Raw genomic sequence first — 113,501 nt, forward strand, 5'->3', positions numbered from 1 at the left:
GTCGATCGCGGCGAGCACGTCGTCGCCGGTGGCGGGCCAACCGCCGCCCCCGGTTACCCGCCGGTACTCCACGTTGTACGCGGCCGCGCCGTGAATGACCAGGTCAGCGGCCAGAGGTCGGCCGAGTTCCAATCCGTAGCGCTGATGCCAGAAACCACCATGGATTACCACGATGACCGGAAAAGATTCACCGGACGGCGCGGAAAACTCGCCGAACTGGCTCGGGTGCGGCCCGTAGACGATGCGCAATCGAAACCCCTTGGACGCAAAAAAGAGGCCGCGTCGCGGTGGGACCTGGGGGTCGTCCCACCGCGACGCGGCGGCGCCGGACCGAGGGGGGAGGTGTCCGGCGAGTCTGGTCGAGGGGTGACCCTGGTTAGCCCAATGGAACCCCTCTGCCATGAGCGTAACCCCTATGTCAGGCGTTCGCCAGGAGAGGGCAACACCAATTACCGCCAGCGATCGGTCAGCATACCCAGCGCACCCAAAGCGACCGCCGCCGCCGTCGACGCTCGCAGAACGGTAGGTCCCAGTCGCACTACGTGCGCGCCCGCACCGGTCAACGTGGACAATTCCTCGTCGGTGATGCCACCTTCCGGTCCGACGACGAGCAGCACATCACCCGACGCGGGCAGCTGAACCGATCCGATGCCGACCGAAGCGGATTCGTGCAAAACCAAAGTGACCGCCGACACCGACGCCAACCGCGCCAGCCCGGCGGTGGAAACGGGTTCCGCGACCGACGGCACGCGCGCCCGGCGTGCCTGCTTGGCCGCCTCACGCGCGGTGCTGCGCCAGCGTTCGAGGGCCTTCGCGCCGCGCGGGCCGTCCTCCCACTTCGTCACGCAGCGCGAGGCACGCCACGGCACGACGCCGTCCACCCCGGCCTCGGTGGCCAGCTCGACGGCCAGCTCGCCCCGGTCGCCCTTCACCAGCGCCTGCGCCACCACGACCCGCACGGACGGCTCCGGCACGGTCCACCGTTCGACGACGCGCAGCCGCAGGGAGTCCTTGAACGCCTCCGACACCACGCACCGCACCTGGTCGCCCGTGCCGTCGGAGAGCACCAGCTCCTCCCCCGCGCGCAACCGGCGCACGGTGGCCGCGTGCCGCCCCTCGGGGCCGTCCAGGACGGCCTCGTCACCGGGCGGCAGCGCGGCGACCAGGAAGACCGGCAGCGTCACCGGTGGTTGCGGCCGGACCGCAGCCGCGAGAAGAGCCCGCCACCGCCCTTGCCGTTGTGCGCGAGCGTCGGCTCGTCCTCACCGCGCGACACGGCGAGCTCGCGCAGCAGTTCGGCCTGCCGGGCGTCCAGCTTCGTCGGCGTGACGACTTCGAGGTGCACGTGCAGGTCGCCGCGGCCGTCGATGCGGCCGCTGGACCGCAGCCGGGGCATGCCGCGCCCGGTGAGCACCAGCTCGGTGTTCGGCTGGGTGCCGGGCTCGATCTCCAGCTCCTCCTCGCCGTCCAGCGTCTGCAACGGCAGCACCGCGCCGAGGGCCGCGGTCGTCATCGGGATGCGCACGGAGCAGTGCAGGTTGGCGCCGTCGCGCTCGAAGACCTCGTGCGGCACCTCCTCGACCTCGACGTACAGGTCGCCGGCCGGTCCGCCGCCGGGGCCGACCTCGCCCTGGCCCGCGAGCCGCACCCGCATGCCCTCGGCCACGCCGGCCGGGATCTGCACCGAGATGGTGCGCCGCGAGCGCACCCGGCCCTCGCCCGCGCACTGCTGGCACGGGTCGGGGATGACCTCGCCGAGGCCGCGGCACACCGGGCACGGCCGCGCCGTGACGACCTGGCCGAGGAACGAGCGCTGCACCGACTGCACCTCGCCCCGCCCGCCGCACGTGTCGCAGCGCACCGGGGACGAGCCGTCCGCGCAGCCGCTGCCGACGCACCGGTCGCACAGGATCGCCGTGTCGACGGTCAGCTCGCGCGAAGCCCCCGCCGCGCACTCCTCCAGCGTCATCGACAGCCGGATCAGCGCGTCCGAGCCGGGCTGCACCCGGCTGCGCGGACCACGTCCGCCACCGCCACCCGCGCCGAAGAACGCGTCCATGATGTCGCCGAGACCGAACCCCGCGAACGGGTCGCGCATGCCGCCACCGCCGCCCGACTCCAACGGGTCGCCGCCGAGGTCGACGACCTGCCGCTTCTTCGGGTCCGAGAGGACCTCGTAGGCGGCGGTCACCTCCTTGAAGCGCGCTTCCTCGTTGGGGTTGACGTCGGGGTGCAGCTGCCGCGCGAGCTTGCGGTAGGCGCGCTTGATCTCGTCGGGAGTCGCGTTCTTGGAGACCCCGAGCGTGCCGTAGTAGTCCCTCGCCACCGTGTTTCCTCCTGCGAACGCGCTGCGACACGCGTCCGCTCGCTTGCGAAACGTCCTTCGGGACCGCGGTGTTCCCCGCCGTCACCGTCCGGTCAAGATCTCCCCCACGTAGTTGGCGACCGCTCGCACCGCCGCCATCGTGCCGGGGTAGTCCATGCGGGTGGGCCCCACCACTCCCATGCCGCCGAGCAGGTTGTCCCGGCTGCCGTAGCCGATGGACACGACCGAGGTGCTGCGCATCTCGGCCGCTTCGTTCTCCTCGCCGATGTGCACCAGGATGCGGCCCGGGTCGCGGGCCGCGGCGAGCAGCTTGAGCACCACGACCTGCTCCTCCAGCGCCTCGAGCACCTGGCGCAGCGAACCGGGGAAGTCTGCCACGTTGCGGGTGAGGTTCGCCGTGCCACCCAGGACCAGGCGTTCCTCGGGGTGCTCCACCAGCGACTCGATGAGCACCGTGCTCACCCGCAGCACGATGTCGCGCAGGTCGCCGGGCACCTCGTCGGGCAGCTTCGCGACCTCGGCGGAGGCGTCGGACAGGCGCTTGCCGACCATGGCGCCGTTGAGCATGGACCGGATGCGGGCGACGTTGTCCTCGGTGACCACGTCGCCGAGGTCGACCGAGCGCTGGTCGACGCGGCCGGTGTCGGTGATCAGCACCAGCATCAGGCGCGCCGGTGTGATGGCGAGCACCTCGATGTGCCGGACGGTGGAGCGGCTCAGCGTCGGGTACTGGATGACGGCGACCTGGCGGGTCAGCTGGGCCAGCAGCCGGACGCTGCGGCGCAGCACGTCGTCCAGGTCGTAGGCGCCTTCGAGGAAGTTCTGGATGGCCCGGCGCTCGGGCGTGGACAGCGGCTTGACCTCGCTGAGCCGGTCCACGAACAGGCGGTAGCCCTTGTCGGTCGGCACGCGGCCGGCGCTGGTGTGCGGCTGGGTGATGTAGCCGTCCTCTTCCAGCGTCGCCATGTCGTTGCGCACGGTCGCGCTCGACACACCCAGGTTGTGCCGTTCGACCAGGGCTTTCGAGCCGACCGGCTCCTGGTTGGACACGTAGTCGGCGACGATCGCGCGCAAGACTTCGAACCGGCGCTCATCGGCGTTCACGCGCGTCACCTCCAGGGACGGACAAGGTCCTTCACCTTGAGTTTACGGAGGTTCGCGCCCGGATCGGAAAACCCGCTCGCCGGGCTTCGGCGCGGTCGGTAGCTTCGGGTGTGCTCACCCGCATCCAGGCCGCCCTGCGCGACGCGATCAGGGCCGACGCCGAGCGCGTCGGGCCGTTCCTCGTCCGGTTCGACGCGCACAGCGACAACCTGTTCATGAACTACGCCGTGCCCGACGAGGGCGCGGCGCCGACGCGGGGTGACGTGGACGCGCTGGTGGCGGCGTTCCGGTCGCGGTCGCGCACGCCGAGGCTGGAGTACCTGCGGCCGTCGCCGGTGGTGGACGCGGCGCTGGAGGCGGCCGGGTTCACCGTCGACCAGCTGTTGCCGGTGATGGCGGTCGACGAGCTGGTCGCGCCGCCGTTGCCCGCCGGGCTGACGGTCGAGGCGGTGACCTCGGACGACGACCTGTTCGCGGTGTCGGTGGTGCAGAACACGGCGTTCGGCGTCGGTGGGGTGGTCGGCGCGGAGGACGTGGCGCGGCAGCGGTCGCTGCTGCGCGACGACGGGGTGATCGTGCTGGCCCGGCTGGACGGCGAACCGGTGGGCGCGGGCGCGTGCACGGCGCCGCGGCACGGGCTGTCGCAGGTGGCCGGGATCGCGGTGCCGGCGGCGTTCCGGGGTCGTGGGATCGCGTCCGCGGTCTGCGCCGACCTCACCGCGCGGGTGTTCGACTCGGGCTGCACGCCGTTCCTGGAGACCGAGCCGGACGCGAAGGTGGACCGCCTCTACGGACCGCTGGGCTACCGCACGATCGGCCACTCGGCGTCGGTCACCTTGGGTCGGTCGTCGCTTCCCCGATCCGCCGCGAGCAAGGACGGGTGACCGGTCGTTCGCCCACCGGGTCGGTGAAGCGTCCGTCACACCGGATGGCGCCAGGCACGACCGGCCACCTCGACGCTGCGTACTCGAGTGCCGCTGTGAGTTCCTCGGTCCGCGTTGTCGTGGTCGACACGGGAGTGGCCCTCCCGGATGCCGTTGCGGGACCGACCGGGCACCGGGAGTCGGACGCAGTCACCGCCCAGGAAGTGGGGGCACACCCTGGCCGGCGATCCGCCCCTTTGATCTCCGGCGCCGGCGCCTGGGCCAAGGGTCGGTGTCGGACCGTTCGGGGGCCGGGTCTGCGCGACGAAGCATGGTGTCGGCTGATCAGCCCGCACTTCACCCTTGCGGGCGAGTCCATTGCGGCGGCCAGCCGGGCAGGTTCCATCCCGAACCGCGTAACCAATCCACCAGGCAGGCCGCCGGCGCGACAGGTCTCTTTGCACATTGCGCAACCGTCGATGATCCGAGAATGTCCGGAATATAGCCGGTCGATGAAACCCCTTCGGTCGCCCGTAACGGCGGAACGGATTCCGTCCCGCGCGGAAATGGGGGATTTTCCGTGTCCCTGTCGTTGGGTGACGCGTACGCTCGAGGGGTGACCGGCCCGATCGTCAAGCCCACGAGTACCGATAAGCGCGTCTGGCCACCGAACCCGTGGCGGGCGGTGTTCGTGGTCGGCGGGTTCACCGCACTGCTGTATCTGGTCGAAGCCATCGACGCGGTCCTCCCGGCCGATCTCGACCGGATGTTCGGCATCGTGCCGAGGTCCGTGTCCGGGCTGGACGGCATCCTGCTGGCGCCGCTCCTGCACCTCGGCTGGTGGCACCTGCACGCGGACGCGCCGTTCGTTCTGGTCCTGGGCTTCCTGGCGATGGCCGGCGGTCTGCGCCAGTGGATCGCGGTCACCGCGACCATCTGGCTGATCAGCGGCGTCGGTGTCTGGCTCATCAGTCCAGACGGGGTGCACACCGCCGGGGTGTCCGGCGTGACGATGGGCTGGTTCGTCTTCCTGCTGGCCCGTGGGACCTTCACCCGCGGGGTCCTGCACCTCGGTGTCGCCGTGGCGCTGCTCCTCTACTGGGGCAGCACCCTCTGGCTGATCTTCCCGAGCGACCCGATCATCGCCGGACAGGCACGTTGGTCCGTCTCCTGGCAGGCCCATTTGTTCGGTGCCGCCGCAGGTTTGCTTGCCATGTGGCTGGTAGCCAAGGCCAATTGGCTTGACCGCGCCAAGAAGTGGCGTCACCTCACCTCATGACCGGATGAGGTGCCAGAATGGCGATGTCGCCGGTCCGACACCTGTGCGCCGGCCGCCAGGCGTGCGGAGAGGGCGGAACGAGCGGGACGTGCTGCCACCTCGCGGCCGGCGGCGGCCGCGGTGACTCGAAGAAATCGGCCATGGCCGACATGCCACTTCTGACTTCTACCCCAAATCTTTTTCTGCACTCCCTCGCCCTTCGTTCGAGAGCGCGGTAATGCGCAATCGCGGACGCTGCGCGGTTCCGCGCGTGACGACAAGCCCGACCCTCGATGAGGTGATCACGTGAGTCGGCGCACGACGGCGTCGGCGAGCAGCCGGCCCCGGTCGGTGAGCACGCAGCGGCCCCGGTCGAGGGCGGTGGGGTCCAGCAGGCCGTCGGCGGCGGCGGTCTTGGCTTCGGCTTGGCCCGAGGCGTCGAGGACGTCCAGCGGGAGGCCGGTGGCCAGGCGCAGCTCCAGCAGCACGCGTTCCACCCGGCGGTCGTCGTCGGCGAGGACCTCGCGCCCCGCGGCGGGTGAGGTGCCGGCGGCCAGCAGTTCGGCGTACTTCGCCGGGTGCTTGACGTTCCACCAGCGCACGCCGCCGACGTGGCTGTGCGCGCCGGGGCCCGCGCCCCACCAGTCGGCGCCCTGCCAGTAGAGCAGGTTGTGCCGGCACGCGGCGTCCGCCGACGCGGCCCAGTTCGACACCTCGTACCAGTTCAGGCCCTGCTCGGTCATGGCAGCGTCGATCAGCTCGTACTTGTCCGCGAGCACGTCGTCGTCGGGCATCGGCACCTCGCCGCGACGCACCCGGCGGGCCAGCGCGGTGCCCTCCTCGACGATCAGCGCGTAGGCCGACACGTGGTCCACGCCCGCGCTCCGGACGGCGTCGAGCGACGACCGGAGGTCGTCGACGGTCTCGCCCGGCGTGCCGTAGATGAGGTCGAGGTTCACGTGCTCGAACCCCGCCGCGCGGGCCTCCCGGGCGGCGGCCACCGGGCGGCCCGGCGTGTGCACGCGGTCGAGCACGGCCAGCACGTGCCGGGCGGCCGACTGCATCCCGAGCGAGACGCGGGTGTAACCAGCATCACGGATGGCGGAAAAGAACTCGGGCGACGTGGACTCCGGGTTGGACTCCGTGGTGACCTCCGCGCCGGGCGCGAGGCCGAACGACGACCGCACCGCGTCGAGCACCTGGCCCAGCCCTTCGGCGCCGAGCAGCGACGGTGTGCCACCGCCGACGAACACCGTGTCCACCCCCGGCGGGACACCCAACACGGTCGCCGCGAGGTCCAGCTCGCGGCGCAGCCCTTCCAGCCAGGATGCCGGTGACGCGGAAGTGCCCAGCTCACCGGCGGTGTAGGTGTTGAAGTCGCAGTAGCCGCACCGGGTCGCGCAGAACGGGACGTGGACGTAGACCCCGAACGGGCGGTCACCCAGACCGGTGAGCGCGGAGGTGGGCAGTGAGCCGTCGGGTGGTGCGGGATCACCGATCGGCAGGGCGGAGGGCATGGACCCCATTGTCCCATTTACCAGCACCGCGACCGTCGTCCCACGATGCGGATGGCGGTGGACCACGAGGTGGACGCGTGGCACGCTGAGGCACATGACATCGACCGGAGTCCGCCTGGTGGTCCGCCGCCACGTCGACTTCCGTCGTGTCTCCAGCGCGATGTGCCGTCGTTCGGCATAACCCGCGCCTGCCTTTTTGTTCCCGTCGGCGCCGGGTGCGCTGACGAGACCCCCACCACGGCTGTCCTGGGACTCGCACGCGCACCAGCGCCCCGAATCCCCGGAGGACGAGGATGGTCCCCCCGACGACGACGCCTCAGCGCACCAAGCAGCGCCGAGGTGAGGGGCAGTGGGCGCTGGGCTACCGCGAGCCGCTGAACCCGAACGAGCGGAGCAAGAAGGACGACAACCCGCTCAACGTCCGGTCGCGGATCGAGAACATCTACGCCCACGGTGGCTTCGACTCGATCGACCCGGCCGACCTGCGCGGACGTTTCCGCTGGTACGGGCTCTACACCCAGCGCAAGCCCGGCATCGACGGCGGTCGCACCGCGACGCTGGAGCCGGAGGAGCTGGACGACGAGTACTTCATGCTGCGCGTCCGCATCGACGGCGGCCGGCTCACCACGCAGCAGCTGGCGCTGATCGGCGAGCTGTCCCAGACCTACGCGCGGGACACGGCCGACATCACCGACCGGCAGAACGTGCAGTACCACTGGATCCGCATCGAGGACGTCCCGACGATCTGGCGGAAGCTGGAGGACGCGGGCCTGACCACGATGGAGGCCTGCGGCGACAGCCCGCGCGTGGTGCTCGGCTCGCCGGTGGCGGGCATCGCCGCGGACGAGGTGGTCGACGGCACGCCCGCGATCGACGAGATCCTGCGCCGCTACATCGGCGACCCGCGCTTCTCGAACCTGCCGCGCAAGTTCAAGACGGCGATCTCGGGCCTGCCGGACGTGGCGCACGAGATCCACGACGTGGCGTTCGTCGGCGTGGACCACCCCGAGCACGGCCCCGGCTTCGACCTGTGGGTCGGCGGCGGCCTGTCGACCAACCCCATGATCGGCAAGCGGCTGGGCGCGTGGGTGCCGGTCGACGAGGTGCCGGACGTGTGGGAGGGCGTGATCAGCGTCTTCCGCGACTACGGCTACCGCAGGCTGCGGCACCGCGCGCGGATCAAGTTCCTGGTCGCCGACTGGGGCGTGGACAAGTTCCGCGAGGTCCTCGAGAACGAGTACCTCAAGCGCAAGCTGATCGACGGCCCCGCGCCGCAGAACCCGGCCAACCCGCGCGACCACATCGGCGTGCACCGGCAGAAGGACGGCCTGTTCTACGTCGGCGCGGCCCCGATCGCGGGCCGGGTGTCCGGTTCCACGCTGGTCGAGGTGGCCAAGGTGGTGGAGCGGGCGGGTTCGGGCCGGGTCCGGCTGACGCCGCAGCAGAAGCTCGTGGTGCTGGACGTCCCCGAGGCCGAGGTCAAGAACCTCCAGGCGGACCTCGCGAAGCTGGGCCTGCAGACGGAGCCGTCGCCGTGGCGGCGGGGCGTGATGGCCTGCACCGGCATCGAGTTCTGCAAGCTCGCGATCGTCGAGACCAAGGCGCGCGCGGTGGAGCTGGTGTCCGCGCTGGAGTCCCGGCTGGCCGACGTCGTCGCGGGCGTCACCGAGCCGATCTCCGTGCACATCAACGGCTGCCCGAACTCGTGCGCCCGGATCCAGACCGCGGACATCGGGCTCAAGGGCCAGATCGTCACCGACGCCGACGGCAACCAGGTCGAGGGCTTCCAGGTGCACCTGGGCGGCGGGCTCGGCCTGGACGCCGGGTTCGGCCGCAAGCTGCGCGGCCACAAGGTCACCGCCGCCGAGCTGTCGGACTACGTCGAGCGCGTGGTTCGCAACTTCGTGGCCAAGCGCGAGCCGGACGAGCGGTTCCCGCAGTGGGTCGCCCGCGCCGACGAGGGTGATCTCAAGTGAGCGCGGTCGAGCCGCCGTCCCCGGAGGAGCGGCCATGAGCGAGCGAGCCACCCCCTTCTACTGCCCGTACTGCGGCGACGAGGACCTCCGTCCGCAGGAGGAGCCGAGCTACTCGTGGCTGTGCGCCTCCTGTCGCCGCGTGTTCACCGTCAAGTTCGTTGGTCTCAACCTTCCTCAGGAGGTGCAGCGATGACCGCCCCCACCAGGGTCGAGGAACTGAAGGTGATCGCGGAGGCCGCTTCGGCAGAGCTGGCGGATGCCAGTGCCGAAGAGGCGCTCGCGTGGACCGCCCGCACGTTCGGCGAGAGCTGGATCGTCGCGTCGAACATGCAGGACGCCGTCCTGATCGACCTGGCGACCAAGGTCAAGCCGGACGTGGACGTGCTGTTCCTGGAGACCGGCTACCACTTCGCCGAGACCATCGGCACGCGGGACGCCGTCGACCTCGTCTACCCCGACGTGCACATCGTCAACGCCGCGGCCGAGCAGTCGGTGGCCGAGCAGGAGGCGCAGTTCGGCCTGCTGAACAAGACCGACCCGAACCGGTGCTGCGAGCTGCGCAAGGTCATCCCGTTGCGGCGCACGCTGAAGGACTACGACGCGTGGGTCACCGGGGTGCGCCGCGTCGACGCGCCGACCCGGGCGAACACGCCGATCGTGACGTGGGACGAGCGCAACGGCCTGGTGAAGGTCAACCCGATCGCGCCGTGGACCGACGAGCAGTTCAACGCCTACATCGCCGAGCACGGGATCCTCGAGAACCCGCTGGTGCAGGCGGGTTACCCCTCCATCGGCTGCGCGCCGTGCACCGCGAAGCCGCTGCCGGGCGCCGACGCCCGCAGCGGTCGCTGGGCGGGCCAGTCCAAGACCGAATGCGGGTTGCACGGATGACCACCGCGACAGCTCTCGACACGTTGGGCCGCCTGGAGTCCGAGGCGATCCACATCTTCCGCGAGGTGGCGGGCGAGTTCGACCGGCCGGTGATCCTGTTCTCCGGCGGCAAGGACTCCACCCTGCTGCTGCACCTCGCGGTCAAGGCGTTCTGGCCCGCGCCGGTGCCGTTCCCGCTGCTGCACGTGGACACCGGGCACAACTTCGACGAGGTCATCGAGTTCCGCGACCAGGTCGTGGCTCAGCACGGGCTGCGGCTGGAAGTCGCCAAGGTGCAGGACTACATCGACGACGGCAGGCTGGCCGAGCGCCCCGACGGCACGCGCAACCCGTTGCAGACCGTGCCGCTGCTGGACGCGATCACCGGCCACAAGTTCGACGCGGTGTTCGGCGGCGGTCGTCGCGACGAGGAGCGGGCCCGCGCCAAGGAGCGGATCTTCAGCCTGCGCAACTCCTTCGGCCAGTGGGAGCCGCGCCGGCAGCGCCCGGAGCTGTGGAACCTCTACAACGGCCGCCACCGCCCCGGCGAGCACGTCCGGGTGTTCCCGCTGTCCAACTGGACCGAGCTGGACGTGTGGCACTACATCGCCCGCGAGGGCATCGAGCTGCCGTCGATCTACTACGCGCACCGGCGCGAGGTGTACCTGCGCGACGGGATGTGGCTGGCGGAAGGCCCTTGGGGCGGTCCGCGCGAGGGCGAGCAGAAGATCGAGAAGACCGTCCGCTACCGGACCGTCGGCGACGGGTCGTGCACCGGCGCGGTCGAGTCCGACGCCGCCGACATCGAAGCCGTCATCGCCGAGGTGGCGGCCAGCAGGCTCACCGAGCGCGGCGCGACCCGCGCGGACGACCGGCTGTCCGAGGCCGCCATGGAAGACCGCAAGCGGGAGGGCTACTTCTAGATGAGCGACCTGTTGAGGTTGGCGACGGCGGGCAGCGTGGACGACGGCAAGTCCACGCTGGTCGGCAGGTTGCTGTACGACACCAAGTCGGTGCTGGCCGACACGCTCGACGCGGTGCACCGCGCCAGCGCCGACCGCGGCCTGACCACGCCGGACCTGTCGCTGCTGGTGGACGGCCTGCGCTCGGAGCGCGAGCAGGGCATCACCATCGACGTGGCCTACCGCTACTTCGCCACGCCGAAGCGCTCGTTCGTGCTGGCCGACACCCCCGGCCACGTGCAGTACACCCGCAACACCGTGACCGGCGCGTCCACCGCGCAGCTGGGCGTGCTGCTGGTCGACGCGCGCAAGGGCGTCATCGAGCAGACCCGGCGGCACGCGGCCGTGCTGGCGCTGCTGGGCGTGCCGCGGCTGGTGCTGGCGGTGAACAAGATCGACCTGGTGGACTTCGACGAGGTCACGTTCTCCCGCATCGCCAAGGAGTTCACCGCGCACGCCACCGCCCTCGGGTACGCCGAGGACGCCGTGGTGGAGATCCCGGTGTCGGCGCTGGCGGGCGACAACGTGGTGGAGCGCTCGACGCGGACGCCCTGGTACGACGGCCCGACGCTGCTGGAGCACCTGGAGTCGGTGCCGGTCGACGCGGACGCGCACGACGCGCCGTTCCGCTTCCCGGTGCAGTACGTGATCCGCCCGCGCACCGCCGAGCACCCGGACTACCGCGGTTACGCGGGCCAGGTCGCGGCGGGCACGGTGCGGGTCGGCGACGAGATCGCCGTGCTGCCCGCCGGGCTGCGTTCGACGGTGACCGGCATCGACACCGCCGACGGCCCGTTGCAGGAGGCCGCCGCGGGCCACTCGGTGACCCTGCTGCTGGCGCACGACCTGGACATCTCGCGCGGCGACCTGATCGCCGCCGCGGGCGACCAGCCGACGGTGACCGACGAGTTCGACGCCACGGTGTGCTGGCTGTCGGAGAAGGCGTTGACGCCGGGCGCGCGCGTGCTGGTCAAGCACGGCACGCGGACCGTGCAGGCGATCGTCACGGAGCTGCGCACCCGGTTCGACGAGCAGAAGCTCGCCAGCACCGACGCGCCGGACTCCCTGACCCTCAACGAGATCGGCCAGGTCGCGGTGCGCACCGCCGAGCCGATCCCGGTGGACGACTACACGAAGGACCGCCGCACGGGGGCGTTCCTGGTCATCGACGCGGCCGACGGCAGCACGCTGGCGGCGGGTCTCGTGGGTGCGCCGCTGCCGGAGGTGGACGGCGTGGACAGCTGTACCGAGGGCGGCGACGCCGCCCAGCCCGACAGCCACGCCCTCGTGTCCCCCGGCCCCTGAAAGGTCCCGCGATCGTGAGCGCCCAACGCCGCTTCCTGACCACCTCGCTCGCAGTGCTGACCGCGCTGACGGCACTCGCCGGCTGCTCCCGGATCGACCGCGGCGAGTCCGCCCCCGCCCAGAACCAGGGCGCGGCGGCGGAGGTCCGCCTCGGCTACTTCCCCAACGTCACCCACGCCGCCGCGCTGATCGGCGTGGACAAGGGCTTCTTCGCCAAGGAGCTCGGCTCCACCAAGCTCACCACCCAGACGTTCAACGCGGGCCCCGACGCGGTGAACGCGCTGCTGGGCAGCTCGCTCGACGTGTCGTTCATCGGCTCCGGCCCGGCCATCAACGCCTACGCCAAGTCGGGCGGCGAGGCGGTCCGGCTGGTCGCCGGCGCCACGTCCGGCGGCGCGCAGCTCGTGGTCAAGCCCGAGATCACCTCGCCCGCCGACCTGAACGGCAAGGTCCTCACCACCCCGCAGCTGGGCAACACGCAGGACGTCGCGCTGAAGAAGTGGCTGGCCGACGAGAAGCTCGACGTGCAGGTGACCAACGTCGAGAACTCGCAGTCGCTCGACCTGTTCAAGCGCGGCGACGTCCAGGGCGCGTGGGCGCCGGAGCCGTGGTCGTCGCGGCTGGTGCTGGACGCGGGCGCGAAGGTGCTGCTCGACGAGAAGGACCTGTGGGAGGACGGCAAGTTCCCGACCACGGTGGTCCTCGTGCGGGCGAAGTTCCTTCAGGAGCACCCGCAGACCGTCGAGGCGCTGCTGCGCGGCCACCTCGCGGCCACCGACTTCGCGCTCGACCACGAGGTCGAGGCCAAGCAGGTCGTCAACAACGCGTTGAAGCAGCTCACCGGCAAGGCGCTGGGCGAACCGGTGCTGGACCGGGCGTTCGACAACATCGAGCTGACGCTGGACCCGCAGGCCAAGAGCTTCCCGCGGTTGGCGCAGGACGCGGTGACCGCGGGCGTGGCCAAGGAGGCCGCGAACGTGGCCGGGCTCGCCGATCTCACGCTGCTGAACAAGGTGCTCTCGGCGGCGGGCAAGCCGACCGTGGACACCGCCGGGCTGGACGAGAAGTAACTCGAGGAAGGCAGGCACACCATGACCGCCACGCTTGAGACCCCAGCGGCCGTGTCCGACGTGGACGCCGCGGTGACCTTGTCCGGGGTGCGGAAGGTCTTCGGCCACGGCCCGGCCGGCGTCGTCGCGCTCGACGGCGTCGACCTCTCGGTCGCCCCGGGCGAGTTCGTGTGCCTGCTCGGCGCGTCCGGCTGCGGCAAGTCGACCTTGCTGAACCTGGTCGCCGGGCTGGACGCGCCCACCTCGGGCCGCATCGAGCTGACCACGTCGCGGCCCGCCGTGATGTTCCAGGAGGCCGCGCTCATGCCGTGGCTGACCGCGGCGCGCAACGTCGAGCTGCCGTTGCGGCTGGCGGGCGTCAAGCGGGGCGCGCGCCGGGAGAAGGCCAGCGAGTTGCTGTCGCTGGTGCGGCTGGTCGGCGCGGGCCACAAGCGCCCGCACGAGCTGTCCGGCGGCATGCGGCAGCGCGTGGCGCTGGCGCGCGCCCTGGCGTCCACGCTGGGCAGCGCCGAGGACGGCACGCCCGGCCTGCTGCTCATGGACGAGCCGTTCGCCGCGCTGGACGCCATCACCCGCGACGTGCTCCAGGCGGAGCTGGTGCGGGTGTGGCGGGAGACGTCGACGGCGATCCTGTTCGTCACGCACGACGTGCGCGAGGCCGTGCGGCTGGGTCAGCGGGTCGTGCTGCTGTCCTCCCGTCCCGGCCGCGTGGTGCGCGAGTGGTCCACGGTGGACTGCGACGAGCCCGCCGTCATCGAGGACATCACGGCCCACCTGCGAGAGGTGATCAGCGGTCATGCCGCAGCTTGACACTGACCTCTCGGCGGTCGGCGCCGGGCTGGACGCGCTCGACGCGCCGTCGCAGGAGCGGCGGCCGTCGTGGCGCAAGCGGTTCGTCCGCACCGCCGTGCCGCCGCTGATCGCGTTCGCCCTGCTGCTCGGCGTGTGGCAGGCGTTGTGGGCGCTGGCGTTCTGGCCGGAGTACCAGCTGCCGGCGCCCCGCACGGTGTGGGCGGCGGTGGTCGAGGCGGTCGAGACCGGCCGGGCGTTCGAGGTGCTGTGGACGTCGGTGAGCCGCGCCGTGCTCGGCTTCCTCACCGCCGTGGTGATCGCCACGCCGCTGGGGCTGCTGATCGCCAAGGTGCGCGTGGTGCGGGCGGCCATCGGGTCGTTGCTGACCGGCCTGCAGTCGCTGCCGTCGGTGGCGTGGGTGCCGGCGGGCATCCTGTGGTTCGGCGCGACGCCCGCGACCATCTACTTCGTCGTGCTGATGGGCTCGGTGCCGTCGATCGCCAACGGCCTGGTGTCGGGCGTCGACCAGATCCCGCCGCTGCTGCCGCGCGTCGGCCAGGCGTTGGGCGCGAGCCGGTTCGCGGCGGCGCGGCACATCCTGCTGCCCGCCGCCCTGCCGGGTTACCTGGCGGGGTTGAAGCAGGGGTGGGCGTTCTCGTGGCGGTCGCTGATGGCGGCGGAGATCATCGCCACGTCGCCGCAGCTGGGTGAGGGGCTGGGGCAGTACCTGCACAACGGGTCGGCGTTGAACGACATCTCGATGGTGATCGCGGCGATCTTCCTGATCCTGCTGGTCGGCGTGGGGATCGAGCTGCTGGTGTTCCGGCCGTTGGAGCGGGCGGTGCTGCGGGCGCGCGGATTGACGGGCGCGCTGTGACCGCGCTGGTGGCCGTGGCGCACGGCAGCCGTGATCCGCGCTCGGCGGCCGTGGTGCACGAGTTGTTGGACGTGGTGCGGGCGTTGGCGCCGTCGCTGGACGTGCGCGGGTCCTTCCTGGACCTCTCCGTGCCGCTGCTGGGCGACGTGCTGCGCGGGGCGTACGCGGACGGCCACCGCTCGGCCGTGGTGGTGCCGTTGTTGCTGGGCAAGGCTTTCCACGCGCGCGTCGACGTGCCGAGCGCGGTGGCGGACGCCCGGCTGCCCGGCCTGGACGTGACGATCTCCGACGTGCTCGGTCCCGACCCGCGCCTGGAGTCCGCGGCCCTGCGCCGCCTGGCCTCGGTCGGCGTCCGCTCCCGCGACCGCACGCTCGGCGTGGTCCTGGCGGGCGCGGGCTCGTCCCACGCGCCCGCGAACGCCCTGGTGTCCTCCATCGCCGCCCGCTGGGCCGCCGGCTCCGGCTGGGCGGGCGTGGAAGCCGCCTTCGCCTCCGCCGCGCAGCCCGACGTGCCCACCGCCGTCGCCCGCCTGCGGGCCCGCGGCGCCCGGCGCATCGCCGTCGCGTCGTGGTTCCTGGCGCCGGGCTTCCTCCCGGACCGCGTCACCCGCCTCGCCGGCGACGGCGCGGTCATCGCCCCACCCCTGGGCCCGGACCCGGAAGTGGCCGAACTGGTCCTCCACCGCTACCACTCGGCCCTGACCACCCACCTGGCCGCCTCCGCCTGACCCGCGCGTCCTACTTCCGGTCAGGCGTGTCCTGTTTTCGGAACCCCCGAGTCGATCGCGCGGAACGCCCTGGCCAGAGCTGTGAACTGTTAACCGTTGACGTGAAACCTACTCACAAGTAGTCAGAGGGTACCGCTCCGCCGCTTCTGGAAGCCCTCCACCTCAACGGGGAGAGGACCAATGAAACCTGTCCGAATCGCGGCACTCGCCTTGCTGCCCGTGCTGGTGTTCGCCTCCACGGCCCAGGCCGCGACCCACCCCATCACCTACAAGATGCGCGCGAGCGCGGTGGGCCAGACGTCCGAGTTCACCCTGGACCAGACGATCGACGCCACCGCTCCCGCCACGGCCGCGCCGAACAGCGCCGTCGCCGTGGTCATCGACCCGGCGCCCAACCGCGTGCCGTCGGAAGCCTCCGGCTACCGGGTGCGGGAGATCAAGAATTTGGTGCTCAGGATCCCGGTGCCCGCCAACTCCACCTACCGGTCCGTCACCCTGCAAGGCGGTTCGGGGCTCAACAGCACGCCCACCGCCGCGCTCGAAGGCGGCAACGTGGTGCTGAAGCTCGCCGGCCCGCTCGCCGGCGGCGCCGCCTTCGAGCTGCCCACGCTGACGCTCAACCTCACCGCCGGCGCGTCCGGCGCCATCACCACCAAGCTCGGCGGCACCAGCTACTCCGACGCCGGGCTGACGTTCACCGCCGTGGTGATCGCCGGGATCTTCCCGGTCAACGCCCCGGCGACCGGGTACCCGGACCCGAGCCCGGCGCTGACCACCACGACGATCGGCTGACCGCCGCACGGCCGTGGTCGGCACCCGCCGACCACGGCTCCGATCGGGTGACGGCGCCGAGTGCCGGCGGCCGAGGGGTTCACCGTCCGTCCGACGTCAACGGATCACCCTCCAGGGCCTCGACCAGGCGTTCCATCACCTTGAGCGTGGTGCGCAGGTCGTCCAGGTCCACCTGGGCCGAGACGCGGTTGGTGAACGCGTGCTGCGCCCGCGCGAGGCCGGAGACGGCTTCGTAGCCCGCCGCCGTGGGGCGGAACAGCTTGGCGCGCTTGTGAGCCGGGTTGGGCAGGTACTCCGCCAGACCCCTCGCCACCAGCACGTCGGCGATGCGCTGCACGCTCTGCCTGGTCAGGCTCATCTCCCGGGCGATGCCCGACACCGGCAGCGGCTCGCGCAGGACGGCGCCGAGGACCTGCCACCACGCGGCGGTCAGGCCGACCGGCTTGGTCATCACCTCCGCCGCCTCCAGGAAACCGCCGTAGAGGCGGAACGTGCGCATGATGACCTCGGTCAGCACGTCCCCCGCCTCCGTGCGGGGCTCGACGTCGCTCACGACACCGCGGCGACGAGCTTGCCGAACCACGCCGGGTCGCCCGTCCGGTACAGGCCGTACCACGCCTCCAGCACGGCGGGCTCGTACAGGTCCAGCTCCACGAAGATCTCCCGCGCGAACTCCAACGCCGACGCCGCGCCGGCCGTGATCAGGCCGTCCGCCCGCACCGCGCGTTCCGACCTGAACAACGACGCGCCCGCGTACCCCGGCACGGCCGCCAGCTGCTCGACCGCGTTGCCGCCGTGCGCACGGGAGTTCAGCAGGCCCTCGGCGGCCAGGCCGATCGTCGCGCCGCAGATCGCCGCCACCGGCACGCCCGCGTCCAGCCACCGCCGCGCCGCCGCCCCGAACACCGCGTTGTCGCCGCTCTCCCAGGTGTCCGCGCCGGGCAGGATCAGCATCGCGCTGTCCGCCGGGTCGACGTCCGCCAGCGCCAGGTCCGGCGTGATCCGCAGGCCGCCGATGGACGTCACGGGGTCGAGCGTCGCGCCGACGGTCCGCACCCGGTATCGACCGGGCACCTTCTGGAACTGCGGCGTGTTGATCTGCGCCGTCGCGTACCCGAACTCCCAGTCGGCCAGCGTGTCGTAGAGGGCGAGGTGAACCGTCTTCGTCATCATGACAGCATCCTGTCATTTTGACAGCACACTGTCAACAAACCCGGATCGTAGAGTGCCACCCATGGCAGACGAGCTGGTCCACTACGAGGTGCGGCGTGGCATCGCGACGATCACGCTGGACTCACCCCACAACCGCAACGCCTTGTCCGCGCAGCTGCGCGCCGAGCTGACCGGGCACCTCGAAGCCGCCACGGCCGACGACGCCGTGCGCGTGGTCGTGCTGAGCCACACCGGACCGGTGTTCTGCTCCGGCATGGACCTGAAGGAAGCGGGCGGCGCGAGCGCCGACGAGCAAGGGGTCAACGAGTTCCCGGCGATCCTCGAACAGCTCTGGACCAGCCCCAAGCCCGTGGTCGCACGGCTCGCGGGCCCGGCGCGCGCGGGCGGCGTCGGCCTGGTCGCGGCGTGCGACATCGCGGTCGCGGTGGACACGGCCACGTTCGCGTTCAGCGAGGTCCGCATCGGCGTGGTGCCCGCCGTCATCTCGGTGACCGTGCTGCCCCGCCTGCTGCCGCGCGCCGCGCACGAGCTGTTCCTGACCGGCGAGACGTTCGCCGCGCCGAGGGCCGTCGCCATCGGCCTGATCAACTCGGCCGTGCCCGCCGACGGCCTCGACGCCGAGGTCACCCGCTACACCGACATGCTCGCGCTGGGCGCGCCGAACGCCCTCGCCGCCACCAAGCGGATGCTCCGGGAACCGCGGTCCACCGACCTGGGCGAGGTGTTCGCCGACATGCTGGCCCTGTCCGCACGGCACTTCGGCGGTCCCGAGGGCCAGGAGGGGATCGCCGCGTTCGTCGGCAAGCGCAAGCCGTCGTGGGTCCCCGCGGCGGACTAGTCCGGGTAGACGACGGTCAGGACGCGGTCGCCCAGTTCGGCGGTTCGGGCGACCGCGTCGGCCAGGACGGCCTCCACGTCGGCGTTGCCGCCCTCCCACTCCAGCACGTGCTCGCCCTCCGGCAGCCACGACAGGTCGGTCAGGCAGTCGTACAGCGCGTCCAGGTTGTGCCCGAACCAGTCGGGGAAGCTCAAGGCGTCCGCGATGGCCCCGATGGCGTCCTTCTTCGAGCGCGCGCCCCGGCGCACCACGTGCCGGTAGGTCATTTGCTCACGTCCACGACGACGAACGACTCGTAGTGGTCGGCGGTGTAGTAGACCTCGTCGGACGACCCGGTCACGAGCCGCCGCGCGCCGCGGTCGTCACTGCCCGGCGTGGGCACGGTGTACTCCCGGTAGTAGTCGGAGGGTTTGGCGGGCAACAGCTTCTCGCGGTTCTGGAACGTCACGCCGTCGTTGCGCGGGTACGGGAACGGCCCGCCCCTCCCGATCAGCTCCCACGTGGCCTTCACCTGCGCGGGCAGGCCCGACAGCGGCTCGACCGGCAGCCCCGAGCCCGCGCCCGGCACCGAAGCGGAGGCCGGAGGCGGCGCGGGGTCCGACGACGTGCCGGTGAGGTCCTTGGCGAAGTAGCCGACCACGACCAGCGCGATCAGGCCGAGCAGTGCGACGGAGAGCCGCCGGGCGGGAGTCACGGTCGCAGAGCCTACGAAGGCCCGCCCGCGTCCACCTCCCGGGGCCGGTCCGCGTCACCTGCCCGGTCGACCTTCGGCACCGGGTTGAACCTGGTCGAGGCGTTGTCCACGACCCGGTCGATGAACCTGGCCACCCCCAGGGACAACGGCAGCAGCACGCACATGAGCAGCGCGAACTGGAACGGGAACGCCAGCTGCGCCAACCACAGCTCGACCCCGTCCCACCACTGCTCGAACGCGTCAACCACACCGGCGAGCGTAGTCCCGTGACGCGCTTCACCGCACACGGATCACTACCACTCGGTAAGTTGCCCGCATGTTCGCCGTCTACGCAGCCGAGCCGAGCCCCCAAGACCCGATCGCCGCCGTGCGCGTGGGCGAACGACCGGAACCCGAGGTCCCGGAGGGTTGGGTGAAGGTGGCCGTGAAAGCGGCGAGCCTCAACATGCACGACCTCTGGACGCTGCGCGGCGTCGGCATCAAGCCCGAGCAGTTCCCGATGACCCTGGGCTGCGACGGCGCGGGCGTGCTGGAGGACGGCACGGAGGTCGTGCTGCACTCCGTGATCGGCGACCCGGACTGGTCCGGCGACGAGACCCTCGACCCGCGCCGCACCCTGCTCACCGAGAAGCACCAGGGCACGTTCGCGGAGTACGTCGTCGTCCCCAAGCGCAACGCGCTGCCGAAGCCCGCGGGGCTGAGCTTCGCCGAGGCGGCGTGCATGGGCACGGCGTGGCTGACCGCGTACCGGATGCTGTTCGTGAACTCGGGGCTGCGCCCGGGGCAGACGATGCTCGTGCAGGGCGCGTCCGGCGGCGTCTCGACGGCGCTGGTGCAGCTGGGCCGTGCGGCGGGGTTCCGGGTGTGGGTGACCGGCCGCAGCGAGGAGAAGCGCGCGTTGGCCGAGAGCCTGGGCGCGCACCAGGCGTTCGAGTCCGGCGCCCGGCTCCCCGAACGGGTGGACGCGGTGTTCGAGACCGTCGGCAAGGCCACCTGGTCGCACTCCATGAAGGCGCTCAAGCCGGGCGGCACGCTGGTCATCTCCGGCGCGACGAGCGGTGACGCGGCGGCGGCCGAGCTGCCGAGGCTGTTCTTCCTGCAGTTGCGGGTGGTCGGCTCGACCATGGGCACGCGCGAGGAGCTGGGCGACCTGCTGTCGTTCTGCGACCTGACGGGGCTGCGCCCCCAGATCGGCGCCGAGCTGCCGTTCGAGCGCGTCGAGGAGGGCTTGCGCGCGATGCTCGACGGCGAGACCGCGGGCAAGATCGTCTTCACGCGCGGCTGAGCTTCGTCAACCCGTACGCACGCACAAAATCCACTCCCTCGAATGGTGCAATCGGACAAACCCGGTGACAGTTGACCGGCGTACGGTTCGCCGCACACCGATCCACCGAGGGAGTTGGACGATGACGGTCCAGGACGGATTCGGCCGTGGCAGCGGGGTGTTCCGCCGCAAGCCGATCGAGCAGATCAGTGACGAGAAGACGGCGCTGACCCGGACGTTGGGGTTGTGGCAGCTCACCGCGATCGGCATCGGCGGCATCATCGGCGCGGGCATCTTCTCGCTGGCCGGCGCCGTGGCCAACAAGACCGCCGGCCCCGCCGTGCTGATCTCGTTCCTCGTCGCGGGCATCGCCAGCGCCGCGGCGGCGTTCTCCTACGCCGAGTTCGCGGGCCTGATCCCCAGGGCGGGCTCGGCCTACACCTACGGCTACGCGGTGCTCGGCGAGATCGTCGGCTGGTTCATCGGCTGGGACCTGCTGCTGGAGTACACCGCGATCGTGGCCGTGGTGGCGATCGGGATCAGCGGCTACTTCAACGAGCTGCTGAACCTGCTCGGCCTCGACCTGCCGGTGTGGATGCTCGGCGCGCCCGGCACCGAGACCGGTGACGTCGCGGCGGGCAGCTACAAGGTGAACCTGTTCGCGGTGCTGCTGTGCCTGCTGATCGCGTTCGTGCTCAACATGGGCATGAGGAACGCGGCGCGCTTCGAGACGACCCTGGTGTACCTGAAGGTCGCCGTGGTGCTGCTCGTGATCGTGGTCGGCGCGTTCCACATCAACACCGACAACTACGACCCGTTCTTCCCGTTCGGCATCTCCGGCGCGCTCACCGGCGCGGCCACGGTGTTCTTCGCGGTGTTCGGCTACGACGCGATGAGCACGGCCGCCGAGGAGTCCAAGGACTCCCAGAAGCACATGCCGAAGGCGATCATCTACTCGCTGGCCATCTCGATGGTCCTGTACGTGCTCGCCTGCCTGGTGCTCACCGGCATGGTCAACTACCAGGACGTGGACGCGGAGAGCGCGTTCGCCTCGGCGTTCGCCGACGTCGGCCTGCCGGCGCTGGGCATCATCATCTCCGTCGGCGCGGTGCTGGGCATCACGACGGTGCTCTTCACGTTCCTGATGGGCGCGGCGCGGGTCGGCTACTCGATGTCGCGCGACGGCCTGCTGCCGAAGTGGTTCGCCAAGACCCACCCGGTCAAGCACGTGCCCACGCGCACCACGTGGGTGCTCGGCATCGCGTCCGCCGTCATCGCGGGCTTCCTGCCCATCGCCGAGGCGGCCGAGCTGACCAACATCGGCATCCTGCTGGCGTTCGTGGTGGTCTGCGTCGCGGTGATCGTGCTGCGGTACAAGCAGCCGGACCTGCCGCGCACGTTCAAGACGCCGGGCATGCCGGTCGTGCCGATCATCGGCGTGGTGTTCTCGCTGTGGCTGATCACGTTCCTGGCGCCGGAGACCTGGCTGCGCTTCGGCGTCTGGTTCCTCATCGGGCTGGTCGTGTACTTCGCCTACAGCAGGCGCAGGTCAGTGCTCAACGACCCCTCGAACGCCGACCGCGAGGACTGAGTCGCACCAGTCGTCGACCACGTCGGCGAGCACGGCCATCGGCAGCGGTCCGCCGCCGAGCACCAGGTCGTGGAAGGCCTTGATGTCGAAGCGGTCGCCCAGCCTCCGCTCCGCCTCACCGCGCAGGCGCTGGATCTCCAGCCGCCCCACCATGTAGGACAGCGCCTGCGCGGGGTTCTCGATGTACCGGTCGACCTCGGAGAAGATGTCCACGTCGGGCATGACGGCGTTGGCGCGCAGGTAGTCCACGGCCTGCTGCCTGCTCCAGCGCAACGCGTGCAGACCGGTGTCCACCACCAGGCGCGCGGCGCGCAGCGAGTCGCCCGACAGCATCCCCAGCCGCGCCACGTCGTCGCTGTAGAGGCCCATCTCGTCGGCCAGCCGCTCGGCGTAGAGCGCCCAGCCCTCCAGGTAGGCCTCGATGGACGCGAACCGGCGCAGCAGCGGCAGGTCGTCGACCTGCTGGGCCAGCGCGATCTGGAAGTGGTGGCCCGGTACGCCCTCGTGGAACGCGGTCGACTCGGCGCTGAACCGCTCGCGCAACCGTGACTGGTGGGTGTTGACGAAGTAGGTGCCCGGTCGGGAGCCGTCCATCGCCGGGTCCACGTAGTAGGCCAGCGGCGCGTTCGGCGCTTCCGCCTCCGGCACCGCCTCCACCGCGCAGCGGGCTCGCGGCACCGTGCCGAACCACGCCGCCGCGGCCTCCTCGGCGCGGGCGATGGTCCGCGCCGCCAACGTCACCATGTCCTCGGCGCTGCGCCAGCGCAGCTCCGGGTCGGCCAGCAGCCGGGCGCGCACGCCGGCGGCCGTGGTCGGGCCGAACACGCGGCCGCCGACCTCCTCGTACTCCCGGTCCAGTTCCTCGACGAGGTTCAGGCCGATCCGGTGCAGTTCCTCCGGTGTGTGGCCGGTCGTGGTGTACATGCGGACCAGGTCGGTGTAGATCAGGTCGCCGTCGGGCAGCCAGCACAGGCCGGGCCGGTCCTCGCCGCGACCGCGGTCGACCACTTCGGCGCGCAGGAAGTCGCGGTAGCGGGCGATGGCGGGGCGCACGGTCTCGTGCAGCAGTCTCGCGCACACGGCGGCGTGCGGGGTGTCGTGCAACGGCGTGCCGAGCGGGTCCTGCTCGTCGGCCAGGTAGCGGTCGATGCGGTGGACGGCGGCTTCCACCAGGTGTCTGAGCGGGCGGCGGGTCGACTCGCGCTGTCTTCGGGTGAGCGCGTCGAGGTAGCCGGGCAGCGACGACAGCCGGGTCAGGTACGCCTGCCGAGCCTCGTCGTCGGTCGGGCGGATCAGCGGCAACGCGCCGAGCAGGACGGCGAGCGGCGCGGTGAGGCCTTCGGCGTGGGTGTGCTCGACCAGGTTCGCGTCGAGGCGGTGCACCAGGCCCCACGCCTGCTGCACGACCACCGCACGCGTCACCGGGTCGTCGTCCTCGGCACGCGCCCGCCGCGCGATGTCCTCGGCCCGGGCACGGCGCACGCGCCCGCCCTCGGCGCTCGGGTCCGGCAGGCGGTCGTCCCAGCCCGGGATGCCGAGCAGCGTCGCCATGACGGGATCGTCGTCCAGGACCAGGGTCAGCATCTCGTCGGCGAGTTCGCGCGCGGTCGTCACGTCGCCATTCTGTGGTGCTACGCCGGTGAAATGCGCGTGATCGCGACGGAAAGGGCTTGGCGCGCCTCGGCGACCAGCCTCGCCACCACCTCGGCCGCCGGGGCCGCTCGGACCAGCGCGTAGGTCTGCCCGGCCCACAACGACATCAGCTCCGGGTCGCCGGTCGCGCGCACCGGCCGGGTCAAGTGGTGCACCTCCGGGTACGCGGCGGGCGCCTGCTCCTGGTTCGCCACCAGGAACCGGTTCACCAGGCCGCGCGCCGGGCGTCCGCTGAACGCCCTGGTCAACGCGGTGCGGCGGGTGCCCTCGGCGAGGGCCTGGCGGTGTGCGGCGGACGTGCCCGCTTCGGGGGTCGGCAGGAACGCGGTGCCCAGCTGCGCCGCGACCGCGCCCGCGGTGATCACGGCCGCCACGTCCGCGCCGTGCACCAGGCCGCCGGCCGCGATCAGCGGCAGGTCCACCTTGGCGCGGACCAGCCGCAACGCGGCCAGCACGCCGAACAGCTCGCCGCCACCGGGCGAGACGCCGTCGTCGGCGAACGTGCCGCGGTGCCCGCCCGCTTCACTGCCCTGCACGCACAGCACGTCGGCGCCGATCTGCGCCGCCTGGGCGGCTTCCTGCGGTGTGGTGACCGTGACGACGACCGTGGAGCCCGCGGCGTGCAGCCGGTGCACGTCCTCGGGGTTCGGCAAGCCGAACGTGAACGAGACCACCGGAACGCGCAACGCCATCACGAGTTCGAGCTTGGCGGCGTAGGCGTCGTCGTCCCACCGCGGCTCGCCCGGCTCGGTCGGCGACTGGGCCTTGACGCGGTCGCGGTAGCCGGACAGGTCGGTGGTGGACCGGGGGCCGGGCACGAACAGGTTCACCCCGTACGGCCGGTCGGTCAGCGCGGTGGTCGCGGTGATCTGCTCGGCGAGCGCCTCGACGGAGAGGTAGCCGGCGGCCAGGAACCCGAGGCCGCCCGCCCGGCCGACCTCGGCCACGAGCGCCGGTGTGGACGCCCCACCGGCCATCGGCGCGGCGATGACGGGCACTTCGAGTCGGTCCAACATGGAACCGACCCTAACCCGCGCCACCGCTGTGGTCACGTATTGCCAGGTCTACGGCGTTCGGCCGCAAAACGCCGCGTTCCGCGCGTTCGACTCGGGGGTCCTGAACGCAGGACACGCGCGGCGTGGACGCAGGGCTCTCGCGAGAGTCCTGCGTCCACGCGCGGTGAGGTCAGGGCAGCGTGTCCAGGTGCGGCGCGACCGTGTTGGCGAACTGCCAGTTGTTGGAGGCGTCCCAGTTGATCGACCACGTCATCGCGCCGCGGATGCCGGGCCAGGTCTGCGAAGGCTTGAACGAACCGCAGTTCGTGCCCTTGGCCAGGCAGTCGAGCGCCCTGTTCACGTTGGCGGGCGACTGGTAGCCGCCGCCCGCGCCGGACGGCGAGGCGGGCAGGCCGAGGCCGACCTGGTCGGGGCGCAGGCCGTTCTGCAGCTGGATGCACGCCAGGGCGACCAGGAAGTCCACCGTGCCCTGGGAGTAGACCTTCTGGTCGCAGCCGAGCATCGAACCGGAGTTGTAGTACTGCATGTTGACCACGGTGAGGATGTCCTTCACCGCCAGCGCCAGCTTGAAGTACTCCGCGCCGGTGGACTGCATGTCGATGGTCTGCGGCGCCATCGCGATGACCTTGCCGCCGCCCGCGTGGATGGCGCGCAACGCCTGCGCCATGTACGTGGCGTTGACGCCGTTCTCCAGGTCGATGTCCACGCCGTCGAACCCGTAGTTCGCGATCAGGGCCTTGACGCTGTTGGCGAAGTTGGTCGCCGCGGTGGAGTTGCCGACGCTGATCGTGCCCTTCTCGCCGCCGACGGAGATGATCACCTTCTGCCCGCGCGCCTTCAGCGTGCGGACGTCGGCCTTGAACTGCGCGTCGGTGTAGCCGCCGAGCTTGCTCGACAACGTCGGGTCCAGGTTGAACGCGACCGCGCCCGGCGTGGTGGTGGCGTCGGCGAACGCGACGGCCACGATGTCGTACGTGGTGGGCACGTCGGCGAGCTTGAGCAGGCGCGAGCCGTTGTCGAAGTTGTGCCAGTAGCCGGTGAGCGCGTGCTTGGGCAGCGACGGGTCCGGGTTGCCGGGCGTCGTGGTCGTCGTCGTGGTCGTGGTCGTCGTCGTGGTGGTAGTGGTCGTGGTGCTCGTCGGCGGGGTGCCCGGGCCGTCGAGGCTCACGTCGTCGGCGTAGAAGGTCGGCTGGCCGTACCAACCGTGCACGTAGATCGTGACGCTGCTGCTGGCGCCGGTGGTGAAGTCGATCGAGAGCCGGCTGAAGCCCGCCGAGCCCGGCGTCCACGTGCTCTTGTCGCCGCTGCCGGTGCCGGTCACGCCCAGGTACACGTAGCTGCCCTGGACCCACGCGGACAGCTTGTAGGCGGTGTTGGCCTGCACGGAGATCGTCTGCGAGCAGCGGGCGTTGTCCTGGCCCGCCGGCGTGCCCGCCATGGCGTGCGTGCCGCTGCGCTTGGTCGTGGTGGCCGCCGTCGCCGCGGCGCTGCACGTCCACCCGCCCGTACCGCCCTCGAACCCGGGGTTGGCGACCAGGTTGGCGGCCGACGCGCTGCCCACCACGACCAGGGTCAGGCCGGCGATGGCCAGCACACCCGCCAGCACCGCGCCCAGTGCGCGTCTCGTCCTCGAAACCACGTCGACCTCCACGTCCTCGTCGGCGGCCAAAGCCCAGCACAGGTGAGGTGGGCCACTCGAAAAATGGACTAGACCACTGTGGCTTGTCAAGGTGTGAACAATGATCCGATGACGTTCACCGTTGATGACGCGATCCGGATCGCGCGGGCGGCCCACGAGGGACAGGTCGACAAGTCCGGGCAGCCCTACATCGGCCACCCGCTGCGGGTGATGGGCCGGGTGTCCGGCGAGCACGCGCGCATGGCGGCCGTGCTGCACGACGTCGTCGAGGACACCGCCGTCACCGCCGACGACCTGCTGGCCGCCGGGTGCCCGCCGGAGGTGGTGGCGACCGTGCTCGCGTTGAGCCACCGTGACGGTGAGTCACAGGAGGACTACCTGGCCCGGGTGCTGACCGACCCGGTCGCGGTGGAGGTGAAGCGGGCCGACATCGCCGACAACACGTCGCCGCCGCGACTGGCCCTGCTCGACACCCCCACCCAGGACCGGCTGCGGGCGAAGTACTCGAAGGCCCTCGACATCCTGGGCCGGTGACGTGGTCTTCACGGCGCCGTGACACTTGCGGCGGAGATCACGTCGAATCTGGTCGCGCAAGCCTCTGACGTGCGGCATCATAGTAGGTGAACCGATACAGAAGGACGACCGAAAGGCGATATGACCACCGTTCTGGAGACCGTTCGCACGTACTTCGCCACCCGGCGGCAGATCCGCAAGCGGGAAGCGGACCTGAACCGCGAGTTGGCCGCCTACGACACCCCGAGCGCCCGGATGGACATGGAAGCCATCCTCGCCCGGCACTCCGGCCACGAGGCGCGTGAGATCGAAGCGATCCTCCGCCGCCAGGCGCTCAGCACCACGCTGCGCAACCACGGCTGAGCCGCCGCACCCCTTCGAGGGCCTTCAGGACAGGGGCGTCCTGAGGGCCCTTCCGTCATTCCGCCCCGTCTTCCCACAGCCGGCCGAGCAGCTCGGCGGGCACGATCCGCACCGGGAACGGCAGGGTCGCGTCGAACGGCTTCTCCCCCTGCACCTCGGCCACCTGCTGATAACGGCCCTCGGGGTCGAGTTCGAACACCGCCAGCACGGGTTCCTGGGGATCGATCACCCAGTAGCTGACCACGCCCATGCGCTCGTAGGCGTTCTTCTTGATCGTGAGATCGCGAATACCCGTGCTCGGTGAGAGCACCTCCACCGCGAGCAACGGTGCCACGGGCAGCAGCTTGTCGGTGAAGTCGGCACGACGGCCGACAAGGACATCAGGCTGCACCTCGGTCCTCGCGGACACCTGAACGGCGAATGGAGCCGGTAGGGCGGTCATGTCGTCCGGGCACTCCGCGCGCAAGCGCCCGCAGAGCTCCGCGACGATTTCCTGATGCCGGTACCCCGGTGCCGGGCTCACCTGGAGCTGCCCGTCGACGAGTTCGTAACGGCGTCCGTCATCAGGCATGTCCTCCAGGTCTTCGACCGTGTAGGAGCTGCCTTCGTGTTCGACCATGACGGTCATGGTCCCCTCCTTGCGGTTGGTGCGCCAACCATGGCAGGAGAAAGACGCCCGAAACGCCTCCACGCCTACCGGATCACCCGAAGATGTGCCGGTCGGCGCGGATTTGGCCAGTGGTACTACTTCTTGCCCTTGTCCTTGCCGGAGTCGTCGGTGGACAAGGCGGCGACGAAGGCTTCCTGGGGGACCTCGACGCGGCCCACCATCTTCATCCGCTTCTTGCCTTCCTTCTGCTTCTCCAGCAGCTTGCGCTTACGGGTGATGTCACCGCCGTAGCACTTCGCGAGCACGTCCTTGCGAATGGCGCGGATCGTCTCGCGGGCGATCACGCGAGCGCCGACGGCGGCCTGGATCGGCACCTCGAACTGCTGGCGCGGGATCAGCTCGCGCAGCTTGCTCGCCATCTTCGTGCCGTAGCCGTACGCGTGGTCCTTGTGCACGATCGCGCTGAACGCGTCCACCGGCTCGCCCTGCAGCAGGATGTCGACCTTCACCAGCTCGGCGTCCTGCTCGCCCGACTCCTCGTAGTCCAACGACGCGTAACCGCGCGTGCGCGACTTCAGGGCGTCGAAGAAGTCGAAGATGATCTCGCCCAGCGGCATGGTGTAGCGCAGCTCGACGCGGTCCTCGGACAGGTAGTCCATGCCGCCGAGCTGACCGCGCTTGGCCTGGCACAGCTCCATGATCGCGCCGATGTACTCGCTCGGCGCGATGATGGTGCACTTGGTGATCGGCTCGTAGACCTCGGCGCGCTTGCCGTCCGGCCAGTCGGACGGGTTGGTGACCACGTGCTCGGTGCCGTCGTCCATGACCACGCGGTAGACCACGTTGGGCGCGGTGGAGATCAGGTCCAGGCCGAACTCGCGTTCCAGCCGGTCGCGGGTGATCTCCAGGTGCAGCAGGCCGAGGAAGCCGCAGCGGAAGCCGAAGCCCAGGGCCGCCGACGTCTCCGGCTCGAACGTCAGCGCGGCGTCGTTGAGCTGGAGCTTCTCCAACGCCTCGCGCAGGATCGGGTAGTCCGAGCCGTCCACCGGGTACAGGCCGGAGTAGACCATCGGCCGCGGCTCGCGGTAGCCGGCCAGCGGCTGCGTGGCGCCGTGCTTCTCGGCCGTCACGGTGTCGCCGACCTTCGACTGGCGCACGTCCTTCACGCCGGTGATGAGGTAGCCCACCTCGCCGACGCCCAGGCCGGCGCTCGGCTTCGGCTCGGGCGAGATGATGCCCACTTCCAGCAGCTCGTGGGTCGCGTTGGTGGACATCATCCGGATCCGCTGGCGCGGGGTGATCTTGCCGTCGACCACGCGGATGTAGGTGACCACGCCGCGGTAGGTGTCGTACACCGAGTCGAAGATCATCGCGCGGGGCGGCGCGTCGGCGTCGCCGACCGGCGCGGGCACGCGCTTGACGACCTCGTTCAGCAGCGCGTCGACGCCCAGGCCCGTCTTGGCCGAGACGCGCAGCACCTCCTCGGGCTCGCAGCCGACGATGTGCGCGAGCTCCTTGGCGTACTTGTCCGGGTCCGCCGCGGGCAGGTCGATCTTGTTCAGCACCGGGATGATGGTGAGGTCGTTCTCCATCGCCAGGTACAGGTTGGCCAGCGTCTGCGCCTCGATGCCCTGCGCGGCGTCGACCAGCAGCACGGTGCCCTCGCACGCCTCCAGGGCGCGCGACACCTCGTAGGTGAAGTCGACGTGACCCGGGGTGTCGATCATGTGCAGCACGTGGTCCTGGCCGTCGACCTGCCACGGCAGCCGGACGTTCTGCGCCTTGATCGTGATGCCGCGCTCGCGTTCGATGTCCATGCGGTCGAGGTACTGCGCGCGCATCGCCCGCGCGTCGACGACGCCGGTGAGCTGCAACATGCGATCGGCCAGGGTCGACTTGCCGTGGTCGATGTGCGCGATGATGCAGAAGTTCCGGATCAGGTCCGGAGGCGTGAACGTCTGGTCGGCGAACGTGGTCACTCAGGTTCCTCGCACACGAAGGACGGGATCTGCCCATTTCAACTACGCACAGCATCTCATGTCACGCCGTCGTGGCGTTCCACGCGTGCGTGACGGAGGCCATAAGCTGCCCGCCGTGCGTGCGAACGGTGAAGACCCCCGCCCGTCGAGGGGCGCGGTGCGCGAGGTCCACACGGCCGCGGTGGCGGCGACCCTGGAGTACTCCCCCGACCTGGACGGCCTGGCCGACCCGGGCGAGGTGGTGTGGGCCTGGGTGCCCTTCGAGGAGGACCCGGCCCGCGGCAAGGACCGACCGCTGCTGGTCGTCGGCCGCCACCGCCGGGCGCTGCTCGGCCTGATGCTGACCAGCAAGACCCCCGACCGGCACGAGGTGGACGACTGCCTCGACCTCGGCTCGGGCCGCTGGGACCGCGACGGCAGGCGCTCCTACCTGCGGTTGGACCGGGTGTTCGAGCTGGACGAGGACGACATCCGCCGGGAGGGCTCGGTGCTGGAGCCGGAGCGGTTCTCGCTGGTCGTGGACGCGCTGCGGCGGCTGGGCTGGCGGTGAGACCTGTCCCGGAACGGCTACCTCCCGGTAGCGGTTCCGGGGTGTCTCCGGGCCGGTCTCAGGGCGGTCCCCGATGCGGTCGGAGGGCGCCGCGGCGACCCTGGGGACATGGCGAACAACCTGATGAAGGCGTTGGACGCGGCGTTCGGGCACCCGCGCGGCAAGGTGGGTGAGCTGGGCGGCCGGGTCATGGCCGTGCTGAACGCGAAGGTCGAGGAGCACGTCACCGAGGTGGCCGCGCCGACGCCCGAGGAGGTCGTGCTGGTGCTCGGCCCTGGTCCGGGGGTGGGGCTCAAGCTGGCCGGAGAACGCGCGCTCAAGGCGATCGGCGTCGACCCCTCGCAGGTCATGCTGGACGAGGCGCGCGAGCGGTGCGCGGAGCTGATCGTGGCCGGTCGCGTGGAGCTGCGCGAGGGCGCGGCGACGCGGACCGGCCAGCCCGAGGACTCGGTCGACGTGGTGGTCTCGGTGAACAACCTCCAGCTGTGGGGCAACCGGCCGGCGGCGTTCCACGAGCTGTTCCGCGTGCTGCGGCCCGGCGGCAGGCTGGTCGTCTCGGTGCACCGGCGGGTGCTGGACACCTCCGAGTACGACCTGATCCAGGAGGCCGAGGCGGCCGGGTTCACCGGGGTGCGCACGTCGTTGCACCAGTACGGCGGCGTGGTCGGGCCCGCGGTGCAGCTACTGGCGGCCGTCCCGGCGTAGCGGGTGGTCGGCGGGCACCTCGACCAGCACGATCCGCCTGCCGTCCGGGTCGGCGATCCACAGCTCGTCCAGGCCCCACGGCTCGCGCCGGGCGGGCCGCACGACGTGCTCGGCGAGTTCTCCGGCGACCCGTCCCAGGTCGCGCACCTGCAACCACAGCTGCGTGGCGTCCGTGGGGTCCTCGGCCGAGGTGCCCGAGACCTCCAGGAACCCCTGGCCGAGGAAGAACACGGTGCCGCCGGGGAACTCCCGGTACACGGCCAGGCCCAGCACGTCCCGGTAGAACGCGCGGGCGCGCTCCGGCTCGCGGGAGCGGACGAGGACGCGGCTGCTCAGGATCTCCACGCCGTCCAGGCGATCACAGGTCCAGGTCGAGCGCCATTCGCACGTGGTCGCCGTCGCGGCCGTCCTCGCGCCAGCCGTGCGCGGTGTAGAAGCGCTGCGCGCGGCGGTTCTCCGCGAACACGTCGAGGCGCGCGGTGGTAACGCCGAGGTCGCGCAGCGCGCGCGTCGCCGCCTCGTGCAGCGCGTGGCCGACGCCGTTGCCCCAGCACGCCGGGTCGACCTGGAGCTGCAACAGCTCGCCACCGGGCGTGACCAGCGCGAATCCGGCGAGCACGTGGTCCAGCTCGGCGCACAGCCACACCCGGTCGGGCTTGGCGAGGTCGTATCCCCTGGCCCGCACCGCCCGCTCCCACTCGGCCAGCTCCGCCTCGGGCAGGTGGCCTTCGTAGTAGCTGCGCCGGGCCTTGACGTGGACCTCGACGAGCGGAGCCAGGTCCTCGGCGCGCGGTGGGCGCACGGTGATCGTCCCCATGCGTTCAGAGACGTGCCGCCGCCGGCGAGGTTGTCCGGACCTCGTGCCGCGGCACGTCCGCCGCGAGGAACGCCAGCAGCCGCTCGCCCTCGCGTTCGACCTCGTCCATCGCGGGCACGCGGTGGAACGGCCGCAGCTCCAGCGTGGCGACCTCCTTGGTGCGGTGCAGCCTCCAGTCGCCCGCCGTGACGCCGTCGACCAGGAAGAACTGCGGCACGGGACCGTGCGGGTCGTACTTCTGCGCGCGCACGTCGTCGGTGACGACCCGGCGCCGGTCGGCGTGCGAGAGCAGCACGTTGTCGAAGTCGTAGACGAACCTCGGCGGCGCGGGCACGTCCTCGTCAGGCCGGGGCGCGTCGGGCAGGTCGAACAGCTCCTGGCCGTCCTCGTCGCGCAGCCGCAGCAGCGGCAGCCCCTCGACCACCTCGCGCAGCCTGGTGAGACCGGACCAGGTCTGCACGTCCTTCACCGTCGCGGGCCCGAACGCGCCCAGGTAGCGCAGCACCAGGTCGTCCACCGAGGGCCGGTCCACCGAGGCCTTGACCGCTGGGGAAGCGCCCAGCCACGTCTCCGCGCACGTGTGCGCGATCGCGCCGCTGCGACCCCACACCCCGCGCGGCGGCACCTGTACGAGCGGCACCAGGCACCGGATCGCGTAGGCGAGCGAGGCGGGCGCGCGGTCCGGCCACTGCTCGTGCAGCAGCGCGCCCAGCTCCTTGTTGGTGCGCGGCTTCTCGGCCAGCAACGCGCGACCGGCGGCCACCACGGCGTCCACGTCCAGCCCGCGCATGTCCCGGCCGTGGGTGAAGTTGCCGAACAGGTCCCGGTCGAGCGCGGGCTGCACCGCGGGGCGCAGCGCGAGGGCGTCCGCGGCGGTCACCAGGTGGATCGTCGACCGCATCACGGCGATGCGCACGAGTTCCCGGTCCACGAGCAGGTCCGCGGCCCGGTCGGGGGTGAAGCCGGCGATCCGCGACCACAGGCCGGTGTACCAGGTGTGCGGCGTCTGGGCCTGCAACCCGACCAGGTGCGCGACGACCTCGGGCACGGTCGCCTCGGTGCGGGCCAGCAGGAACTGGCGGGCCAGGGTGGCTCGACCGAGGGCGCGACGGCTCAGTACCGGGGTCATGCGGCCACCGTAGGACCGATTGCGGTCAACTTCCGTCCTCATCGCGTACCCGGCTTGCCCGGCGTCCGAGAAAAGTGATATCACTTTGCTAAGCACGCGATATGCGAACGAGGGGTGGAACATGGACGCGATGACGGACTTGGCGGTGCAGATGCCGACTCCGGTGGTCCGGGAGCGGGAGGCGCGCGCGGTCTCGGGGTGGGGCGTCTTCGGCGGCGCGGTGGTCGCGATGCTGCTGGGCGCGGCGGTGCTCGTCCTCAGCTTGATCCCGGGCGACGACGGGCCGAGCGGCCCCGGGATCGTGGGGGGCGCGCTGTTGATGGCGGGCAGCGGCCTCGCGGGCGCCGGGCTGTTCACCGTCGCGCCCGGCGAGTCGCGCGTGCTGCAGTTCGCGGGCCGCTACACCGGCACCGTCCGCCAGGACGGCCTGCGCTGGGCGAACCCGTTCACCACGAAGGTGAAGGTGTCGACCCGGATCCGCAACCACGAGACCGCGACGCTGAAGGTCAACGACGCGGACGGCAACCCGATCGAGATCGCCGCCGTGGTGGTGTGGCAGGTCGAGGACACCGCGCGGGCGAAGTTCGAGGTGGACGACTTCGTGCGGTTCGTCGGCATCCAGACCGAGACCGCGGTGCGGCACATCGCGACCAGCTACCCGTACGACAACCACGAGGAGCTCGGGCTGTCGTTGCGGGAGAACGCGGACGAGATCACCGAGACGCTGTCGGTGGAGATCGCGGCACGCGTGCAGTCCGCGGGCGTGAAGGTGATCGAGTCCCGGCTCACGCACCTGGCCTACGCTCCGGAGATCGCGCAGGCGATGCTGCAGCGCCAGCAGGCGGGCGCGGTGGTGGCGGCGCGGTCGCGGATCGTGGAGGGGGCGGTCGGCATGGTCCAGCTCGCGCTGGCCAAGCTCGCCGAGGAGGACGTGGTGGAACTGGACGAGGAGCGCAAGGCGGCGATGGTGTCGAACCTGCTGGTCGTGCTCTGCGGCGACCGATCCACCCAGCCAGTGGTCAACGCCGGGTCGCTGTACACCTGACGTGGCCGAGCGCAAGAGCGTCCTGCTGCGCCTCGACCCGGCGGTGCACGACGCGCTGACGAGGTGGGCGAACGACGAGCTGCGCAGCACCAACGCGCAGATCGAGTTCCTGCTGCGCCGAGCGCTCGCCGAAGCCGGCCGCCTGCCCACCGGCGCGGCCGACCAACCCAGGCGCGGCAGGCCCCGCAAGAGCGACGGGGACGGCTCGACCGGATGACCGACGCCGTCGGTGCGGACCCAGCGCACCGACGGCGTTCGCGCGCCACCCGGTCGGGCAGTGATCAACTCGCGGAGCGTGACGGCTGGTGCGACTGTTGACCAGGTGAGCGAGATGGACGCCCCGTACCCGCCAGGAACACCCGCGTGGGTGGACATGATGACCACCGACCGTGAAGCCACCATGGAGTTCTACGGCGGACTGTTCGGCTGGGACTTCGAGATCGGCGGCCCGGAGACCGGGCACTACACGATGGCCCTGGTGCGCGGCCTGCCCGTGGCGGGCTTCGGCGAGATGCCGTCGGACGTGATGTTCCCCGTGGTGTGGACGACCTACCTGGCCACCGACGACCTGGACGAGTCGGTGGAGAAGCTGAACGCCAACGGCGGCAAGGTGCTCGTGCCGGAGTTCGACACCGGCGGACCGGGGCGCGGCGCGATCGCGGTGGACCCGTACGGCGCGGCGTTCGGGCTCTGGGAGGCGGGCACGCACATCGGCGCGTACGTGGTGAACGAACCCGGCTCGGTGGTGTGGAACGAGCTGGCCACCCGCGACCCGTTCGGCGCGGCGGAGTTCTACCAGCAGGTGTTCGACGTGGGGCTGGACCCGCTGCCGGACTTCCCGTACACGCAGCTGCGGGTCGAGGGCCGCGCGGTCGCGGGCGTGTTCGGGATGGCCAACGAGATCCCCGCCGAGATCCCGCCGCACTGGATGACCTACTTCGCGGTGGCCGACGCCGACGCGGCGGCACGCCGGGTGGACGAGCTGGGCGGCGTCACGGTCGGCGACGTGGTCGAGTCGCGGTTCGGCCGGTTCACCACGGTCGGCGACCCGATGGGCGCGACGTTCCGGGTCATCCAACCGCCGCCTTCCACCCCAGACTGACCACGAGCGCCACCACGACGGTGAGGAACACCCGGCGCACGAACGCCGAGCCGCGCCGCACCGCCAGGCGCGCGCCGAACACCGCCCCGGTCACGTTGCACAGCGCGAGCACCAGACCCAAGCCCCACAACACTTTTCCGGCCGGGATGAAGTACAGCAGCGCGCCCAGGTTCGTGGCCACGTTCACGACCTTGGCCGTGGCCGACGCGCGCAGGAACGCGAACCCGACCAGGCCCACGAGCAGGAACACCAGGAACGCGCCCGTGCCCGGACCCGCCAGGCCGTCGTAGAAGCCGATCAACGCCCCGCCCGCGGCCATCACGGCGATCTGCGCGAAGCGGGTGAACCTCGGCGCCTCGGCCACCCCCAGCTCCGGCTTGCGCCACGTGTAGAGGCCGACGCCGACCAGCGCGACGAGCACCACGCCGTTGAGCACGCCGGGCGCCAGCGCCCCGGCGAACGCCGCACCGGCCACCGCGCCCGCGAACGCGGCCGACGCCATCGGCAACGCCGAGGACCAGTCGATCGTGGTCTGCCGGGAGTAGGTCCGCACCGCCGCCGCCGTGCCGACCACGGAGGCGATCTTGTTGGTGGCCAGCGCGTAGAGCGGCTGGCCGCCGGGCGCGATCAGCAGCAGCGCGGGCAGCTGGACCAGCCCGCCGCCGCCAACCACCGCGTCGACCGCGCCCGCGACGAGGGCGGCCAGGCAGAGGAACAGCAGGGCGGCGAGCGAGATGTGCCCGAAGCCGGGCCAGTCGAGTGCGGCGGTCACACGGCACATGAAACAAGACGGGCGTACTGCATTTCACCCCTTACCGCGGTGGGAGCGCTCCCAGAATGGGCCGTTCAGCCCTGTTGTGGGCCGATTCACACAGGGAGGGTGTTCGCGGGTGTTCCCCGATCGACCTGGAGGTTCTCGGTGTTGAGATCCCGCAAGCGGACCGCGGTCGCCGCGCTGGTCACGCTGGCCCTGTTGGTCACCGGCGCGCAAGCCAGCGGCGTGATGGAGCCCGCCGGGCAGGGCTACCAGGACGCCCGGGCGCCGGTCGACCGGCGCGTCGACGACCTCCTCAAGCGCATGACGCTCGAGGAGAAGGTCGGCCAGATGACCCAGATCCGGCTGGGCAAGCTGCGCGGCAACTGCGAGTGGAACCCCGGTCCGCTGCGCGAGGACTGCATGAAGGCGGTGCTGGAGGACGCGAAGGTCGGCTCGATCCTCTCCGGCGGCGGCGACGCGCCCAACCCGAACACGCCCCGCGCGTGGGCGGAGATGACCAACGCCATCCAGAAGTACTCGCTGGACCACAGCAGGCTGCGGATCCCGCTGATCTACGGCGCGGACGGCGTGCACGGTCACTCGAACGTGCTCAGCGCCACGATGTTCCCGCACCAGATCGGCCTCGGCGCGACGTGGAACCCGGAGCTGCAGGAGCAGCTCGGCAAGTCCACCGGTCGGGCGATGCGGGCCACCGGTGTGTTCTGGAACTTCGCGCCGGTGTCCGACATCGCGCGTGACACCCGCTGGGGGCGGTACTACGAGACCTACAGCGAGGACCCGGTGCTGGCCGGCGCGCTGGCCGCGGCGAACGTGCGCGGGCAGCAGGCCGACCCGACCGACGGCACGGCGAAGCTGACCGCGACCGCCAAGCACTTCGCGGGCTACTCGGAGCCGTTCAACGGCCACGACCGCGCGCCCGCCCAGCTGCCGATCCGGTACCTCCAGGACACCGTGCTGCCCGCGTTCCAGCCGCAGTTCGACGCGGGCGTCGGCACCGTGATGATCAACTCCGGTGCGGTCAACGGCGTGCCCGCGCACGCCTCGAAGTACCTGCTGACCACCCAGTTGCGCGACCGGATGGGTTTCCGGGGCGTGGCGATCACCGACTGGGAGGACATCCGGTTCCTGGTGGACCGCTACCACGTGGCGGCGGACTACGAGGAGGCCATCGCGATGGCCGTGAACGCGGGCGTCGACATGGCGATGGAGCCGTCGGACGCGGCCGGGTTCACTGCCGGGCTGCTGGCGGGCGTGCGGAGCGGTGCGATCCCCGGCAAGCGGATCGACCAGGCCGTGCGGCGGATCCTGAAGCTCAAGTTCGAGCTCGGGCTGTTCGAGAAGCCGTTCGTCGACGTGGAGAAGGCCGACGCGATCGTGAACGGCGCGGACCGGGCGCTGGCCCGTCAGGCGGCGGCGGAGAGCGCGGTGCTGCTGCGCAACGACGGCGTGCTGCCCCTGTCGACCGGCGTGGGCAAGCTCGTGGTGACCGGTGACGCGGCCGACTCCGCGGCCAGGCAGCTCGGCGGCTGGTCGGTCGGCTGGCAGGGCGTGCCGGACTCGTCGCCGATGCCGCCCACGGTGACCGTGCTGCAGGGCATCAAGGCCGCCGTGCCGTCGGCGAACGTGGTCGGCGCGGCCACGCAGGCCGACGCGGTGGCGCAGGCGGGTGACGCCGACGCGGTGGTCGTCGTGCTCGGTGAGGACCCGGGCGCGGAGGGTGAGGCGGACACCGAGGAGCCCGCGCTGACCGCTGCGCAGCAGGGCCTGGTGGACGCGGTGCGGGCGACCGGCAAGCCGGTGGTCGTCGTGCTGCTGACCGGCCGGCCGCAGGTGCTCGGCACGGTGGCCGACGCCCCGGCGCTGGTCGCGGGCTGGCTGCCCGGCTCCGAGGGCGGCGGCGCGATCGCCGACGTGCTGTTCGGCGCGGTGAACCCCAGCGGCAGGCTGCCGGTGTCCTGGCCGAAGTCGGTCGGCGACCAGCCGTTCTCCTACGACCAGGTGCGCGGCGCGAACACCGCGCCCAGCTCCGGGTACGACCCGGCGTTCGCGTTCGGGCACGGCCTGTCGTACACGACGTTCACCACGTCCGCGCCGACGCTGAAGTCGACGGAGGTGCGGCGGGACGGCCAGGTGAAGGTGTCGGTGACCGTGGCCAACACCGGTGGGCGTGACGGCACGCTCGTCGTGCCCGTGTACGTGCACCAGCCGGTGAGCAAGGTGCTCACGCCGCCGCAGCGCCTGGTCGGCTTCACGCGGGTGGCGTTGAAGGCCGGTGAGCAGCGGGCGGTCGAGGTGACGTTCGACGTGCAGCGGCTCGCGGTGACGGCGGGCGACATGGACGCGTCGGGCAAGCCCGAGGTCGCCAGGGGCGGCTACGAGGTCGTGGTCGGCGACGGGAGGGCTCGATTCACGGTGCGGTGAGCTGCCCTGATAACCTTCTCGGTCGTACCCGCGCGGCATTCCGCTGTGGAGGAAGACCGCCCCTTCGCGGGGGCGGAGCCGGTGACAAGCGCGGTGCGACTCCGAGACCGAGGAAAAGGTGGCTTTCGCGTGGCGAACATCAAGTCCCAGATGAAGCGGATCAAGACGAACGAGAAGGCGCGCCTGCGCAACAAGGCCGTCAAGTCGTCCCTCAAGACCGCCATCCGCAAGTTCCGTGAGGCCGCCGAGGCCGGTGACAAGGAGAAGGCCGTCGCGCTGGCGCAGGACGCGTCCCGCAAGCTCGACAAGGCCGTCTCCAAGGGCGTGATCCACGCCAACCAGGCCGCCAACAAGAAGTCGGCGCTGGCGCGGCGCGCCAACCAGATCTGATCTGGTCTTCACGCCAAAGCGCCGCCCACCCCCGCGCGGGGTGGGCGGCGCTTTCGTGTGCGGCCGACCACTGACCACCGCCCCAGCCACCACCGCCCCGACCAGCACCGCTCGCCCAGCCAGCCACCAGGCCACCGGCCGCTCAGCCGCTGACTTCCCGGCCCTCAGCCAGTACCGCCCACCCCGCCGCGAACCACTTGGCCGCCAGCCGTCAGCCACCTGGCCGCCAGGGTCCAGCGCCGGCCACCAGCCACCCAGCCGCCCGATCCCCCAGCCTCCGGATCCCCAGCCTCCGGATCCCCGACCGCCCGACCGTGCGATCCCCCAGGCCTCCGTCAGCGGCGGCCGTGGGCGGCGACGATCTTCAGCACGGCGCGTTCCAGGGCGTAGCCCGAGTCGGCGGCGGCGCCCTTGACGTCGGCGTTCAGGTCCGCGACCACCGTCATCGCGGCTGCCAGCCCTCGGTCTTCCCAGCCACGCGACTGGCCTTGGGCCTTCTTCACCTTCCACGGCGGCATGCCGAGTTCGCCCGCCAGCTTGAACGGGTCGCCCCGGCCCACCGCGGACACCCGCGCGATCGTGCGCACCGCGTCGGCCAGGGCATCGGCGACCAAGACGTGCGGCACGCCGAGCTGGATCGCCCACCGCAACGCCTCCAGCGCACCGGCCCGATCACCCATCACGGCCTTCTCCGCGACCGCGAACCCGGTCACCTCGGCCCGCCCGCGGTGGTAGCGGCGGACCGCCTCGGCGTCCACCTTGCCGCCCGTGTCGGCGACGAGCTGCGACGCCGCCGCCGCCAACTCGCGCAGGTCCGACCCCACCGCCTCGATCAGCGCCGCCACGGCCTCCGGGTCGGCCTTGCCGCCGCCCGCCGCGCGGATCTCGTTGCGCACGAACGCTTCCCGGTCCGCCGCCTTGGTGATCTTGGGGCACTCGGTCACCCGGGCGCCTGCCTTGCGCAGCGCCGCGGGCAGGTCCTTGGCCGCCTTGCTGCGCCCGCCGCCACTGTGGACGACCACCACCGTCACCCCGTCCGCCGGGGCCTTGGCGTAGCCGATGACCGCGTCGGCGATCTCCTTGCCGCACTCCTGCGCGGCCTCCAGCGCGACCACCCGTCCCTCGGCGAACAGCGACGGGCTCACCAGTTCCGCCAGCTCAGGCGGGGTGAGATCGGTCACGCGGACGCGGGTCAGGTCGGCCTGCGGATCGGCTTTCCGCGCCGCGGCCAGCGCACCGCGCACCGCGCGCTCGACCAGCAACTCCTCCTCGCCGAGGATCAGGTGCACGGCGTCGGGCATGTCAGCGGGCGCACTCACGGGCGCGATCCTCCCACGGGTGGCAGACGTCCGGATGGTGGACGTCGCTGGCTGAGGGTCGGGATCGTGACGTAAGTTGAAGCCCACAACTGAATACCGCTCATCCAGAGGGGCAGAGGGATCGGCCCGAAGAAGCCCCGGCAACCCGTCGCACAGCGTCCGCTGGCGACCACGGTGCCAATTCCGACCCGCGGTGCGCGGGAAAGATGAGGAGATACCTCGCGATGACTGCTGTCAGTGTGCCCTCGGCCACCACCTCCTTCGACCTCGGTCCTGCCCGCGCGCTGTCGTGTCGCGAATGCGGCCACGAGACGCCGCTCGCCGCCGAATACGCCTGTCTGGAGTGTTTCGGGCCGCTGGAAGTGGCCTACGACTTCGGCCGGATCCGTCGCGAGGACATCGAGGCGGGCCCCCGGTCGATCTGGCGCTACCGCGGCCTGCTCCCCGTGCCGACCACCGTCGAGTCTCACCCCAACACCAACCCCGGCGGCACCCGCCTGATCGAGGCCGACCGCCTCGCCAAGGCCCTCGGCGTGCGCAAGGTGTGGGTGAAGGACGACACCGGCAACCCGACCCACTCGTTCAAGGACCGCGTGGTCGGCGTCGCCCTCGCCGCCGCCCGCGAACTGGGCTTCAAGGTCCTGGCCTGCCCGTCCACCGGCAACCTGGCCAACGCCGTCGCCGCCGCCGCGGCCCGCGCGGGCTGGGAGTCCGTGGTCCTGGTGCCCTCCACGCTGGAGCGGGCGAAGATCCTCATGACCGCCGTCTACGGCGGCAACCTGATCACCGTCGACGGCAACTACGACGACGTGAACCGGCTGGCGCAGGAACTGGCCGCCGAGCACGAGGACTGGGCGTTCGTCAACGTCAACGTCCGCCCCTACTACGCCGAGGGCTCCAAGACGCTCGGGTACGAGGTCGCCGAACAGCTCGGCTGGCGGCTGCCCGACCAGATCGTGGTGCCCATCGCGTCCGGCTCGCAGTTGACGAAGGTCGACAAGTCCTTCCGCGAACTGGGCGACCTCGACCTGGTCGAGCAGACCCCGTACCGCGTGTTCGGCGCGCAGGCCACCGGCTGCTCCCCCGTCTCGGCCGCCTTCAAGGCGGGCCACGACGTGGTCAGCCCGGTCCGCCCGGACACCATCGCCAGGTCGCTGGCGATCGGCGCCCCCGCCGACGGCCCCTACGTGCTGGACGCCGTCCGCCGCACCAACGGCGCGATCGAGGACGTCACCGACGAGGAGGTCGTCGAGGGCATCCGCCTCCTGGCCCGGACCGAAGGCATCTTCGCCGAGACGGCCGGCGGCGTCACCGTCGCCACCGCGAAGAAGCTCATCGAGACCGGCCAGCTGGACCCGGACGGCGAGACCGTGCTCCTGATCACCGGCGACGGCCTCAAGACCCTGGACGCCCTCGGCGACCGCGTCGGCCCCCGCGCCAACGTCCCGCCGTCGGCCGAGGCCGTCCTGAAGGCCCTTCAGGACTGACCCGTATCGCCCGTTCCCGCCTGGGGTCGGACCGCGGTTTCCGGTCCCAGGCGGTACGGCGACGGTCGGTCCGGGCGGTCGGTCCGGGGCGCGGTAGCTACGGCGGCGGTCGGCTCAGTGCCGGGCGGCTTCTCCGCTTCACCGACGCCTTCCCGTCCGCGGTCGTGGTCACAAGGCGATCCTGGAGGAGCGCAGCCACCCGGTCCGGGGGAAGGCGGTCAGCTCGGGCAGGACGTGCGGGCCGACCGGTTCGGTGACCACGCGCCAGGCGGTGAGCATCTGCGGCCAGGGCCGTGTCGCCTTCTCCTGGTTGTAGCGCTCGGCGTGCCACTCCTCCGGCGGTATGGCGAGGTCGGCGTCGAACAGGCCGTCGGCGATCAGCCGGTAGGCGGTGTCCGCCGAGGGGACCTGCGCCAAGCGGATCACGCCGGTGGCCGTTGCCCTGGCGACGATTCCGCGTTCACCGCTGGGCAGCTCCTCGCACACGTAATACGTGAACGCGGGCCGGAGCTCGTCGCTCGGCCAGGGTTGGGCGGTGTAGCCGGGCTGCCACAGCGCCCACGCCAGCGCCCGGTTGCCGCCTTGCGGCGACCAGCCGGAGTGCAGTCGGATCCAGACGTCGTTCCTCATCGTTCTCCCCTTGTCCGTTGTCGGGTTGGCCGCCGCTCCTGCGGGCGACCCGCGGCCCGTCCGGGCCGGCCAGGACGGCGGTGTCGCCGTCCCGGTCCGTGCGCAGCACCAGCGCGCCTCGGCTCGTCAACGCGTCGACCACCACCCCGCTGGGGTGGCCGTAGCGGTTGCCCGCGCCGACGCTCACCAACGCGATCCGCGGCCGGACCGCCGCGAGGAACGCCGGTGACGAGTACCGCGACCCGTGGTGCGGCACTTTGAGCACGTCGGCCCGCAGGTCCACGTGCCCACCGAGCAGGTCCGCCTGCCCGGCCAGCTCGATGTCTCCGGTCAGCAACACCCGCCCGGCCGCGGTGGAGGCCCGCAGCACCAGCGACGCGTCGTTGACCGCCGTGTTCGTGTCCGTCCCGCGCACGGGGTCCGCGCGCGGGCCGAGCACGTCGAGCTCCAGACCCGGCCAGCTCAGCCGCTGCCCGGCGCCCAGCTCGACCAGGCGGACCCCGGCCGTCCACGCCCGTTCCCTCACCTCCTCCCACGCCCACTCCGGTTCCCGCGACGGCCCCACCGCCACCGCGCCCACAACCCGCTCAGCCAGCACCGCGGCCAACCCGCCGACGTGGTCGGCGTGCAGGTGGCTGAGCACCACCAGCGGTATGCGCCGCACCCCGAGCCGACGCAGGCACGACAGCACCGGCACCGGGTCCGGCCCCGCGTCGACCAGCACCGCCCGGTCGCGCTCGGCGGTGGCGAGGACCACCGCGTCGCCCTGACCCACGTCACAGGCCACGACCGACCAGCCGGGCACCGGCCACCCCGGCGCGACCACGTTCAGCGGCACGACCACCACCACCGCGCCGACGACGGCCGCCACGACCAACGTCCGCACCCGGCGCAGCCTGGCGATCGCGTAGCCGAGCACCAGCACCCCGGCCAGCAGCAGCCCGCCGACCCAGCCGCCGGGCCACCCGACCGCCGCGCCGGGCACGGCCGCCGCGTGCCGGCCGACCGTGATCAGCCAGCTCACCGCCGGACCGGCCACCTCGACGACCAGTCGTGCCGTCGGCTCGTGCACCTGCGCCAGCACGGCGGCCAGCACCCCGAGCACGGTGGCCGGGGCCACGACCGGCGCGGCCAGGAGGTTCGCCACCACCGCGACCAGGCTCACCTGGCCGGAGAGCCCGGCGACCAGCGGCGCGGTGGCCAGGTTCGCCGCCACCGGCACCGCCAACGCCTCGGCGAAACCCACCGGGACGCCGCGCTCCTTCATCGCGGCGGCCCACCTCGGCGCGAGCAGCACCAGCGCCGCCGTCGCCACCACCGACAGCCCGAACCCCGGCTCGGTGGCCAACTCCGGGTCGTAGAGCACCAGGACCACCACCGCGGCCGCGAGCGCCGGCAACGCCGACCGCTCCCGACCCAGCACCAGCGCGAGCAACGCCACCGCGCCCATCACGGCGGCCCGCAACACGCTCGGCTCCGGCCCGGCCAGCACCACGAATCCGACCAGCGCCGCCATCGCACCCGCCGCGCAACCACGCGGACCGACCCGCAGCAGCCTCAGCAGCAACAGGACCGCGCCGCAGAGGATCGCCAAGTTCGCACCGCTGACCGCGAGGACGTGGGCGAGACCCGCCGTGCGGAACTCCTCGATCACCCTGGGTGGGAGGCCGGAGGTGTCGCCGACGACGAGCGCGGGCAGCAACCCGGCCGGTTCGGGGTTGAGCGCGGTGCTCGCGTTCCGCAGTCCGGCCCGCAGGTCCTCGGCGACCCGCTGCCACACCGGCGCTTCGGTCACGTCCTGCGGCGGCCCGCGAACCCGCAGCACCGCGACCGTCAGCTCCCCTTCGCGAGGAAGCGCGAGGGTGCCGCGCGCGGTGACCCGTTGGCCGGGCAGGAGGTCCCGCCACTGCGCCGCCGGGGCCAGCACGGCGATCCGGCCGCCGCCGTCGAGCGATCCGCGCACCAGCACCAGGTCGACCCCGCTCGCCCTCGAGCCGAAACCGCTGGTGCGCAAGCCGTGCGGCCGGTTGTCTAGTTCGAAGTGGACAGTGGTGGGCGTGCCCCGCTCCGCCGCGACCCGCAAGGGATGGTGGGCCGCCCCGTGAACCTGGGCACCGATCCAGCACGCCGCCACCGGACCCGCGACAGCCACCGCCACCGCTGCCGGTCGCCACCGGCGCAAGGCCAAGCCGCCGATCACGGCAGCGACCAGACCGACCACGAGCGCGGCCCACCACGCCCACAACAGGCCGGCCAAGGCCGTCGCCCACACCGCCAGCGCGGCAGGGACCAGATACGCACGAGGACTCACGACCTCACCCCCGAAGTAGGGCACGGAGAAGGAAGGGGAACTACGGAGAAAGACGGCAGTCAGGCCGGCACCCGCGCCACCCGCCACGCCAAGCGCAGCCCGATGAGCGCCCTAGCCCAGGACGCGTATGCGGGTGGGACGCCCAGGCCGTTTGTGCGGTTAGGACCAGGTGCCACACGGGACCTGCGCCCGTGCCCGGGAACCCACGGCTGAGTTCAGAGAGGACTGGCAGCGGCAAGTCCACCCGCCTCCGAAGTGGCCGGACGAAGGCTGGTGCCACACCACCTGTGCCGCGCGGCCGAGTGCCCGGTGGTCATCGGCCCGAGTTCGTTCGGGAATGGAGCGGCCCGACGGACAACCTGCCCTCACCCGTCCGGAGCGCGTGTGGGCGGAGCTGCACGCGCCCTCGAACCGAAGGCCCAGGGTTGGCAGAGGCCCGGACCAGGTGCGGATGAGCCGCCCTACGGGCCAGAGCCGAGCCGCAAGGGACCGCGGTGGCCGAGCTGAAGGTGGAGGTCAGCAGTGGCCTGAGGGCGGTGGTCTGCCGAGGACGCCACGGCCCAGGGTATGTGGGCTCATAGGTCCGTGCCTTGGTTAAGGGCAGGCCGCCGAGAGTCGAGGTAAGTGCGGCACGTCCTGGTCGGAGAAAGGAGTCGGCGGGTGGGTTGTGGTGCGGTGGGGGTCGGGTGAGCGGGTCACGAGGTCACCCACCGGAACCTGGACAAGGTGGTGAGGCGGGAACCGGTGGTGCGGGAGGTGCGGAGAACGCGGAGGACGCGGTTCAGGAGTTGGTGGGTGCGGTGGTGGTCGGAGTGGTTGCGGTGCGGCGGATTGGGCGGTGGGTGGTGGTTCGTTGTGTGGGGATTCACGGCGTTGGGACGCATGGCGGTCTCCGAGTGGTGTCGAGGTGACGGCGGGGGTGCGGGGGTGCGGGGTGTCAGGCGGTCAAAGGCGGACGAGGTCGCGGAGTTTGGCCAGCTTCGCGTCGCCGATGCCCTCGATCTCGCCCAGTTGGTCCAGGGACGTGAACGGGCCGCGTTTCTGCCTTCGGTCGACGATGCGCTGTGCGGTCACCGGGCCCACGCCGGGCAGGGTGTCCAGCTGGTCCTTGGTCGCGGTGTTCAGGTTCAGCGGCTCGGTGGTCGTGCCGGCCTGTTGCGGTACGGCGATGCCGACGGCGATCTGCTCGCCGTCGGCGACCTTGCGGGCGAGGTTCAGCGGGGTCAGGTCGGCGCCCGGGTTGGCGCCGCCCGCCGCTTGCAGCGCGTCGGCCACCCTGGCGCCGTTCGGCACGGTCACCAGGCCGGGGGTGGGCACCAGGCCGACCACGTTGACGACCAGTTGCTCCTCGGTGCGGGTGACGACGGCGGCCTCCGCCACCGGGAGGTCCGGTGGGCTCTCCGGCACGGGGCGCTCCCACCACAGGGCCAGGGCGACCACCAGCGCCACGCCGGCCATCACGCCCGCGAGCAGGATTCTGCGGCGGTGTGGGACGGCTGGTTCGGGCAGCCATCGGTGCAAGAGGCGGCGCAGAGGGGTGGGCGGGCCGGCGCGGCCGTCGGACGAGACGAAGACCAAGGTCTCGGCGTCCGACGCGCGGTGTCTGCCCCGCTCCTGGGAGATGAGGGCCTTCAGGCGGGCGGTCGTGGTTTCCGGGTTCTTGTCGAACATGGGCTCGACGTTAGGCCGGGTGGAGCAGGGGGTGGGGAGGGAGTTCTCGATCTGTGGATAACTGGCTGAATGATGGATAAGGAGAGCTAGGACACCCCTCCGGGCAGCACCACCACACCCAGCACACCGGGGCCCGTGTGCGCGCCGATCACGGCTCCGACCTCGGAAATCAGGCAGCCGGTCGAACCGGGCACGCGTTCGTCCAGCAACGTCGCCAGCTCCGCCGCGCGTTCCGGCGCGGCGAGGTGGTGGACAGCCAGGCCGACCGGCCCGGAACCCGCCGCCGACGCGGCCAGGTCGACCAGCCGGCCGATCGCCCGCCCCATCGTGCGCACCTTCTCCAGCGGCACGATCCGACCGTCGTCCACGTGCAACAACGGCTTCACCGCCAGCGCGGTGCCCACCAACGCGGCGGCGGCGCCGATCCGCCCACCCCGCCGCAGGTGGTCGAGCGTCTCCACGCAGAAGAACATCCTGACCCGGGCCGCAGCGGCCACCGCGGCTGCCTCCGCGCACTCCGCATCACCACCCGCGGCGCACGCGGCCAGCGCGGCGAACCCCAACCCCATGCCCGTGGCCCGCGAGTCGACCACCCTGATCCGGCTCGGGTCGACCTCCTCCGCGGCCAACCGCGCGGCCTCCCACGTGCCCGAAAGGTCACGGGACAGGTGCACGGAGACGATCTCCTCCGCGCCCTCCGCCAACGCGGACCGGTACACCTCGGCCAGCTCGCCCGGCGTCGGCCGGGACGTGGTCACCCGGCGGTGCTCGCCCAACGCGGCGGCCAGCTCGGCCGGCCCGAAGTCCACCCCGTCCAGCCTGCTGCGACCGTCCACGGCCACGTGCAGCGGCACGACCCGGACGCCGTGCCGCTCGGCGAACCCCTCGGGCAGGTACGCCGTGGAGTCGGTGACGATCGTGGTGGACACGAGTGCCGAGACTACGGCTCCGCCGCACCCGAGTGGCCGACCGCCACGGACCTGATCAGTTCCGCCATGGCCCGCCCGACCAGCTCGTGCCCCTCCCAGCCCCAGTGCATGCCGTCCGGGTTGCCGAGCCGTGACCGAAGGTGCTCGCCCACCAGCGGCGGCACGTCCAGCAGCGGCACGCCCGCGCCACCCGCCCACTCACGCAGCGCGCGCTCCCCCGCCGCACGCCCGCTGTGCACACCGGCGTACGCAGCCGAACAGTGCACCGAGGGCGTCATCCCGACCACCCTGATACCGGGCTGCAGCGCACGCACCGCGCACACCGAGTCGTTCAGGTACCGCACGGTCAAGCGAGGCGGCAGCGCCACCGGGTACCCGCAGAACGCCTGCGACAGCACCGGCTGCAACGTCCGGTACCCGGCCCGCGCCCGCCGCCGCAGCCCGTCCGGCCGCAGGTAGCGCAGGCCCTGCCGCAGGTAGGTCGGCAACGGCGACGGCAGCGTGTCCATGTGCCCCACTGCCAGCACCAACACGTCCGTGCGGGGCAGGAGCGACCACACCCGCGGGTCACCCGTCAACGACCACCAGGCGTCACGCGCCGTCCAGCCGAACCCCGCCGCCAGCTCCGCGTGCCCGCCCAACGCCGACGCCGCGACGTTCGGCCACAACCGGGGGTGATCGGCGGGCAACGGCCCCTGCGGACCGTGGAACGAGAGCGAATCGCCGAGGACGAGCAGTCTCACCGGGTGATTCCGGCGTTGTACGACGACAGCCGCCACCTGCCGTCGCCGTGCGGCCGGCGGGTGAACACGGTCCAGTGGCAGTTGCCGATACCGCCCAGCAGCGCCCAGCGGTCGACCGGCAGCTCCAGCAACCTCCCGGTCAACGCGCTGATCAGGCCGCCGTGCGCGCACAGCATGACCGTGCCGGAGAACTCCGCGTCCACGTCGGCCACCACGGCGAGCGCGCGCTCGGCGACCTCCACGCGCGTCTCGCCGTCCGGCGGCGACAGGGTGCCGTCGGCACGCCACAGGTCCAGCGCGCCCGGCCACTCCACCTCGATCTCGGTCGAGGTCAGCCCCTGCCACTTGCCCAGGTGCGTCTCGCGCAACCGTTCGTCGACGCGCAGGTCGACGCCGGTCGCGTCGGTGAACACCGTGGCGGTGTCCCGGGCGCGGCGCAGGTCGGACGCGACCACCAGCTCGGGCTCGAACCCGGCGAGCACCGGCACCGCGAACCGCGCCTGGTTCCACCCGGTCTCGGTCAGCGACGAGTCCAGGTGGCCCTGCATGCGGCCGGTCGCGTTGTAGTCGGTCTCACCGTGCCGCCACAGCACGAGCCGGTTCAGGGTCATGCCTCGGCGACCTCGTCGGCCGGCGGCCCGGCGTCGAACTCGATGCGCGGGCAGTCCTTCCACAGCCGCTCCAGGCCGTAGAAGGTGCGCTCCTCCGCGTGCTGGACGTGCACGACCACGTCCACGAAGTCCAGCAGGACCCAACGACCTTCGCGCGCGCCCTCACGGCGGACCGGCTTGCGGCCGGCCTCGCGCAACTTCTCCTCGACGCCGTCCACGATCGCGCCGACCTGCCGCTCGTTCGCGGCGGAGGCGATCACGAAGCAGTCCGTGATCACCAGTTGGTCGGACACGTCGAGCACGATCACGTCGTGCGCTTTCTTGTCGGCCGCCGCGTTAGCGGCGACCAGCGCCAACCGTCGTGCCTCGTCGGTGGCTGCCACGTCACTCCTCATCACACCGGCGGACGCCGTTACGCCCGCACGAGTCAATGAGGGTACCGGCGTCCCGGCTCAGTCCGGCATCGAGTAAAGCCGACGCTTGCTTATGTATTGGACGACACCATCCGGCACGAGGTACCAGACGGGCAGCCCGGAGGCGGTCCGGGCCCGGACGGCGGTCGACGAGATGGCCATCGCGGGCACCTCCACCAGCGACACCGCGCCCGGCGGCAGGTGCGTGTCGACCAGCTCATACCCCGGTCGGGTGACGCCGATGAAGTGGGCGAGGTCGAACACGTCGTCCGCACGCCGCCACGACAGGATCTGCTCCAACGCGTCCGCGCCGGTGATGAAGAACAGGTCCGAGTCCGGGTGCCTGGCCTTGAGGTCGGTGAGGGTGTCGACGGTGTACGTCGGCCCGGGCCGGTCGATGTCCACCCGGCTGACCGAGAACCGCGGGTTGGACGCGGTGGCGATGACCGTCATCAGGTACCGGTCCTCGGCGGCGCTGACCTCGCGCTCGCTCTTCTGCCAGGGCTGGCCCGTCGGCACGAAGACGACTTCGTCGAGGTCGAAGCGGGCCTGGACCTCGCTGGCCGCGACCAGGTGGCCGTGGTGCACCGGGTCGAAGGTGCCACCCATGACGCCGATCCGCCGGTTCGACATGGGAGGTGAGCCTAGTTCGGGTGGTGCGCGGGCGGCCGGTCGCTCCCCGAAAGGCCGCCCGCGCACTCGTCCCCCGGTCGCGGCCCTGGGGGAGTGGGCCGCATCCGCGGATCGCGCGGCCCACCCCGAATCAGGGCCGCACGACAGAGGAACGCGCACGTCAGGCGGCTATGACGCGATTGGCGGAACTTTTTTCCTAGACCTGGGGCGCGAGCACCGTGCCGTCGGACGAACGCACCAGGATGGCCTCCATCGGGCACGACTCCGCCGCGTCCACGACCGCGTCGTCCGGCTCGACCTCGGGCTTCACCGGCGTGGCGGTGCCGCCGTCCAACCGGAAGTGGTCCGGCGCGATCGACGTGCACATGCCCGTCCCCATGCACGTGGCCCGGTCGACTTCGATCGTCCACTCGCTCATCGGTCTACCACCTCACCAGTAGTCGTTCGGGGCCTCGCACCAGTCTGCCCTTCTTGAACACCACGTCGTCGGCCAACTCCAGGTGCGGGAACCTATTGAGCAAGGTCGAAATGCAGACCTGCAACTCCATCCTTGCCAAGGGCGCGCCGATGCAGTGGTGCACGCCGTGACCGAACGCGAAGTGCGGGTTGTGCTCGCGGTGGAAGTCCAGCTCATGGGGGTTGCGGAACACCGCGGGGTCGCGGTTGGCCACGAGCCCGTCCACGAACACCGCCTCGCCGGCGCGGACCGTCACGCCCGACAGCTCCACGTCGGCGGTGGCGATCCGGGGGAAGCCGGGCGCGCCGGACAGCTTCGTGATCCGCAGCAGCTCCTCCACGGCGGCCGGCACCAGCGACGGGTCGGCGCGCAGCTCCGCCAGCCGCTCCGGGTGGGTGAGCAGCTGGTAGACGAAGTTGCCGATCTCGCTGCCGGTCGTCTCGTGACCTGCGATGAGCAGCGTGACGCCGAACGAGACCAGCTCCTCCTCGGTGAGCCGGTCGTCGTTGTCGTGCGCGTGCACCAGCACGGTGAGCATGTCGTCGGCCGGGTTCTCGCGCTTGTCCTCGACCAGCTCGCGGATGTAGGCGCGCAGCGACGCCGCCGCGGCCTCGATCTCGGGCACGGTGAACGCGGTGATCGCCACCGCCGCGTCCGACCACTCGCGGAACTTGGCCCGGTCCAGCGCCGGCACGCCCAGCATCTCGCTGATGAGCGTGATGGCCACCGGCATGGCCAGGGCGTCGACCAGGTCGGCGGGCGGTCCCTGCGCCTCCATGTCGTCCAGCAGGCCGTCCACGATCTGCTGAGCGCGCTCACGCAGCTGACCGGTGCGACGGGCGGTGAACGCCTTGGCCAGGATCCGGCGCAGCCTCGTGTGCTCCGGCGGGTCCATGCTCAGGATGGTGGTGATGCCCGGCACCTCGGGCATGGTCCGCGGCGGGTCGTAGTCGGCGTCCATCACCGGCGCGCGGCTGAACCTCGGGTCGGCCAGCACGACCTTGGCATCGGCGTAGCGGGTGACCAGCCAGGCTTCACGGCCGTACGGCAGGCGCACGCGGGCCACCGGCTCGTCCCGCTGCAGTTCCAGGTAGGTCTCGTTGACGACGAGGTCGTCGGGTTCGGGGAACGGGTAGGGCCGGGCCGCCATCGCAAACCCCCACTGCCAGTGATCACTTGCACCCGACAGTAGGTACCTCGCCCGGCACGCGGGACGTGCTCCGCAACGCCGCTACGGCTTTCACCGGCGGCGCTGCGGAGCACCGTCCGCTAGGGCTGGGGCGCGAGGACCGCGCCGTCCGCCGAACGCACCAGGATCGCCTCCATCGGGCACGACTCGGCGGCGTCCACGACCGCGTCGTCCGGCTCGACCTCGGACTTCACCGGCGTGGCCGTGCCGCCGTCCAGCCGGAAGTGGTCCGGCGCGATCGACGTGCACATACCCGTCCCCATGCACACACTCCGGTCGACCTCGACCGTCCACTGGGTCACCGGTGTCACCAGGCCACGGGCAGGGCCTGCGGGCCGCGGATGAGCCGGCCCTTCTTGAACGTCACGTCACCGTCCAGCCGGAGCAGCGGGAACCGCTTGAGCAGGGTGCCGATGGCGACCTGCAGCTCCATCCGGGCCAGGGGCGCGCCGATGCAGTGGTGCGCGCCGTGGCCGAACATGATGTGCGGGTTGTGCTCGCGGTGGAAGTCCAGCTCGTGCGGGTTGGAGAACACCGACGGGTCGCGGTTGGCCGTGACGTTGTTGACGAACACCGCCTCGCCCGGCTTGATCGTCACGCCGGACAGCTCGACCTCGGCGGTCGCGATCCGGGGGAAGCCCGCGGAGCCGCCGAGCGCGGTGAACCGCAGCAGCTCCTCGATCGCGGCGGGCACCAGCGACGGGTCGGCCCTCAGCTCGCCGAGCCGCTCCGGCCGGCGCAGCAGCAGGAAGACGAAGTTGCCGATCTGGTTCGCGGTGGTCTCGTGCCCCGCCACCAGCAACGTCACACCGAACGAGATCAGCTCCTCCTCGCTGAGCCGGTCCTCGTTGTCGCGTGCGGCGATCAGCACGGAGAGCATGTCGTCGGCGGGCTCGGCGCGCTTGCGCTCGATCAGCCCGGAGATGTAGCTCCGCAGCGCCTGGGTGGCCGCCATGATCTCTTCATGGGTGAACGCGGTGATCGCCACCGCACCCTCCGACCAGGCGCGGAACTGGCTCCGGTCCTCGAACGGCACGCCGAGCATCTCGCAGATGATCGTGATGGGCAGCGGCATGGCCAGCGACTCGACCAGGTTCGCGGGCGGACCCTGCGCCTCCATGTCGTCCAGCAGGCCGTCCACGATCTCCTGGGCGCGCTCGCGCAACTGCTCGGTGCGCCGCGCCGTGAACGCCTTCGCGACCAGCTTGCGCAGCCGGGTGTGGTCCGGCGGGTCCATGCTCAGGATGTTCGTGTCGGTCGGCATCGTCGGCAGCGTGCGGGGGACGTCGGCGCCCGGCTCCATCACCGCCGCTCGGCTGAACCTCGGGTCCGCCAGCACGGTCTTGACGTCCTCGTAGCGGGTCGCGAGCCAGCCCTCGCCGCCGTAGGGCAGCCGCACCCTGGCCACCGGCTCGTCCCGTTGCAGCTCGAAGTAGGTCGGATTGATCTCGAGGTGGTCGAGTTCGGCGAACGGATAGGCCCTGGTCTCCATCATCTACCCCCATGTAAGCACTCGCTTACATCCGACAGTAGGGAGGCCGTCACGGACCGTCAACCGGGTTCGGTGTGTTCCAGCAGGACGGACGCGGCTCGCGTCACCAGGGCCGTGACCGTGGCGGCGTCGGCGTCCGCGAGGGGCTGTTTGCCGAACACGCTGCGCAGCACGCCGATGCCCACCACCCACGCCAGGACGAGGTCCGCGCGCAGCTCCGCGTCCTCCGCGTCCGTAAGGGACGACAGAGCGCGCGCGTACTCCTCCCCCAACTGCCGCCGCACGACCTCCGCCGCCGAGTCGTGGTGCGAGGACCGCAGCACCGCGTACAACGGGTGGTCCTCGCGCCTCGGCTTCTCCTCCATCATCCGCAGCAGCACGTTGCGCAACAGGTGCTCGACGGGCGAGTCCTCCAGCAGCGCACGGCTCTGCGTGGCCAGCACGGTCGCGAACAAGGCGTCCTTGCTGCCGTAGTAGCGGAACAGCAGGGCCTGGTTCACGCCCGCGAGGCTCGCGATGTCACGCACCGTGGTGCGGTCGAACCCGCGCTCGCCGAACAGCTTCGTGGCGGCATCCAGCAACGCCGCCTTGGTCGCGGCGGCGTCCCGGGGCCTGCTCACGACCTCGGCCGGACGTGCCCCTCGCCCCAGACCACCCACTTGGAGGAGGTCAGCTCGGCCAACCCCATCGGGCCGCGGGCGTGCAGCTTCTGGGTGGAGATGCCGATCTCCGCGCCCATGCCGAACTCGCCGCCGTCGGTGAACGCGGTGGACGCGTTGACCATGACCGCCGCCGCGTCGACCCTGGTGGTGAACCGGCGGGCCGCGGCGAGGTCGCTGGTCACGATCGCCTCGGTGTGGCCGGAACCGTGCGCGGCGATGTGCTCGATGGCCTCGTCGATCGAGCCGACCACGCGGGCGGCGATGTCCAGCGACAGGTACTCGGTGTCCCAGTCCTCGTCGGTGGCGGGCTGGACGCGGGGGTCGGCGGCGAACCGCTCGTCGCCGTGGATGGTGACGTTCTCGGCCTTGAGGGCGTCGGTGATGCGGGGCACGAACTCGTCCGCGATCGCGGCGTGCACCAGCAGCGACTCGGCCGCGTTGCACACGCTCGTGCGCCGGGTCTTGGAGTTGAGCACGATGCGCTGCGCCATGTCGAGGTCGGCGCTCGCGTCCACGTACACGTGCACGTTGCCGACGCCGGTCTCGATGGCCGGCACGGTGGCCTGCTGCACGACGGCGTTGATCAGGCCCGCGCCACCGCGCGGGATGACCAGGTCGACCAGGCCGCGCGCGGTGATCAGGTGGGTGACCGAGGCGCGGTCGTGGCACGGCAGCAGCTGCACGGCGTCCGCGGGCAGGCCCGCGGTCTCCAGCGCGTCGCGCAGGATCGCGACCAGCGCGGTGTTCGAGTGCTCGGCGGTGGACGAGCCGCGCAGCAGGGCCGCGTTGCCGGACTTCAGCGCCAGGCCGGCCGCGTCCACGGTGACGTTCGGGCGGGCTTCGTAGACCATGCCGACCACGCCCATCGGGACGCGGACCTGCTTGAGCTCGAGGCCGTTCGGCAGGATCGAGCCGCGCAGCACCTCGCCGATCGGGTCCGGGAGGCCGGCCACCGTCTCCAGGCCCTGGGCCACGCCGTCGATGCGGGCCTCGGTGAGCGTGAGGCGGTCGAGCAGGCCCTGGTTCAGCCCCGCGGCCCTGCCCGCTTCGAGGTCCTTGGCGTTGGCCTCCAGCACCTCGGTGGCGCGGGTGCGCAGCGCGGTGGCCATCTCGTGCAGTGCGGCGTCCTTGCTCTCACGGGTGGCGAGGACGAGCTCGTTGGCGGCGACACGGGCGCGCCGGGCCGCGGCGTGCACCTGTTCGCGCAGGTCATCAGTCACGCCGTCCAGCCTACGGTCACCCGGTCGTGGCTGTCTTCGAGGTTCCCGAGGATCGGACGGCCGTCCACGATCGAGTGAAGCTGCGGCCGGGACCGTCGCACAGGTGTCCGTCTTGTCGGGGCCGTCTGCCACTGTGTCGGCATGGACGACAGCGCGTTGCGGGAACTGGCCGAGGAGCGGCTGAGGGCTTTGGCGGGCCCTCAGGCCGTGCTGCGTGACGACCAGTGGACGGCCATCCACGCGCTGGTGTCCGAACGGCGGCGGGCGCTGGTGGTGCAGCGCACGGGGTGGGGCAAGTCCGCCGTGTACTTCATCGCCACGGCGTTGCTGCGGTCCCTGGGCGAGGGGCCGACGGTGATCGTGTCACCGTTGCTGGCGTTGATGCGCAACCAGGTCGACGCGGCCGCGCGGGCGGGCGTGCACGCGGCGACGATCAACTCGGCCAACACCGACGAGTGGCAGGACGTGCAGGACCGGGTGGCGTCCGGTGACGTGGACGTGCTGCTGGTGTCGCCGGAGCGGTTGAACAACCCGGACTTCCGGGACACGGTGCTGCCGTCGCTGACCGCGTCGGCGGGGCTGCTGGTGGTGGACGAGGCGCACTGCATCTCCGACTGGGGTCACGACTTCCGGCCGGACTACCGGCGGCTGCGGACGTTGCTGACCGAACTGCCGGCGGGCGTGCCGGTGCTCGCCACCACGGCCACGGCCAACGACCGGGTGGTGCGGGACGTGGCCGACCAGCTCGGGCTGGGCGCGGGCACGGACACGCTGGTGCTGCGCGGGCCGCTGGACCGGGAGAGCCTGCGGCTGTCCGCCGTCCGGCTGCCCACCGCCGAGGCGAGGCTGGGGTGGCTGGCCGAGCGGCTGGCGCAGCTGCCCGGCTCGGGGATCATCTACACGCTCACGGTGGCGGCGGCGGACGACGTGGCGGCGTTCCTGCGCGAACGCGGCTACGAGGTGACGTCGTACTCGGGCCGCACCGACCCGGCCGAGCGCCAGCGGGCCGAGGAGGACCTGCTGGCGAACCGCGTCAAGGCGCTGGTGGCGACGTCCGCGCTGGGCATGGGGTTCGACAAGCCGGACCTGGGGTTCGTGGTGCACCTCGGCGCACCGCCCTCCCCCATCGCCTACTACCAGCAGATCGGCCGCGCGGGACGTGGGGTGGAGCGGGCCGAGGTGCTGCTGCTGCCCGGTCCGGAGGACAAGGACATCTGGGCGTACTTCGCGTCGCTGGCGTTCCCGCCGGAGCACGTGGTGCGGCAGGTGCTCGACGTGCTGCCGGCGGAGCGGGCGATGTCGACGGCGGCGCTGGAGCCGATGGTCGAGCTGTCGCGCACCCGGCTGGAAGTGGTGCTGAAGGTGCTCGACGTGGACGGCGCCGTGCGGCGGGTGCGCGGCGGGTGGGTGTCGACGGGGCAGCCGTGGTCCTACGACGCCGAGCGGTACGAGCGGATCGAGGCGGCGCGGCGGGTGGAGCGGCAGGCGGTGCTGGACTACCTGGCCACCGACGGCTGCCGCATGGAGTTCCTGTTGCGGCAGTTGGACGACCCGCACGCGGCGCCGTGCGGTCGGTGCGACAACTGCACGGGGCAGCGGCCGTCGGAGGAGGTGTCGGACGTGGCGGCGTCGGCGGCGCGGGAACGGCTGCTGCGGCCCGGCGTCGAGGTGGAGCCGCGCAAGATGTGGCCGACCGGGATGGCGGCGGCCGGGGTGTCGTTGTCCGGGAAGATCCCGGCGGGCGAGCTCGCGGCGACGGGGCGGGCGTTGGGGCGGTTGACCGACATCGGCTGGGGCAACCGGTTGCGGTCGTTGTTCGCCGAGGCCGACCAGGAGATCCCCGAGGACGTGTTCGCCGCGTGCGTGAAGGTGTTGTCCGCGTGGAAGTGGGCGGAACGGCCGGTGGGCGTCGTGACGGTCGGGTCGCGGAGCAGGCCCGCGCTCGTGGGCAGCTTCGGGCAGCGGATCTCGACGGTGGGGCGGCTGCCGCTGCTCGGGCAGGTGTGGCTGGGCGAGGCGGCGCGCCGGGCCAACAGCGCGCAGCGGCTGGCGGGGCTGGTGCGCGAGACCGACGTGCCGGAGCTGTCCGGTGTGGACGGTCCGGTGCTGCTGGTCGACGACCAGGTCGACACGGGGTGGACCATGACGGTCGCCGCCCGGCTGCTGCGGCGGGCGGGTGCGTCGGCGGTGCTGCCGTTCGCGTTGGCGGTGACGGCGTGACGGAGGAGGTGGGGACGACGGGGTGAGACTCACGACGGAACGGTTGGTGCTGCGGCCTTTCACGGCGGCCGACGCGCCCGCGTTCGCCGCGTACCGGTCCGATCCGGACGTGGCCAGGTACCAGGGTTGGGAGACGCCGTTCTCCTTGGCGCAGGCCGAGGAGTTCGTGCGGGAGGTCGCCGCGGCCGACCCGACCGCACCGGGCTGGTACCAGTTCGCGGTCGAGGCGGACGGGGTGCTCGTCGGCGATGTCGGCGTGGGTCTGCACGAGAACCGGATGCAGGCCGACATCGGGTACACGCTGGCGCCCGCGCACCAGGGGCGCGGGTACGCGTCGGAGGCCGTGCGACGGGTGTTGGCCTACTTGTTCGAGGTACGAGGGCTGCACCGGGTGGCCGCCGAGTGCGACGCCCGCAACGTGAGGTCGGCGCGGTTGCTGGCCAGGCTCGGTTTCCGCCAGGAGGGACACCGGGTGCAGAGCACGTGGGCGAAGGGAGAGTGGACGGACGACCTGCTGTTCGGCCTCTTGGCCACCGAATGGCGGGCGGCACGGTGACGCGGACCAGCGGTGTCGGGTCGGCGCAGGTCCTGGTGTCGGCGAAATCTTCAGGGTTCGACCCGCGATCCTCGGGGGCGGGCTCGTAACCCTCGGGGGTGGATCGGCAACCCATGGGGACGGGCTGGCAACCCATGGGGGTGTGCCGGCGATCCTCGGGGGTGGACTGGCGATCCTCGGGGGTGGTGGGCCTGACCCCCGATCAAAAGTTCGCGGTGTCGAGGGCTGGCGCATCGGGGGGTGGTTCGCGGCACATTGTGCCCATGCTGGAAATGCTCATCGCCGGAACGGCGCCGGTGACGATCCCGATCGTGGCCATCACCGCCTGGCTACTGATCGCCTTGCGCGGCACCACACCCGCGCAGCGCCCCAAGATCATTCGGGCGCTGGCCCACTTCGTCATGGCGTTGGTCTCGGCCTTCCGCACCGCGCGGGGCGGTGCAGTGGGACCGAGAGGCGGGCCGCGGCGAGGTGGGGACGGAATTCGGTGAAGGATCTACCGACTTCAGCGGCTTTGTGGTTGTGTCCAACCCATGGCTGCCCTGGAGACCGAGCCCCAGCACCGCCTGCCCGTCCGCAAGCTCGTCGCGGCGAGTATCGGGAACGCCATCGAATGGTACGACTGGACCATCTACGCGACCTTCTCGATCTACTTCGCCACCCAGGTCTTCCCCAAGGACAACCCGCAGCTCGCGCTGGTCAACACGCTCGCGGCGTACGCGCTCGCGTTCTTCTTCCGCCCCCTGGGCGGGTACCTGCTCGGGCGGTTCGCCGACCTGCGCGGACGGCGGACGGCGATGTTGCTGACCATCGTCCTGATGGCCGGCGGCTCGGTCGCCATCGGTCTGCTGCCGACCTACGCGCAAGTGGGGTGGCTGGCGCCGATCCTCCTGCTGCTGGCCCGCATCGCGCAGGGCCTGTCGCTGGGCGGTGAGGTCTCCAACGCCTCCGCGTACCTGGCGGAGATCGCGCCGCCGCACCGGCGGGGGCGGTACTCGGCGTTCTTCTACATCTCCACCGGCGCCGCGGTGCTGACCGCGTCACTGCTCGGGTACGGGTTGGCCCGCACGCTCGACAAGGCCGAGTTGGCGTCGTACGGCTGGCGCATCCCGTTCCTGGTCGGCGGCGTGCTCGGCCTGGTCGGCCTGTGGATGCGGCGCAGCCTGGAGGAGACCGAGCAGTTCGAGCACAACAAGGCCAAGGCCCAGCAGCTCAAGCACCCGCTGCTGACGACCCTGCGCGAGCACCCCAAGGCGGTCGGGCGGCTCGTCGGCTTCACCATGCTGTCGACGCTGTGCTACTACACGTTCTTCAGCGCGCTGACGCCGTTCGCGGTGACCAAGCGTGGCGCGGACGACGGGGACGTGTTCCTCGCCCTGTCCATCGCGACGGTCCTGTTCATCGCCCTGCAGTACCCGATGGGTGCGCTGTCGGACCGGGTCGGCCGCAAACCGCAGCTGCTGGTCTGGTCGGCCGCGACGGCGGTGCTGGTGGTGCCGCTGTCCACGCTGATCGGGCCGGGTGTCGGCAACCTGCTGCTGGTCTTCTGCGTCGGCCTCGGCCTCTACACGGCCATGACGTCGATCGCGCCCGCCGTGATGAGCGAGTTGTTCCCGACCGAGCTGCGCGCCCTCGGCATCGGCTCCTGGTACAACCTGACCGTGGCGCTGTTCGGCGGCACCGCACCGCTGGTGATCCAGTGGCTGCCGGGCAGCACGTTCTTCGTCTACGTCGCGGCCGGGGCCGCCATCGCGTTCGTCGTGATCCTCACGATGCCCGAGACGAAGGGCAGCGAGCTGCGCTAGTCCTCGGCGGTCAGACGGGCCAGCGGCTCGCCGGACAGGTCGCGCAGGGCGGCCAGCACCGTCGCGCGGCGGGCCGGGGTGAGTTCGGCCAGGAAGGCGTCCTCCATGCGCCGGACCGCGGCACGGGCGCCGCGCAACCGCTTGCGCCCCTCCGCGGTCGGCTCGATGATCCGCGCCCGCCGGTCGTCCGGATCGGGCCGCCGGGACACCAGCCCTTCGGCCTCCATCCCGTCGATGATCGCGACCATCTTCGTCTTGTCCACGTCGACCGCCCTGGCCAGCGCCAACTGGGTCGGCGCGGCGCCCCGGGACAGCTCGGTGAGCACGACGTAGGCCCACATGCCCAGCCCGTGCCGCTCCAGCAGCGGCAGTTCTGCGGCGACGAGCGCCTTGGCCAGCCGGTGCAGCAGCGCGGCGAGGTCCTGCCGCTCCTCCTCGACCATGCCGGTGATGGTAGTCACCACAAATCGTCTCAGTTTCCAACTATCTTGAGTTGAGACGATCTGTCGGGCGGAACACCGTGGAGTCGACGTGCTCAGGAGCAAGTGGATCACCGGCCCGGAGGCGGACTTCGCGGGACCAGTGCTGGTCAGCGTCACCGAGTTCACGCTGGCCGACCTCCGCCGCACGCCGGGCGCCTACCGGGCGGGCTTCACGCTCAGCCGCGAGTGGCCTCGCTTGAGGGGCGCGGTCGGCCTGTGGCTGTGGGCCGAACCGCTGCGCAAGCGCCTCGGCTCGGTGTCGGTGTGGCGCGATCGCGCGGGCATGCGCGGCTTCGTCGGCCTGCCCGCCCACGTCGCGATCATTCGGAGGTACCGGGATCTCGGCGTCACCCGCGCCACCACCTGGCACACCGACGACGTCGACCCGCACGTGATCTGGCGGGCGGCCGGCCGGTGGCTGGGTGACGGCGGCTAGGCCCGCAACGGCACCAGGTCGTCGGCGTGCACGACCTCGCGGCGCTGCTCGGCCGGGAGGTCGCTGGTCTTGCGGCCGATCAACGAGGGCAGCTCGGTGGCGTCGAACCCGACCACCCCGCGTGCCACCACGTGCCCGGACAGGTCGACCAGCTCGACCACGTCACCGGCCTCGAACGCACCTTCCACGCCGGTGATGCCCGCCGCCAGCAGCGAACGCCGGCGGCCGACGACCGCGGCCACCGCGCCGTCGTCCAGCACCAGCCTGCCGGTCGCGTCGGCCGCGTGCCCGAGCCAGAAGCGGCGGGCGGACAGCCTCGGGCCGGTCACCGCGAACGCCGTGCCGACGTCCGCCGTGCTCAACGCCCGGTACGCGTCCGCCGCACCCGCCAGCAGCACGGGGATGCCCGCCGACGCCGCCAGCCTGGCCGCCGCCAGCTTCGACGCCATGCCGCCGGTGCCCAGCCCCGACGCGCCGACCGAACCCGCCCGCACACCGTCCACGTCGGACGCGCCGGCCACCTCGGTGACGCGTCGCGCGCCCGGCTGCCGGGGATCGCCGTCGTAGAGCGCGTCGACGTCGGAGAGCAGGAACAACGCGTCCGCGCCGACCAGGTGCGCCACCAGGGCGGCCAACCGGTCGTTGTCGCCGAACCGGATCTCCTCGGTGGCCACCGTGTCGTTCTCGTTCACGACCGGCACCGCGCCCAAGGCCAGCAGCCGGGAGAACGTGCGCTGCGCGTTGCGGTAGTGCGACCGCCGCACGACGTCGTCCGCGGTGAGCAGCACCTGCCCGACGGTCAACGAGAACCGCCCGAACGAGTTCGCGTACGCGTGCGCCAACGCCAACTGGCCGACGCTCGCCGCCGCCTGCTGCGTCGCCAGGTCACGGGGCCGCCGCGTCACGCCCAACGGCGCGAGACCGGCCGCGATCGCGCCCGACGACACCAGCACCACCTGGCTGCCCGCCGCGCACCGCGCCGCGACCGCGTCCACCACAGCGTCCAACCGCGCCCGGTCGAGCCCGCCCGCGGCGGTGGTCAACGACGACGACCCGACCTTCACCACGACCCGGGACGCCGCGGACACCGCCTGCCGGGCCTGCGACGCCGCCACCGATCCGATCACTCGTCGTCGTCCTCGTCGAACTCGTCGTACTCGCCGGGGATGCGACGGGCCTTCTTCGCCGCCAACCGCTCGGACGCGCCGACGCGGTTGCTGGCCTCCAGCCGCGCGTCCGTGCCGCGGCCGCTCATGGTCATGGCGATGCCCGACGGCGTCGTCGGCTCCCAGTCGAACACCAGGTCGCCGATGGTGACCTGGCAGCCCGGCTCGGCGCCCTTCTTGACCAGCGCGTCCTCGACGCCGAGGCGCGCGAGCCGGTCGGCGAGGTAGCCGACGGCCTCGTCGTTGTTGAAGTCGGTCTGCCGGATCCACCGCTCGGGCCGCTCGCCGCGCACGATGAAGCCGCCCTCGGTCAGCGGGTCCTCCACCACGGTGAAGCCCTGGTCGTCCACGGCCCTGGGCCGCAGCACGATCCGCGTCGACTCCTGCTTCGGCTTCGCCGACCGGTACTCCTCGACCACGCGCGCCAACGCGAACGTCAGCTCGCGCAGGCCCTCGCGGCTCGCCGTGGACACCTCGAACACGGGCAGGCCGCGTGCCTCGATGTCCGGGCGCACCAGCTCGGCCAGCTCGCGGGCCTCGGGGACGTCGATCTTGTTCAGCACCACGACGCGCGGCCGTTCGGCCAGGTCGTCGGCCAGGGAGGGGGTGTACTTCGCCAGCTCCTCCTCCAGCGCGTCGATGTCCGACAGCGGGTCGCGGTCCGCCTCGTAGGTCGCGCAGTCCACGACGTGCACCAGCACCGCGCAGCGCTCGATGTGCCGGAGGAAGTCCAGGCCGAGGCCCTTGCCCTCGGACGCGCCGGGGATCAGGCCGGGCACGTCCGCCATGGTGAAGATGGTCTCGCCGCCGGTGATCACGCCCAGGTTCGGCACCAGCGTGGTGAACGGGTAGTCGGCGATCTTCGGCTTGGCCGCGGACAGCACCGAGATCAGCGAGGACTTGCCCGCCGACGGGAAGCCGAGCAGGCCGACGTCCGCGACGGACTTCAGCTCGAGCACGAGGTCGTGCTGCTCCCCCGGCTCGCCCAGCAGGGCGAACCCGGGCGCCTTGCGGGCCTTGGACGCCAGCGAGGCGTTGCCGAGGCCGCCGCGGCCGCCCTGGGCCGCGATCAGCCGGGTGCCTTCGCCGACGAGGTCCGCGACCACCTCGCCGTCGGGTGTCATGACGACCGTGCCATCGGGCACGCGCAGTTCGAGGTCCGCGCCGTGCGCGCCGTCGCGGTTGCCGCCCTGGCCGCCCTTGCCGCTGCCGGCGGCGGCGTTGGGGCGGAAGTGGAAGTCGAGGAGCGTGTGGACCTGCGAGTCCACGACCAGCACGACGTCGCCGCCCTTGCCGCCGTTGCCGCCGTCGGGGCCACCGAGCGGCTTGAACTTCTCGCGGTGCACGGACGCGACCCCGTTGCCCCCGTCACCTGCGGCGACGTGGATGACGACCCGGTCGACGAAGCGGGACACGGGGGACTTCCTTTCCTAAAGAAGCAACGAGGGGCGGGAGCCGGAATGCACCGGTCCCGCCCCTCGTCGGAGGTCGTTCCGTCGTCGCCCGAGGCGCTTAAGCAGCAGCCTCGACCGGGACGATGTTCACGGTCTTGCGACCGCGCTTGGTGCCGAACTCGACCGCACCGGCCGACAGCGCGAACAGCGTGTCGTCCTTGCCGCGGCCGACGTTGACGCCGGGGTGGAACTTGGTGCCGCGCTGGCGGATCAGGATCTCACCGGCCTTGACGACCTGACCACCGAACCGCTTGACGCCGAGGTACTGGGCGTTGGAGTCACGGCCGTTGCGGGAGCTGGAGGCGCCCTTCTTGTGTGCCATGGCTAGTCAGATCCTCACTTACCGGTGATGCCGGTGACCTCGACGCGGGTCAGCTTCTGGCGGTGACCCTGGCGCTTGTGGTAGCCGGTCTTGTTCTTGAACTTGTGGATGCGGATCTTGGGGCCCTTGGTCTGCTCGACGACCTTGCCGGTCACCGAGAACTTCGCCAGGGCGTCCGCCGCGGAGGTGACGTCATCGCCGTCCACAACGAGGAGCGGCGCCGCGAAGGTGATCTCGGTGTCCGGCTCGCCTTCGAGCTTCTCGACCTCGATGACGTCGCCGACAGCCACCTTGTACTGCTTGCCGCCGGTCTTGACGATCGCGTACATCGGGACGGAAGTCTCCTGCTACTCGACGGGACGGGATCGCGCGCGCCTCGGCTGCACTGATAACGAGCGAGCTGGGCTTCACGCGACAGGGCCCACCGGACGGCGGGCCGCGTATCAGGTTACGTGGCGGTGGACGGCGTGGTCAAACCGGGGTGGGCGTACCGACCTGGAAACGCCGGAACCGCTGCTCAGACGGGCTGCGCAGCGGTTCCGGCGAGGCGTCGGGTCAGCTCTCCTTGACCCCGTCCAGCGGCGGCCCGGCGGGCCGGGAGGCGGCACGGCGGGCCGTGCGGCGACGCGTGGTCACCGCGGGCGCGTTCGGCTCGACGTGGCCGTTGACCGCCTGCTCGGCGACCGGGGCCGGAGTCGAGTCGCTCGGCCGGGTGACCGGCGGGACCTCCACCGGCGCCACCGCGACGGGCGGGGTGACGGGCTCGGGCACCATGGCGGGCTTGGTCACCCGCCGGCGGGTCCGCCCCGTCTTGACGGGCGCCTCGACCGGCGCCGACGGGGTCTCGACCGCGGCGACCGGCGCCGACGGCGTCTCGACGTCCAGCTCCGGCTCGGGCTCGGCAGCGGCCTCGGCGACCGCCGCGGCGGGCTCGGCGACCGGCTCCTCGACGGGCACCTCGGCCACCGCCTCGACCGGGGGCTCCACCGGGGCGGGCTCGGCGGGCGGGGCCGCCTGGGCGGGCTCGGAGACCGGCTCCGCGACCGCCGTGTCCGCGCCCGCGGCAGGGCTCGTCGGCGTGGCGGCGAACTCGTCGCCGTGCTTGACGACCGCACCGGCCTCGCGGCGGGCCCGGCGGCGTTGGCGGCGGTCGCGCTTCGGGGTTTCCGGCGCGGCCTCCTCCTCCACCACGGCGGACACGGGCTCGACCGACGCCGGCTGCTCCGCGATCGCCTCGGGCTCCTCGGTCGGCTCCACGGTCTGCTCGGCCACGGGCTCCGGGGTCTCCGCGTGCTTGGCGCGGCGCGACTTGCGGCCACCGCCCTGCTGCTGCGACGGCTGCTGCTGCTGTTGCTGCTGGCCACCGCCGCCGTTGCCGTGCGCGTGCATCGACTCGGTCGTCACGACCAGGCCGCGCCCGCGGCAGTGCTCGCAGGTCGTCGAGAACGCCTCCAGCAGGCCGGTGCCGACCCGCTTGCGCGTCATCTGCACCAGGCCCAGCGACGTCACCTCCGCCACCTGGTGGCGGGTGCGGTCACGGCCGAGGCACTCGGTCAGCCGGCGCAGCACCAGGTCGCGGTTCGACTCCAGCACCATGTCGATGAAGTCGATCACGATGATGCCGCCGATGTCGCGCAACCTGAGCTGGCGGACGATCTCCTCGGCCGCCTCCAGGTTGTTCCGGGTCACCGTCTCCTCGAGGTTTCCACCCGATCCGGTGAACTTGCCGGTGTTGACGTCGATGACCGTCATCGCCTCGGTGCGGTCGATGACCAGGTAGCCGCCCGAGGGCAGCCAGACCTTGCGGTCCAGCGCCTTGAGCAGCTGCTCGTCGATGCGGTACTCGGTGAACGCGTCGCTGGTGCCCACGTGCTTGCGCAGCCGTTCCTGGAGGTCGGGCGCGACGTGCCGCACGTAGCCGTCGATGGTCTCCCACGCGTCCGAGCCCTGGACGACGAGCGCGGCGAAGTCCTCGGTGAACAGGTCGCGCACGACCTTCACCAGCAGGTCCGGCTCTTCGTACAGCAGCTGCGGGGCCTGGGCCTTGGGCGTGTCGGCCTTGTCCTTGATGACCTGCCACTGCGCCTGCAGGCGGGTGACGTCGCGGGCCAACTCCTCCTCGGCGATGCCCTCCGAGGCGGTGCGGATGATGACGCCCGCGTCCTCGGGGACGACGCGCTTGAGGATGTCCTTGAGGCGCTTGCGCTCGTTGTCGGGCAGCTTGCGGCTGATGCCGGTCGCGCCACCGCCGGGCACGTACACCAGGAAGCGGCCGGGCAGGCTGATCTGGGTGGTCAGCCGGGCGCCCTTGTGGCCGACCGGGTCCTTGGTGACCTGCACCAGCACGCTGTCGCCGGTCGAGAGGGCCTGCTCGATCTTGCGGGCCTTGCCCTCGAGGCCGGCCGCGTCCCAGTCGACCTCGCCCGCGTACAGCACCGCGTTGCGGCCGCGGCCGATGTCGATGAACGCCGCCTCCATCGAGGGCAGCACGTTCTGCACCCGGCCGAGGTAGACGTTGCCGACCAGCGAGCCGGTGCCCGACGAGGTCACGAAGTGCTCGACCAGGACGCCGTCCTCCAGCACGCCGATCTGCGTGCGGTCGCCGCGCTCGCGCACCACCATCGTGCGCTCCACGGCCTCGCGGCGGGCCAGGAACTCGGCCTCGGACAGCACGGGGGCACGGCGGCGACCGGCCTCGCGGCCGTCACGGCGGCGCTGGCGCTTGGCCTCGAGCCGGGTCGACCCGCGGACGCTGCGCACCTCGTTCTGCGCGGCCTCGGAGTCGGCCTTGTCGTCACGGGCGTCGCGGCTGGGCTCGCGGACGTGGACGACCGTGTTCGGCGGGTCGTCCTCGCTCGGCGCGGCCTCTTCGTCGGCGCCGGTCTTGCGGCGACGGCGACGCCGACGGCGGCGGCTGCCGGGGCCCTCGTCCTCGGCCGACGCCTCGTCGGCGGTCTCGGCCTCGGCTTCGACCGCCTCGGCCTGCTCCTCGCCGTTCTCGTCGTCGCCGTTCTCGTCGCCGACGCCCTTGCCGCGACCGCGGCCACGGCGGCCACGACGGCGGCGGCGGCGGCCTTCGCCCTCGTCGCCGGCGTCGTCGGCGGCTGCGTGCTCGTCGGTGTCTTCGTCGGTCTCGTCGAGGTCCTCGTCCCGACTGACCGGGGCTTCCTTGACCACCGGGGTCGGCGGCAGGAACACCGCGGACGGCGGCGCGAACAGCGGCACCAGCGGCGCGACCTCGCGGGCCACCCGCACCGGTTCCTCGGTCTGCTCGTCCACCTCCCCGGTGACGATGTCGTCCCAGTTCAGGAGGCTCTCGGCGACCTTGAGCGCGAGATCGCGGCTCACGCTGGACTGCGCGCCCTTCACCGTCTCACCGAGGTCGGCGAGGGCGGCCACCACGTCCTTGCTGCTCGCGCCGAGCAGCTTGGCCAGCGCGTGCACCCGCAGCTTGGCGGGCAGGTCCGCCAGATCCGGGTGTCCGGGTGTGGCGTTACCCCCGCCGGCGGCGCCGGCAGGCTTTTCCGTGTTCGACAATGCAGCTCCTCCGCCCCCGGGCGCGTCCCAACCGACGCGGCCGCGCAGGGGCCTCTCTTGTCCACTCACCGCCGCGGCTGGCGGCGGGAATCCTTGCCTCGCGCTGTGGCGCGCACCCGTGGGGCACGCGGCACAGCAGGTCCTATAACACTTTCGACGACGCCGTCAGCGCCGCTCCGACACCGCCCGGTCAGACCTCCGCCGCCCTGTCCAGGGCAAGCGGGTCGACCAGGCCGCCTTCATCGTCCAGCCGCCCCTGCGCCATCCGGGTCGCCTTCGCGGGGACCGGCGGAACCAGGTCGGCGACGACTCGGAGCGCACTCAGCACGTCGTCGGGCCTCACGGTAGGGGTTGTCTGCCGTACGACCGTCATGAGTATCCCACACGGCTGTGACAAATCTCGTGCATCGTGTCCGGCGTCGCTCGAATGCGCCTCGACCTCGGCCGACACGATCGCCGGCCGCACGTCCACGATCTTCTTCCCGTCCTTGGTCAGCCGCTCGACCTCGACGGATGCCGAGCCCATCAGCGCGGTCACGGCTTCGGTCAGCTCTTCGGGCGACACGCCGGGCAGCTCGACCCGCCACGCGCTGGCCTCGATCCGCTCGGGCAGCGTGCCGCCGGCGGACTGGACGACCTCCAGCACGTCCAACCCGGGCGGGAGCACGGCGTCCAAGGCGGTCCGCAGCGCCTCCGGGTCGACTTGGTCGACGACGGACACCTCGACGTACTCGGCCTCGCTCGCCACGCCCGTGGGCGCCGCGCCGACCCATGACACCTTCGGGTGAGGGCTGAAGCCCTGGGAATAGGCCATGGGGACGCCTGCCCGACGCAGCGCGCGCTCGAACGTGCGCGCGATGTCACGGTGTGACGTGAACCGCAGCCGACCGCGTTTGGCGTAGCGCAGTCGGAGCTTCTGCACAGGTGCGGCCGACGGGTTGGGCTGCTGCTGGCGGCTCAGTGCTACTCCCCTTGGGTGCCGGGTGGCCCGCGACGGGGTGAGCACCCCGACGGTCCACGCTCCTACTCCACGAGGACGGTACCTTGGACCTGTTCGGCACCGTTGCGCTTGTCTGCTCCGCCCGGTCTGGCTACGGTCCGGCACCAGCACTCCGATCGACGGTTCGCCCTGACGTCGGCTCGACGGCTCCCCCGTCACCGGTCCAGCCTGGAGGTCCCCCGTGCCTCTGCACCGCCGCGCCCAAGCGGTCGCGGTCAGCGCGGCGCTGCTCGCGTCCGGCTGCTTCTCGGTGACCGCGGCCGCGGCCGAGCCCGAGACGCGGGCCGCCGCGGTCGACTGCGTCCAGCCCGGTCCGACGCTGCGCTACCTGGTCGTGTTCGCCCCCGGCACCAGCGCGCCGCTGGCCGACGCCCAGATCACCGCCGCGTGCGGCACGACCGCCCACTACTACCCGCAGATCGCGGTGGCCGTGGCCGTCTCGCCGGACCCCCGGTTCGGGCGGCACATCGGCCCCGACCGGGCGTACAGCGCGCAGGCCGACGGCCTGTCGAAGCGCAACGGCGCACCCGCCAGGCAGAAGAAGAAGGACGACGAGACGGCCGGAGCACGCGCCGCGGGCGGCACGGCGGACCGCACGGCCGAGCAGTGGGACATGGACCTGATCCGGGCGGCCGAGGCGCACGCGGTGAGCACGGGCAGCCGGGACGTGGTGGTGGGCGTGCTCGACTCGGGCATCGACCCGACGCACCCCGACCTGGTCGGCGCGCTGGACCCGGCGCTGTCCGCTGGCTGCACGACCGGCGTGGCGGACCCGTCACCCGCCGCGTGGGCGCCGACGACGTCCGGGCACGGCACGCACGTCGCGGGCACGGTCGCGGCGGCCGACGACGGCCTCGGCACGACGGGGGTGGCGCCGGGCGTGCGGATCGCGTCGGTGAAGGTCGTGGACGACGCCGGGTTCATCTACCCCGAGTACGCGGTGTGCGGGTTCATGTGGGCCGCCGAACGGGGCATGACCATCACCAACAACAGCTACTTCATCGACCCGTGGGTGTTCACCTGCCAGGACGAGCAGGGCCAGTCCGTGGTCTACGAGGCGGTGCGGCGGGCGGTGGACCACGCGTCCGGCCGCGGCGTGCTGACGGTGGCGGCGGCGGGCAACGCGGCGGCCGACCTGACCAAGCCGGGCCGGGACGTCCTGAGCCCGACCAACGCCGCGCCGGAGGACGTCAAGCCGCGGCCGGTGGACAACACGTGCCTGGTGCTGCCGGCGCAGCTGCGCAACGTGGTGGCGGTGTCGTCGGTGGGCGCGGACAAGGTGAAGGCCGGGTACAGCTCCTACGGGCTCGGCGCGGTGGACGTGACCGCGCCCGGCGGCGACCGCAGGCAGGCGCCGGACGACGGGCAGGGCGGGTGCGTGCTGTCGACCGTGCCGGCCGCCGGGTACGACTACTCATGCGGCACGTCGATGGCCGCGCCGCACGTGTCCGGGGTGGCGGCGCTGCTCGCGTCCTCGCACCCCGGCGCCACCCCGCTGGACCTGTCGAAGATGCTCAACGCGCAGGCGGAGACGGTGCCGTGCCCGCCGGACTACGACCTCAACGGCACGGGCGTGCAGGACGCGTTCTGCACGGGCCACTCGGAGTACAACGGCTTCTACGGCCACGGCATGGTCGACGCGCTCGCCGCCGTGCGGGAGTAGGTCAGGCGGAGTACTGGTCCTGGTGGCGGCGCAACGCGCCGGCCAGGTCCGCGCGACCGGCGATGCCGAGCTTGCGGTAGGCGCCGGACAGGTGCAGCTCGACCGTCCGGCGGGTGAGGAACAGGGCTTCGGCGATCTGCCGGTTGGTCAGGCCCTGCGCGGCCATGCCGGCGACGCGGGTCTCCTGCTTCGTCAGCCCGTGCGCGGTGCCGTGCGCGGTGGCCGGCTCGCACGCGCGCAGCTCCGCCGCGGCACGGCGGATCAGCGGCTTGGACTCGCACCGGGCGCTGAGCTCGACGGCCAGCCGCAGGTGCGGGATGGCGCGTTCGGCCTGGCCGCGGCGGCGCAGTCGGGCGCCCAGTTCGAGCAACGCCTCGGCGTGCAGCAGCCGGGCGACCGATCCGGTCAGGTAGTCCACCGCCTTGAGCAACGCCCGGGTGGCGGCTTCGTCGTCGGTGGTGAGCCCGACCGAGACCAGCGCGGCGCCCATGGCCCGGGGCGTGCCCCAGCGCTTGGCGCGGGCGAGGTCCTCGGCGGCCAGCCGGGCGGCGGCCTCACGTCGTCCCAGCGCCAGGTGCGCCCGCACGGCCGAGGACCGCCAGGGCAGGACCGCCGGACTGTCTACTTTGGACGCGGTGAGCCTCCGGCCGCACTCGAGCAGGTCCGCGAGCGCCCCGGCCGGGTCGTCGGTGGCGAGCTTGAGCCTGCCCCGCGCGAACAGCGTCACGTTGTGCTGGAACAGCTCGGGCAGCTCGTCGGCGAAACCGTGGCGCGCCAGCAGGTCCCGGGCCTCGTCGAACCGGCCGAGGTCGACCAGCACCTCCGCCAGCCTGGCCGCGCACAGGATCGCCATGGGGCACACCGCGACCGCGCCGAGCTCGTCGAACAGCCGCAGCTGCCACTTGAGGAACGTCTTGGCGCGCACCAGGTCGCCGCGGGCGAGGAAGTCCATGCCGTGCGCCATCGACACGACGGTGCCCTTGCGCAGGTGGTAGTCGTGCGGCTCGGCCTCGCTGCCGATCATGCGGCGGAACCGCTCGGACAGGTCGGGCGCGTCGGCCATGAAGCACGTGCTGACGGTGAACACGAACGGCTGGACGAACACGTCGACCCGGTCGCCTGCCAACGCCTCGGCCGCGTGCCGGACGGCGTCCTCGGCCGACTCGCCGCGCAACGCGTGCCCGAGCGACAGCAACGCGGAGTGGACCTGCCGCAGCCTCGGCGAGCGCGGCACCTCCGATTCCAGCTCGTCGGTGAACATGCTGGCGCGCAACGCGAGGCCGACGTTGTTGCCCGCGCTGGCCAGGTAGGCGAGGACCCGCAGCTCCCACGACTCGTCGTGCTCCTGCGACGTGAGGCGGGACACCAGTTGCAGGCCGATGGACACCGCCAGCCGGGCTTCCGGTCCGCTGCACAGCCGCAGCAGCATGGTGACGGCCTGCCCGGCGGCGGAGCGGGCGTCGTCGGCGTGCGCCAGCGCGTCCCGGAGCCGGTCCATACCCGCGGCCGGGTCGACCAGGAACGTGATGTGCACGAGTTCGAGCTGCACGGCGAGCCGTTCGTCGGAGGACAGGCGTTCCTCCAGCGCTCGCTCCAGGTAGTCCTGCGCGGCGTCCAGGCGGTCGTCGTAGGTCGCCTCCCGTGCCGCGCGGCGCAGGATCTCCACACCCCACGGGAGCGGCACAGCGCGCGCTCCGCGCAGGTGTTCGGCGATCCGCCGATCGGGCGCGCCCTCGTCCCTCAGCAGCACGGCGGCGCGCGCGTGGTCGGCGGCCCTGGTGGCGACCGGCAGATCGGCCAGCACGGCGTTGCGCAGGTACGCGTGGGCGAAGCCGAGGACGTGGTCGTCGCGGAACACGCACAGCCGCACCAGGCCGTCGATGAGCCGCAGCGCGCGCCGGGGTTCGACGTCCGCCATCGCGGCCAGCCGGCCCACGGTCGCGTCCTCCCCCAGCACGGCCGCCGCGCGCACCACCTCCGACGCGCCCTCGTAACGACCCAGCCGCACCCGCAGCGCCGCGCCGATCTTCGCCGAGCCGAGCGCGTGCACGTCGGCCGCCGTGGCGCCGGGCCGCAACTGCCCGGCCAACGCCCGCAGCAGCTTGGGGTTGCCCCTGGTCACCTCGCGGCAGGCCGCCGCAGGCGCGTCACCGACCAGCGCGGCGACCGCCGGCACGTCCAGGCCGGTCAGCTCGACGTGCTCGTGGTGCGCGGCCACCAGTTCGGGCAGCGTCACCTCGCCGACCGGCGACTGGCCCGTGGTGGCGGCCAGCAGGACCGCCAACGGCCGGTCGGCGACCCGGCGCAGCACGAACGCCAGGCAGCGCAGGGACCAGCTGTCGGACAGGTCGACGTCGTCCACGGCCAGCAGCAGCGGCCCGCGGCCGAGCGCGGCCAGGACCACGCGGTGGAACCAGTCCAGCGGCTCGGCCGGGCCGTCGTGCAGGCCCTGCGCCAGCCTGGTGATCACGCCGCCGCGCAGGTCGCTCTCCAGCCGTGCCCCGGTCGCGGTCGCCACCGTGAAGCCGAGGTCGCGCGCGTCGTCGGCGATGGCGCGCAGCAGGGCCGACTTGCCGATGCCGATCTCACCGGTGACCAGCAGGCTCGTGGTCCGGCCGGCGAGCACGCCGCGCAGCGCCGAGCGGGCGGCGCGCAGTTCGCGGTCCCGGCCGGGCACGGTCGGGTTCGATGCCGTCACCGGAGAGCTCCGATCTGCTGCGGCGCAGCCGGGGCGGTGGATCGCCGACCACCACGGTAGGACGCCTGTCCAGTCCCTTCGGTACCGAAGGATCGCGATGGCGGTCGCGGAATTTCCTTCGGTGCCCTCCGTAGAGACGCGACGCCGGACGTCGAGAAGAATCGAGGCTCGACTTCCCGCGAGCCGATTCGCCGGCCTCGCGAACAATGCGCGCGCCGCGCTCGTCGAATTTCTTCCGGCCGACCGGTGACGGCCTTTCTCAGTGCCACTCCCGCAACGCCCGGCGGAGGATCTTCATCGCGGTGTAGACCCGCGACTTCACGGTGCCCTCCGGTATGCCGAGCACCACCGCCGCCTCACGCACCGTGCGACCGCGCACGTAGGTCTCGTAGATCGCGGCGCGGTGCTCCTCGCCCAGCCTGCCGATCACGTCGTTGAGCACCATGACGGACAGCCGCTGCTCGGTCTGATCCGGCACCTCGACGGTGTCCGGGCTGGTCAGCTCCACCTCGCGGGGTCTGGCCCGCCTCGTGCGCCACCCGTCGATGACGATCCTCCCGGCCACGGTGAGCAGCCAGCCGCGCAGCATCCGCGGGTCGCGGACCAGCGTCTCGGCGTTCTGCCACGCACGGATCAACGTCTCCTGGACCACGTCCTCGGCCCACTGCCGATCACGGTTGGTCAGGCCGAGCACGTGGGCGTACAACCCACCTTTGAACTGCTCGTACAGCGTGGTGACGAGTTCTTCACCGGACCGCTCGCCACCCATTCCGACACTGCCCGCTGAATTCATGGGCAATCGACCTCCCGGAGTTCACGCGCGGCGGGGCGAATGAGACTTCCGCGAAGGTACTACAACTCGGGATCACCGCCGGAGTCACCGGAGATCTATCATGTGATGTAGATCACATGTCTTGATTGAACCTTCAGTGAACCGTCGCACCCGACGTTCGTAGTTCCTCTTCAGAGGGTGTACCACGCCATTAACAGGGGGTGTGCACGTGGTGCTCGCGGTCTCGGGACACGACGTCGGGGTGTGGGAGGTCGCCGCGCTGTCCGGTCGGCTGGCGTACGTGGCGATGTGCCTGGCCGCGTGCTGGGGCGTGCTCACCGCCACCGGCTGGGTCCGCCGGATCACCGGCCGGGCCGCGTTGCGCGCCACGCACCAGGTGCTGGCGACGTTCGCGGTGGTCCTGGCCGTGTCGCACGCGGTGTCGTTCCTGTTGCTGGACAACGGCTCCCTGGCGGCCTACCAGCTGCTCGTGCCGCTCGTCGGCGGCGGCGAGGTGCGGCACGCGCTCGGCGTGGTCGGGCTGGAGCTCATGCTGGCCGCGTCGGTGACGGCCGCGTTGCAGCGCACGGTGTTCTACCGCGACTGGCTGCGCGTGCACCGGCTCGCGTACGTGGGCGTGTGGCTCGGCGCGATGCACGCGTGGCTGGGAGCTTCGGCGAGCGGGCACGTCGCCGTGGTGTGGCTGGGTGGCATAACCGTGCTGATGCCCGCGGTCACGCTGACCGTGCTGCGGTTCCTGCCGCCGCGGGTGCTGGTGCGGATCGGTGTGGTCGAGGCCGATCCGCCGCCACCGCCACCGCCACCGGTCCGGGACGAGCCCGCCGGTGTCCGGGTCGCGGTCGACCACGGGCGGTGCCGGCACTACGCGTTGTGCCAGGCGCAGGCGCCGGGCGTGTTCCGGGTGCTGGACGACGGGCGGCTGCGCTACGCGCGCAACCCGGACGCCGACCAGGCGCCGCAGGTGCGTGCGGCGGCGCGCGTGTGCCCGATGCGCGCGATCCGGGTCGACGCGGCCGAAGCCCGCCCGTGAACTGCCTGCCCGTGAGCCGTCGACCCCAGGCCGTCAGCTCCGGGCCGTCAGCTCCGGGTTGCGCACCGGGGAGCCCTTGCCCACCGGCGAGATCGGCAGCAGCGTCCGCCCCGTCGGCCCGACCTCGATGTCGGTGCCCATCGCGGGGCACACGCCGCAGTCGAAGCACGGCGTCCAGCGGCAGTCGTCCTGCTCGCGCTCGTCCAGCGCGTCCTGCCAGTCCGCCCAGAGCCATTCCTTGTCCAGGCCCGAGTCCAGGTGGTCCCAGGGCAGGACTTCCAGCTCCTCGCGCTCACGCGTGGTGAACCAGGCCAGGTCCACGCCCAACGGCGGCAGCTCGGCCTCGGCCGCCGCGACCCAGCGGTCGTAGGAGAAGTGCTCGGACCAGCCGTCGAACCGGCCGCCCTCGCGCCACACCCGTTCGATCACCAGGCCGATGCGCCGGTCGCCGCGCGAGAGCAGCCCTTCGATCAGCGACGGCTTGCCGTCGTGGTAGCGCATGCCGATGTTGCGGCCGAGCGAGCGGTCGGAGTTCACCGCCTCGCGCAGCAGGCGCAGCCTGTTGTCCACGGTCTCCGGGTCGCACTGCGCGGCCCACTGGAACGGCGTGTGCGGCTTGGGCACGAACCCGCCGATGGAGATCGTGCAGCGGACGTCCTTGCGGCCGGACACCTCGCGGCCCGCGCGGATGACGTTCTTGGCCATCTCGGCGATCTGGACCACGTCGTCGTCGGTCTCGGTGGGCAGACCGCACATGAAGTACAGCTTCACCTGCCGCCAGCCCGCGCCGAACGCCGCGCTGACCGTGCGGATCAGGTCCTCCTCCGACACCATCTTGTTGATCACGCGGCGGAGGCGTTCGCTGCCGCCCTCGGGCGCGAACGTCAGGCCCGAGCGGCGGCCGTTGCGGGACAGCTCGTTGGCCAGGTCGATGTTGAACGCGTCCACCCGGGTCGACGGCAGCGACAGGCTGGTGTTCGTGCCCTCGTAGCGGTCGGCGAGGCCCTTGGTGATCTCGGCGATCTCCGAGTGGTCCGCGCTGGACAGCGACAGCAGGCCGACCTCCTCGAACCCGGTCGCCTCCAGGCCGCGCTGCACCATCGCGCCGATGCCCTCGATCGACCGCTCGCGCACCGGGCGGGTGATCATGCCCGCCTGGCAGAACCGGCAGCCGCGCGTGCAGCCGCGGAAGATCTCCACGCTCATCCGCTCGTGCACGCTCTCCGCGAGCGGCACCAGCGGCTGCTTCGGGTACGGCCACGCGTCGAGGTCCATCGTGGTCCGCTTGAACACCCGGTACGGCACGCGTTCGCGGTTGGGCACCACGCGCTGGATGCGGCCGTCGGGCAGGTACTCGACGTCGTAGAACCGGGGCACGTACACGCCGCCGGTCTCGGCGAGCCTGGTCAGGATCTCGTCCCGACCGCCGGGACGGCCCTCGGCCTTCCACGCGCGGACGATGTCGGTGATCTCCAGGACGGCTTCCTCGCCGTCGCCGAGCACCGCCGCGTCGACGAACGGCGAGATCGGCTCCGGGTTGAACGCCGCGTGCCCGCCCGCCACCACGATGGGGTGGTCCTCGGTGCGGTCGGCGGCGTGGATCGGGATGCCGGCCAGGTCGAGCGCGTTGAGCAGGTTCGTGTAGCCCAGCTCGGTCGCGAAGCTCACCCCGAGCAGGTCGAACGCGCCGACCGGCCGGTGCCCGTCGACGGTGAACTGCGGCACGCCGTGCTCGCGCATCAGCTTCTCGAGGTCGGGCCACACCGCGTAGGTCCGCTCGGCCAGCACGTCCGGCTGCTCGTTGAGGACCTCGTACAGGATCATGACGCCCTGGTTGGGCAGCCCCACCTCGTAGGCGTCCGGGTACATCAACGCCCACCGCACCGCGGCGGCGTCCCAGTCCTTCACGGTGGCGTTGAGTTCCCCGCCGACGTACTGCACCGGCTTGGACACCCTCGGCAGCAGGGGTTCCAGGGCGGGGAAGACCGACTCGACACTCACGCCGACCAGGGTAACGGCAGTGCCCGCACGCGTCAGAACAGCGGTCCGGTGATGGTGAGGCCCAGCTCGGACCCCGGGCCCGCGTACAGGCCGAAGAACATCAACGCGCCGCCCGCGAGGGCCACGTCCTTGTTGAACTGGATCATCTCGACCTGCTTGGTCTGCGGGTCGGTCTCCTTCCAGAAGTTGTGCATGAGGAACGCCGTCGGCAGCAGGAACAGCACCAGCAGCAGCGCGCCGAGATCCGCCCACACGCCCAGGAGCAGCATCAACCCGGCGACGACCATGAGCACGCCGCTGCCGAACGTGGCGGCTTTCGCCGACGGGACGCCCTTGGACGCGGCGTAGCCGGCCATGGCTTCGGTCTGCGTGAGGTGGCCCATCGCGGAGCCGAAGAACAGGAAGACGAACAGGATCCGGCCGATGAGTGCGATGACGTCCATGACGACCTCCGGTACTCGGGGTTCGTCCAGTGTTCAACCAGGTCAGGTCAGCAGCAACTTGCCGAGCCTGCGTGCGGCGACGACCACCCCCACGACCACCATCACCGCGAAGTACGCGACGTGCGTCAACGCGCCCCAGCCGACATAACCCGTGGTCAGCGCCCTCATCAGCTCGATCGCGTGGTAGAGCGGTGTCCACTGGACCACGGTCTGCAACCACCCCGGGTAGACCGACAGCGGGTAGAACGTGGTCGAGAACAGGAACAGCGGCATCACGGCCAGCTGCACGAGGTCGAAGTCCTGCCACGAGCGCAGGTAGGTCGCCGCCGCCATGCCGACCGCCGCGAACGCCAGCGCGACCAGCAGGCACGCGGGCAGCGCCAGCAGCGCCCACGGCGAGCCGATGAGCCCGAACCCGAGCATGACCACGATGAAGCCGGCCGAGTACAGGCCGCCGCGGATGAGGCACCAGGCCGCCTCGCCGAGGGCGATGTCGACCGGGCCGAGCGGGGTGGCCAGCACGGCGTCGTAGGTCTTGGCGTACTTGAACTTGAAGAACAGGTTGAACGTCGCCTCGAACACCGCGCCGTTCATCGCCGAGGCGGCCAGCAGGGCGGGCGCGACGAACACGGCGTACGGCATCGGCCCGCCGGGGCCGTCGACCGTGGTGACCAGCTGGCCCAGGCCGTAGCCGAGGGAGAACAGGAAGAACAGCGGCTCGAAGAAGCCGGAGATCACCGACATCCAGCCACGCCTGCTGACCAGGTACGAGCGTTCGACCAGGACGTGCGCGCGGCCCGCGTACAGGCCGGGCGGCACGACCCGCAGCAGCAGGCCCGCGCCGGTGCGCGGCGTGACCGGCCGGCTGGGCTCGACCAGGTCGGTCGTGGAGGTCTCGTTGGTCATACGGCCAGCCTCCGGTGGAAGTAGCGGCGGCCCAGGACGACGCCGAGCGCGAGCAGGGCCGACAGGTAGGCGACGTGGCCCAGGGCGGGCAGCAGGCGCAGGGTGCCGAACGTCGCGCCGCGGGCCAGCTCGATGCCGTGCCAGACCGGGGTGAGCCAGGCCAGCGGGTGCACCCAGCCGGGCAGTTGGGCCAGTGGGAAGAACGCGCCGGTGAACAGGGTCATCGGCAGCAGCAGGAAGCGGAAGATCGCGTTGAACGAGTCCGGTTTCTCCCTGGTGGCGGAGTAGGCGACCACGGGCGCGCTGAACGCCATGCCCGCCAGCGTGGCGAACGGCACGGCCAGCACCGCCGACGGGCTGATGATCGCGCCCAGGGCCACGGCGATGCCCAGGAACACGGCGGTGCCCGCCGCCAGGCGCAGCGCGATCCACAGCAGCTGGCCGTTGAGCACCTGCGCGGGCGTGACCGGGGTGGACACCGTCGCCAGGTACGTGCGCTGCCACTTGAACGCCGAGAAGACCACCCAGGTGGACTCGAACATGGCGTTCTGCACGGCGGTGACGACCAGCAGGGCGGGCGCGAGGAACACCAGGTACGGGTAGCCGCCGGTGGCCGCGCCCTCCCGCACCTGCGAGCCGAAACCGATGCCCATGGCCAGCAGGAACAGCACGGGTTGCAAGAAGTTCGAGATCACCGTGGCCCGCCAGTTGCGGCGGTACCAGGTCCAGTGGTGCTCCACCGCGATCAGCGCGGCGCGCCACGAGCCGACGACGTGCGCGCTCATCTCAGTCCACCAACGTCCGGCCGGTCAGGCGCAGGAACACGTCCTCCAACGTGCTGCGGCGCACCAGGCTGGACACCGGCCGCACGCCCCGCGCGTGGACCGCGGCCAGCGCCGCGTCGCCGTCGGGGGTGTAGAGCAGGACCCGGTCGGGCAGCACCTCGACCCGTTCGGCCAGGTCACGCACCTCGTCGGCGCTCTGCTCACCCGGCGGGAAGCGCAGCTCGAGCACCTCCTTGGTCGAGTAGCGGCGGATCAGCTCGGACGGCGAGCCCTCGGCCGCGATCCGACCGCCGTCCATCACCACCAGCCGGTCGCACAGCTGCTCGGCCTCGTCCATGTAGTGCGTGGTGATGATCAGCGTGACGCCGGACTGCTTGAGCCGGAACAGCCGGTCCCACAGCAGGTGGCGCGCCTGCGGGTCCAGGCCCGTGGTCGGCTCGTCGAGCAGCAGCAGGTCGGGGTCGTTGACCAGGGAGCGGGCGATGGTGAGCCGCCGCTTCATGCCGCCCGACAGCGGCTCCACCTCGGCGTCGGCGCGGTCGGTGAGCTGGGCGAAGTCCATCAGCTCGACGGCGCGCTCGCGCACCGCGGCCCGGGACAGGCCGAAGTAGCGGCCGTAGACCTGGAGGTTCTGCCGGACGGTGAGCTCGGTGTCGAGGTTGTCCTGCTGCGGCACGACGCCGATGCGGGCGCGGATCCTCGGGCCGTCGGTGTCCGGGTCCAGGCCCAGCACCCGCAGGTCGCCACCGGTGCGGGGTGACACGCACGACACCATCCGCATGGTCGAGGACTTGCCCGCGCCGTTGGGGCCGAGGAAGCCGAACGCCTCGCCCTTGCTCACCTCGACGTCGATGCCCCGGACGGCTTCGAAGGAGCCGAAGTGCTTGGTCAGGCCGTTGGCGTGGACGAGGGTGGGGGTCACGTTCGTCACGTTAGCGGCGGGGTCCGACATTCTCGGAACCGTTTTAGGGTGGCGCCGTGGACATCGAGCTGAGTTGGCCGGTGGCGGCCGACGAACGACTTCGGTCCGAGGTGCACGAGGTGCTGCACGCCGTGGTGGCCGCCGGTGGCGCCATCGGCTGGCGCGAACCGCCGGGGCGCGCGGAGACCGACGCGTGGCTGGACAGCGTGCTCGCGTCGCCTTCCGACGGTGCGCTCGTCGTGGCGCGGGTGGACGGCGTGCTGCGCGGCACGGCGACGTGGCGGCGGTCCGAGAGCGAGGTGTTCGAGCACATGGCCGAGGTGCGGCGGGTCACCGCGCACCCGGCGGCACGTGGGCTCGGGCTGGGCGCGCGGCTCCTCGGCGCGGTCGTCGAGCACGCGCGTGCGGCGGGGTTGGAGATGCTGACGCTCGGCGTGCGCGGGAACAACCACGGCGCGATCCAGCTGTACGAGAGCCTGGGCTTCCGCGAGTGGGGCCGCCTGCCGAACGTGATCGCGGTGGGGGACTTCCGGTTCGACGACGTGCGCATGTACTTGCCGCTGGGCCACCGCGAGGGCGTCGTGCTGCACGGCTCGGCCGCGGGTGGTCTCGGCTCGTCACCGGTGCGTGCCGCGGTCGGCGGTTAGTCCCGACACACCGACGGCCCGGACACCGCTGGGGCGTCCGGGCCGTCGGCACGGGTCAGCTCAGAGGTTCGGGAACCAGAGCTTGATCTCGCGCTCGGCCGACTCCGGCGAGTCCGAGCCGTGGACCAGGTTGAACTGGACCTCCAGGCCGAAGTCGCCGCGGATCGTGCCGGGGGTGGCCTTCTCGACCGGGTCGGTGCCGCCGGCCAGCTGGCGGAACGCCGCGATCGCCCGCGTGCCCTCCACCACCATGGCGACCAGCGGGCCGCCGGTGATGAACTCGACCAGGTCGGCGAAGAACGGCTTGCCGTCGTGCTCGGCGTAGTGCTGCTCGGCGGTCGCGCGGTCCACGGTGCGCAGTTCCAGCGCGGCCAGGTGCAGGCCCTTGCGCTCGATGCGGGAGATGACCTCGCCGACCAGGCCGCGGCTGACGCCGTCGGGCTTGACCAGGACCAGGGTGCGCTCGCTCACGGCGGTCGGTACTCCTTCGTGCGGGATTGTGCAACTCGGTCAAGGGTAGCCGGAGCTGCGATAGTGCCGGTCGTGGCCACCGACAAGCCCCGCCTGGGCACCGCCCTCACCGGAGCCGCCGTGCTGTTCGTGCTGCTGCGGCTGCTCGCGGTGTCGCACCACGACCGTCGGGCTGTCAGCTCTGGTGGATCAGCCGGTCCGGCGCCGACCCGGTGCTGAGCCAGGTCCTGGCCAGCTTGGTGGCCGCGGCGCGGAACACGCCATCGCGGTTGCCGTCGTCGGGCGAGATCACCTCCGACCGCTTGTCCAGCACGAGGTAGCGGTCCGCGCCGCCGTCGGTGTGGAACCGGTAGCGCGCCTCGGCTTCGGTTTCGCTTTCCTTGTCCAGGTACACGAGCATCGCCAACGCGATCACCTCCAAGGCCTGCTGTAGTCCTCATCGGACGCGGGTGGGATCCGGGTCTCCCACCGCGACACTTCGTTGGCCGCCGCGTGAGCGTCCTTGTACGAGGCGTTCGGGTTCTGCTGCCAGTATCGCGCCTCGGCGAGCTCGTGTTCGAGCAGGGCGATGTCCGATGGTTGCGCCCGCCCTGATCGCAACCTCAGCCACGCCTCCGCCATGTCGGGGTTGGGGTCGAGGCGAGCCATCACCGTGCCGCCGTCGACGCCTTCCAACGGGTGCAGGGCCTCGAACACGTGGTTCTTGATCTGCTCGATCTCGGCACGGTCGATGCGGTCGTAGGCGCGCAGGGACCCGTCGTCCACCGGTCGCGCGCCGCGATGCCCGAGCGGACGCTGGTCAAGGCTTACCCGCGGGGCTGCTACTGCCCCTCCGGCAAGTACCGCGGGTGGTGCGTGCCCGATTGCGGCGCGGACGAGATCGCGCCGTGGATGCGCCTCTACGACGGCATCCACGCTTCCCGGTTCACCGATCGGCGCAGCCACCGGTGACGGTTCGGCGGTGAGGTGCTCGGCGCACGGGGCCCGCGCGCCGAGCACCTCGCCGGACTAGCGGGTCAGGATGGTCACCGAGCGCGCGGGCACGGTGATCGAACCGTTGGCGATGGTGGCCTTGTCGGTGGCCAGGGGGTGGTTCTGCCAGTCGCCCGGCACGGAGAGGGACTTGGTGGTCGGGTAGGGGTTGATGATCACCAGGAGGCCGTTCAGGGACGGGTCGGTGTCCGGGCCCGCCGTGTCGTCCAAGAGCGCCGCGACGATGCCCGGCTCGGCGGTCGGGAACGACAGCTTCTGCTGCACGAGTGCCGCGTCGTTCAAGGTGAACAGCGGCGAAGACTTGCGGATGCGGAGGAGTTCCAGGGTGTTGTCCACCGCCGCACGCATGTCATCCGAAGACGGCTTCAGCGCGGTGTCGGCCAGGAGCGGGGCGGCGTAGGGCCACTTGTCCTCGTTGTCCGCGGCCGGTGGGAGGCCGCGGCCGAAGCCGTTGTCCCGCAACGACGGGTCGTAGCGGTTGAACCAGTCGCCGGAGTCGTAGCTGTTGCGGTCCAACGACTTGGAGCGCAGGAACTCCGCGCCGGCGTGCATGAACGGTTGGCCTTGGCCCAGCAGGACCGGGGCGAGGGCCACCTTCTGCATCCGCACGCGGTCGGCCATGGACGTGCCCGCGGGCAGCTTGAACGCCTGCGAGTCGAACAACGACTCGTTGTCGTGCGCGTCCACGTACGTGATCACGTCGGCCGGCGCGCCCGTGTACCCGGCGGGTGAGCCGTTGTACGTCACATCACGCCCCGAGACCACCCCACCACCAGTGGACTGGAACCGGTAGGACGCCATGTTGCCCGCCATGCCCAGCTTCACCAGGTCGGTGTAGTTGGCCAGCCGCGCGGTCACGTCGCCGTTGGCCGGGGAACCGTTCGGGTCGCCCGCGAGCCCGGACGCCAGCCCCTGCACGCGCGGGTCGGCGTCGAACGGCCCGCCGCCGCGCACCGCGTCGCGCAGCCGGTCGCTGAACGTGCCGATGCCCGTCCCTGCCAGGTTCGCCTGCGTGGCCTGCTCGAACCGGGCGTTGCCGGCGACCTCGCCGAAGTCCCAGCCCTCGCCGTAGATCCGGATCTTGCGCCCGTCCACGCCGTCGCGCTCGACGGTCAACTCGTCCAGCGCCGCCCGCACGGCCAGGACGTTCGCCTTCGGGTGGTGCCCCATCAGGTCGAACCGGAACCCGTCCACCTTGTACAGCCGGGCCCAGCGCACGACCGAGTCCACGACGAGCTTGCCCATCATGGCGTTCTCGGTCGCGGTGTTGGCGCAGCACGTCGAATTGGCCACGGCGCCGTCGAGGTCGAGCCGCTGGTAGTACCCCGGCACCACCTTGTCCAGCACGGACGTCGGCGCGTCACCGGCGGCGGCCGTGTGGTTGTAGACCACGTCCACCACCACGCGGTTCCCGTTGTCGTGCAACGACTTCACCATCTCGCGGTACTGCTTGGAGCGCGCCCACCCGGTCTGCGCGTCGTCCGTGGCGTAAGAGCCCTCGGGCACGTCGTAGTGGTACGGGTCGTAGCCCCAGTTGAAGCCGTCCTTCGCAGCGACACCGGCCAGGCACGCCTGCTGCTGCGGCGAGTCCGCGGGCAACGACGCCAGGTCGCACGCCGGCCGCTGCTGGTCCGAGCGCTTCTCCGGGATGGTGGCGATGTCGAACGTCGGCAGCAGGTGCACGGTGTCCAGCCCCGCCGCCGCCAGCTCGCGCAGGTGCGCCATGCCGACCGACGACGAGTGCGTGAACGCCTTGTACGTGCCGCGGTCGGACTCCGGGACGGACGTGTCGCCGATCGAGAAGTCCCGCACGTGCAGCTCGGTGATGCCGTGCTCGGTCGGGTCGCCGTCCAGGCCGCGGGCCACGTGCCCGGCCCAGTCGGCGGGCATGGTGCGCGCGTCGCCGAGGTCGGCGAACTGCGAGTGCGTCGAGTTCACCGCCAACGCCACCGAGTACGGGTCGGTCACGGTCACCGTGCGCCCGGCGACGGTCACCTCGAACAGGTAGAACTTGTCCCGCCACGCGCCGGACGCCGACCACGAGCCGGACGCGTCGTCCCGCGCCAGGTCCACCGTCGTCACCGGGCTACCGGGCTGGTCGGAGACCCGGAGCTTCACCGAGGACGCCGTGGGCGCCCACAACCGCGCGGTCACGCGGTCGCCGTCGAACGTCGGCCCGTAGGTCAGCGCGGACGCGGCGGCGGCGAACCGGTCGTCCAGCACGCCGGCGATCTGCACGCCCGTGCGGTGCCGCAGGCCGCCGTTCGAGTCGACGTGCACGGCGGACAGCTTGCCGCGCAACGCCTCGTCCAGCCGCTCGCCGTCGCGCACCCGGAACACCGGCTTGCCCCGCAGGTGCGGGAACTTCGCGGGCACGGCGTCCGACGACGGCTCCAGCCGCAGCACCTTGCCGTCGTGCTCCAGCCGGTAGCCGTCCGACGGCACCACGGGCACGTCCCACACGACCAGGTCCTTCGACACCCAGATCGCCTTGGCCTTGGTCAGGTCGTCGTCCACGCCCTCGCCACCGGACGGCGGCAGCACGTAGGAGATGGACCCGTCCGCCTTGGTGGAGCCGGAGACGTACCAGACCTCGTACCCGGTGCCCGTGACGTCGAGGAACTGGTCCGGCCCCGGGTCCTTGGCGTCACCGCGGTGGATGATGTTGTTCAGCCCGGCCGCGCCCGGTTCCAGCGCGACGGACCAGTACACGCCGAACCCGTCGGTCCCGTCCGGCACGCGGGACTGGTTCCAGCCCGGGCTCGGCTCCAGCGATCCCGTCCAGTGGTAGAGCGTCCAGTCGGTGTAGTCGCCGTCAGGCCGGTTGTAGTGGATCACCGCCCGGTTCTGGGCGGCCGCCAGGCTCGCGTGGACCTTGTCGCCGTTCACCCACGCACGTCCCGCCGTGCGACCGGTCGCCTCGACCGTGCCGCCGCGGACCACGGAGAAGTCGACGGGCGCGGTCGCCGGCACGGTCGCCACTCCCCCGCTGAACGGGTAGTCGACCCCGCCCGCGCGCACCACGAGCCCCGCCGCGTCACCGGTGTGCGTGATGACGGCTTGGCCGGTCGCGGCGACCTCGCTGGCGTGCACCGCGGCCTGGCCCTGCTCGAGCCACACCTGCGGGGTCGCGCTCGGGTCGATGAACCGGTCGCCGTCGGTGTCCTTCTCGTCGCCGCGGTGGGCGATGACGCCGACCGACCGCGCGCCGGGCTTGAGCTTGACCCACGCGAACCGGCCGTAGGGCGTCTCGCCCGCGAACGGCAGCGGCGCGTCCCACGTCGGCGCGTTCTCGACGTCGCCCCACGCGTGCAGGCCCCACCCGTCGTAGTCGCCGGCCGGGCGGTTGTAGTGCACCACCAGCCAGTCGGACGTCACGGCGGTCGGCGGCTCGACCGCGGGCGCGGCCACCAGGCCGACCTTCGCGCCGTCCGCGCCCAACGCGCCCTTGGCGTCCTTGGCGACCACGCGCAGCTCGACGTCCTTGCCCACGGCCGCGCCCGGCAGCGCCGCCAGGTCGGCGAACACCCGGTACGGCGCGGCGTCGTCGGTGCCGAGCAGCTGCCAGTCGCGCTCGCCCTCGACCCGTGCGGCGAACGTGGCCTGCGCGTACGGCGAGGTGACGCCGTCGGCGCGCAGCTCGACCCGGTCGTCCAGCACGGTGCCGGTCGCCGGCACGGCCAACGCGGGCGTCGGCGCGGCGGACGGGATCTTGCCGGTGGACTTGAGCACCAGGGCGGACAACGCGGGCACGGTCACGGTGACCTTGCCGCCCTCGGCGTTGACCTGCGAGCCGGCGGCGGGCCAGATCGGGCGGTAGCCCCGGCCCGACGCGGGCACCTCGACGGTCGCGGGCGCGGTGCCGGCGTTGGCCACGACCAGGTGCTCGACCTGCTGGGTGCGGCCCGTGCGGCTGAACGCGAGCACGTCGCCCTGGACGAGCCGGAGCTCCTGGTTGCCCTTACGCCACACCGGGTCGCGGTCGACGAAGTCCGCCAGGTCGCGCAGCTGCCGGTACAGCGGGTGGTCGGTGCGGAAGTTGTCCACCGCGCCGGTGCGGTCGCTGCCGACCAGGTCCTCGGTGGCGTACTCGGGCGTCTTCGAGGCGAACATGTCCTGACGGGCCAGCTTGTCGCCGCCCGTGCCCGCGAAGCCCTGCTCGTCGCCGTAGTAGACGACCGGGTTGCCGCGCCACAGGTACATCAGGGCGTTGCCGAGTTCGAGCCGGTCCAGCAGCTCGGCCTCGGAGATGCCCGGACGGCCGTCCCGGACCATCCACGCGATGCGGCCCATGTCGTGGTTGCCGAGGAACGTCGGCAGCGAGGAGGCGTTGGAGTCCGCGTCGGTGTAGCGGTCGTCCTCGACGAGCACCTCGCCGAGCCGGGCCGCGCCCTGGCCGGACAGGAACCTGGCCGCGCCGCTCTGGAACGGGAAGTCCAGCGTGGCCTGCATCCGGCCGGTGGTCGTGTAGCGGGAGGTGAGGGCCGGGTTGGCGTCGAACACCTCGCCGAAGACGAAGAAGTCCTTCTTGCCGCGCATCGCCGCGTACTGCTTCACGTGCGGCGCGAGGGCCTGCCAGAACTCCATGTTGACGTGCTTGACCGTGTCGACCCGGTAGCCGTCGATGCCCAGCGTGTCGATCCAGCTGGTGAAGATCCGCTTCATGCCCTTGACGACCGTCGGGTGCTCGGTCATCAGGTCGTCGAGGCCGAAGAAGTCGCCGTACTCGTTGGACTCGCCGCTGAACGTCGAGTCGCCGCGGTTGTGGTAGAGCTGCGGGTCGTTGAGCCAGGCCGGGGTCTTCTCGCCCTTGACCACCGGCGTGTACGGCGCGGTGAGCTTCGGGAAGTCCTCCTGGCCCGCGATCTCCGCGATGTCGACCGGGTTGCCCTGCTCGTCCAGGTACGGCTGCGCGCCGGTGCTGACGTAGTCGTACTCGCCCTCGGCGTAGTCGATCAGGTCGGCCGTGTGGTTGGCGACGATGTCGAAGAACACCTTGATGCCGCGGCGGTGCGCGTCCTGGATGAGCCGCCGCATGTCGTTGGTCGTGCCGAAGTGCGGGTCGAGCCTGGTGAAGTCGGTGGTCCAGTAGCCGTGGTAGCCGGCCGAGACGTCGTCGCCGGAGCCCTGCACCCACCGGTTGGCGAACATGGGCGTCATCCAGATCGCGGTGACGCCCAGGTCGTCCAGGTAGTCGATCTTGTCGCGCAGGCCCTTGAGGTCGCCGCCGTGGTAGAAGCCCTTGTCAGCGGGGTCGTAGCCGCTCTTGAGGCGGTCGGTCTCGGCCGTGCCGCCGCGGTCGTTGCGCGGGTCGCCGTTGGCGAACCGGTCGGGCATCACGAAGTAGAACCGCTCGCCGGTCAGGTCGGCCCGGAGCGCGTCCTTGGCCAACGCCCGGTCACCGTCCCGGGCGCCGGGCGCGAGGTCGGTGACGGCGCCGACCGCGAGCCTCTGCCCCACTTCGGGCGCGGCGCCGGTGGGTGGTGGCACGAACGGCACAACGGCCAGGGCGATGAGCGCGGCGACGGCCCGACGCATCGCGACCTCCTTGTCGCAAATTCTTGCAACCCCGCCCCGGCGGAGCGCCGGGACGGGGTGCACGAAACCACGACAATCACGGCCGGACAAGGCCCAGACGGCTGCAAGTCCTTGCAGATACTTGCACTAGTCGAGCAGGCTGGTCACCTTTCCGCCGAAGTCCTTGAGCCCGCCGCCGAAGTCCTTGGCGGCTTCCCACCCGGCGTCGAGGACGTCACCTCCCTTGTCCAGCAGGTAACCGCCCGCGTCGAGGAGGTGCGGCGTCGCCCACTCGACCGCGGTACTCGCGCCGAACGCCGCGACAGCGCCGATGGCGATCGGCACGATCACCGGCGCACCCGGCGCGATGACGAGCGCGACCGCGGCGCCCGCCGCCAGCCCGGCCCCGTTGGACAGCACCACCTTGGTCACGTTCTCGGCGCTCGGGTCCTGCCAGATCTCGTACGCGGTCAGCCCCGTCGACACGACGAGGCCCGCGATGGGCAGGGCCTTCACGATGGGCGGCGCGCCCCGCAGGAACGGCAGCCGGTTCTCCAGGTAACCGAAGGTCTCGGCGGCGGCGAACCGGCCGTTGCGCGCCAGTTTCAGCAGCACCGAGGTCCGCCGCGCGCCGTCGCCGCCCCACTTGCCGGCGAAATCGCGCTCGGCCGTCGCCTGGGCCAGGTCGGCGTCCACCTTGGCGAGCGCCGCGTTCGTCCGCAGGAACGGCGCGGCGTGCGGATCGGCGAGCACACCGGCGGCGTGCGTCCTGTGCCAGTCGGCCCGGCCCGTGAGCCTGATGACCGACTGCCTCATCGTGAACAGCTTCTTGGCCAGCACGGCGGCGTACGCGCCCACGGCGACGTCGGCCAACGTGGTCCAGTCGGTGACCTTGTCCCGCAGCACCTGCAACAACGTCGCGTTGGCGTCGGATTCCAGGGCACGGGCCTCCGCGACCGTGCACGCGCACTCGACGTACGCCTTGCACTGCGCCTCGTAGGTGGCGAACGCCCGGATGCTCGCCGACTCCTCCGCGGTGGGGCACCGGTCCTCCGGCGCCTTGAGCGGTCCCGGTGGCGGTGCGACGGGTTCGAGGATGGCCGTGCCGACGACCGCCAGGTTCGCCGCCCTCGCCACCTCCAACGCCTGTCCCATCCGCGAGCGGACGGTGTCGAGGTCGTCTGCGTGCGCATCCATCGCCTCCGCCGATCCGGCGAAGGTGTCCGACAACTCGTCCACCGTCGGCACGGTCCGGCCCATCCGGGCGCGGAAGTCGTCCGCGGCCGCACCGGTCCACTCCGACTCGGATCGCGTGACGACACCGCGTGCCTCCGTCGCCGCGGCCTCGACTGCCCGCGCCATGCCCCGCAACCACTCCGCGCCGGCCCGCAGGCTCGCCGGTTCCCCCTGCACGTGCGTTTCGATCGGCATCCGTCCCCCTCAGTGTCCGAACGTCTGGTCCTGGTCGGTCGTGACGTAGGTCTTGGCGCTGTCCGACACCGCGTCGCCCGCCGACGTGAACGCGGCCACCACCTCGACCACGGACTCGCACAGCACCGCGAACGCCGCGTGCACGGCGTCGGTGACGGCACCCGCCCGCAGTGCGGGGATCTCGGCGCCCGAGTTGTCGAGCGCGTCCCCACTGGCGCGCAGCGTGGACGCGAGCCGCTCCAGCGCCGCCGGTCCCGCCTCGAACCCGACCATCAGGCCACCTCCGGCAGCGGCTCGTCCCACAGCACGACGTCCGCGCCCGCGTGGTAGCGCACCTCGTGCAGCCCGTCGCCCGAGATGGCGACCCACCCCTGGCGCTCGCCGCAGCACGCGGTCAGCGCCTCCTTCGACGTGTAGACCAGCAATGCGAGCCGGTCGTCCACGAGCGTGCGCAACTCGACGCCGACACCACCGGCGGGCAGCGACGCGGCGGGCAGGTAGAGCACCCGGCCCTCGCCGTACTCCGGCCCGAGCACCGCCGGCGCGACGGCCACGTTCAGCTGATCAGACGGCATGACGAACTCTCCCCTCCACGGGATACTGCGGACGATGTTGATCGGGGCCCCGCACCGAGTATGTGGCGAAAGCCGACCCATCCCAGCAGGAAAGCGCTGGTCAGCGGGGTGGTGGCGGTGGACAACATTGTCCGCGGACAACAGGGGGGACACGTGGGCAGGCCCGGCCGTCCGCAGGGGGACCTGCGAGGGGCCACGCGCGCGCACAACGAGCTCGCGGGCTTCCTGCGCGCGATGACCGCAGAGGCCACGGTCCGCGACCTGGCCGCGCGGTACCGCACCGGCAAGACGCTATGGAGCCAGTACCGGTCCGGCAGCCGGATCGTGCCGCTGCACCTGCTCGAACGGGTGGTGACCGACCGGATCACCGACCAGCGGGGCCGGGAGATCGCCCTGGCCCGCGCGCGGGTGCTGCACGAGCAGGCAGAGGCGTCGACGCCGGAACCGGCCGCGCCGCAGGCACCTGCCGACACCGCGGACAACGCGCTGACCAGCGCGGACAACAACGTGGCCAATGCGGACAACCTGAGGTGGCGCTGGTGGCCGCTGGTGGCGGCGTGCCTCGTCCTCGTCGTCACGGTGGCGGTGGTGCTGTGGTCCGCTGTCGCCGACGAACCGCGCGACCAGGCCGGAGGGCCGGACGCGGCACCTCACGTGCCGGACGGTCTCTACGCGTTGTCCGCCGACCGCGGGTCGGTGCTGTGGTGGGACGACGAGGCAGGCGAGTGGCTCACCGTGGGCGGACCGACGGAGAGCCTGACCGCCGGGCGCGCGGGCGTGTTCGGGGTCGAACCGGCGTCCGGGCGCCTCTACCGCTACCAGGGCAAGCCGAACGCCTGGGAACCCATCGGCGAGCGTGCCGCGGAACTGGCGGTGGACGGCCACTACCTCTACCGGCTGTCCCCCGAGCGCGACCTGGTGTGGCAGTGGGCACCCGACGCCTCGACCTGGAAGGTGGTCGGCGCCTCCGCCGGCCACCTCTACGCCGGCGGCGACACGATGTACGCGACCGACCCGGTGCGGCACACCATCGTGCGCTACAACGGCCGTCCGGGTAACTGGTCGCAGATCGGCGCCGCCAACGGCCCGCAGGACACCTACGCGGTGGGCCCGGACCGGCTGTACCGCAGGTCCGCAGAGGACGGCGCGGTGTGGGAGTGGTCGAACGCCACCGGGTCGTGGACGCGGATCGGCGGGCCGACGCGCTCGATCCACGCCGGTGGCGCGGGGTTGTTCGCCCTCGACGCGACGACCGGAGCGATCCTCCGCTACGAGGGTGACCCGGACGCGTGGCCGCGCTTCGGTGAGCCCGCGGTGGACGTGGTCGTCACCGACGACGAGGTCTACCGCCTGGCACCGGACCGTTCGGTGGTGTCCCGGTGGAGCGCCCGCACCGGGGAGTGGACGGACCTGGCGGGCCCGGCCGCGGAGATCGCCGCGACCGGGTGAGCCGGCGTCACTCCTGGTACAGCCAGATCCAGTTGCCCGACGGGTCCTTCACCGCCGAGTTGCGCGGCATGCCGACCGAGTCGCGCGGTGCGACGACCTCCACGCCGCCCGCCGCGACGGCACGCGCGTGGTAGGCGTCCAGGTCGGGCACGAGCAGGCCGAACGTGCTCGGCCCGAGCCGGTCGGTGTCCGCGCGGTCCTCCAGCAGGTGCACCAGGAAGAACCCGTCCTCGCCGTACTCGCCGAACACGAACGACGAGTAGTCGTCGTCCTCGGCCCGCCTGGTCACCTCGTACCGCAGGTCGAACGCGGTCTGGTAGAACTCGACGGCCTTCGCCGCGTCGTCCACGGCGATCTTGATCTGAACCGGGCGCACGCCCGTGCCGGGGGTGGACACGGTGATCCCCTCCTCCAGGTAGCGGCCTACGTCGCCGAGCCGGGCGGCGAGGACGTCGCGCTGCCGTTCCAGCCGCTTGCGGTGGCCGGTCAGCACCTCGTCCACGTCACCGCCGTCGACCACCCGCCGGATCTCCTCGATCGGCAGGTCCAGGCAGCGCAGCGCCAGGATCAGCCGGGCGCGGCGCACCTGCTCGCGCCGGTAGCGCCGGTAGCCCGACGCCGGGTCGACGACGTCGGGCGTGAGCAGCCCGACGTCGTCGTAGTGCCGCAGCGCGTGCACGGTCAGCCCGCTGAGGTGGGCGAACCGCCCGATGGTCATCGGCTCGTCCGTCACACCACCACTGTGAGCCCTCGGGTCACCCGAGGGTCAACGGCGGGGCTGGAGGGTCTTGCTCCACAGCGACGCGCCCTTGATGTCGCGCAGCCACACGGTCAGCTCGCCGTCCCGCGACACCTCGACCTCGCCGAAGTGCTGGAAACCGTCCAACGGGGTGGTGTTCGCGGCCGGTGGGGCGTTCACGAACACCGCTTCCGGGCCGAACGTCGGGTCCAGCGCGTTCGGGCCGAACGCACCGGCGTTCAGCGGGCCGGACACGAACTCCCAGAACGGGTCGAAGTCCTGGAACGTCGCGCGCTCCGGTGAGTAGTGGTGCGCGGCCGTGTAGTGCACGTCCGCCGTCAGCCAGACGGTGTTGCGCACCCGCCGCCGCTTCAGCTCGCCCAGCACCCACGCCAGCTCGTGCTCACGCCCGCCCGGCGCGCCCGGCAGGCCGTTGGCGACGCCCTCGATGTCCGTGCCGTCGGGCACGGTGAGGCCGATCGGCAGGTCGGCCGCGATGATCTTCCAGGTGGCCCGGCTCCGGTCGAGCGAGTCCACCAGCCAGCGGGCCTGCCGCTCGCCCAGGACGACGCCGGCGCCGTCGCGCGGCGAGGTGTTCGCGTCCTTGTACGACCGCATGTCCAGCACGAACACCTCGACGTGCGCGCCGTGGCGGAACTTCCGGTACACCCGGCCGTCCACCGCCTGCCGGGGGTCGATCGGCTGCCACTCGTGGAACGCCTGGAACGCGCGTGCGGCCAGCACGTCCACCCGCTTCTCGGTGTAGGCCGGCGAGGTCAGGATCTCGCCCGGGTACCAGTTGTTGGTCACCTCGTGGTCGTCCCACTGCACGATCATCGGCACCTGCGAGGCGAACGCCCGGTACTGCGGGTCGAGCAGGTTGTAGGCGAACTGGCCCCGGTACTCGTCCAGCGTCTCGGCGACCTTCAGCTTCTCCGGGGTGACGACGTTGCGCCACACCCGCCCGTCGGGCAGCGCCACCGACTCCGCCAGCGGACCGTCCGCGTACACCGTGTCACCGCTGTTGATGAAGAAGTCGGGCCGGCGGGCGGCCATCGCGCCGAAGATCGGCATGCCGCCCAGGTCCGGGTTGCTGCCCCAGCCCTGGCCGGCCACGTCACCGGACCAGACGAATCGCACGTCGTCACGGCCGTGGGGCGCGGTGCGGAAGCTGCCCGTGACGGCTTCGCTGCGCGTGCGGCCGTCGAGGTCCTCGGCGACCACGCGGTAGTGCACCTCGCGCCCGTTCGGCAGGCCGCGCAGCCGCACCCGGCCCGTGCCGCCGGTCTCGGGCGTCAGCAACGGCCCGCGCACGGTCCGCGCGTGGCGGAACGACGGGTCCGGGGACACCTGCACCAGCATCCGCGACGGCCGGTCGGCCCGCGTCCACACCAGGCCGCCGTCGAACGTCACGTCACCGGACTGCACGCCGTGCGTGAGGACGGGCCGGTCACCACCCCGCGCCAACGCCACACCGCCGGGCACGAGCGCCGCGGCCGTACCGATCGCACCGGCGCGCAGCAGCGTCCGCCGGTTCACCACACCATCGCTCATGCGCGGGTTTGTAACCGGTGAAGCCGAATTCCGGGTGAACGGGAACCGTCGCTCACCGGTTCAGCGCACGGCGGAGCACTACGACTTGCTCCCCGAGTTCCCACTACACCTGCCGGGTGTGCTCGACCCAGGACCGGGTCACGCCGGCCACCCAGACCGGCTCGGACCACACGGACAGGTGAAGCGTGCAACCCAGGACAACCCGAACCGCATTTCTCCCGTTAGCCGGATAAAACGGCCGGCCCCGGCGGCGACCACCGCTCCCGACCCCGACCCGACCGACAAGTCGAACCCGACCGCCCGACCGCCAACTCGAACCCGACCGCCCGACCACGGCTCAGCCGCGCCGCCGAGCCACCGCTCAGCCCTGCTGCTGGCTGGGCAGCCGACCCTCGGCCATGCGCTTGGCCACGTCACGCCGAAGCCACAGGAGGTACACCCAGACCAGGCTGAACACCACACCGATGCCGCCGAGCGCGGTCAGGGCGAACCACGACGCCACCATCACCACGTGGATCGCCGCGATCACGTACACGGCCCACGGGCGCTTCAGCAGCGCGCACGTCCCGATCAGCGCGACGATCAGCCCGAGCACCAGGTACCCGACCCCGGTGCCGACGCCGCCGCTCAGCTTCGCCACCACCGGCAGGGCCAAGGCGACGACAATCACCTCGAGGATCAGCGTGCCGGCCATGATGCCGCGGAAGGACTTCATCGGGTCCTTCTTGGGCGCGGGCGCAGGCTGCGCGGCGGGGGAGGTCACGAGGGCTCCTTGCCGAACAGCGCACGCGCGTCGCCCGCCGTGACGACCGAGCCGGTCACCACGACGCCGCCGCCGGACACGACGTCGCCGTCGTCGCTCTCCTCGGCCAGCCGCACGGCCTCCTCGATCGCGTCGTCGAGGTGCGGCCGGACGACCAGCCGGTCGTCGCCGAAGATCGGGATCGCGATCCCGGCGAGCAGGTCGGGGTCCATGGCCCGCGGCGAGGAGTTCGCGGTCACGACGAGCTCCTGGACGACCGGTTCGAGGGCGGTGAGGATGCCGACGGCGTCCTTCTCCTGCATCACGCCGACCACGGCGACCAGCTTGCGGAAGCCGAACTCCTCGTCGAGGGCCTTGGCCAGCGCCTCCGCGCCCTGCGGGTTGTGCGCCGCGTCCACCAGCACGGTGGGCGCGCTGCGGACGCGTTCCAGCCGGCCAGGCGACGTGGCGGTGGCGAACGCCTCGCGCACGGCCTCGATGTCGAGCTGCCGGTCGGGCCCGGCGCCGAAGAACGCCTCCACGGCGGCCAGCGCGAGCGCCGCGTTGGCGGCCTGGTGAGCGCCGTGCAGGGGCAGGAACACCTCGTCGTACACGCCGGCGAGGCCTTGCAGCCGCAGCACCTGGCCGCCGACGGCGACGTCGCGCTGGATCACGCCGAACTCGTGCCCCAGCCGCGCGATCGTGGCGTCCACCTCGGCGCACCGCCGCAGCAGCACCTGCTCGACGGCGGGGTCCTGCTTGGCCATCACGGCGACCGCGCCGGGCTTGATGATCCCGGCCTTCTCCTCCGCGATCCCGGCCAGGTCACCGCCCAGGTACTCGACGTGGTCGAGCCCGATCGGCGTGATCACCGCGATCCGGCCGTCGGCGATGTTCGTCGCGTCCCACGACCCGCCCATGCCGACCTCGATCACGGCGACGTCCACGGGCGCGTCGGCGAACGCCGCGAACGCCATGCCGGTGAGCACCTCGAACTTGCTCATCGGCACGTCGCCGCGCGCGTCCACGAGCGACAGGTAGGGCTCGACGTCGCGGTAGATCTCGACGTACCGCTCGGGGCTGATGGGGGCGCCGTCGACGCTGATCCGCTCGGTCGCCAGCTGCAGGTGCGGGCTGGTGTAGCGGCCGGTGCGCAGGCCGATCCGGGTGAGCAGGGCGTCGATCATCCGCGACGTGGACGTCTTGCCGTTCGTCCCGCCGACGTGCACCACGGGGTACGTGCCCTGCGGGTCGCCGAGGATGTCGGCCAGCGCCCGGATCCGGTCGAGGCTCGGCTCGATCTTGGTCTCGGGCCAGCGGGTGTTCAGCTCCGACTCGACCTGCCGCAGCTCCTCCAGCGCGCCCGTCTCGAAGCCGGTCACGAGTTGTCCCGCGGCAGGGTCTCGAGCCGGGCGTGGATGCGGTCGATCTCGGCGTTGGCCGCCGCGAGCCTGGCCTGGATCTTGGCCACGACCTCGGCGGGCGCCTTGTCGAGGAACGCGGCGTTGCCGAGCTTGCCCTCGCACTGGGCGCGTTCCTTCTCGGCCACGCCGAGGTCCTTGGCCAGCCGCTTGCGCTCGGCCACGACGTCGACCGTGCCGGAAAGGTCCAGCTCCACCTTGACCGTGCCGCCGGGCAGGCCGACGTCGAGCGAGGCGCTGACCGAGAAGTCGTCGCCGGGCTCGGTCATCCTGGTCAGCGCCTGGACGGCGGGCACCTGGTCGAGCAGGTCGACGTCGGACGCGCCGCGCACCTTGCCCGCGACCTTCTGGGCGGGCTTGAGGCCCTGGTCGGAGCGGAACCGGCGGATCTCGGTGACCAGCTTCTTCAGGCCTTCGATCCGGGTGGCCGCGACCTCGTCGCGCGCGACGCCGGTCGGCTTGGGCCAGTCCGCGATCACCAGGGACTCGCCGCCGGTGAGCGTGGTCCACAGCGTCTCGGTGATGAACGGCGTCAGCGGGTGCAGCAGCCGCAGCACGACGTCGAGCACGTGCCCGAGCACGGACTGGGTGGCCTCGGCCCGCGCGCCGCCCTCGGCGAGCTGGACCTTGGCCAGCTCCAGGTACCAGTCGCAGAACTCGTCCCAGGTGAAGTGGTAGAGCGCTTCGCTGAGCTTGGCGAACTGGAAGCCCTCGAACTGGCCGTCGACCTCGGTCACGAGCCCGTCGAGCAGGTCGAGGATCCAGCGGTCGGCGTCGGTGAGCTCCTCGCGCGGCGGGAGCGGGCGTTCGACGGTGGCGCCGTTGTTGAGCGCGAAACGGGTGGCGTTCCACAGCTTGGTGGTGAAGTTGCGCGAGCCGGCGGCCCACTCGTCGGCCAGCGCCATGTCCGAGCCGGGGTTGGCGCTGCGCAGCAGCGTGAACCGGGTGGCGTCGGCGCCGTAGGCGTCCATCCAGTCGATGGGGTCGATGCCGTTGCCGCGCGACTTCGACATCTTCTTGCCGTACTGGTCGCGGATGAGGCCGTGCAGGAACACGTGGTCGAACGGCTGCTTGCCGTCCATCGCGTACAGGCCGAACATCATCATCCGGACGACCCAGAAGAACAGGATGTCGTAGCCGGTCGACAGCACGCTGGTCGGGTAGAACTTGGCCAGGTCGTTGGTGGGCGTGGGCCAGCCGAGCGTGGAGAACGGCCACAGGCCGGACGAGAACCACGTGTCGAGCACGTCCTCGTCCTGCACCCAGCCCTCGCCGGGCGCCTCGTCGTCGGGCCCGACGCACATGACCTTGTCGTTCGGGCCGTACCAGACGGGGATGCGGTGGCCCCACCAGAGCTGGCGCGAGATGCACCAGTCGTTGAGGTTGTCGACCCAGTCGAAGTAGCGCTTGGCCAGCTCCGGCGGGTGGATGGTGGTGCGGCCGTCGCGCACCGCGGCGGAGGCCGCCTCGGCGAGCGGGGCGACCTTGACCCACCACTGCATGGACAGGCGCGGCTCGATCACGGTGTCGCAGCGCGAGCAGTGGCCGACGGAGTGCTTGTAGGGGCGCTTCTCGGCCACGATCCGGCCCTGTTCGCGCAGGGCGGCGACGACGGCGGGGCGCGCCTCGAAGCGGTCCATGTCCTGGAACGGTCCGTGCGCGGTGATCACGCCGCGGCCGTCCATGACGGTGAGCGCGGGCAGGTCGTGGCGGCGGCCGATCTCGAAGTCGTTCGGGTCGTGCGCGGGGGTGACCTTCACCGCGCCGGTGCCGAACGCGGGGTCGACGTGCTCGTCGGCGACGACGGGGACGTAACGGCCGGTCAGCGGCACTTCGACCTCGGTGCCGATGAGGTGCCGGTACCGCTCGTCGTCGGGGTGGACGGCCACGGCGGTGTCGCCGAGCATGGTCTCGGCGCGCGTGGTGGCGACCACGATCGAGTGCTCGCCGGAGCCGTAGCGGATGGAGACGAGCTCGCCGTCGTCCTCGGAGTGGTCGACCTCGATGTCGGAGAGCGCGGTCTGGCAGCGCGGGCACCAGTTGATGATGCGTTCGGCGCGGTAGATCAGACCGTCGTCGTAGAGCTTCTTGAAGATGGTCTGGACGGAGCGGGACAGGCCCTCGTCCATGGTGAAGCGGACGCGGGTCCAGTCGACGCCGTCGCCGAGGCGGCGCATCTGGGCGAGGATCTTGCCGCCGACCTCCTCGCGCCACTCCCAGACGCGTTCGACGAACTTCTCGCGGCCCACGTCGTGGCGGGACTTGCCCTCGCCGGCGAGGGCGCGCTCGACGGCGGTCTGGGTGGCGATGCCCGCGTGGTCGGTGCCGGGCAGCCAGAGCACCTCGTAGCCCTGCATGCGGCGGCGGCGGGTGAGCGCGTCCATGACGCTGTGGTTCAGCGCGTGGCCCATGTGCAGGCTGCCGTTGACGTTGGGCGGCGGCAGCACGATGGAGAACGGCGGCTTGTCGCTGGTCGCGTCGGCCGTGAAGTAGCCGCGCTCGACCCACCGCTCGTACAGCCCGGCCTCTACCTCGGCCGGGTTCCAGGCCGGCGGGAGTTCGGAGCGCTGCGGTGCGGTGGGGGTCTCAGTCACGGTCGAAGTCTACGGAGGCTCGGGTATCGACTTCTAATCAGATACCTGCTAGCGGGCGTCGCACCCGTCGCGGCGGTCCCGTATCGACTTCCCGGTCGATTGCTGGTAACGCCTTGGGCAGGAGTTGGCGAGCGGGGGGCGACGTGGACGAGTACCGGATCGAGGACCACCCGGACCTGCGGGACGCCGGGTGGGCGCGGGAGGCCGTGAAGCGGGCCGAGCGCGAGGCCAGGGTGCGGCGGCTGAGGTCGTTGCCGCGCCGGCCGCGGCGGCGGTTCTGGGTCGGGTCGGCGATCGCGGTGGCGGCGGTGCTGCTGGCGTGGGCGGTGGTCGCGTCGGGGTCGGACCCGTACTCGGCGCCGGGTGTGCGCCCGGTCGACCTGGACGAACCGTTCGCGGGCACGTCGGCGGCGGCGTGGGAGGACGGCGCGGCCGGGGTGGTGGCGCCGGAGGCGGTGCAGGTCGGCCCGTACTCGGCGGAGCAGGTCGAGGCGGCCTACGCGCGGGTGCGGGAGGCGGTGGTCGCGGCGCGGCTGGACCGGAGGGTGGTGGTGGAGCACGACCTGGAGCCGTTCTACGGGTTGTTCGCGCCCGACCTGCGCGAGTCGTTGCGGGTGTTGTTCGACGGCCGCAACGACGGCGAGGCGGCCTTGGTGGTGACGCGGGTGGACAAGGGCGCGCGGTTGGCGGAGGTGGAGCCGAAGGCGCGTGGCGAGATGGCGGCGGAGGTGGGGCCGGAGGGCGAGTTGGTGGTGCGGACGGACTACACGTTCGCCTACGCGTTCACGCCGGAGCGGCCGGAGGCGGTGCGGGGTCCGTCGGACGTGGTGGCGTTGACGCGGTTCCAGGCGCGGTACTCGCTGCGCACGGGTGGTCCCGGGGTGGAAGGGCTGTGGGCGGACGCGTCGCTGGGCTCGATGCACTCGATCGGGTGTTCGAGCGCGAAGCGCGGCTTCCTGGCGCCCGCGTTCACGGACCCGTCGTTGCCGCCCGGCCTGGACTTCGACCTCGGCGCGCCGTCGTCACCGGCCGACGGGTGCCCGGAATGAGGTCACCCGATCGGACGATTCGCGGCACAGTGGCGCCGATCACAATTGATGGTGATCACCTGGATTCGCGCAGGTGAGGACGCCGGATCCACGGGCCGTTCACAACCCCTTGGGGCCCGTGACAGCGGTCCCGCGTCGTCCTGGCGCGACCGGCGATCGGACGGACCGCCGGCGTGCTCGCGCGGGGTGCGCCGGCGGTGCACCCGGAGCCCGCTCGCGCGGTGGCGCGGCGGCCGCACAATAGGGGCATGGACCGCAACCCGCCCCGGCAGGACATCGACGAGTCGCAGCTCGACGTCAGCGAACCCAAGCGGTGGGCGGCGGGCATCCCCGGTGTCGCGGTGTCGCTCCAGCGCGGCGTCGAGCAGATGGGCGTGGCCCGCACGGCGAGCACGCTGCGGCTGCTCAACCAGCGCGAGGGCTTCGACTGCCCCGGCTGCGCGTGGCCGGAGCCGCAGGGTCACCGCAAGCTGGCCGAGTTCTGCGAGAACGGCGCGAAGGCGGTGGCCGAGGAGGCGACCAGGCGGCGGGTCGGGCCCGCGTTCTTCGCCGCGCACCCGATCGCCGAGCTCGCCGGCAAGACCGACTACTGGCTGGGGCAGCAGGGCCGGATCACCGAGCCGGTGGTGTTGCGCGAAGGCGCGACGCACTACGAGCCGATCCAGTGGCACGACGCGTTCTCGCTGATCGCCTCGCACCTGAACGGGCTGGCGAGCCCGGACGAGGCCGTCTTCTACACGTCGGGCCGCACGAGCAACGAGGCCGCGTTCCTCTACCAGCTGCTGGTGCGCTCGTTCGGCACGAACAACCTGCCGGACTGCTCGAACATGTGCCACGAGTCCTCCGGCGCGGCGTTGTCGGAGACGACCGGCATCGGCAAGGGCTCGGTGAGCATCGACGACTTCGCCCGCGCCGACCTGATCGTGGTGGTGGGCCAGAACCCGGGCACGAACCACCCGCGGATGCTCTCGGCCCTGGAGGAGGCCAAGCGCGGCGGTGCGAAGGTCGTGGCGGTGAACCCGTTGCCGGAGGCGGGGTTGCTGCGGTTCAAGAACCCGCAGAACGTGCGCGGCCTGGTGGGCGCGGGCACGAAGCTGGCCGACGAGTTCCTGCAGATCCGGCTGGGCGGCGACCAGGCGTTGTTCCAGGCGGCGGGCAACCTGCTGCTGTCGTGGGACGCGGTGGACACCGGGTTCGTGGAGGGCTTCACCGAGGGTTTCGCCGAGTACGCCGAGCACGTGCGGCGGCTGGACTGGGACTGCGTCGACGAGGCGACCGGCTTGCCGCGCGCCCAGGTCGAGCGGTTCGCGCGGATGCTCGCCGAGTCCCAGCGCACGATCTTCTGCTGGGCCATGGGCCTGACGCAGCACAAGCACTCGGTGCCGACGATCCGCGAGATCGCGAACGTGGCGCTGCTGCGCGGCATGATCGGCAAGCCCGGCGCGGGCCTGTGCCCGGTACGTGGTCACTCGAACGTGCAAGGCGACCGGACGATGGGCATCTGGGAGAAGATGCCGGAGAAGTTCCTGTCCGCGCTGGAGGCCGAGTTCGGCATCGACGTGCCTCGCGAGCACGGTTTCGACACGGTGGCGTCGATCCGGGCCATGCGCGACGGCGCGGCGAAGGTGTTCTTCGCCGTCGGCGGCAACTTCGTCGCGGCCACCCCGGACACGGCGGTGACCGAGGCGGCCATGCGGAAGCTGGACCTGACCGTGCACGTGTCGACCAAGCTGAACCGGTCGCACGTGGTGCACGGCCGCACGGCGTTGATCCTGCCCACGCTGGGGCGCACCGAGAGCGACCTCCAGCACACCGGCGAGCAGTTCGTCACGGTCGAGGACTCGATGTCGGTGGTGCACCGCTCCCGCGGCCGGCTGGCGCCCGCGAGCGACCGGCTGCTGTCGGAGGTGTCGATCGTGTGCCGGCTGGCGCGGGCCGTGCTGGGTCCGGCGCACCCGGTGCCGTGGGAGGACTTCGAGAAGGACTACGACCTGATCCGGGACCGGATCGCGCGGGTCGTGCCCGGCTGCGACGACTACAACGCGCGGGTGCGCCGGCCGGACGGTTTCGTGCTGCCGCACGCGCCGCGCGACGCCCGCGAGTTCACCGGCACCCGGTCGGGCAAGGCGCACTTCGCGGCCGAGGACCTCACCGTGCTGCGGGTGCCGCAGGGGCGGCTGCTGCTGCAGACCATGCGCAGCCACGACCAGTACAACACCACGATCTACGGCCTGGACGACCGCTACCGCGGCGTGAAGGACGGGCGGCGGGTGGTGTTCGTCAGCCCGGAGGACCTCGACGCGCTCGACCTGCTCGACGGGCAGCACGTCGACCTGGTCAGCGAGTGGCCCGACGACCCGACGGGCGTGACCGAACGGCGTGCCGAGCGGTTCCGGGTGGTGGCCTACCCGACCGCGAAGGGCTGCGCGGCGGCGTACTTCCCGGAGGCGAACTCGTTGGTGCCGCTGGACTCCACGGCTACCGTGTCGGGCACGCCGACGTCGAAGTCGATCGTGGTGCGGCTGGAGAAGGTCGACGCCTGAGGCGTCAGCCCGTGGCCCGGCGCCAGGAGAACCCGACGCTGGCCACGAGCACGCGCTGGTCCCGCACGACCCGCCAGTCGAGCCGCAACCGGCCGGACACGGAGCGCAAGCGCTTGCTCCCGACGAGTCGGCGGCGTGCTGGTCGTCGTGCACCTTTAGCAAGACTTCTTTAGGAAGGTTCCTTGATATGCCAGGGTCCGGGTAACGCGGGCGGCCGTTCGGGCGAACCTACGGACGTGATGAGGACCGTGCCCGCCTTGGCGCTGCTCGCGCTCGCCGCCTGCACGAGCACGCCGCCAAGCACCCCGACCACCGAGCCGCCACCGGCGCCGACCGCGACCGACTCGGCGGGCGTGAACTGCGAGGACGCGCCGGCGGAGGTGGTCGGCGCGGCGTTGGAGCTGCGGCTCAACCACCCGCGCCAGGCGATCGCCGACAACGTCGTGCGCTGCACGTACGACGGCGGCACGACCGAGGTCCGCTTCGAGACGGGCGCGGACGCCGCGTCGTTCGCCGACGGCCGCGCGGAGCACGGCCAGGTCACCGACCTGCCCGGCTTCCACGACGAGGCCTACCGCGCCACCGCCGTCACCGGCGAGGTCGTCCGCACCGCCGTCGTCGCCCGCGCCGGCACGGTCGAGATCACCGTGACGACCGGCGCGACCGCGGAGCAGGCCCAACGGCTGGTCAACGACCTCTTCGCCGGCCTCTGAACCACTTCCGGCCCGCCCTCCGCTCGGCCTCGAGCTCCCGGATCGACTCGCGGGCGGACTCGGCGACGACGGGGTCGTTGGTCTCGTCCAACCGCTCGGCGGCCCGCCGGAGGTGCTCGACGGCCTCGTCCGCGTTCCCGAGTGACCAGAGCGTCAGCCCGATGTTGTAGATCGAGATGGCTTCGCCGTGCGCGTCGCCGATCTCCTGGCAGATCGCCAGGTCCTGCTCGAAGCAGCGCAGCGACTCGACGAGCCTGCCCTGGCCGCGCAGCGTCCGGCCGAGGTTGCCCAGCGCCTGCCCCTCGGCGAGGCGGTTGCCCGCGGCGCGGTAGACCGCGAGCGCGGCCTGGTAGTGGCCCTCCGCCTCGTCCAGCAGGCCGAGGGCGTCGTGCTCGATGCCCAGGCCGTTGAGGCAGTCGCCCTCGCCGTCGCGGTCGCCGACCTGTCGGCGCAGGTCCAGGGCGCGCCGGTAGAACTCGATGGCCCGCACGTGCTCGCCGCTGTCCCCGTGGACCTTGCCCAGGTTGGCCAGGCACCGGGCCTCGCCGTCCAGGTCGCCCGCGCCCCGGTAGGCGGCGGCGCTCAGCTCCACGTGCCGGATCGCGTCCGCGATGCGCCCGGTCACCGCGTAGGTCGAGGCGATGTTGTTGAGGGAGTGGGCCTGGTCGCGCAGCGAGCCGACCTCGCGGAACAACGCCAGCGCGGCCTGGAAGTGGGGCAGCGCCTCGTCGAAGCGCCGCAGCCGGTGGTGCGCGCTGCCCAGGCCGTTGAGGACCCGGCCCTCGCCGGCGCGGTCGCCGAGCGCCCGTGCCGACGCCAGCCCCAGCAGGTCGACCGGCACCCACTCGGGAGGTCGGCGCAGGTTGAAGTACCGGAACGACGCGTGGCCCGCGTCCCGGACGTCCTCGTGCCACCCGTGGCGCGCGGCCAACTCCAGCACGGGCAGCAGGTTGTGCAGCTCGCCGTCGAACCAGGCCAGCGCCGCCGGCCGATCGGCGAACACCTCCCGTTGCGCCGCACCGGGGTCCAGGTGGCTGTGCACGCCCTTGACGTGCGACACGTAGTGCTCCACGAGCGCGCGCTCGGCCGCTCGTCGGACCTCCACGTCGTCCACCGCCGCGCACCGCTCGGCGGCGTAGATCCGCAGCAGGTCGTGGAACCGGTACTCGTCGACCACCACACCGCTCTGCATCAGGTGCGCACGGCGTAACCGGACCAGCAGCGCCCGCGCGCCTTCGAGCGTCAAGCCGCCCAACGCCGCCGCCGTCGCCGCGGTGACCGTGCGACCGGGGTGCAGCGCGGCGAGGCGGAACATCCGCGCCTGGTCCGCGGGCAGCCGCACGTACGACGCGTTGAACGCCGTGCGCACGTCGACCGAATCGTCGTAGGCCAGCTCGCCCAACCGGTCGTGCGCCGCCGTGATCGTCTCGGCGAACCGGGACAGGTCCTCGCCGCGCCGATCCGCCACCACCTCGGCGACGATCCGCAGCGCCAGCGGCAGGAACCCGCACGACCGCGCCAACGCCCCCGCCGCCACCGGATCGGCGGTGATCCGGTCGTCGCCCGGGTCGACCGCCCGGACCGCGTCCTCCAGCACCGCCACGGCCTCCGCCGCGCTCAACACGTCCAGCTCGATCCGCCGAGCCCCGGGCACGGGCAGGTTGTCCCGACTGGTCAGCACCAACCGGTGCGCCGGCCCGGCGGGCCGCAGCGGCAGCACCTGATCGGCCGACGACGCGTTGTCCACGACCACCAGCACCGGCGGGCGCGCCGCGAGCTGCGACCGGTACAACGCCTCCCGGTCGCCCTGGCCCTCCGGGATCGCCTCACCGGGCACGCCGAGCGCCCTCAGCAACGACGCCAGCGCGTCGTCCGCCGCCAGCCGCTGCTCGTCGTTGTAGCCCTGCGCGTCCACGAACAGCACACCGCCGGGGAACCACCCGGCGCCCACCGCCAGGTGCGCGGCCCGGATCACCAGCGCCGACTTGCCCACCCCGGCCAGGCCCACCACCGCCGCCGCGGTCCGCTCGCCGCCCGGCGCCAGGAAGTCCCGCAGCACGGCCAACTCCGCGGCACGGCCCACGAAACCCTCGTCCACCGGCAGGCTCGCCGGCGTCACCGGCGCGGCCGGCTGCACGACGGTGAGCGAGTCGACCCGCCCGACCTGGAGCACCGGGCCGAACACCGTGCCGCTGATCTCGTTGTGGACGTCGCTCACGACGTCACCGCTCCAGCACCGCCATCGCCGCGTTGTGACCGCCGATCCCGCTCACCCCACCGCCGCGGCGGGCGCCCGCGCCGCAGACGAACAGGTTCGCCACGTCGGTCTCCACGCCCCACCGACCGACCTCGTCCTCGGTCTCCGCGAACGGCCAGGCCAGCTCGTCGTGGAAGATGTTGCCGCGCGGCAGCCCCAGCTCCGCCTCCAGGTCCAGCGGCGTGCGGGCCTCGATGCACGGCTCGCCGTTCGCGTCCACGGCCAGGCAGGACTCGATCGGCTCGTCGAGGTGGGCGTTCAACCCGGCCAGGTACCGGCCGACCAGCTCGTCCCGCAGCTCGTCGTTGCCCTGCTCGAACAACGCCGCCGGGGTGTGCAGCCCGAACAACGTCAACGTGTGCCGGCCCCGCGCGACCAGCTCCGGCGCGAGGATCGACGGGTCGGTCAACGTGTGGCAGTACATCTCCGCCGGCAGCACCGACGGCACCTTCCCGGCCGCGCTCTCCCGGTACGCCGCCTCCAGCTGCCCGTACGACTCGTCCACGTGCAACGTGCCGGCGAACGCCACCCGCGGGTCCACCCCGCTGCGGAACCGCGGCAGCCGTTCCAGCAGCATGTTCACCTTGACCTGGCAGCCCTCGGCGACGGTCCTCGCGGGCCGACCGCGCAACCGGTCCAAAGTGGACGGAGCGGCGCCGGACAGCACGAACCTCGCGCCCACCGTGCGCCCGTCGTACTCGACCTCGGCCCGCACGCCGTCCGCGTCCACGCGCGTCACCTCGGCGCGGGTCACGATCTCCGCACCCGCCTCGCGCGCCACCCGCAGGAGCTCGCCGGTCACCGCGCCCATGCCGCCGACCGGCACCTTCCACTCACCCGTGCCGTTGCCGATCAGGTGGTAGAGGAAGCACCGGTTCGCCTTCAGGTCGTGCAACGACGCGTGCGTGCCGATCAACCCGTCCGTCGCCACGACACCGCGCACCACGTCGTCGGCGAACAACTCCTCCAACGTCTCGCCGATCGGCCGCTCCACCACCTGGTCCCACAACCGCATCCGCGCCACCGAGTCGACGCGCAGCCGTGCGTGCTCCCGCGACAGCAGCGGCTCCAGCATCGTCGGCGACAACGCCTCGGCGAGCACCTCCAGGTCGTCGTACCACCGGCGCCACCGCTCCCACTCCGCGTCCGACCCGGTGAGCGCCCGGAACGACGCCGCCGTCGCCTCGCCGGGGTCGCGCTCCACCAGCAGGTCGCCCGCCGGGGTGTAGGAAGACGCCGACCGCGACCGCAACGCCACCCGCAGCCCCAGGTCCGCGACGACCTTGTCCGGCAGCAGGCTGACCAGGTACGAGTACCGCGACAGCCGCGCCGGGACGCCCGGGAACACCTGCTCGCTCACCGCCGCGCCACCGACGTGGTCGAGCTTCTCCAGCACCAGCACCGTGCGGCCCGCCCGTGCCAGGTAGGCGGCCGCCACCAGCGCGTTGTGCCCGCCGCCGACCACCACCACGTCGTAGGTATCCACGCGGCCGACTCTAACCAGTGAACAACGCCGTCACCTTGCGGATCAGCTCGACCAACCCGTAGGTCAGCGGCAGGCCCACCCACAGCCACGCGAACACGACCAACCCCCGACCGCTCATCGGACCGCCTCCACTTCCGGCTCGTGGTACTTCGCCGCCACCGGGCGCACCAGCTCGTTCGCCACGAACCCGACCACCAGCAACGCGATCATGATGAACAGCGACGCCGTGTACAGGTCGGGCCCGGACTTCCCGGCCGCCTTCTGCCCGTCCGCGATCGCGTTCACGATCAACGGTCCGAGCACGCCCGCCAACGACCACGCCGTCAGCAGCCGACCGTGGATCGCGCCGACCTGGTAGGTGCCGAACAGGTCCTTCAGGTAGGCCGGGATCGTGGCGAACCCGCCGCCGTAGAACGACAGGATCAACATCGCGCACACCACGAACAACGGCTTCGACGCGTTGCCCGCCAGCGCCAGCACCAGGTACGTCAGCGCGCCGACGCCCAGGTACAGCCGGTAGACGTTCTTGCGCCCCACCAGGTCCGACGTCGACGACCACACGATCCGGCCGACCATGTTCGCCAGCGACAGCAACGCCACGAACCCCGCCGCCGCACCCGCCGCCACCGGCGTGGACGTCTCGGCGAAGAAGTCCCGGATCATCGGCGACGCCTTCTCCAGGATCCCGATGCCCGCCGTGACGTTGAAGCACAACACCACCCACAGGCACCAGAACTGCGGCGTCCGCAAGGCGTTGCGCGCCGACACGTTGACCGCCGAACGCACCACCTTCCGCTCCTCCACCTCAGCGGGCACCCTCACCAACAGCACGCCCACCGACATGAAGACCGCGTACACGAGCCCGTGCACCAGGAACGTCTGCGCGATCCCGCCGCTGTCGCGCCCGAAGGACTCCAGCATCTGCGCCGACCACGGCGACGCGATCAGCGCGCCGCCGCCGAACCCCATGATCGCGATGCCCGTCGCCATCCCCGGCCGGTCCGGGAACCACTTGATCAGCGTCGACACCGGCGAGATGTACCCGATGCCCAACCCGATGCCGCCGACGAACCCGTACCCCACCACCACGAGCCAGTACTGCTGCGTCCAAGCGCCCACCGCCGAGATCAGGAACCCCGACGAGAAGCAGGTGGCGGACACGAACATGGCCCACCGCGGCCCGTTGCGCTCGACCAACGTGCCGCCGAACGCCGCCGACAGGCCCAACATCACGATGCCCAGCTGGAACGGCAGCGCGCTCTGCGTCCCCGTCAGGTCCAGCGAGCTCTCCAACGGCGGTTTGAACACGCTCCACGCGTACACCTGACCGATGGCCAGGTGCACCGACAACGCGGCGGGCGGGATCAACCAGCGGTTCCAGCCCGGTGGGGCGATCGTGCGAGAGCGGTCCAGGAAACCCACTGCCCGACACCTCCGTAACCTGGTGAGTGGCTTGCGAAAAAACTTAGCCAAGAGAAGGAGTTCGCGATGGGGCGAGTCACCGTGCGTCGCCCAGTGGTCACGTATGCGCGACGAACGTCCCGGAAACGGGTCGACGCGCTGGCCGCCGAGGAACCCTTGGAACTGCGGGTAGGCGGCAAGGCACTGACCGTGACGATGCGCACACCCGGGCACGACGTGGAGCTGGCGCACGGTTTCCTGCTCAGCGAAGGCGTCATCGGCGGCCTGGCGGACATCTCGGTCGCCCGGTTCTGCGAAGGCACCGGGCCCGACGGCCTCAACACCTACAACGTGCTCGACGTGACCCTCGCCGACGGCGTGGCGCCGCCCGACCCTGGCGTCGAGCGCAACTTCTACACCACGTCGTCCTGCGGCGTCTGCGGCAAGGCGGCCCTGGACGCGGTCAAGCTGAAGACCAACCACTCCCCCGCCGCCGACGACTGCACCGTCGACGTGGACGTCCTCTCCGCCCTGCCGGACGAGCTGCGCAAGCGCCAGAAGGTCTTCGCCTCGACCGGCGGCCTCCACGCGGCCGGCCTCTTCACCACCACCGGCGAGGCGCTGGTCGTCCGCGAGGACGTGGGCCGGCACAACGCCGTCGACAAGGTCCTCGGCTGGGCCGTGCTCAACAACAAGGTCCCGCTGGCGGGAACCGTGCTCATGGTGTCCGGCCGGGCCTCGTTCGAGCTCGTCCAGAAGGCCGCCATGGCCGGCGTCCCCATCCTCTCGGCCGTCTCCGCGCCGTCCTCCCTGGCCGCCGACCTGGCCGAGGAGCAGGGCCTGACCCTGGTCGGCTTCCTGCGCGACGACTCGATGAACGTCTACACGGGCCACGACCGGATCACCGCATGAGACCGCTGGACGGCGTCACCGTCGTCAGCCTCGAACAAGCCGTGGCCGTGCCCTACGCCACCCGCCTGCTCGCCGACCTGGGCGCCCGGGTGATCAAGGTCGAACGCCCGGACGGCGGCGACTTCGCCCGCTACTACGACACCACGTGCGGCTCGGTGTCGTCCTACTTCGCCTGGACGAACGTCGGCAAGGAATCGGTCACCCTCGACCTCAAGCACCCGGCCGCCCGAGAGGTCCTGCACGACCTCGTCACCACGGCCGACGTCGTCCTGTGCAACCTGTCACCGGCCGCCGCGCGTCGACTGGAGGTGGACTCCTCCTCCTTGCGCCAGGTGAAACCCGACCTGGTGATCGGCGAGCTCTCCGGCTACGGCGAGTCGGGCCCGTACGCCTCCCGCAAGGCGTTCGACGCCCTGGTCCAGTCCGAGACCGGCCTCATCGACCTCACCGGCCAGGACGACGTCACCGCACGCGCGGGCATCTCGGTGGCCGACATCGCCGCGGGCGTGCAGCTCCAGTCCGCCGTCCTGGCCGCCCTCCTCCACCGCTCCCGGACGGGTGAAGGCGCCACGCTCCGGCTCTCGCTCTTCGAAGCCATGGCCGAGTGGATGCACCAGCCCATGCTCTACGCCGCCGGCGCCGGTCAGGCCGCCCCGCGCACCGGCGCGCACCACCCGAGCATCGCGCCCTACGGCCCGTTCCCGTGCGCGGACGGCACCGTGCACCTGGCCGTCCAGAACGACCCCCAGTGGCGCCGCCTGTGCGCCCTCCTGGACCGCCCGGACCTGGCCGACGACCCCCGCTTCACCACCGTCACCTCCCGCGTGGCCCACCGGCCGGCCCTGCACGCCGAACTCGACTTCACCGCCTGGACCACCGCGGACCTGCTCGGCGCGCTCGACGAGGCCGACGTGCCCGCCGCCCTGACCCGCGGCGTCGCCGAGCTGCCCCACCACCCCCAGCTCACGGCGCGCGACCGCCGGACGACGATCCCGGTGCCCGGCGGCGAGGTCACCGCCCTGCGCCCACCGGTCGACTCCACCGCCTGGTCCTGGGACCCGGCGCCCGTGCCCGCGCTCGGCGAGCACACCGACCACGTGCTGCGCGGACTCGGCTACTCGGCGGAGCGGATCGCGGAACTCCGGGCCCGGTCGGGGGTCTGAGGAAACGCGAGCCCGTTTCGCGACGATGTGGTGAGGGGATCCGGCGTGGGGGAGACACATGGTCAGCAGGCGAACAGCGCTCGCCGCACTGGGCGGCACCGCCCTGGCGGCGGTCGGGGTCACGGCCGCCTGGCACGGCAACGCACCGCTGGGCGAGGCACTGCGCCACGCACTGGGCGTGGCGGGCCCCGTGCCGGCGGTTAAACGCGCCGTGATCACGGTCGACCGCGTCTACTCGCACTACCGGGGCCGCGACGTCGACCTGCTCACCATGACGCCGGCGGGCGTGCCCACGAAGAACCTGCCCATGTCGATCCTCCTGCACGGCCGCCACGGCGCCGCCCGCACGGCGTCACCGGGCGGCATGTCGGAAGTCCTGGTGGCGGCCGTCAGCCGGGGCCAGGTGCCCCCGTTCGGCTTCGTGGCGGTGGACGGCGGCGACCACTACTGGCACGAGAACGTCCCCGGCGACGACCCGATGGCCATGCTGCTCGAAGAAGTGCCCCGCTGGCTGGCCGAACGGGGCTACGGCGCACCGTTCGCGTGCACCGGCGTGTCGATGGGCGGCTTCGGCGCGCTCCTCTACGGCCGCAGGCGCCACGAACGCCGTGACCCGGCCAAGGCCATCGCCGTCATCGCACCGGCCCTGCTCACCGACTGGACCGAGATGTCCAAGCGCAACGCCTTCAGCGGCCCCGACCAGTGGGCCTCCCTGGACCCGCTGAAGAACCTCGACAAGCTCGGCACCGCGCCGATCGGCGTCTGGGCGGGCGACCGGGACAACTTCATCACCGGCACGCGCCAGTTCATCGCCAACGCCAAGCCGTCCGTCGCCTCCATCACCCCCGGCGGCCACAACGACGCCCTCTACCGCAAGGTCGTGCCCGACGTGATCCGCTTCCTGGGCAAGCGCATCTGATCACCGGACCCCCACAGGACCTCCACACGACCGTGGTTGCCTGGGTCCATGGCGACGCAGAACCCCACCCCGGACCCGATCACGTACCTGGACCGCGCCGCGGTCGCGGGCCGCGCCTACAAGCAGCGGCTCCTGGACGCCCTGGACCTCCGCCCGGAGCACACCGCGCTCGACATCGGCTGCGGCCCCGGCACCGACCTGCCCGCCATGGCCGAACGCGCGGGCGAGGTCATCGGCGTCGACCTCGACCCCGCCATGGTCGACGAGGCGAGACGGCGCACCACCCACCTGCCGGTGGACGTGCGCCAAGGGGACGTCCACGCCCTGCCCCTGGACGACCGCAGCGTCGACCGCGCCCGGATCGACCGGGTCCTGCACCTGGTCGCCGACCCGGCCGCCGCCCTCTCCGAGCTCCGCCGGGTCCTGCGCCCCGGCGGACGTGCCGCTCTGGCGCAACCCGACTGGGAGACCCTCGCCGTCGACCCGGGCGCGGTGGCCACGAACCTCGCGTTCAACCGCTTCGTGTGCGACCGGGTCGTGCGCAACCCCGTCATCGGCAGGCAGCTGGCGCGGCTCGCGGGCGACGTCGGCCTGACCGTCACCTCGGTCGAGGCCGACGTCCAACTCCTGCACGACTTCGCCGCGGCCGACGAGCTGCTGGGCCTGACCCGCAACGCGCAGCGGGCCGTCGAGGCCGGCCGCATCACCCGACCGGCCGCCGACGCCTGGCTGGCCGACCTCGCCACCGGCCCGTTCCTGGCCGCGTTCACCCTCTTCCGGGTGACGGTCAGCGCGGCGTGAGCGGGGTGCGCCCACTGCGCACCCACTTCAGCACCGCACCCCACGAGCCGTACCCGGCGGCGACGTTGAGGTGCCCGCCACCCACGATCACGTCCAGGTCGACCCGCATCGCCTCGGCCAGCTCCTTGGCCTGCGTGACCGTGCAGTAGGCGTCGCCCTCGCCCACCACCAGCCTGGTCGACACCGCCGCCCGCCGCACCACCGTCGGGTCGAGCACGGGGTGCAGGAACCCGGAGATCAACGGCTCGTCGGCGAAGTCCGGGGCGGGCGGCGCGACCAGCAGCACCCGGTCGACCCGCAGCGCCTCGTCGAACTCGCCGGCCGCGTGGTGCAGCCACAGCAGCACCGCCAACGAGTGCGCGACGACCACCCGTTCGACGGACCCGGCCGCGGGCATCGCGGCGAGGTGCGACCGCAGCTCGTCCAGCCACACCGACAGCTCCGGCTCGTCGGGCGAGCTGAACCGCGGCAGGTCCACGGACCCACCGTGGTGGGCCAGTTCACCTGCCAGCCAGTTCTGCCAGTGCTCCGGCCCGGAACCACCCAGGCCGTGCAGGATCAGCGTGTGCGGGAGGGACAACTCACGCCGACTTCTCGCGACGCTCCCGGCGGGAAGGCTGCCGGGCCACGATCGTCGGGTTGACGTTCTCCTTCACGGTCTGCTCGGTGATGACGACCTTGGCGACGTCCGTGCGGCTCGGGATGTCGTACATCACCGGCAGCAGGACTTCCTCCATGATCGCCCGCAGGCCGCGCGCGCCCGTGCCGCGCAGGATCGCCTGGTCCGCGACCGCCTCCATCGCCGTCCGGGTGAACTCCAGTTCGACCCCGTCCATCTCGAACAGCTTCTGGTACTGCTTGACCAGCGCGTTCTTCGGCTCGGTGAGGATGCGGACGAGCGATTCCTTGTCCAGGTTCGTGACGCTCGCGACCATCGGCAACCGGCCGATGAACTCGGGGATCAGGCCGAACTTGATCAGGTCCTCGGGCATCGAGTCGGCGTAGTAGTCCGCCGCGTCGACCTCGGCCTTGGTCCGCACCTCGGCGCCGAAGCCGAGACCGCGCTTGCCGACCCGGTCCTGGATGATCTTGTCGAGGCCCGCGAACGCGCCCGCCACGATGAACAGCACGTTCGTCGTGTCGATCTGGATGAACTCCTGGTGGGGGTGCTTGCGACCACCCTGCGGCGGCACCGAGGCCGTCGTCCCCTCCAGTATTTTCAGCAGCGCCTGCTGCACACCTTCACCCGACACGTCGCGCGTGATCGACGGATTTTCACTCTTTCGAGCGATCTTGTCGACCTCGTCGATGTAGATGATGCCGGTCTCGGCGCGCTTGACGTCGTAGTCCGCCGCCTGGATGAGCTTGAGGAGGATGTTCTCCACGTCCTCGCCCACGTAGCCCGCCTCGGTCAACGCCGTGGCGTCCGCGATGGCGAACGGCACGTTCAGCATCTTCGCGAGCGTCTGGGCCAGGTAGGTCTTGCCGCACCCCGTGGGACCGAGCATGAGGATGTTCGACTTGGCGAGCTCCACGCCGTCGTCGCGGCCCTCACGCCCGCGGTCACCCGCCTGGATGCGCTTGTAGTGGTTGTAGACCGCCACCGAGAGCGTGCGCTTGGCCTCGTTCTGGCCGATCACGTACTGGTCGAGGAACTCGTGGATCTCGGCGGGCTTGGGCAGCTCGTCGAGCTTGACGTCACCGGCCTCCGCGAGTTCTTCCTCGATGATCTCGTTGCAGAGGTCGATGCACTCATCGCAGATGTAGACACCCGGTCCGGCGATGAGTTTTTTCACCTGCTTCTGGCTCTTGCCGCAGAAAGAGCACTTCAGCAGGTCGCCGCCGTCACCGATACGTGCCATGACCGCTGACCTCTGTCCCCTCCGGCGCACGACCTGGTGAGGTGCGCCTGACTGCTGATGTGGCGAGTGCCCGCTGGATGCGGGGTCCGCCCGTTCCCCTCGACGGTACCTGTCCTACCCGCCTGTGCGGGAGGACCAGCGTGCCCCCGACACGCCTCGCTGAGCAGGACCCCTGGTCAGCTCGGCGTGTCGGGCGCCACGCCGGGGCTACTTCGCCGAGAGCTTCCGGTAGGGCAGGACGCTGTCGATGAGGCCGTAGTCCTTGGCCTCGTCGGCGGTGAGGATCTTGTCGCGCTCGATGTCCAGGCGCACCTGCTCCGGGGTCCGGGTGGTGTGCCGGGCGAGCGTGGTCTCCAGCAACCGGCGGACCCGCTGGATCTCGTTGGACTGGATCTCCAGGTCGGAGACCTGCCCGTAGACGCCCTCGGTGGCCGGCTGGTGGATCAGGATCCGGGCGTTCGGCAGCGCGTGCCGCTTGCCCGGGGTGCCCGCCGCGAGCAGCACCGCCGCCGCCGAGGCCGCCTGGCCCAGGCAGTAGGTCTGGATGTCCGGGCGGACGAACTGCATGGTGTCGTAGATGGCCATCAGCGAGGTGAACGAGCCACCGGGCGAGTTGATGTACATCAGGATGTCGCGGTCGGGGTCCTCCGACTCCAGCACGAGCAGCTGGGCCATCACATCGTTGGCCGACGCGTCGTCCACCTGCACGCCGAGGAAGATGATGCGCTCCTCGAACAGCTTGTTGTACGGGTTGGACTCCTTGATGCCGTAGCTGGTGCGCTCGACGAACGACGGGAGCACGTACCGGGACTGCGGCGCGTGGAACTGGCTCACTTCAGGTCTCCTGGTGCTCTGCTCGCGGTCAGTTGGTCGACGCCTGGCTGGCGCGGGTGATCACCTTGTCCACGAAGCCGTACTCCAGGGCTTCCTGGGCGTTGAACCACCGGTCGCGGTCCGAGTCGGCGATGATGCGCTCGACCGGCTGGCCGGTGTGCTGCGCGATCAGCTCGGCCATCTCGTGCTTGGTCCGGGTCAGCATGTCCGCCTGGATCGCGATGTCGGCCGCCGTGCCGCCGACGCCCGCCGAGGGCTGGTGCATGAGGATGCGGGCGTGCGGGAGCGCGTGCCGCTTGCCGGGCGTGCCCGCGGAGAGCAGGAACTGCCCCATCGACGCGGCCAGGCCCATCGCGTAGGTCGCCACGTCCGGCTCGATCAGCTGCATCGTGTCGAAGATCGCCATGCCCGCGGTCACCGAGCCACCGGGCGAGTTGATGTAGAAGGTGATGTCCTTCTCCGGGTCCTCGGCGGCGAGCAGGAGGAGCTGCGCCACGATCTGGTTGGCGATGTTCTCCTCGACCTGCGTCCCCAGGACGATGATCCGCTCGCGGAGCAGACGCTCGTAGACCGAGTCGTTGAGGTTCATCCCCGAGGCCGCTCGCATCATGGGCTCCGAGAAAGAGTGCTGCGTCACGTCTGCCTGCCTATCTTTGCGACTGACTAACTGTGCCGAAAGAGTCTCGTAGCAACGACCTTAACGAAGGCGGGCGGCGTCGACGTCCCGACACC

General features: G+C 71.7%; 110 protein-coding genes and 1 riboswitch (1 of these 111 cut by a window edge). Of the genes, 42 read left to right on the plus strand and 68 right to left on the minus strand.

All coding sequences use genetic code 11. From position 1 onward, the window contains the following. The 4 genes from AB0I91_RS16945 to hrcA form a co-directional block, all read right to left on the minus strand. On the minus strand, positions 1 to 132 hold the start of the coding sequence (locus AB0I91_RS16945; protein ID WP_498778421.1) for an alpha/beta hydrolase family protein. Its footprint begins 429 nt before the window's first position; the window shows 132 of its 561 coding nt (coding positions 1-132); it begins with the start codon at positions 130 to 132; its stop codon lies beyond the left edge, outside the window. A 317-nt stretch (positions 133 to 449) separates the two neighbouring features. Then, on the minus strand, positions 450 to 1,184 hold the full coding sequence (locus AB0I91_RS16950; RefSeq protein ID WP_499637418.1) for a 16S rRNA (uracil(1498)-N(3))-methyltransferase: 735 nt from the start codon (positions 1,182 to 1,184) through the stop codon (positions 450 to 452). Beyond that, a complete protein-coding gene (gene dnaJ, locus AB0I91_RS16955; RefSeq protein WP_230572916.1) occupies positions 1,181 to 2,326 on the minus strand; it encodes a molecular chaperone DnaJ in 1,146 nt (381 codons plus the stop codon). Before dnaJ ends, AB0I91_RS16950 begins: the two co-directional genes overlap by 4 nt. Before the next feature lie 81 nt (positions 2,327 to 2,407). Then, the gene (gene hrcA / locus AB0I91_RS16960; protein WP_498778419.1) at positions 2,408 to 3,430 is read right to left on the minus strand and encodes a heat-inducible transcriptional repressor HrcA; all 1,023 of its coding nucleotides are present in this window, start codon (positions 3,428 to 3,430) and stop codon (positions 2,408 to 2,410) included. Positions 3,431 to 3,540: 110 nt separating this feature from the next. Here hrcA and AB0I91_RS16965 point away from each other — a divergent pair, with 110 nt between their 5' ends. Together AB0I91_RS16965 and AB0I91_RS16970 are read left to right on the plus strand one after the other, a co-directional pair. Continuing rightward, positions 3,541 to 4,314 carry a GNAT family N-acetyltransferase gene (locus AB0I91_RS16965; RefSeq protein ID WP_499611010.1) on the plus strand — a complete coding sequence of 258 codons (774 nt, stop codon included), beginning with the start codon at positions 3,541 to 3,543 and terminating at the stop codon, positions 4,312 to 4,314. 595 nt (positions 4,315 to 4,909) lie between these two features. Then, on the plus strand, positions 4,910 to 5,572 hold the full coding sequence (locus tag AB0I91_RS16970) for a rhomboid family intramembrane serine protease (protein WP_499637420.1): 663 nt from the start codon (positions 4,910 to 4,912) through the stop codon (positions 5,570 to 5,572). A gap of 281 nt (positions 5,573 to 5,853) precedes the next feature. On the opposite strand, the gene hemW is transcribed toward AB0I91_RS16970, so the two are convergent. Then, a complete protein-coding gene (hemW, locus tag AB0I91_RS16975) occupies positions 5,854 to 7,068 on the minus strand; it encodes a radical SAM family heme chaperone HemW (protein ID WP_499637421.1) in 1,215 nt (404 codons plus the stop codon). A 293-nt stretch (positions 7,069 to 7,361) separates the two neighbouring features. Here hemW and AB0I91_RS16980 point away from each other — a divergent pair, with 293 nt between their 5' ends. The 10 genes from AB0I91_RS16980 (at position 7,362) to AB0I91_RS17025 (ending at position 16,440) form a co-directional block, all read left to right on the plus strand. Then, positions 7,362 to 9,044, plus strand: coding sequence for a nitrite/sulfite reductase (locus tag AB0I91_RS16980; RefSeq protein WP_499637423.1), 1,683 nt, complete (start codon positions 7,362 to 7,364; stop codon positions 9,042 to 9,044). 34 nt (positions 9,045 to 9,078) lie between these two features. Then, complete coding sequence (locus AB0I91_RS16985) at positions 9,079 to 9,237, plus strand: hypothetical protein (RefSeq protein ID WP_015098919.1); 159 nt, start codon at positions 9,079 to 9,081, stop codon at positions 9,235 to 9,237. Next, entirely contained in the window at positions 9,234 to 9,935 is a 702-nt protein-coding gene (locus tag AB0I91_RS16990; protein ID WP_498778414.1) for a phosphoadenylyl-sulfate reductase, read from the plus strand. The genes AB0I91_RS16985 and AB0I91_RS16990 overlap by 4 nt, the downstream gene beginning before the upstream one ends. Beyond that, a complete protein-coding gene (gene cysD / locus AB0I91_RS16995; protein WP_498778413.1) occupies positions 9,932 to 10,837 on the plus strand; it encodes a sulfate adenylyltransferase subunit CysD in 906 nt (301 codons plus the stop codon). The genes AB0I91_RS16990 and cysD overlap by 4 nt, the downstream gene beginning before the upstream one ends. After that, the gene (locus AB0I91_RS17000; RefSeq protein ID WP_499637425.1) at positions 10,838 to 12,181 is read left to right on the plus strand and encodes a sulfate adenylyltransferase subunit 1; all 1,344 of its coding nucleotides are present in this window, start codon (positions 10,838 to 10,840) and stop codon (positions 12,179 to 12,181) included. A 14-nt stretch (positions 12,182 to 12,195) separates the two neighbouring features. Further along, entirely contained in the window at positions 12,196 to 13,251 is a 1,056-nt protein-coding gene (locus tag AB0I91_RS17005; RefSeq protein ID WP_499610999.1) for an ABC transporter substrate-binding protein, read from the plus strand. Between the two features lie 21 nt (positions 13,252 to 13,272). After that, positions 13,273 to 14,061 carry an ABC transporter ATP-binding protein gene (locus tag AB0I91_RS17010; protein WP_498778410.1) on the plus strand — a complete coding sequence of 263 codons (789 nt, stop codon included), beginning with the start codon at positions 13,273 to 13,275 and terminating at the stop codon, positions 14,059 to 14,061. Next, on the plus strand, positions 14,048 to 14,920 hold the full coding sequence (locus AB0I91_RS17015; protein WP_499610996.1) for an ABC transporter permease: 873 nt from the start codon (positions 14,048 to 14,050) through the stop codon (positions 14,918 to 14,920). Before AB0I91_RS17010 ends, AB0I91_RS17015 begins: the two co-directional genes overlap by 14 nt. Then, positions 14,917 to 15,648 carry a sirohydrochlorin chelatase gene (locus AB0I91_RS17020; protein ID WP_499637427.1) on the plus strand — a complete coding sequence of 244 codons (732 nt, stop codon included), beginning with the start codon at positions 14,917 to 14,919 and terminating at the stop codon, positions 15,646 to 15,648. Before AB0I91_RS17015 ends, AB0I91_RS17020 begins: the two co-directional genes overlap by 4 nt. A gap of 180 nt (positions 15,649 to 15,828) precedes the next feature. Continuing rightward, on the plus strand, positions 15,829 to 16,440 hold the full coding sequence (locus AB0I91_RS17025; RefSeq protein WP_499610993.1) for a cyclase: 612 nt from the start codon (positions 15,829 to 15,831) through the stop codon (positions 16,438 to 16,440). A gap of 79 nt (positions 16,441 to 16,519) precedes the next feature. Here the strand turns inward: AB0I91_RS17025 and AB0I91_RS17030 are convergent, their stop codons facing one another. Continuing rightward, positions 16,520 to 16,993 carry a MarR family winged helix-turn-helix transcriptional regulator gene (locus AB0I91_RS17030; RefSeq protein ID WP_499637429.1) on the minus strand — a complete coding sequence of 158 codons (474 nt, stop codon included), beginning with the start codon at positions 16,991 to 16,993 and terminating at the stop codon, positions 16,520 to 16,522. Further along, positions 16,990 to 17,610, minus strand: a complete 621-nt coding sequence (locus AB0I91_RS17035) for a DJ-1/PfpI family protein (protein ID WP_499637430.1) — start codon at positions 17,608 to 17,610, stop codon at positions 16,990 to 16,992. The genes AB0I91_RS17030 and AB0I91_RS17035 overlap by 4 nt, the downstream gene beginning before the upstream one ends. Positions 17,611 to 17,674: 64 nt before the next feature. Here AB0I91_RS17035 and AB0I91_RS17040 point away from each other — a divergent pair, with 64 nt between their 5' ends. Beyond that, complete coding sequence (locus AB0I91_RS17040) at positions 17,675 to 18,451, plus strand: enoyl-CoA hydratase-related protein (protein WP_499637431.1); 777 nt, start codon at positions 17,675 to 17,677, stop codon at positions 18,449 to 18,451. Here the strand turns inward: AB0I91_RS17040 and AB0I91_RS17045 are convergent. From AB0I91_RS17045 to AB0I91_RS17055, 3 genes are read right to left on the minus strand one after another with little or no spacing between them, the layout of a single operon-like run. After that, on the minus strand, positions 18,448 to 18,717 hold the full coding sequence (locus tag AB0I91_RS17045; protein ID WP_498778403.1) for a barstar family protein: 270 nt from the start codon (positions 18,715 to 18,717) through the stop codon (positions 18,448 to 18,450). The genes AB0I91_RS17040 and AB0I91_RS17045 overlap by 4 nt on opposite strands. Continuing rightward, positions 18,714 to 19,145 (minus strand): guanyl-specific ribonuclease, encoded by a 432-nt coding sequence (locus tag AB0I91_RS17050; protein WP_499637432.1) that lies wholly within the window; start codon positions 19,143 to 19,145, stop codon positions 18,714 to 18,716. Before AB0I91_RS17050 ends, AB0I91_RS17045 begins: the two co-directional genes overlap by 4 nt. Positions 19,146 to 19,156: 11 nt before the next feature. Beyond that, positions 19,157 to 19,393, minus strand: coding sequence for a hypothetical protein (locus tag AB0I91_RS17055; RefSeq protein WP_498778401.1), 237 nt, complete (start codon positions 19,391 to 19,393; stop codon positions 19,157 to 19,159). A 68-nt stretch (positions 19,394 to 19,461) separates the two neighbouring features. Between AB0I91_RS17055 and AB0I91_RS17060 the strand changes: the two genes are divergently transcribed. Together AB0I91_RS17060 and AB0I91_RS17065 are read left to right on the plus strand one after the other, a co-directional pair. After that, positions 19,462 to 20,430 carry a zinc-binding dehydrogenase gene (locus tag AB0I91_RS17060; RefSeq protein WP_499637433.1) on the plus strand — a complete coding sequence of 323 codons (969 nt, stop codon included), beginning with the start codon at positions 19,462 to 19,464 and terminating at the stop codon, positions 20,428 to 20,430. A 121-nt stretch (positions 20,431 to 20,551) separates the two neighbouring features. Further along, a complete protein-coding gene (locus tag AB0I91_RS17065) occupies positions 20,552 to 22,000 on the plus strand; it encodes an amino acid permease (protein ID WP_499637434.1) in 1,449 nt (482 codons plus the stop codon). Here the strand turns inward: AB0I91_RS17065 and AB0I91_RS17070 are convergent. From AB0I91_RS17070 to AB0I91_RS17080, 3 genes are all read right to left on the minus strand, one after another. After that, positions 21,959 to 23,614 carry a DUF885 domain-containing protein gene (locus AB0I91_RS17070; RefSeq protein WP_499637435.1) on the minus strand — a complete coding sequence of 552 codons (1,656 nt, stop codon included), beginning with the start codon at positions 23,612 to 23,614 and terminating at the stop codon, positions 21,959 to 21,961. The genes AB0I91_RS17065 and AB0I91_RS17070 overlap by 42 nt on opposite strands. A gap of 17 nt (positions 23,615 to 23,631) precedes the next feature. Further along, positions 23,632 to 24,669 (minus strand): NAD(P)H-dependent flavin oxidoreductase, encoded by a 1,038-nt coding sequence (locus tag AB0I91_RS17075; protein WP_498778397.1) that lies wholly within the window; start codon positions 24,667 to 24,669, stop codon positions 23,632 to 23,634. Positions 24,670 to 24,838: 169 nt separating this feature from the next. After that, on the minus strand, positions 24,839 to 26,308 hold the full coding sequence (locus AB0I91_RS17080; RefSeq protein WP_499610977.1) for a chitinase: 1,470 nt from the start codon (positions 26,306 to 26,308) through the stop codon (positions 24,839 to 24,841). A 108-nt stretch (positions 26,309 to 26,416) separates the two neighbouring features. Here AB0I91_RS17080 and AB0I91_RS17085 point away from each other — a divergent pair, with 108 nt between their 5' ends. Together AB0I91_RS17085 and AB0I91_RS17090 are read left to right on the plus strand one after the other, a co-directional pair. Continuing rightward, positions 26,417 to 26,842, plus strand: a complete 426-nt coding sequence (locus AB0I91_RS17085; protein WP_498778395.1) for an HD domain-containing protein — start codon at positions 26,417 to 26,419, stop codon at positions 26,840 to 26,842. 120 nt (positions 26,843 to 26,962) lie between these two features. Further along, entirely contained in the window at positions 26,963 to 27,184 is a 222-nt protein-coding gene (locus tag AB0I91_RS17090) for a hypothetical protein (protein WP_498778394.1), read from the plus strand. A gap of 55 nt (positions 27,185 to 27,239) precedes the next feature. On the opposite strand, the gene AB0I91_RS17095 is transcribed toward AB0I91_RS17090, so the two are convergent. After that, entirely contained in the window at positions 27,240 to 27,812 is a 573-nt protein-coding gene (locus AB0I91_RS17095; RefSeq protein ID WP_498778393.1) for a Uma2 family endonuclease, read from the minus strand. 116 nt (positions 27,813 to 27,928) lie between these two features. Continuing rightward, positions 27,929 to 29,773, minus strand: a complete 1,845-nt coding sequence (gene lepA / locus AB0I91_RS17100; protein WP_498778392.1) for a translation elongation factor 4 — start codon at positions 29,771 to 29,773, stop codon at positions 27,929 to 27,931. A 115-nt stretch (positions 29,774 to 29,888) separates the two neighbouring features. Between lepA and AB0I91_RS17105 the strand changes: the two genes are divergently transcribed. Continuing rightward, positions 29,889 to 30,323 (plus strand): type II toxin-antitoxin system PemK/MazF family toxin, encoded by a 435-nt coding sequence (locus tag AB0I91_RS17105; protein ID WP_498778391.1) that lies wholly within the window; start codon positions 29,889 to 29,891, stop codon positions 30,321 to 30,323. A 108-nt stretch (positions 30,324 to 30,431) separates the two neighbouring features. After that, on the plus strand, positions 30,432 to 31,028 hold the full coding sequence (locus tag AB0I91_RS17110) for a class I SAM-dependent methyltransferase (protein WP_499637436.1): 597 nt from the start codon (positions 30,432 to 30,434) through the stop codon (positions 31,026 to 31,028). Here AB0I91_RS17110 and AB0I91_RS17115 read toward each other — a convergent pair. From AB0I91_RS17115 to AB0I91_RS17125, 3 genes are read right to left on the minus strand one after another with little or no spacing between them, the layout of a single operon-like run. Next, positions 31,005 to 31,373 (minus strand): VOC family protein, encoded by a 369-nt coding sequence (locus AB0I91_RS17115; RefSeq protein WP_498778389.1) that lies wholly within the window; start codon positions 31,371 to 31,373, stop codon positions 31,005 to 31,007. The genes AB0I91_RS17110 and AB0I91_RS17115 overlap by 24 nt on opposite strands. 13 nt (positions 31,374 to 31,386) lie before the next feature. Next, positions 31,387 to 31,845 carry a GNAT family N-acetyltransferase gene (locus AB0I91_RS17120; RefSeq protein WP_499610967.1) on the minus strand — a complete coding sequence of 153 codons (459 nt, stop codon included), beginning with the start codon at positions 31,843 to 31,845 and terminating at the stop codon, positions 31,387 to 31,389. Between the two features lie 4 nt (positions 31,846 to 31,849). Next, a complete protein-coding gene (locus tag AB0I91_RS17125) occupies positions 31,850 to 32,974 on the minus strand; it encodes a winged helix DNA-binding domain-containing protein (protein WP_499637438.1) in 1,125 nt (374 codons plus the stop codon). Between the two features lie 121 nt (positions 32,975 to 33,095). Between AB0I91_RS17125 and AB0I91_RS17130 the strand changes: the two genes are divergently transcribed. The 3 genes from AB0I91_RS17130 to AB0I91_RS17140 all read left to right on the plus strand — a co-directional run bounded on the left by AB0I91_RS17130 (position 33,096) and on the right by AB0I91_RS17140 (position 35,121). Further along, entirely contained in the window at positions 33,096 to 34,019 is a 924-nt protein-coding gene (locus tag AB0I91_RS17130) for an SPFH domain-containing protein (protein ID WP_498778386.1), read from the plus strand. A 1-nt stretch (position 34,020) separates the two neighbouring features. Beyond that, positions 34,021 to 34,236: a type II toxin-antitoxin system antitoxin gene (locus tag AB0I91_RS17135; RefSeq protein WP_230572950.1), complete on the plus strand. Its 216-nt coding sequence runs from the start codon at positions 34,021 to 34,023 to the stop codon at positions 34,234 to 34,236. Between the two features lie 114 nt (positions 34,237 to 34,350). After that, positions 34,351 to 35,121 carry a VOC family protein gene (locus AB0I91_RS17140; RefSeq protein ID WP_498778433.1) on the plus strand — a complete coding sequence of 257 codons (771 nt, stop codon included), beginning with the start codon at positions 34,351 to 34,353 and terminating at the stop codon, positions 35,119 to 35,121. Here AB0I91_RS17140 and AB0I91_RS17145 read toward each other — a convergent pair. Further along, complete coding sequence (locus AB0I91_RS17145; RefSeq protein WP_498778385.1) at positions 35,090 to 35,902, minus strand: TSUP family transporter; 813 nt, start codon at positions 35,900 to 35,902, stop codon at positions 35,090 to 35,092. The genes AB0I91_RS17140 and AB0I91_RS17145 overlap by 32 nt on opposite strands. Positions 35,903 to 36,040: 138 nt before the next feature. Here AB0I91_RS17145 and AB0I91_RS17150 point away from each other — a divergent pair, with 138 nt between their 5' ends. Next, positions 36,041 to 38,320: a glycoside hydrolase family 3 N-terminal domain-containing protein gene (locus AB0I91_RS17150; RefSeq protein ID WP_498778384.1), complete on the plus strand. Its 2,280-nt coding sequence runs from the start codon at positions 36,041 to 36,043 to the stop codon at positions 38,318 to 38,320. 129 nt (positions 38,321 to 38,449) lie between these two features. Continuing rightward, positions 38,450 to 38,710 carry a 30S ribosomal protein S20 gene (gene rpsT / locus AB0I91_RS17155; protein WP_230572953.1) on the plus strand — a complete coding sequence of 87 codons (261 nt, stop codon included), beginning with the start codon at positions 38,450 to 38,452 and terminating at the stop codon, positions 38,708 to 38,710. A 335-nt stretch (positions 38,711 to 39,045) separates the two neighbouring features. On the opposite strand, the gene holA is transcribed toward rpsT, so the two are convergent. Beyond that, a complete protein-coding gene (holA, locus tag AB0I91_RS17160; RefSeq protein ID WP_498778383.1) occupies positions 39,046 to 40,029 on the minus strand; it encodes a DNA polymerase III subunit delta in 984 nt (327 codons plus the stop codon). A 97-nt stretch (positions 40,030 to 40,126) separates the two neighbouring features. Beyond that, a riboswitch (SAM riboswitch) is annotated at positions 40,127 to 40,242 on the plus strand. Between the two features lie 11 nt (positions 40,243 to 40,253). Here holA and thrC point away from each other — a divergent pair. Further along, positions 40,254 to 41,516: a threonine synthase gene (thrC, locus tag AB0I91_RS17165; protein ID WP_498778382.1), complete on the plus strand. Its 1,263-nt coding sequence runs from the start codon at positions 40,254 to 40,256 to the stop codon at positions 41,514 to 41,516. 168 nt (positions 41,517 to 41,684) lie between these two features. Here the strand turns inward: thrC and AB0I91_RS17170 are convergent, their stop codons facing one another. From AB0I91_RS17170 to AB0I91_RS17235, 14 genes are all read right to left on the minus strand, one after another. Beyond that, positions 41,685 to 41,933, minus strand: a complete 249-nt coding sequence (locus tag AB0I91_RS17170; RefSeq protein WP_499637440.1) for a hypothetical protein — start codon at positions 41,931 to 41,933, stop codon at positions 41,685 to 41,687. Positions 41,934 to 41,976: 43 nt separating this feature from the next. After that, positions 41,977 to 44,457 (minus strand): DNA internalization-related competence protein ComEC/Rec2, encoded by a 2,481-nt coding sequence (locus tag AB0I91_RS17175; protein ID WP_499637442.1) that lies wholly within the window; start codon positions 44,455 to 44,457, stop codon positions 41,977 to 41,979. 945 nt (positions 44,458 to 45,402) lie between these two features. After that, the gene (locus tag AB0I91_RS17180; protein ID WP_498778353.1) at positions 45,403 to 46,128 is read right to left on the minus strand and encodes a ComEA family DNA-binding protein; all 726 of its coding nucleotides are present in this window, start codon (positions 46,126 to 46,128) and stop codon (positions 45,403 to 45,405) included. Positions 46,129 to 46,214: 86 nt separating this feature from the next. After that, on the minus strand, positions 46,215 to 47,057 hold the full coding sequence (locus tag AB0I91_RS17185) for a DegV family protein (protein WP_499610949.1): 843 nt from the start codon (positions 47,055 to 47,057) through the stop codon (positions 46,215 to 46,217). A gap of 11 nt (positions 47,058 to 47,068) precedes the next feature. Next, positions 47,069 to 47,800 (minus strand): diglucosylglycerate octanoyltransferase, encoded by a 732-nt coding sequence (gene octT, locus AB0I91_RS17190; protein ID WP_499637444.1) that lies wholly within the window; start codon positions 47,798 to 47,800, stop codon positions 47,069 to 47,071. Further along, positions 47,797 to 48,411, minus strand: a complete 615-nt coding sequence (locus AB0I91_RS17195) for a histidine phosphatase family protein (protein ID WP_498778350.1) — start codon at positions 48,409 to 48,411, stop codon at positions 47,797 to 47,799. Before AB0I91_RS17195 ends, octT begins: the two co-directional genes overlap by 4 nt. Further along, entirely contained in the window at positions 48,408 to 48,794 is a 387-nt protein-coding gene (rsfS, locus tag AB0I91_RS17200) for a ribosome silencing factor (RefSeq protein ID WP_498778349.1), read from the minus strand. The genes AB0I91_RS17195 and rsfS overlap by 4 nt, the downstream gene beginning before the upstream one ends. Before the next feature lie 69 nt (positions 48,795 to 48,863). After that, positions 48,864 to 49,457, minus strand: a complete 594-nt coding sequence (gene nadD, locus AB0I91_RS17205) for a nicotinate-nucleotide adenylyltransferase (RefSeq protein WP_498778348.1) — start codon at positions 49,455 to 49,457, stop codon at positions 48,864 to 48,866. A gap of 196 nt (positions 49,458 to 49,653) precedes the next feature. Continuing rightward, entirely contained in the window at positions 49,654 to 49,875 is a 222-nt protein-coding gene (locus AB0I91_RS17210) for a ferredoxin (RefSeq protein ID WP_498778347.1), read from the minus strand. A gap of 4 nt (positions 49,876 to 49,879) precedes the next feature. After that, positions 49,880 to 51,064 (minus strand): cytochrome P450, encoded by a 1,185-nt coding sequence (locus tag AB0I91_RS17215; protein ID WP_498778346.1) that lies wholly within the window; start codon positions 51,062 to 51,064, stop codon positions 49,880 to 49,882. Positions 51,065 to 51,183: 119 nt separating this feature from the next. Next, the gene (locus AB0I91_RS17220; RefSeq protein ID WP_499637446.1) at positions 51,184 to 51,414 is read right to left on the minus strand and encodes a ferredoxin; all 231 of its coding nucleotides are present in this window, start codon (positions 51,412 to 51,414) and stop codon (positions 51,184 to 51,186) included. Further along, positions 51,411 to 52,598, minus strand: coding sequence for a cytochrome P450 (locus tag AB0I91_RS17225; RefSeq protein ID WP_498778344.1), 1,188 nt, complete (start codon positions 52,596 to 52,598; stop codon positions 51,411 to 51,413). Before AB0I91_RS17225 ends, AB0I91_RS17220 begins: the two co-directional genes overlap by 4 nt. A 56-nt stretch (positions 52,599 to 52,654) precedes the next feature. Next, entirely contained in the window at positions 52,655 to 53,215 is a 561-nt protein-coding gene (locus tag AB0I91_RS17230; RefSeq protein WP_498778343.1) for a TetR/AcrR family transcriptional regulator, read from the minus strand. Beyond that, positions 53,212 to 54,477: a glutamate-5-semialdehyde dehydrogenase gene (locus AB0I91_RS17235; protein WP_499610940.1), complete on the minus strand. Its 1,266-nt coding sequence runs from the start codon at positions 54,475 to 54,477 to the stop codon at positions 53,212 to 53,214. Before AB0I91_RS17235 ends, AB0I91_RS17230 begins: the two co-directional genes overlap by 4 nt. Before the next feature lie 141 nt (positions 54,478 to 54,618). On the opposite strand from AB0I91_RS17235, the gene AB0I91_RS17240 reads away from it, so the two are divergent. From AB0I91_RS17240 to AB0I91_RS17255, 4 genes are all read left to right on the plus strand, one after another. Beyond that, complete coding sequence (locus AB0I91_RS17240) at positions 54,619 to 56,697, plus strand: RecQ family ATP-dependent DNA helicase (RefSeq protein WP_499610937.1); 2,079 nt, start codon at positions 54,619 to 54,621, stop codon at positions 56,695 to 56,697. Between the two features lie 22 nt (positions 56,698 to 56,719). After that, positions 56,720 to 57,253, plus strand: coding sequence for a GNAT family N-acetyltransferase (locus tag AB0I91_RS17245; RefSeq protein ID WP_499610935.1), 534 nt, complete (start codon positions 56,720 to 56,722; stop codon positions 57,251 to 57,253). A 263-nt stretch (positions 57,254 to 57,516) separates the two neighbouring features. Further along, positions 57,517 to 57,744 (plus strand): hypothetical protein, encoded by a 228-nt coding sequence (locus tag AB0I91_RS17250; protein ID WP_499637448.1) that lies wholly within the window; start codon positions 57,517 to 57,519, stop codon positions 57,742 to 57,744. 42 nt (positions 57,745 to 57,786) lie between these two features. Beyond that, positions 57,787 to 59,058, plus strand: coding sequence for an MFS transporter (locus AB0I91_RS17255; RefSeq protein ID WP_499637450.1), 1,272 nt, complete (start codon positions 57,787 to 57,789; stop codon positions 59,056 to 59,058). Here AB0I91_RS17255 and AB0I91_RS17260 read toward each other — a convergent pair. Next, entirely contained in the window at positions 59,055 to 59,501 is a 447-nt protein-coding gene (locus AB0I91_RS17260; RefSeq protein WP_499637452.1) for a MarR family winged helix-turn-helix transcriptional regulator, read from the minus strand. The genes AB0I91_RS17255 and AB0I91_RS17260 overlap by 4 nt on opposite strands. 88 nt (positions 59,502 to 59,589) lie before the next feature. Here AB0I91_RS17260 and AB0I91_RS17265 point away from each other — a divergent pair, with 88 nt between their 5' ends. Beyond that, positions 59,590 to 59,976, plus strand: coding sequence for a hypothetical protein (locus tag AB0I91_RS17265; protein WP_499637454.1), 387 nt, complete (start codon positions 59,590 to 59,592; stop codon positions 59,974 to 59,976). On the opposite strand, the gene proB is transcribed toward AB0I91_RS17265, so the two are convergent. The 6 genes from proB to AB0I91_RS17295 all read right to left on the minus strand — a co-directional run bounded on the left by proB (position 59,973) and on the right by AB0I91_RS17295 (position 67,377). Beyond that, complete coding sequence (proB, locus tag AB0I91_RS17270; protein WP_498778335.1) at positions 59,973 to 61,103, minus strand: glutamate 5-kinase; 1,131 nt, start codon at positions 61,101 to 61,103, stop codon at positions 59,973 to 59,975. The genes AB0I91_RS17265 and proB overlap by 4 nt on opposite strands. Beyond that, positions 61,100 to 62,557, minus strand: a complete 1,458-nt coding sequence (obgE, locus tag AB0I91_RS17275) for a GTPase ObgE (RefSeq protein WP_499610922.1) — start codon at positions 62,555 to 62,557, stop codon at positions 61,100 to 61,102. The genes proB and obgE overlap by 4 nt, the downstream gene beginning before the upstream one ends. Positions 62,558 to 62,654: 97 nt before the next feature. Next, positions 62,655 to 62,918: a 50S ribosomal protein L27 gene (rpmA, locus tag AB0I91_RS17280; protein ID WP_498778333.1), complete on the minus strand. Its 264-nt coding sequence runs from the start codon at positions 62,916 to 62,918 to the stop codon at positions 62,655 to 62,657. Positions 62,919 to 62,932: 14 nt separating this feature from the next. Then, entirely contained in the window at positions 62,933 to 63,247 is a 315-nt protein-coding gene (rplU, locus tag AB0I91_RS17285; RefSeq protein ID WP_053722830.1) for a 50S ribosomal protein L21, read from the minus strand. Positions 63,248 to 63,473: 226 nt separating this feature from the next. Beyond that, the gene (locus AB0I91_RS17290) at positions 63,474 to 66,455 is read right to left on the minus strand and encodes a translation initiation factor IF-2 N-terminal domain-containing protein (RefSeq protein ID WP_499637456.1); all 2,982 of its coding nucleotides are present in this window, start codon (positions 66,453 to 66,455) and stop codon (positions 63,474 to 63,476) included. A gap of 190 nt (positions 66,456 to 66,645) precedes the next feature. Beyond that, positions 66,646 to 67,377, minus strand: coding sequence for a TIGR03936 family radical SAM-associated protein (locus AB0I91_RS17295; protein ID WP_498778331.1), 732 nt, complete (start codon positions 67,375 to 67,377; stop codon positions 66,646 to 66,648). Positions 67,378 to 67,636: 259 nt separating this feature from the next. On the opposite strand from AB0I91_RS17295, the gene AB0I91_RS17300 reads away from it, so the two are divergent. Then, positions 67,637 to 69,118 carry a S8 family peptidase gene (locus AB0I91_RS17300; RefSeq protein ID WP_498778330.1) on the plus strand — a complete coding sequence of 494 codons (1,482 nt, stop codon included), beginning with the start codon at positions 67,637 to 67,639 and terminating at the stop codon, positions 69,116 to 69,118. A gap of 1 nt (position 69,119) precedes the next feature. On the opposite strand, the gene AB0I91_RS17305 is transcribed toward AB0I91_RS17300, so the two are convergent. Both AB0I91_RS17305 and AB0I91_RS17310 read right to left on the minus strand, forming a co-directional pair. Continuing rightward, positions 69,120 to 71,816, minus strand: coding sequence for a LuxR C-terminal-related transcriptional regulator (locus tag AB0I91_RS17305; protein ID WP_499637458.1), 2,697 nt, complete (start codon positions 71,814 to 71,816; stop codon positions 69,120 to 69,122). Between the two features lie 259 nt (positions 71,817 to 72,075). Next, complete coding sequence (locus AB0I91_RS17310; RefSeq protein ID WP_498778328.1) at positions 72,076 to 72,585, minus strand: sigma-70 family RNA polymerase sigma factor; 510 nt, start codon at positions 72,583 to 72,585, stop codon at positions 72,076 to 72,078. A gap of 232 nt (positions 72,586 to 72,817) precedes the next feature. Between AB0I91_RS17310 and AB0I91_RS17315 the strand changes: the two genes are divergently transcribed. Beyond that, positions 72,818 to 73,639 (plus strand): ferredoxin, encoded by an 822-nt coding sequence (locus tag AB0I91_RS17315; protein WP_499637459.1) that lies wholly within the window; start codon positions 72,818 to 72,820, stop codon positions 73,637 to 73,639. Between the two features lie 33 nt (positions 73,640 to 73,672). Here AB0I91_RS17315 and AB0I91_RS17320 read toward each other — a convergent pair whose 3' ends face one another. The 5 genes from AB0I91_RS17320 to AB0I91_RS17340 are packed head-to-tail and all read right to left on the minus strand — an operon-like array spanning position 73,673 to position 78,696. After that, positions 73,673 to 75,640, minus strand: a complete 1,968-nt coding sequence (locus AB0I91_RS17320; protein ID WP_498778326.1) for a TIGR03960 family B12-binding radical SAM protein — start codon at positions 75,638 to 75,640, stop codon at positions 73,673 to 73,675. A gap of 32 nt (positions 75,641 to 75,672) precedes the next feature. After that, the gene (locus AB0I91_RS17325) at positions 75,673 to 76,083 is read right to left on the minus strand and encodes a DoxX family protein (RefSeq protein WP_498778325.1); all 411 of its coding nucleotides are present in this window, start codon (positions 76,081 to 76,083) and stop codon (positions 75,673 to 75,675) included. Between the two features lie 42 nt (positions 76,084 to 76,125). Continuing rightward, positions 76,126 to 76,989 carry an ABC transporter permease gene (locus AB0I91_RS17330; RefSeq protein WP_498778324.1) on the minus strand — a complete coding sequence of 288 codons (864 nt, stop codon included), beginning with the start codon at positions 76,987 to 76,989 and terminating at the stop codon, positions 76,126 to 76,128. Then, a complete protein-coding gene (locus AB0I91_RS17335) occupies positions 76,986 to 77,774 on the minus strand; it encodes an ABC transporter permease (RefSeq protein WP_499637460.1) in 789 nt (262 codons plus the stop codon). The genes AB0I91_RS17330 and AB0I91_RS17335 overlap by 4 nt, the downstream gene beginning before the upstream one ends. Position 77,775: 1 nt before the next feature. Beyond that, entirely contained in the window at positions 77,776 to 78,696 is a 921-nt protein-coding gene (locus AB0I91_RS17340; protein ID WP_499637462.1) for an ABC transporter ATP-binding protein, read from the minus strand. A 56-nt stretch (positions 78,697 to 78,752) separates the two neighbouring features. Between AB0I91_RS17340 and AB0I91_RS17345 the strand changes: the two genes are divergently transcribed. Then, positions 78,753 to 79,343, plus strand: a complete 591-nt coding sequence (locus tag AB0I91_RS17345) for a GNAT family N-acetyltransferase (RefSeq protein ID WP_498778321.1) — start codon at positions 78,753 to 78,755, stop codon at positions 79,341 to 79,343. A gap of 60 nt (positions 79,344 to 79,403) precedes the next feature. On the opposite strand, the gene ndk is transcribed toward AB0I91_RS17345, so the two are convergent. The 3 genes from ndk to AB0I91_RS17360 all read right to left on the minus strand — a co-directional run bounded on the left by ndk (position 79,404) and on the right by AB0I91_RS17360 (position 80,579). Further along, on the minus strand, positions 79,404 to 79,814 hold the full coding sequence (gene ndk / locus AB0I91_RS17350) for a nucleoside-diphosphate kinase (RefSeq protein WP_366198952.1): 411 nt from the start codon (positions 79,812 to 79,814) through the stop codon (positions 79,404 to 79,406). A gap of 175 nt (positions 79,815 to 79,989) precedes the next feature. Then, positions 79,990 to 80,220 (minus strand): hypothetical protein, encoded by a 231-nt coding sequence (locus AB0I91_RS17355; protein WP_498778320.1) that lies wholly within the window; start codon positions 80,218 to 80,220, stop codon positions 79,990 to 79,992. A gap of 5 nt (positions 80,221 to 80,225) precedes the next feature. Continuing rightward, positions 80,226 to 80,579, minus strand: coding sequence for a hypothetical protein (locus AB0I91_RS17360; protein WP_499637464.1), 354 nt, complete (start codon positions 80,577 to 80,579; stop codon positions 80,226 to 80,228). A gap of 15 nt (positions 80,580 to 80,594) precedes the next feature. Here AB0I91_RS17360 and AB0I91_RS17365 point away from each other — a divergent pair, with 15 nt between their 5' ends. Next, positions 80,595 to 80,765: a hypothetical protein gene (locus AB0I91_RS17365; RefSeq protein WP_499610905.1), complete on the plus strand. Its 171-nt coding sequence runs from the start codon at positions 80,595 to 80,597 to the stop codon at positions 80,763 to 80,765. Positions 80,766 to 80,822: 57 nt separating this feature from the next. On the opposite strand, the gene pulA is transcribed toward AB0I91_RS17365, so the two are convergent. From pulA to AB0I91_RS17385, 4 genes are all read right to left on the minus strand, one after another. Beyond that, on the minus strand, positions 80,823 to 86,345 hold the full coding sequence (pulA, locus tag AB0I91_RS17370; protein ID WP_499637466.1) for a pullulanase-type alpha-1,6-glucosidase: 5,523 nt from the start codon (positions 86,343 to 86,345) through the stop codon (positions 80,823 to 80,825). Positions 86,346 to 86,471: 126 nt separating this feature from the next. After that, entirely contained in the window at positions 86,472 to 87,755 is a 1,284-nt protein-coding gene (locus AB0I91_RS17375; RefSeq protein ID WP_499637468.1) for a WXG100 family type VII secretion target, read from the minus strand. A 9-nt stretch (positions 87,756 to 87,764) separates the two neighbouring features. After that, the gene (locus AB0I91_RS17380) at positions 87,765 to 88,028 is read right to left on the minus strand and encodes a hypothetical protein (RefSeq protein ID WP_498778315.1); all 264 of its coding nucleotides are present in this window, start codon (positions 88,026 to 88,028) and stop codon (positions 87,765 to 87,767) included. Beyond that, positions 88,028 to 88,330, minus strand: a complete 303-nt coding sequence (locus AB0I91_RS17385) for an SAV_915 family protein (RefSeq protein ID WP_498778314.1) — start codon at positions 88,328 to 88,330, stop codon at positions 88,028 to 88,030. The genes AB0I91_RS17380 and AB0I91_RS17385 overlap by 1 nt, the downstream gene beginning before the upstream one ends. A gap of 234 nt (positions 88,331 to 88,564) precedes the next feature. Here AB0I91_RS17385 and AB0I91_RS17390 point away from each other — a divergent pair, with 234 nt between their 5' ends. After that, positions 88,565 to 89,779 (plus strand): hypothetical protein, encoded by a 1,215-nt coding sequence (locus tag AB0I91_RS17390; protein ID WP_499637470.1) that lies wholly within the window; start codon positions 88,565 to 88,567, stop codon positions 89,777 to 89,779. Between the two features lie 7 nt (positions 89,780 to 89,786). Here the strand turns inward: AB0I91_RS17390 and AB0I91_RS17395 are convergent, their stop codons facing one another. The 5 genes from AB0I91_RS17395 to AB0I91_RS17415 all read right to left on the minus strand — a co-directional run bounded on the left by AB0I91_RS17395 (position 89,787) and on the right by AB0I91_RS17415 (position 96,829). Further along, positions 89,787 to 90,512: a MerR family transcriptional regulator gene (locus AB0I91_RS17395; protein WP_499637472.1), complete on the minus strand. Its 726-nt coding sequence runs from the start codon at positions 90,510 to 90,512 to the stop codon at positions 89,787 to 89,789. A 33-nt stretch (positions 90,513 to 90,545) separates the two neighbouring features. Next, positions 90,546 to 92,072, minus strand: coding sequence for an alkaline phosphatase D family protein (locus AB0I91_RS17400; RefSeq protein ID WP_499610890.1), 1,527 nt, complete (start codon positions 92,070 to 92,072; stop codon positions 90,546 to 90,548). 361 nt (positions 92,073 to 92,433) lie between these two features. Next, positions 92,434 to 92,835 (minus strand): DUF4233 domain-containing protein, encoded by a 402-nt coding sequence (locus AB0I91_RS17405; protein WP_498778307.1) that lies wholly within the window; start codon positions 92,833 to 92,835, stop codon positions 92,434 to 92,436. Continuing rightward, positions 92,832 to 94,196, minus strand: coding sequence for a bifunctional tetrahydrofolate synthase/dihydrofolate synthase (folC, locus tag AB0I91_RS17410; protein ID WP_498778306.1), 1,365 nt, complete (start codon positions 94,194 to 94,196; stop codon positions 92,832 to 92,834). Before folC ends, AB0I91_RS17405 begins: the two co-directional genes overlap by 4 nt. Further along, complete coding sequence (locus tag AB0I91_RS17415) at positions 94,193 to 96,829, minus strand: valine--tRNA ligase (protein WP_498778305.1); 2,637 nt, start codon at positions 96,827 to 96,829, stop codon at positions 94,193 to 94,195. Before AB0I91_RS17415 ends, folC begins: the two co-directional genes overlap by 4 nt. 143 nt (positions 96,830 to 96,972) lie before the next feature. Here AB0I91_RS17415 and AB0I91_RS17420 point away from each other — a divergent pair, with 143 nt between their 5' ends. From AB0I91_RS17420 to AB0I91_RS17430, 3 genes are all read left to right on the plus strand, one after another. Further along, positions 96,973 to 97,878 (plus strand): hypothetical protein, encoded by a 906-nt coding sequence (locus tag AB0I91_RS17420; RefSeq protein WP_498778304.1) that lies wholly within the window; start codon positions 96,973 to 96,975, stop codon positions 97,876 to 97,878. Positions 97,879 to 98,126: 248 nt separating this feature from the next. Then, a complete protein-coding gene (locus AB0I91_RS17425; protein ID WP_498778303.1) occupies positions 98,127 to 100,421 on the plus strand; it encodes an FdhF/YdeP family oxidoreductase in 2,295 nt (764 codons plus the stop codon). 236 nt (positions 100,422 to 100,657) lie between these two features. Beyond that, complete coding sequence (locus AB0I91_RS17430; protein WP_498778302.1) at positions 100,658 to 101,134, plus strand: hypothetical protein; 477 nt, start codon at positions 100,658 to 100,660, stop codon at positions 101,132 to 101,134. On the opposite strand, the gene AB0I91_RS17435 is transcribed toward AB0I91_RS17430, so the two are convergent. From AB0I91_RS17435 to AB0I91_RS17450, 4 genes are read right to left on the minus strand one after another with little or no spacing between them, the layout of a single operon-like run. Then, positions 101,109 to 103,352, minus strand: a complete 2,244-nt coding sequence (locus AB0I91_RS17435; protein ID WP_499637475.1) for a tetratricopeptide repeat protein — start codon at positions 103,350 to 103,352, stop codon at positions 101,109 to 101,111. The two genes, AB0I91_RS17430 and AB0I91_RS17435, sit on opposite strands and share 26 nt — an antisense overlap. A gap of 4 nt (positions 103,353 to 103,356) precedes the next feature. Further along, positions 103,357 to 104,877, minus strand: coding sequence for a phytoene desaturase family protein (locus AB0I91_RS17440; RefSeq protein WP_499637478.1), 1,521 nt, complete (start codon positions 104,875 to 104,877; stop codon positions 103,357 to 103,359). 10 nt (positions 104,878 to 104,887) lie between these two features. Further along, positions 104,888 to 104,995, minus strand: coding sequence for an MFS transporter small subunit (locus tag AB0I91_RS17445; RefSeq protein ID WP_498778299.1), 108 nt, complete (start codon positions 104,993 to 104,995; stop codon positions 104,888 to 104,890). Continuing rightward, positions 104,992 to 106,299 carry an OFA family MFS transporter gene (locus tag AB0I91_RS17450; protein WP_499637480.1) on the minus strand — a complete coding sequence of 436 codons (1,308 nt, stop codon included), beginning with the start codon at positions 106,297 to 106,299 and terminating at the stop codon, positions 104,992 to 104,994. Before AB0I91_RS17450 ends, AB0I91_RS17445 begins: the two co-directional genes overlap by 4 nt. A gap of 66 nt (positions 106,300 to 106,365) precedes the next feature. Here AB0I91_RS17450 and fdhD point away from each other — a divergent pair, with 66 nt between their 5' ends. Genes fdhD through AB0I91_RS17470 form a run of 4 tightly spaced genes read left to right on the plus strand, consistent with a single transcriptional unit; the run spans position 106,366 to position 110,073 of the window. Then, entirely contained in the window at positions 106,366 to 107,190 is an 825-nt protein-coding gene (fdhD, locus tag AB0I91_RS17455) for a formate dehydrogenase accessory sulfurtransferase FdhD (protein WP_498778297.1), read from the plus strand. Next, entirely contained in the window at positions 107,187 to 108,353 is a 1,167-nt protein-coding gene (locus tag AB0I91_RS17460) for a CaiB/BaiF CoA transferase family protein (protein WP_499637483.1), read from the plus strand. Before fdhD ends, AB0I91_RS17460 begins: the two co-directional genes overlap by 4 nt. 58 nt (positions 108,354 to 108,411) lie before the next feature. Continuing rightward, positions 108,412 to 109,272 carry an alpha/beta hydrolase gene (locus AB0I91_RS17465; RefSeq protein ID WP_499637486.1) on the plus strand — a complete coding sequence of 287 codons (861 nt, stop codon included), beginning with the start codon at positions 108,412 to 108,414 and terminating at the stop codon, positions 109,270 to 109,272. Between the two features lie 48 nt (positions 109,273 to 109,320). Beyond that, positions 109,321 to 110,073 (plus strand): methyltransferase domain-containing protein, encoded by a 753-nt coding sequence (locus tag AB0I91_RS17470; protein ID WP_499610867.1) that lies wholly within the window; start codon positions 109,321 to 109,323, stop codon positions 110,071 to 110,073. Here AB0I91_RS17470 and AB0I91_RS17475 read toward each other — a convergent pair. The 4 genes from AB0I91_RS17475 to AB0I91_RS17490 form a co-directional block, all read right to left on the minus strand. Then, positions 110,060 to 110,653 (minus strand): RBBP9/YdeN family alpha/beta hydrolase, encoded by a 594-nt coding sequence (locus AB0I91_RS17475; protein WP_499610864.1) that lies wholly within the window; start codon positions 110,651 to 110,653, stop codon positions 110,060 to 110,062. The genes AB0I91_RS17470 and AB0I91_RS17475 overlap by 14 nt on opposite strands. A 1-nt stretch (position 110,654) precedes the next feature. Next, positions 110,655 to 111,935: an ATP-dependent Clp protease ATP-binding subunit ClpX gene (gene clpX / locus AB0I91_RS17480; RefSeq protein WP_106615123.1), complete on the minus strand. Its 1,281-nt coding sequence runs from the start codon at positions 111,933 to 111,935 to the stop codon at positions 110,655 to 110,657. Positions 111,936 to 112,142: 207 nt separating this feature from the next. Beyond that, entirely contained in the window at positions 112,143 to 112,769 is a 627-nt protein-coding gene (locus AB0I91_RS17485; RefSeq protein ID WP_498778292.1) for an ATP-dependent Clp protease proteolytic subunit, read from the minus strand. A 28-nt stretch (positions 112,770 to 112,797) separates the two neighbouring features. Then, a complete protein-coding gene (locus tag AB0I91_RS17490; RefSeq protein WP_073889459.1) occupies positions 112,798 to 113,406 on the minus strand; it encodes an ATP-dependent Clp protease proteolytic subunit in 609 nt (202 codons plus the stop codon). Positions 113,407 to 113,501: the final 95 nt, after the last annotated feature.

Source organism: Actinosynnema sp. NPDC049800 (assembly GCF_040656635.1).
GTDB lineage: Bacteria > Actinomycetota > Actinomycetes > Mycobacteriales > Pseudonocardiaceae > Actinosynnema.

What these genes read in the sequence shown, in the direction of transcription:
- AB0I91_RS17035 (WP_499637430.1), bottom strand. Translation starts at nt 17,610, where the DNA reads ATGACGAAGACGGTTCACCTCGCCCTCTACGACACGCTGGCCGACTGG.
- AB0I91_RS17130 (WP_498778386.1), top strand. Translation starts at nt 33,096, where the DNA reads ATGGACGCGATGACGGACTTGGCGGTGCAGATGCCGACTCCGGTGGTC.
- AB0I91_RS17445 (WP_498778299.1), bottom strand. Translation starts at nt 104,995, where the DNA reads ATGAGCGGTCGGGGGTTGGTCGTGTTCGCGTGGCTGTGGGTGGGCCTG.
- AB0I91_RS17095 (WP_498778393.1), bottom strand. Translation starts at nt 27,812, where the DNA reads ATGACCGTCATGGTCGAACACGAAGGCAGCTCCTACACGGTCGAAGAC.
- AB0I91_RS17065 (WP_499637434.1), top strand. Translation starts at nt 20,552, where the DNA reads ATGACGGTCCAGGACGGATTCGGCCGTGGCAGCGGGGTGTTCCGCCGC.
- AB0I91_RS16980 (WP_499637423.1), top strand. Translation starts at nt 7,362, where the DNA reads ATGGTCCCCCCGACGACGACGCCTCAGCGCACCAAGCAGCGCCGAGGT.
- AB0I91_RS17040 (WP_499637431.1), top strand. Translation starts at nt 17,675, where the DNA reads ATGGCAGACGAGCTGGTCCACTACGAGGTGCGGCGTGGCATCGCGACG.
- AB0I91_RS16990 (WP_498778414.1), top strand. Translation starts at nt 9,234, where the DNA reads ATGACCGCCCCCACCAGGGTCGAGGAACTGAAGGTGATCGCGGAGGCC.
- AB0I91_RS17365 (WP_499610905.1), top strand. Translation starts at nt 80,595, where the DNA reads ATGCCCGAGCGGACGCTGGTCAAGGCTTACCCGCGGGGCTGCTACTGC.
- hemW (WP_499637421.1), bottom strand. Translation starts at nt 7,068, where the DNA reads ATGCCCTCCGCCCTGCCGATCGGTGATCCCGCACCACCCGACGGCTCA.
- fdhD (WP_498778297.1), top strand. Translation starts at nt 106,366, where the DNA reads ATGGGGCGAGTCACCGTGCGTCGCCCAGTGGTCACGTATGCGCGACGA.
- AB0I91_RS17470 (WP_499610867.1), top strand. Translation starts at nt 109,321, where the DNA reads ATGGCGACGCAGAACCCCACCCCGGACCCGATCACGTACCTGGACCGC.
- AB0I91_RS17140 (WP_498778433.1), top strand. Translation starts at nt 34,351, where the DNA reads ATGGACGCCCCGTACCCGCCAGGAACACCCGCGTGGGTGGACATGATG.
- AB0I91_RS16985 (WP_015098919.1), top strand. Translation starts at nt 9,079, where the DNA reads ATGAGCGAGCGAGCCACCCCCTTCTACTGCCCGTACTGCGGCGACGAG.
- AB0I91_RS17225 (WP_498778344.1), bottom strand. Translation starts at nt 52,598, where the DNA reads ATGATGGAGACCAGGGCCTATCCGTTCGCCGAACTCGACCACCTCGAG.
- AB0I91_RS17075 (WP_498778397.1), bottom strand. Translation starts at nt 24,669, where the DNA reads ATGTTGGACCGACTCGAAGTGCCCGTCATCGCCGCGCCGATGGCCGGT.
- AB0I91_RS17090 (WP_498778394.1), top strand. Translation starts at nt 26,963, where the DNA reads ATGACCACCGTTCTGGAGACCGTTCGCACGTACTTCGCCACCCGGCGG.
- AB0I91_RS17260 (WP_499637452.1), bottom strand. Translation starts at nt 59,501, where the DNA reads ATGGTCGAGGAGGAGCGGCAGGACCTCGCCGCGCTGCTGCACCGGCTG.
- AB0I91_RS17400 (WP_499610890.1), bottom strand. Translation starts at nt 92,072, where the DNA reads ATGAGCGATGGTGTGGTGAACCGGCGGACGCTGCTGCGCGCCGGTGCG.
- AB0I91_RS17060 (WP_499637433.1), top strand. Translation starts at nt 19,462, where the DNA reads ATGTTCGCCGTCTACGCAGCCGAGCCGAGCCCCCAAGACCCGATCGCC.
- AB0I91_RS17145 (WP_498778385.1), bottom strand. Translation starts at nt 35,902, where the DNA reads ATGTGCCGTGTGACCGCCGCACTCGACTGGCCCGGCTTCGGGCACATC.
- AB0I91_RS17325 (WP_498778325.1), bottom strand. Translation starts at nt 76,083, where the DNA reads ATGGACGTCATCGCACTCATCGGCCGGATCCTGTTCGTCTTCCTGTTC.
- AB0I91_RS17465 (WP_499637486.1), top strand. Translation starts at nt 108,412, where the DNA reads ATGGTCAGCAGGCGAACAGCGCTCGCCGCACTGGGCGGCACCGCCCTG.
- AB0I91_RS17215 (WP_498778346.1), bottom strand. Translation starts at nt 51,064, where the DNA reads ATGGCGGCCCGGCCCTACCCGTTCCCCGAACCCGACGACCTCGTCGTC.
- AB0I91_RS17310 (WP_498778328.1), bottom strand. Translation starts at nt 72,585, where the DNA reads ATGGGTGGCGAGCGGTCCGGTGAAGAACTCGTCACCACGCTGTACGAG.
- rplU (WP_053722830.1), bottom strand. Translation starts at nt 63,247, where the DNA reads ATGTACGCGATCGTCAAGACCGGCGGCAAGCAGTACAAGGTGGCTGTC.
- AB0I91_RS17125 (WP_499637438.1), bottom strand. Translation starts at nt 32,974, where the DNA reads ATGACCCCGGTACTGAGCCGTCGCGCCCTCGGTCGAGCCACCCTGGCC.
- AB0I91_RS17195 (WP_498778350.1), bottom strand. Translation starts at nt 48,411, where the DNA reads ATGACCCTGAACCGGCTCGTGCTGTGGCGGCACGGTGAGACCGACTAC.
- AB0I91_RS17460 (WP_499637483.1), top strand. Translation starts at nt 107,187, where the DNA reads ATGAGACCGCTGGACGGCGTCACCGTCGTCAGCCTCGAACAAGCCGTG.
- AB0I91_RS17425 (WP_498778303.1), top strand. Translation starts at nt 98,127, where the DNA reads ATGGACCGCAACCCGCCCCGGCAGGACATCGACGAGTCGCAGCTCGAC.
- AB0I91_RS17015 (WP_499610996.1), top strand. Translation starts at nt 14,048, where the DNA reads ATGCCGCAGCTTGACACTGACCTCTCGGCGGTCGGCGCCGGGCTGGAC.
- AB0I91_RS17085 (WP_498778395.1), top strand. Translation starts at nt 26,417, where the DNA reads ATGACGTTCACCGTTGATGACGCGATCCGGATCGCGCGGGCGGCCCAC.
- AB0I91_RS17180 (WP_498778353.1), bottom strand. Translation starts at nt 46,128, where the DNA reads ATGTTCGACAAGAACCCGGAAACCACGACCGCCCGCCTGAAGGCCCTC.
- clpX (WP_106615123.1), bottom strand. Translation starts at nt 111,935, where the DNA reads ATGGCACGTATCGGTGACGGCGGCGACCTGCTGAAGTGCTCTTTCTGC.
- AB0I91_RS17120 (WP_499610967.1), bottom strand. Translation starts at nt 31,845, where the DNA reads ATGGGGACGATCACCGTGCGCCCACCGCGCGCCGAGGACCTGGCTCCG.
- rpmA (WP_498778333.1), bottom strand. Translation starts at nt 62,918, where the DNA reads ATGGCACACAAGAAGGGCGCCTCCAGCTCCCGCAACGGCCGTGACTCC.
- AB0I91_RS17250 (WP_499637448.1), top strand. Translation starts at nt 57,517, where the DNA reads ATGCTGGAAATGCTCATCGCCGGAACGGCGCCGGTGACGATCCCGATC.
- AB0I91_RS17210 (WP_498778347.1), bottom strand. Translation starts at nt 49,875, where the DNA reads ATGAGCGAGTGGACGATCGAAGTCGACCGGGCCACGTGCATGGGGACG.
- AB0I91_RS17385 (WP_498778314.1), bottom strand. Translation starts at nt 88,330, where the DNA reads ATGCCGTCTGATCAGCTGAACGTGGCCGTCGCGCCGGCGGTGCTCGGG.
- cysD (WP_498778413.1), top strand. Translation starts at nt 9,932, where the DNA reads ATGACCACCGCGACAGCTCTCGACACGTTGGGCCGCCTGGAGTCCGAG.
- AB0I91_RS17330 (WP_498778324.1), bottom strand. Translation starts at nt 76,989, where the DNA reads ATGACCAACGAGACCTCCACGACCGACCTGGTCGAGCCCAGCCGGCCG.
- pulA (WP_499637466.1), bottom strand. Translation starts at nt 86,345, where the DNA reads ATGCGTCGGGCCGTCGCCGCGCTCATCGCCCTGGCCGTTGTGCCGTTC.
- AB0I91_RS17045 (WP_498778403.1), bottom strand. Translation starts at nt 18,717, where the DNA reads ATGACCTACCGGCACGTGGTGCGCCGGGGCGCGCGCTCGAAGAAGGAC.
- thrC (WP_498778382.1), top strand. Translation starts at nt 40,254, where the DNA reads ATGACTGCTGTCAGTGTGCCCTCGGCCACCACCTCCTTCGACCTCGGT.
- AB0I91_RS17240 (WP_499610937.1), top strand. Translation starts at nt 54,619, where the DNA reads ATGGACGACAGCGCGTTGCGGGAACTGGCCGAGGAGCGGCTGAGGGCT.
- nadD (WP_498778348.1), bottom strand. Translation starts at nt 49,457, where the DNA reads ATGTCGAACCGGCGGATCGGCGTCATGGGTGGCACCTTCGACCCGGTG.
- AB0I91_RS17255 (WP_499637450.1), top strand. Translation starts at nt 57,787, where the DNA reads ATGGCTGCCCTGGAGACCGAGCCCCAGCACCGCCTGCCCGTCCGCAAG.
- AB0I91_RS17010 (WP_498778410.1), top strand. Translation starts at nt 13,273, where the DNA reads ATGACCGCCACGCTTGAGACCCCAGCGGCCGTGTCCGACGTGGACGCC.
- AB0I91_RS17380 (WP_498778315.1), bottom strand. Translation starts at nt 88,028, where the DNA reads ATGGTCGGGTTCGAGGCGGGACCGGCGGCGCTGGAGCGGCTCGCGTCC.
- AB0I91_RS17390 (WP_499637470.1), top strand. Translation starts at nt 88,565, where the DNA reads ATGACCGCAGAGGCCACGGTCCGCGACCTGGCCGCGCGGTACCGCACC.
- AB0I91_RS17000 (WP_499637425.1), top strand. Translation starts at nt 10,838, where the DNA reads ATGAGCGACCTGTTGAGGTTGGCGACGGCGGGCAGCGTGGACGACGGC.
- AB0I91_RS17375 (WP_499637468.1), bottom strand. Translation starts at nt 87,755, where the DNA reads ATGCCGATCGAAACGCACGTGCAGGGGGAACCGGCGAGCCTGCGGGCC.
- AB0I91_RS17335 (WP_499637460.1), bottom strand. Translation starts at nt 77,774, where the DNA reads ATGAGCGCGCACGTCGTCGGCTCGTGGCGCGCCGCGCTGATCGCGGTG.
- AB0I91_RS17110 (WP_499637436.1), top strand. Translation starts at nt 30,432, where the DNA reads ATGGCGAACAACCTGATGAAGGCGTTGGACGCGGCGTTCGGGCACCCG.
- AB0I91_RS17025 (WP_499610993.1), top strand. Translation starts at nt 15,829, where the DNA reads ATGAAACCTGTCCGAATCGCGGCACTCGCCTTGCTGCCCGTGCTGGTG.